General features: G+C 68.1%; 115 protein-coding genes. 98 read left to right on the top strand and 17 right to left on the bottom strand.

What is annotated here, in order from left to right; translation table 11 throughout:
- The coding region (locus tag GY24_RS03090) for a DEAD/DEAH box helicase (RefSeq protein ID WP_104474308.1) at positions 1-1,352 on the bottom strand (1,352 nt) is incomplete at its 3' end.
- A 487-nt stretch (positions 1,353-1,839) separates the two neighbouring features.
- On the opposite strand from GY24_RS03090, the gene GY24_RS03085 reads away from it, so the two are divergent.
- From GY24_RS03085 to GY24_RS03075, 3 genes are all read left to right on the top strand, one after another.
- Positions 1,840-2,406, top strand: coding sequence for an OsmC family protein (locus GY24_RS03085; protein WP_104474307.1), 567 nt, complete (start codon positions 1,840-1,842; stop codon positions 2,404-2,406).
- Positions 2,407-2,559: 153 nt separating this feature from the next.
- Complete coding sequence (locus GY24_RS03080) at positions 2,560-4,857, top strand: HelD family protein (protein WP_104474306.1); 2,298 nt, start codon at positions 2,560-2,562, stop codon at positions 4,855-4,857.
- Positions 4,858-5,070: 213 nt separating this feature from the next.
- Positions 5,071-5,523: an EVE domain-containing protein gene (locus tag GY24_RS03075; RefSeq protein ID WP_233279164.1), complete on the top strand. Its 453-nt coding sequence runs from the start codon at positions 5,071-5,073 to the stop codon at positions 5,521-5,523.
- On the opposite strand, the gene GY24_RS03070 is transcribed toward GY24_RS03075, so the two are convergent.
- Complete coding sequence (locus tag GY24_RS03070) at positions 5,495-6,001, bottom strand: hypothetical protein (RefSeq protein WP_104474304.1); 507 nt, start codon at positions 5,999-6,001, stop codon at positions 5,495-5,497. The two genes, GY24_RS03075 and GY24_RS03070, sit on opposite strands and share 29 nt — an antisense overlap.
- A 91-nt stretch (positions 6,002-6,092) precedes the next feature.
- Between GY24_RS03070 and GY24_RS03065 the strand changes: the two genes are divergently transcribed.
- On the top strand, positions 6,093-7,382 hold the full coding sequence (locus GY24_RS03065; RefSeq protein ID WP_104474303.1) for a hypothetical protein: 1,290 nt from the start codon (positions 6,093-6,095) through the stop codon (positions 7,380-7,382).
- Between the two features lie 278 nt (positions 7,383-7,660).
- Here the strand turns inward: GY24_RS03065 and GY24_RS03060 are convergent, their stop codons facing one another.
- The 4 genes from GY24_RS03060 to GY24_RS03045 form a co-directional block, all read right to left on the bottom strand.
- Entirely contained in the window at positions 7,661-8,473 is an 813-nt protein-coding gene (locus GY24_RS03060; protein ID WP_104474302.1) for an ABC transporter permease, read from the bottom strand.
- Between the two features lie 7 nt (positions 8,474-8,480).
- Entirely contained in the window at positions 8,481-9,308 is an 828-nt protein-coding gene (locus GY24_RS03055) for an ABC transporter permease (RefSeq protein WP_104474301.1), read from the bottom strand.
- Positions 9,309-9,377: 69 nt separating this feature from the next.
- The gene (locus GY24_RS03050; RefSeq protein ID WP_233279163.1) at positions 9,378-10,586 is read right to left on the bottom strand and encodes an extracellular solute-binding protein; all 1,209 of its coding nucleotides are present in this window, start codon (positions 10,584-10,586) and stop codon (positions 9,378-9,380) included.
- A 104-nt stretch (positions 10,587-10,690) separates the two neighbouring features.
- The gene (locus GY24_RS03045; RefSeq protein WP_233279162.1) at positions 10,691-11,686 is read right to left on the bottom strand and encodes an ABC transporter ATP-binding protein; all 996 of its coding nucleotides are present in this window, start codon (positions 11,684-11,686) and stop codon (positions 10,691-10,693) included.
- Positions 11,687-11,989: 303 nt separating this feature from the next.
- On the opposite strand from GY24_RS03045, the gene GY24_RS03040 reads away from it, so the two are divergent.
- The 10 genes from GY24_RS03040 (at position 11,990) to GY24_RS02995 (ending at position 20,188) form a co-directional block, all read left to right on the top strand.
- Entirely contained in the window at positions 11,990-12,715 is a 726-nt protein-coding gene (locus GY24_RS03040; RefSeq protein WP_083363016.1) for a FadR/GntR family transcriptional regulator, read from the top strand.
- Between the two features lie 77 nt (positions 12,716-12,792).
- A complete protein-coding gene (locus GY24_RS03035; RefSeq protein ID WP_104474298.1) occupies positions 12,793-13,494 on the top strand; it encodes a cache domain-containing protein in 702 nt (233 codons plus the stop codon).
- Between the two features lie 121 nt (positions 13,495-13,615).
- Positions 13,616-14,194, top strand: a complete 579-nt coding sequence (locus GY24_RS03030; protein WP_233279161.1) for a hypothetical protein — start codon at positions 13,616-13,618, stop codon at positions 14,192-14,194.
- A gap of 450 nt (positions 14,195-14,644) precedes the next feature.
- Positions 14,645-15,784: an FAD-dependent oxidoreductase gene (locus GY24_RS03025; RefSeq protein ID WP_202972902.1), complete on the top strand. Its 1,140-nt coding sequence runs from the start codon at positions 14,645-14,647 to the stop codon at positions 15,782-15,784.
- Positions 15,785-15,786: 2 nt separating this feature from the next.
- Positions 15,787-16,365: an amino acid synthesis family protein gene (locus GY24_RS03020; RefSeq protein ID WP_104474297.1), complete on the top strand. Its 579-nt coding sequence runs from the start codon at positions 15,787-15,789 to the stop codon at positions 16,363-16,365.
- Between the two features lie 34 nt (positions 16,366-16,399).
- Positions 16,400-17,179 (top strand): class II aldolase/adducin family protein, encoded by a 780-nt coding sequence (locus GY24_RS03015; RefSeq protein WP_104474296.1) that lies wholly within the window; start codon positions 16,400-16,402, stop codon positions 17,177-17,179.
- A gap of 28 nt (positions 17,180-17,207) precedes the next feature.
- Entirely contained in the window at positions 17,208-18,143 is a 936-nt protein-coding gene (locus GY24_RS03010) for a 3-hydroxyacyl-CoA dehydrogenase NAD-binding domain-containing protein (RefSeq protein WP_104474295.1), read from the top strand.
- Positions 18,143-18,997, top strand: a complete 855-nt coding sequence (locus GY24_RS03005; RefSeq protein ID WP_104474294.1) for an alpha/beta fold hydrolase — start codon at positions 18,143-18,145, stop codon at positions 18,995-18,997. Before GY24_RS03010 ends, GY24_RS03005 begins: the two co-directional genes overlap by 1 nt.
- 2 nt (positions 18,998-18,999) lie before the next feature.
- Positions 19,000-19,458: a YbhB/YbcL family Raf kinase inhibitor-like protein gene (locus tag GY24_RS03000; RefSeq protein WP_104474293.1), complete on the top strand. Its 459-nt coding sequence runs from the start codon at positions 19,000-19,002 to the stop codon at positions 19,456-19,458.
- A 10-nt stretch (positions 19,459-19,468) separates the two neighbouring features.
- A complete protein-coding gene (locus GY24_RS02995) occupies positions 19,469-20,188 on the top strand; it encodes an amidohydrolase family protein (protein ID WP_104474292.1) in 720 nt (239 codons plus the stop codon).
- Between the two features lie 52 nt (positions 20,189-20,240).
- Here GY24_RS02995 and GY24_RS02990 read toward each other — a convergent pair whose 3' ends face one another.
- The 4 genes from GY24_RS02990 to GY24_RS02975 all read right to left on the bottom strand — a co-directional run bounded on the left by GY24_RS02990 (position 20,241) and on the right by GY24_RS02975 (position 23,897).
- Complete coding sequence (locus GY24_RS02990; RefSeq protein ID WP_202972901.1) at positions 20,241-21,788, bottom strand: GMC family oxidoreductase; 1,548 nt, start codon at positions 21,786-21,788, stop codon at positions 20,241-20,243.
- Between the two features lie 3 nt (positions 21,789-21,791).
- A complete protein-coding gene (pldH, locus tag GY24_RS02985; protein WP_104474290.1) occupies positions 21,792-22,526 on the bottom strand; it encodes a pyridoxal 4-dehydrogenase, SDR-type in 735 nt (244 codons plus the stop codon).
- 78 nt (positions 22,527-22,604) lie between these two features.
- Positions 22,605-23,363, bottom strand: coding sequence for a 4-pyridoxolactonase (gene pldA, locus GY24_RS02980; protein WP_104474289.1), 759 nt, complete (start codon positions 23,361-23,363; stop codon positions 22,605-22,607).
- A gap of 135 nt (positions 23,364-23,498) precedes the next feature.
- Positions 23,499-23,897, bottom strand: coding sequence for a hypothetical protein (locus GY24_RS02975; RefSeq protein WP_104474288.1), 399 nt, complete (start codon positions 23,895-23,897; stop codon positions 23,499-23,501).
- Between the two features lie 179 nt (positions 23,898-24,076).
- Here GY24_RS02975 and GY24_RS02970 point away from each other — a divergent pair, with 179 nt between their 5' ends.
- The 6 genes from GY24_RS02970 to GY24_RS02945 all read left to right on the top strand — a co-directional run bounded on the left by GY24_RS02970 (position 24,077) and on the right by GY24_RS02945 (position 30,979).
- Entirely contained in the window at positions 24,077-25,171 is a 1,095-nt protein-coding gene (locus GY24_RS02970) for a putative B6 ABC transporter substrate-binding protein (protein WP_104474287.1), read from the top strand.
- 101 nt (positions 25,172-25,272) lie between these two features.
- Positions 25,273-26,868, top strand: a complete 1,596-nt coding sequence (locus tag GY24_RS02965; protein WP_104474286.1) for a putative B6 ABC transporter ATP-binding protein — start codon at positions 25,273-25,275, stop codon at positions 26,866-26,868.
- Entirely contained in the window at positions 26,868-27,983 is a 1,116-nt protein-coding gene (locus GY24_RS02960; RefSeq protein WP_104474285.1) for a putative B6 ABC transporter permease subunit 2, read from the top strand. Before GY24_RS02965 ends, GY24_RS02960 begins: the two co-directional genes overlap by 1 nt.
- On the top strand, positions 27,980-28,915 hold the full coding sequence (locus GY24_RS02955) for an ABC transporter permease (protein WP_104474284.1): 936 nt from the start codon (positions 27,980-27,982) through the stop codon (positions 28,913-28,915). The genes GY24_RS02960 and GY24_RS02955 overlap by 4 nt, the downstream gene beginning before the upstream one ends.
- Positions 28,916-28,945: 30 nt before the next feature.
- Complete coding sequence (locus GY24_RS02950) at positions 28,946-30,106, top strand: pyridoxal-phosphate-dependent aminotransferase family protein (RefSeq protein WP_104474283.1); 1,161 nt, start codon at positions 28,946-28,948, stop codon at positions 30,104-30,106.
- 111 nt (positions 30,107-30,217) lie between these two features.
- On the top strand, positions 30,218-30,979 hold the full coding sequence (locus GY24_RS02945; protein WP_161498670.1) for an IclR family transcriptional regulator: 762 nt from the start codon (positions 30,218-30,220) through the stop codon (positions 30,977-30,979).
- Between the two features lie 16 nt (positions 30,980-30,995).
- On the opposite strand, the gene GY24_RS02940 is transcribed toward GY24_RS02945, so the two are convergent.
- The 5 genes from GY24_RS02940 to GY24_RS02920 all read right to left on the bottom strand — a co-directional run bounded on the left by GY24_RS02940 (position 30,996) and on the right by GY24_RS02920 (position 35,173).
- Positions 30,996-31,622 (bottom strand): CGNR zinc finger domain-containing protein, encoded by a 627-nt coding sequence (locus GY24_RS02940; protein WP_233279160.1) that lies wholly within the window; start codon positions 31,620-31,622, stop codon positions 30,996-30,998.
- 17 nt (positions 31,623-31,639) lie between these two features.
- The gene (locus tag GY24_RS02935) at positions 31,640-32,155 is read right to left on the bottom strand and encodes a SprT-like domain-containing protein (RefSeq protein ID WP_104474281.1); all 516 of its coding nucleotides are present in this window, start codon (positions 32,153-32,155) and stop codon (positions 31,640-31,642) included.
- Between the two features lie 45 nt (positions 32,156-32,200).
- Complete coding sequence (locus GY24_RS02930; RefSeq protein WP_231919350.1) at positions 32,201-32,848, bottom strand: tetratricopeptide repeat protein; 648 nt, start codon at positions 32,846-32,848, stop codon at positions 32,201-32,203.
- A gap of 31 nt (positions 32,849-32,879) precedes the next feature.
- Positions 32,880-34,133: a PQQ-dependent sugar dehydrogenase gene (locus tag GY24_RS02925; protein ID WP_233279159.1), complete on the bottom strand. Its 1,254-nt coding sequence runs from the start codon at positions 34,131-34,133 to the stop codon at positions 32,880-32,882.
- A gap of 164 nt (positions 34,134-34,297) precedes the next feature.
- Complete coding sequence (locus GY24_RS02920; protein WP_104474279.1) at positions 34,298-35,173, bottom strand: spermidine synthase; 876 nt, start codon at positions 35,171-35,173, stop codon at positions 34,298-34,300.
- On the opposite strand from GY24_RS02920, the gene GY24_RS17590 reads away from it, so the two are divergent.
- From GY24_RS17590 to tuf, 31 genes are all read left to right on the top strand, one after another.
- Positions 35,172-35,309, top strand: coding sequence for a hypothetical protein (locus GY24_RS17590; RefSeq protein WP_161498669.1), 138 nt, complete (start codon positions 35,172-35,174; stop codon positions 35,307-35,309). The genes GY24_RS02920 and GY24_RS17590 overlap by 2 nt on opposite strands.
- 313 nt (positions 35,310-35,622) lie before the next feature.
- Entirely contained in the window at positions 35,623-39,111 is a 3,489-nt protein-coding gene (gene rpoB / locus GY24_RS02915) for a DNA-directed RNA polymerase subunit beta (RefSeq protein WP_083363023.1), read from the top strand.
- Positions 39,112-39,155: 44 nt separating this feature from the next.
- A complete protein-coding gene (gene rpoC / locus GY24_RS02910; protein ID WP_104474278.1) occupies positions 39,156-43,049 on the top strand; it encodes a DNA-directed RNA polymerase subunit beta' in 3,894 nt (1,297 codons plus the stop codon).
- A 246-nt stretch (positions 43,050-43,295) separates the two neighbouring features.
- Entirely contained in the window at positions 43,296-44,444 is a 1,149-nt protein-coding gene (locus GY24_RS02905) for a serine/threonine-protein kinase (protein ID WP_104474277.1), read from the top strand.
- The gene (locus GY24_RS17585) at positions 44,444-50,524 is read left to right on the top strand and encodes an Ig-like domain-containing protein (protein ID WP_104474276.1); all 6,081 of its coding nucleotides are present in this window, start codon (positions 44,444-44,446) and stop codon (positions 50,522-50,524) included. The genes GY24_RS02905 and GY24_RS17585 overlap by 1 nt, the downstream gene beginning before the upstream one ends.
- Before the next feature lie 70 nt (positions 50,525-50,594).
- A complete protein-coding gene (locus GY24_RS02895; protein ID WP_083363027.1) occupies positions 50,595-51,560 on the top strand; it encodes an AAA family ATPase in 966 nt (321 codons plus the stop codon).
- Positions 51,557-52,909: a DUF58 domain-containing protein gene (locus GY24_RS02890; RefSeq protein WP_233279158.1), complete on the top strand. Its 1,353-nt coding sequence runs from the start codon at positions 51,557-51,559 to the stop codon at positions 52,907-52,909. The genes GY24_RS02895 and GY24_RS02890 overlap by 4 nt, the downstream gene beginning before the upstream one ends.
- Positions 52,906-55,434 carry a DUF3488 and transglutaminase-like domain-containing protein gene (locus tag GY24_RS02885; RefSeq protein ID WP_104474274.1) on the top strand — a complete coding sequence of 843 codons (2,529 nt, stop codon included), beginning with the start codon at positions 52,906-52,908 and terminating at the stop codon, positions 55,432-55,434. Before GY24_RS02890 ends, GY24_RS02885 begins: the two co-directional genes overlap by 4 nt.
- A gap of 86 nt (positions 55,435-55,520) precedes the next feature.
- Positions 55,521-56,480, top strand: coding sequence for an FHA domain-containing protein (locus tag GY24_RS02880; RefSeq protein WP_104474273.1), 960 nt, complete (start codon positions 55,521-55,523; stop codon positions 56,478-56,480).
- Positions 56,481-56,483: 3 nt separating this feature from the next.
- Positions 56,484-57,359 (top strand): PP2C family protein-serine/threonine phosphatase, encoded by an 876-nt coding sequence (locus GY24_RS02875; protein ID WP_104474272.1) that lies wholly within the window; start codon positions 56,484-56,486, stop codon positions 57,357-57,359.
- Positions 57,349-58,095: a hypothetical protein gene (locus tag GY24_RS02870; protein ID WP_104474271.1), complete on the top strand. Its 747-nt coding sequence runs from the start codon at positions 57,349-57,351 to the stop codon at positions 58,093-58,095. The genes GY24_RS02875 and GY24_RS02870 overlap by 11 nt, the downstream gene beginning before the upstream one ends.
- A gap of 62 nt (positions 58,096-58,157) precedes the next feature.
- Positions 58,158-58,838: a hypothetical protein gene (locus tag GY24_RS02865; RefSeq protein WP_104474270.1), complete on the top strand. Its 681-nt coding sequence runs from the start codon at positions 58,158-58,160 to the stop codon at positions 58,836-58,838.
- A 177-nt stretch (positions 58,839-59,015) separates the two neighbouring features.
- A complete protein-coding gene (locus tag GY24_RS02860) occupies positions 59,016-60,686 on the top strand; it encodes a GspE/PulE family protein (RefSeq protein ID WP_104474269.1) in 1,671 nt (556 codons plus the stop codon).
- Between the two features lie 44 nt (positions 60,687-60,730).
- Positions 60,731-62,719 (top strand): PilT/PilU family type 4a pilus ATPase, encoded by a 1,989-nt coding sequence (locus GY24_RS18185; RefSeq protein WP_324778101.1) that lies wholly within the window; start codon positions 60,731-60,733, stop codon positions 62,717-62,719.
- 5 nt (positions 62,720-62,724) lie between these two features.
- Complete coding sequence (locus tag GY24_RS02850) at positions 62,725-63,948, top strand: type II secretion system F family protein (RefSeq protein ID WP_324778100.1); 1,224 nt, start codon at positions 62,725-62,727, stop codon at positions 63,946-63,948.
- Positions 63,949-64,095: 147 nt separating this feature from the next.
- Positions 64,096-64,518: a type IV pilin protein gene (locus tag GY24_RS18180; RefSeq protein ID WP_104474267.1), complete on the top strand. Its 423-nt coding sequence runs from the start codon at positions 64,096-64,098 to the stop codon at positions 64,516-64,518.
- A gap of 70 nt (positions 64,519-64,588) precedes the next feature.
- Positions 64,589-65,032 carry a type IV pilus modification PilV family protein gene (locus GY24_RS02840; RefSeq protein ID WP_104474266.1) on the top strand — a complete coding sequence of 148 codons (444 nt, stop codon included), beginning with the start codon at positions 64,589-64,591 and terminating at the stop codon, positions 65,030-65,032.
- 2 nt (positions 65,033-65,034) lie between these two features.
- Positions 65,035-65,637: a PilW family protein gene (locus GY24_RS02835; protein ID WP_233279165.1), complete on the top strand. Its 603-nt coding sequence runs from the start codon at positions 65,035-65,037 to the stop codon at positions 65,635-65,637.
- Positions 65,628-67,310, top strand: a complete 1,683-nt coding sequence (locus GY24_RS02830; RefSeq protein ID WP_133161090.1) for a hypothetical protein — start codon at positions 65,628-65,630, stop codon at positions 67,308-67,310. Before GY24_RS02835 ends, GY24_RS02830 begins: the two co-directional genes overlap by 10 nt.
- Positions 67,310-68,155, top strand: coding sequence for a prepilin peptidase (locus GY24_RS02825; RefSeq protein ID WP_104474263.1), 846 nt, complete (start codon positions 67,310-67,312; stop codon positions 68,153-68,155). Before GY24_RS02830 ends, GY24_RS02825 begins: the two co-directional genes overlap by 1 nt.
- A 51-nt stretch (positions 68,156-68,206) precedes the next feature.
- Complete coding sequence (pilM, locus tag GY24_RS02820; protein WP_104474262.1) at positions 68,207-69,253, top strand: type IV pilus assembly protein PilM; 1,047 nt, start codon at positions 68,207-68,209, stop codon at positions 69,251-69,253.
- Positions 69,250-69,996, top strand: a complete 747-nt coding sequence (locus tag GY24_RS02815) for a hypothetical protein (RefSeq protein WP_104474261.1) — start codon at positions 69,250-69,252, stop codon at positions 69,994-69,996. Before pilM ends, GY24_RS02815 begins: the two co-directional genes overlap by 4 nt.
- Positions 69,996-70,832: a hypothetical protein gene (locus tag GY24_RS02810; protein ID WP_104474260.1), complete on the top strand. Its 837-nt coding sequence runs from the start codon at positions 69,996-69,998 to the stop codon at positions 70,830-70,832. Before GY24_RS02815 ends, GY24_RS02810 begins: the two co-directional genes overlap by 1 nt.
- A gap of 776 nt (positions 70,833-71,608) precedes the next feature.
- Positions 71,609-72,658, top strand: a complete 1,050-nt coding sequence (locus GY24_RS02805; RefSeq protein ID WP_104474259.1) for a hypothetical protein — start codon at positions 71,609-71,611, stop codon at positions 72,656-72,658.
- Between the two features lie 29 nt (positions 72,659-72,687).
- On the top strand, positions 72,688-73,239 hold the full coding sequence (locus GY24_RS02800) for a DUF6121 family protein (protein WP_104474258.1): 552 nt from the start codon (positions 72,688-72,690) through the stop codon (positions 73,237-73,239).
- A gap of 48 nt (positions 73,240-73,287) precedes the next feature.
- Positions 73,288-74,022: a spermidine/putrescine ABC transporter substrate-binding protein gene (locus GY24_RS02795; RefSeq protein WP_104474257.1), complete on the top strand. Its 735-nt coding sequence runs from the start codon at positions 73,288-73,290 to the stop codon at positions 74,020-74,022.
- Between the two features lie 120 nt (positions 74,023-74,142).
- Entirely contained in the window at positions 74,143-74,547 is a 405-nt protein-coding gene (locus GY24_RS02790; protein WP_161498668.1) for an SseB family protein, read from the top strand.
- A 386-nt stretch (positions 74,548-74,933) separates the two neighbouring features.
- Positions 74,934-75,308, top strand: a complete 375-nt coding sequence (gene rpsL / locus GY24_RS02785) for a 30S ribosomal protein S12 (protein WP_047405383.1) — start codon at positions 74,934-74,936, stop codon at positions 75,306-75,308.
- Complete coding sequence (gene rpsG, locus GY24_RS02780; RefSeq protein ID WP_047405385.1) at positions 75,308-75,778, top strand: 30S ribosomal protein S7; 471 nt, start codon at positions 75,308-75,310, stop codon at positions 75,776-75,778. Before rpsL ends, rpsG begins: the two co-directional genes overlap by 1 nt.
- A gap of 90 nt (positions 75,779-75,868) precedes the next feature.
- A complete protein-coding gene (gene fusA / locus GY24_RS02775; protein WP_083363047.1) occupies positions 75,869-77,983 on the top strand; it encodes an elongation factor G in 2,115 nt (704 codons plus the stop codon).
- Positions 77,984-78,095: 112 nt separating this feature from the next.
- Entirely contained in the window at positions 78,096-79,289 is a 1,194-nt protein-coding gene (gene tuf / locus GY24_RS02770) for an elongation factor Tu (protein ID WP_083363048.1), read from the top strand.
- Positions 79,290-79,368: 79 nt separating this feature from the next.
- Here the strand turns inward: tuf and GY24_RS02765 are convergent, their stop codons facing one another.
- Positions 79,369-79,836 carry an OsmC family protein gene (locus tag GY24_RS02765; protein WP_104474255.1) on the bottom strand — a complete coding sequence of 156 codons (468 nt, stop codon included), beginning with the start codon at positions 79,834-79,836 and terminating at the stop codon, positions 79,369-79,371.
- Positions 79,837-79,939: 103 nt separating this feature from the next.
- On the opposite strand from GY24_RS02765, the gene GY24_RS02760 reads away from it, so the two are divergent.
- From GY24_RS02760 to glmM, 38 genes are all read left to right on the top strand, one after another.
- Positions 79,940-80,122, top strand: a complete 183-nt coding sequence (locus tag GY24_RS02760) for an antitoxin (RefSeq protein ID WP_083363050.1) — start codon at positions 79,940-79,942, stop codon at positions 80,120-80,122.
- Positions 80,123-80,266: 144 nt separating this feature from the next.
- On the top strand, positions 80,267-80,986 hold the full coding sequence (locus GY24_RS02755) for a YoaK family protein (RefSeq protein WP_104474254.1): 720 nt from the start codon (positions 80,267-80,269) through the stop codon (positions 80,984-80,986).
- Positions 80,987-81,407: 421 nt separating this feature from the next.
- Entirely contained in the window at positions 81,408-81,716 is a 309-nt protein-coding gene (gene rpsJ, locus GY24_RS02750) for a 30S ribosomal protein S10 (RefSeq protein WP_005050520.1), read from the top strand.
- 10 nt (positions 81,717-81,726) lie between these two features.
- Positions 81,727-82,386, top strand: coding sequence for a 50S ribosomal protein L3 (gene rplC, locus GY24_RS02745; RefSeq protein ID WP_083363052.1), 660 nt, complete (start codon positions 81,727-81,729; stop codon positions 82,384-82,386).
- A gap of 4 nt (positions 82,387-82,390) precedes the next feature.
- Positions 82,391-83,050 carry a 50S ribosomal protein L4 gene (gene rplD, locus GY24_RS02740; protein ID WP_083363053.1) on the top strand — a complete coding sequence of 220 codons (660 nt, stop codon included), beginning with the start codon at positions 82,391-82,393 and terminating at the stop codon, positions 83,048-83,050.
- Positions 83,047-83,349 carry a 50S ribosomal protein L23 gene (gene rplW / locus GY24_RS02735; RefSeq protein ID WP_055834670.1) on the top strand — a complete coding sequence of 101 codons (303 nt, stop codon included), beginning with the start codon at positions 83,047-83,049 and terminating at the stop codon, positions 83,347-83,349. The genes rplD and rplW overlap by 4 nt, the downstream gene beginning before the upstream one ends.
- A 16-nt stretch (positions 83,350-83,365) precedes the next feature.
- A complete protein-coding gene (gene rplB / locus GY24_RS02730; RefSeq protein ID WP_083363054.1) occupies positions 83,366-84,205 on the top strand; it encodes a 50S ribosomal protein L2 in 840 nt (279 codons plus the stop codon).
- A 12-nt stretch (positions 84,206-84,217) separates the two neighbouring features.
- Entirely contained in the window at positions 84,218-84,499 is a 282-nt protein-coding gene (gene rpsS / locus GY24_RS02725) for a 30S ribosomal protein S19 (protein ID WP_047405419.1), read from the top strand.
- A gap of 26 nt (positions 84,500-84,525) precedes the next feature.
- Positions 84,526-84,891, top strand: a complete 366-nt coding sequence (gene rplV, locus GY24_RS02720) for a 50S ribosomal protein L22 (RefSeq protein WP_067225646.1) — start codon at positions 84,526-84,528, stop codon at positions 84,889-84,891.
- Entirely contained in the window at positions 84,891-85,655 is a 765-nt protein-coding gene (rpsC, locus tag GY24_RS02715) for a 30S ribosomal protein S3 (protein ID WP_067225650.1), read from the top strand. Before rplV ends, rpsC begins: the two co-directional genes overlap by 1 nt.
- Positions 85,656-85,657: 2 nt before the next feature.
- Positions 85,658-86,077: a 50S ribosomal protein L16 gene (gene rplP / locus GY24_RS02710; protein WP_083363055.1), complete on the top strand. Its 420-nt coding sequence runs from the start codon at positions 85,658-85,660 to the stop codon at positions 86,075-86,077.
- Complete coding sequence (gene rpmC / locus GY24_RS18000; protein ID WP_083363056.1) at positions 86,077-86,397, top strand: 50S ribosomal protein L29; 321 nt, start codon at positions 86,077-86,079, stop codon at positions 86,395-86,397. Before rplP ends, rpmC begins: the two co-directional genes overlap by 1 nt.
- A 2-nt stretch (positions 86,398-86,399) precedes the next feature.
- Positions 86,400-86,705, top strand: a complete 306-nt coding sequence (rpsQ, locus tag GY24_RS02700; RefSeq protein ID WP_083363057.1) for a 30S ribosomal protein S17 — start codon at positions 86,400-86,402, stop codon at positions 86,703-86,705.
- Between the two features lie 33 nt (positions 86,706-86,738).
- Entirely contained in the window at positions 86,739-87,107 is a 369-nt protein-coding gene (gene rplN, locus GY24_RS02695) for a 50S ribosomal protein L14 (RefSeq protein ID WP_047405432.1), read from the top strand.
- 3 nt (positions 87,108-87,110) lie between these two features.
- On the top strand, positions 87,111-87,470 hold the full coding sequence (rplX, locus tag GY24_RS02690; protein WP_083363058.1) for a 50S ribosomal protein L24: 360 nt from the start codon (positions 87,111-87,113) through the stop codon (positions 87,468-87,470).
- Entirely contained in the window at positions 87,470-88,048 is a 579-nt protein-coding gene (rplE, locus tag GY24_RS02685; protein ID WP_104474253.1) for a 50S ribosomal protein L5, read from the top strand. The genes rplX and rplE overlap by 1 nt, the downstream gene beginning before the upstream one ends.
- 140 nt (positions 88,049-88,188) lie before the next feature.
- Positions 88,189-88,587 carry a 30S ribosomal protein S8 gene (rpsH, locus tag GY24_RS02680; RefSeq protein ID WP_083363059.1) on the top strand — a complete coding sequence of 133 codons (399 nt, stop codon included), beginning with the start codon at positions 88,189-88,191 and terminating at the stop codon, positions 88,585-88,587.
- A 6-nt stretch (positions 88,588-88,593) separates the two neighbouring features.
- Entirely contained in the window at positions 88,594-89,130 is a 537-nt protein-coding gene (gene rplF, locus GY24_RS02675; RefSeq protein WP_083363060.1) for a 50S ribosomal protein L6, read from the top strand.
- 2 nt (positions 89,131-89,132) lie between these two features.
- Positions 89,133-89,504: a 50S ribosomal protein L18 gene (gene rplR, locus GY24_RS02670; RefSeq protein ID WP_083363061.1), complete on the top strand. Its 372-nt coding sequence runs from the start codon at positions 89,133-89,135 to the stop codon at positions 89,502-89,504.
- Positions 89,501-90,196, top strand: coding sequence for a 30S ribosomal protein S5 (rpsE, locus tag GY24_RS02665; protein ID WP_083363062.1), 696 nt, complete (start codon positions 89,501-89,503; stop codon positions 90,194-90,196). The genes rplR and rpsE overlap by 4 nt, the downstream gene beginning before the upstream one ends.
- The gene (gene rpmD / locus GY24_RS02660; RefSeq protein WP_083363063.1) at positions 90,196-90,381 is read left to right on the top strand and encodes a 50S ribosomal protein L30; all 186 of its coding nucleotides are present in this window, start codon (positions 90,196-90,198) and stop codon (positions 90,379-90,381) included. Before rpsE ends, rpmD begins: the two co-directional genes overlap by 1 nt.
- Positions 90,381-90,947 carry a 50S ribosomal protein L15 gene (rplO, locus tag GY24_RS02655; protein ID WP_104474252.1) on the top strand — a complete coding sequence of 189 codons (567 nt, stop codon included), beginning with the start codon at positions 90,381-90,383 and terminating at the stop codon, positions 90,945-90,947. The genes rpmD and rplO overlap by 1 nt, the downstream gene beginning before the upstream one ends.
- A 125-nt stretch (positions 90,948-91,072) precedes the next feature.
- Complete coding sequence (secY, locus tag GY24_RS02650) at positions 91,073-92,395, top strand: preprotein translocase subunit SecY (RefSeq protein WP_083363065.1); 1,323 nt, start codon at positions 91,073-91,075, stop codon at positions 92,393-92,395.
- Complete coding sequence (locus GY24_RS02645; protein WP_104474251.1) at positions 92,392-93,033, top strand: adenylate kinase; 642 nt, start codon at positions 92,392-92,394, stop codon at positions 93,031-93,033. Before secY ends, GY24_RS02645 begins: the two co-directional genes overlap by 4 nt.
- A gap of 8 nt (positions 93,034-93,041) precedes the next feature.
- Positions 93,042-93,893: a type I methionyl aminopeptidase gene (gene map / locus GY24_RS02640; RefSeq protein ID WP_104474250.1), complete on the top strand. Its 852-nt coding sequence runs from the start codon at positions 93,042-93,044 to the stop codon at positions 93,891-93,893.
- Positions 93,894-93,905: 12 nt separating this feature from the next.
- Positions 93,906-94,382: a peroxiredoxin gene (locus GY24_RS02635; RefSeq protein ID WP_104474249.1), complete on the top strand. Its 477-nt coding sequence runs from the start codon at positions 93,906-93,908 to the stop codon at positions 94,380-94,382.
- A gap of 55 nt (positions 94,383-94,437) precedes the next feature.
- Positions 94,438-96,096 carry a phosphoenolpyruvate--protein phosphotransferase gene (gene ptsP, locus GY24_RS02630; protein ID WP_104474248.1) on the top strand — a complete coding sequence of 553 codons (1,659 nt, stop codon included), beginning with the start codon at positions 94,438-94,440 and terminating at the stop codon, positions 96,094-96,096.
- 186 nt (positions 96,097-96,282) lie between these two features.
- The gene (infA, locus tag GY24_RS02625; protein WP_021759551.1) at positions 96,283-96,504 is read left to right on the top strand and encodes a translation initiation factor IF-1; all 222 of its coding nucleotides are present in this window, start codon (positions 96,283-96,285) and stop codon (positions 96,502-96,504) included.
- Positions 96,505-96,573: 69 nt separating this feature from the next.
- Positions 96,574-96,690 (top strand): 50S ribosomal protein L36, encoded by a 117-nt coding sequence (rpmJ, locus tag GY24_RS02620; protein ID WP_047405455.1) that lies wholly within the window; start codon positions 96,574-96,576, stop codon positions 96,688-96,690.
- Between the two features lie 149 nt (positions 96,691-96,839).
- On the top strand, positions 96,840-97,214 hold the full coding sequence (gene rpsM, locus GY24_RS02615; RefSeq protein ID WP_047405457.1) for a 30S ribosomal protein S13: 375 nt from the start codon (positions 96,840-96,842) through the stop codon (positions 97,212-97,214).
- Between the two features lie 41 nt (positions 97,215-97,255).
- Positions 97,256-97,654, top strand: coding sequence for a 30S ribosomal protein S11 (gene rpsK, locus GY24_RS02610; RefSeq protein ID WP_047405459.1), 399 nt, complete (start codon positions 97,256-97,258; stop codon positions 97,652-97,654).
- 160 nt (positions 97,655-97,814) lie between these two features.
- Complete coding sequence (locus tag GY24_RS02605; protein WP_083363070.1) at positions 97,815-98,804, top strand: DNA-directed RNA polymerase subunit alpha; 990 nt, start codon at positions 97,815-97,817, stop codon at positions 98,802-98,804.
- Between the two features lie 65 nt (positions 98,805-98,869).
- The gene (rplQ, locus tag GY24_RS02600; RefSeq protein ID WP_104474247.1) at positions 98,870-99,403 is read left to right on the top strand and encodes a 50S ribosomal protein L17; all 534 of its coding nucleotides are present in this window, start codon (positions 98,870-98,872) and stop codon (positions 99,401-99,403) included.
- 125 nt (positions 99,404-99,528) lie between these two features.
- On the top strand, positions 99,529-100,614 hold the full coding sequence (locus GY24_RS02595) for a GNAT family N-acetyltransferase (protein WP_104474246.1): 1,086 nt from the start codon (positions 99,529-99,531) through the stop codon (positions 100,612-100,614).
- A 28-nt stretch (positions 100,615-100,642) separates the two neighbouring features.
- Positions 100,643-101,533, top strand: a complete 891-nt coding sequence (gene truA / locus GY24_RS02590) for a tRNA pseudouridine(38-40) synthase TruA (protein WP_104474245.1) — start codon at positions 100,643-100,645, stop codon at positions 101,531-101,533.
- 205 nt (positions 101,534-101,738) lie between these two features.
- Positions 101,739-102,185 (top strand): 50S ribosomal protein L13, encoded by a 447-nt coding sequence (rplM, locus tag GY24_RS02585; protein WP_104474244.1) that lies wholly within the window; start codon positions 101,739-101,741, stop codon positions 102,183-102,185.
- Positions 102,186-102,237: 52 nt separating this feature from the next.
- Positions 102,238-102,720 carry a 30S ribosomal protein S9 gene (gene rpsI, locus GY24_RS02580; RefSeq protein ID WP_083363075.1) on the top strand — a complete coding sequence of 161 codons (483 nt, stop codon included), beginning with the start codon at positions 102,238-102,240 and terminating at the stop codon, positions 102,718-102,720.
- A 27-nt stretch (positions 102,721-102,747) separates the two neighbouring features.
- On the top strand, positions 102,748-104,109 hold the full coding sequence (gene glmM / locus GY24_RS02575) for a phosphoglucosamine mutase (protein WP_104474243.1): 1,362 nt from the start codon (positions 102,748-102,750) through the stop codon (positions 104,107-104,109).
- A 547-nt stretch (positions 104,110-104,656) separates the two neighbouring features.
- On the opposite strand, the gene coaA is transcribed toward glmM, so the two are convergent.
- Entirely contained in the window at positions 104,657-105,610 is a 954-nt protein-coding gene (coaA, locus tag GY24_RS02570) for a type I pantothenate kinase (protein ID WP_104474242.1), read from the bottom strand.
- An 84-nt stretch (positions 105,611-105,694) separates the two neighbouring features.
- Here coaA and glmS point away from each other — a divergent pair, with 84 nt between their 5' ends.
- The 9 genes from glmS to GY24_RS17995 form a co-directional block, all read left to right on the top strand.
- The gene (glmS, locus tag GY24_RS02565) at positions 105,695-107,545 is read left to right on the top strand and encodes a glutamine--fructose-6-phosphate transaminase (isomerizing) (RefSeq protein ID WP_104474241.1); all 1,851 of its coding nucleotides are present in this window, start codon (positions 105,695-105,697) and stop codon (positions 107,543-107,545) included.
- A gap of 46 nt (positions 107,546-107,591) precedes the next feature.
- Positions 107,592-107,960 carry a holo-ACP synthase gene (locus tag GY24_RS02560; protein WP_104474240.1) on the top strand — a complete coding sequence of 123 codons (369 nt, stop codon included), beginning with the start codon at positions 107,592-107,594 and terminating at the stop codon, positions 107,958-107,960.
- 23 nt (positions 107,961-107,983) lie between these two features.
- Positions 107,984-109,147, top strand: coding sequence for an alanine racemase (gene alr, locus GY24_RS02555; protein ID WP_104474312.1), 1,164 nt, complete (start codon positions 107,984-107,986; stop codon positions 109,145-109,147).
- Positions 109,144-109,740, top strand: a complete 597-nt coding sequence (tsaE, locus tag GY24_RS02550) for a tRNA (adenosine(37)-N6)-threonylcarbamoyltransferase complex ATPase subunit type 1 TsaE (protein WP_324778090.1) — start codon at positions 109,144-109,146, stop codon at positions 109,738-109,740. Before alr ends, tsaE begins: the two co-directional genes overlap by 4 nt.
- 9 nt (positions 109,741-109,749) lie before the next feature.
- Positions 109,750-110,421, top strand: coding sequence for a tRNA (adenosine(37)-N6)-threonylcarbamoyltransferase complex dimerization subunit type 1 TsaB (gene tsaB / locus GY24_RS02545; RefSeq protein WP_104474239.1), 672 nt, complete (start codon positions 109,750-109,752; stop codon positions 110,419-110,421).
- A complete protein-coding gene (gene rimI / locus GY24_RS02540; protein ID WP_233279156.1) occupies positions 110,418-110,942 on the top strand; it encodes a ribosomal protein S18-alanine N-acetyltransferase in 525 nt (174 codons plus the stop codon). Before tsaB ends, rimI begins: the two co-directional genes overlap by 4 nt.
- A gap of 65 nt (positions 110,943-111,007) precedes the next feature.
- Entirely contained in the window at positions 111,008-112,078 is a 1,071-nt protein-coding gene (tsaD, locus tag GY24_RS02535; RefSeq protein WP_104474309.1) for a tRNA (adenosine(37)-N6)-threonylcarbamoyltransferase complex transferase subunit TsaD, read from the top strand.
- 173 nt (positions 112,079-112,251) lie between these two features.
- Positions 112,252-112,440 carry a hypothetical protein gene (locus tag GY24_RS02530; RefSeq protein ID WP_104474238.1) on the top strand — a complete coding sequence of 63 codons (189 nt, stop codon included), beginning with the start codon at positions 112,252-112,254 and terminating at the stop codon, positions 112,438-112,440.
- A gap of 221 nt (positions 112,441-112,661) precedes the next feature.
- The coding region (locus GY24_RS17995; RefSeq protein WP_233279155.1) for a hypothetical protein at positions 112,662-112,849 on the top strand (188 nt) is incomplete at its 3' end.

Raw genomic sequence — 112,849 nt, 5'->3', positions numbered from 1 at the left:
GGGCGGCCGGAGCGGTCGCGACGTGCGCGACCCTCGCCAGAGCCCGAACCGCCGCGCCCGGCGACGTCGCCGCCGTCGCGCAGTGCGCGCTTGCGCTGGGCGTTGGCGCCCTGCGAGCGACCGCCGCCACCCTGCTGCTGGCCGCGCGAGGCGTCAACCGGGAGCGGCTTGACGTACGCGGCGACCTCGCCGACCAGTGCGGTCACGGCCGGGGAATTCGGGGTGACGCTCTGCACGTCGACCTTGATGTCGGCCTTGCGCATGAGCTGCTGCAGGTCGCGCTTCTGGCCGGGGATGATGACGGTGACGACATCGCCCTCGCTGCCGGCACGGGCCGTGCGGCCCGAGCGGTGCAGGTACGCCTTGTGCTCCATGGGCGGGTCCACGTGCACGACGAGCTCCACGTTGTCCACGTGCACGCCGCGGGCCGCGACATCCGTGGCCACGAGCACGCGGGCGGTGCCGTCCGAGAATGCGGCCAGGTTGCGGTCGCGCTGCGGCTGGGAGAGGTTGCCGTGCAGGTCGACGGAGGGGATGCCCTGCTCGGTGAGCTTCTTGGCCAGCTTCTTGGCGTGGTGCTTGGTGCGCATGAAGAGGATGCGGCGGCCGGTGCCGGAGGCGAGCGTCTTGATGAGCTCGTTCTTGGCGTCGACGTCGGAGACCTCGAAGACGTGGTGGGTCATCGCGGCGACGGGGGAGTTGGCCTCGTCGACCGAGTGCAGAACCTCGTTGTGCAGGAACTGCTTGACCAGCTTGTCCACGCCGTTGTCGAGCGTGGCGGAGAACAGCAGGCGCTGGCCGTTGTTCGGGGTCTTGTTCAGGATGCGGGTGACGACCGGCAGGAAGCCGAGGTCGGCCATGTGGTCGGCCTCGTCGAGCACGGTGATCTCGACGGCGTCCAGCGTGACGAAGCCCTGCTTCATCAGGTCCTCGAGGCGGCCGGGGCAGGCCACGACGATGTCGACGCCGTCGCGGAGCGCCGCCACCTGGCGGGCCTGCGAGATGCCGCCGAAGATGGTGGTGGTCTTCAGGTTGTAGGCGTCGGCCAGCGGTGCCAGCGTCGCGGTGATCTGTGTGGCCAGCTCGCGGGTCGGGGCGAGGATCAGGCCGAGCGGGCGACCCGGGCGGCGCTTGCCGCCGGAGAGCACGCCGCCGAGGCGGGCGACCATGGGCAGCGCGAACGCGATGGTCTTGCCGGAGCCGGTCTTTCCGCGGCCGAGCACGTCGCGCCCGGCGAGGGTGTCCGGCAGGGTGTCGGCCTGGATCGGGAACGGCTCGGTCTTGCCGTCGGCCGCGAGAACGGCGACGAGCGGGGCCGGGAGGCCGAGTGAAGCGAAGGTAGTTTCAGACAAAGTGATGCCTTTCGGGGCAGACCCCGCTGCGAGCGGCGCGCGGGCGCACCGGTATCTCGGTCGGATTCCTGGGCTGCCCGGCTGCGCATGTGCACTGTGCAGGGCAATCCACGCGACCGACGATCGGGGATAAATGGCGAAGGTGCCGGTGGGCACATCCGTTCGCCGTATGAAGAGTCAAATGATGATGCGCGAGCACTGCTGTCACTCAGCACAGCTCGGCACATCGAAAGAAAGCGTTCTACGACGCAAGGAGGGCGTCAACGCACTCACAAGTTCCACAATTCTAGCACAAGCGGGCAGAAGGCCCGATTGGGGGCCGACCCGCGGGGCCTCCGGCGGGCCGAATGACGCCGGATGACGCCGTATGCCGCAGCGTGACGCGGCCCCCTGTCGCATCCGTCGGCCCGGCCCTAGCGTCGCAGCAGCGGCACTGCAGAGGGCAGGCCGCGTCGTATCCCGCCCCGTTGAATTCGAAGGAGACGCCATGAGCGCCGACGCAGCAGCCCTGTCCACCACCCCCGCCGTCCCGACGATCACGGCGGAGGCCCGCCAGGAGCGCCTCACCGCCGTGGCCACGAACTGGGTGGCGACGATCGCCGAGCAGCCGGCGAAGGCACAACTGCGCTTCACCGCGAGCGGGGAGGGCGTCGGCTCGGTGGGCACCACGATCCGCACCGGCAAGCACACCTTCCAGATCGACGAGCCGGCCGGGCTCGGCGGCGACAACGCGGCGGCCAACCCGGTCGAGGTGGCGCTGGCGGCGATCATCGCCTGTCAGGTGGTCAGCTACCGGGTGTGGGCGCTGAACCTCGGCGTCGTGCTCGACACGATCGAGGCCAGCGCAGAGGGCGACCTCGACGTGCGGGGCTTCTTCGGCCTGGACGACACGGTGCGCCCCGGCTTCACCGCGGTGCGCGTCACCGTGAACGTGAGCGGGCCGGAATCCGAGGCGCGCTACCGCGAGCTGCACGCCGCCGTCGATGCGCACTGCCCGGTGCTCGACCTCTTCGCCAACCCGACCCCGGTGCAGACCACGCTCGTCGTCGACTAAACCCGCCGGCTCAGGCCCGGCCCGCCACGCTCCGACGGTATCGCCGGCCGGCGGCGCGCCCGGAACGCCCCGCACCCGCCAGCGGCCACACTCCACTCAGCTTCTCGGCCCCCGAGAAGGCGTAGACTTTCGGGCCGGAGAAAGTGGGGTCGTGTGCCGTCATCGGAACTCGAACGGGAGCGCGCCGTCGTCGCGTCGTTTTACCGTCGTCTTGACCAGTTGCGTGCCGAAGTCGAGGAGCGCCTCGTCGCCGTGCAGCGCGGCAACGTCGGCAGCAATCACCAGGCGCGCAGCGAGCGCGACTCCTTCGCCCGGCTGCACGAGGACAACCTCGCCCAGCTGAACGAGGTCGACGCCCGCATCGCCTTCGGCCGCCTGCAGGTGGCCGGCGACGCCCCCGGCGCCGACGCCCTCCACTACATCGGCCGCATCGGCCTCCGTGACACCGACCAGTCCACGATGCTGTTGGACTGGCGGGCCCCGCAGGCCGGCGCCTTCTACCAGGCGACCGCGGCGCACCCGCTCGGCGTGCGCGCCCGGCGCCACCTCACCATGCGCGAGCGCGAGCTCACCCGCGTCGACGACGAGGTGCTCGACGCCGCCCTGCTCGAGGAGCTGCGCGCGGATGCCGCGGGCGGCACCCCCGGCGTCGCCGCGGCATCCGGGACCCTGCAGGGCGAGGGCGCCCTGCTGGCCGCGCTGACCGCCGAGCGCACCGGTCACATGCACGACATCGTCGCCACCATCCAGGGCGAGCAAGACCGCATCATCCGTTCCGAGATGCGCGGCGCCCTCGTCGTGCAAGGCGGGCCGGGCACCGGCAAGACTGCCGTCGCGCTGCACCGCGCCGCCTTCCTGATCTACGCCAACCGCGAGCGGCTGAAGTCGGCCGGTGTGCTCGTCGTCGGCCCGAGCGCCGCCTTCGTGCACTACATCGAGGCGGTGCTGCCCTCCCTCGGCGAGACCGGCGTCGTCATGCGCACCCTGGGCTCCCTGTTCCCTGGCGTCGAGGCCGACGCCGACGACGCCCCGGCAACGGCCGCGCTCAAGGGCCGGCTCGAGATGTCCGGCCTGCTCTCCCGGGCCGTGCGCGGGCGGCAGCGCGTCCCAGCCGGCCCGGAGCAGGTCGAGGTGAACGGCGACACGATCACCGTCGCGCCGGAGCTGATCGCGGGCGCCATCCAGCGCGCCCAGCGCACCGGCAAGCCGCACAACGTCGCCCGCGTCACCTTCGTCAAGCACGCCATCGCCGAGCTGGCCACCCAGCTCGCCGAGCAGCTGGCGAAGAACGGCGCGGCGATCGACGACTCCGACGTCGCCGCCCTCCGCGAGGACCTGCGCGAGAGCCACGCCGTGCGCGTGCTGCTGAACACCGCCTGGCTGCCGCTGACCCCGGAGAAGCTCCTCGGCGACCTGTACTCCCGCCCGGAGTGGCTGGCCGAGCTGACGCCGCGCTGGTCGCCGGAGCGCCGCGCCCTGCTGCACCGCCCCCGCTCCGCCCCGATGACGGTCAGCGACGTGGCCCTGCTCGACGAGGCGGCCGAGCTGCTCGGCGACATGCCCGCCCGCCGCAGCGCCGCCGACAGGGAACGCGAGCGCCAGCGCGAGGCCGACATCGAGAACGCCCGCGCCGCGATCGCCAACATGGGCGTCGAGGGCATGGTCAGCGCCGAGCAGCTGGCCGACGGCTTCGCCGAGCGTGGCGAGCGCATGAGCGTGGCCGAGCGCGCGGCATCCGACCGCACCTGGACCTACGGCCACGTCGTCGTCGACGAGGCGCAGGAGCTCTCGCCGATGCAGTGGCGGATGCTGGTGCGCAAGTCGCCGATGCGCAGCTTCACGATCGTCGGCGACATCGCCCAGGTCAGCTCGGCGGCCGGCGCGCGCAGCTGGGCCGACGCCCTGCACGCCGGCTTCGGCGACCGCTGGCGGCTCGAGCAGCTGAGCGTCAACTACCGCACGCCGGCCCAGATCGCCCGGGCCGCCGAGGAGTTCGCCGCCGACGCCGGGCTGCCGATCACGCCGGCCCGCGCGGTGCGCGAGGGCGACTGGCCGATCGACACCGTGGTGGCCGGCGGCGGGCTCGCCCCGGCCGTCGTCGACGCCGTGCGCCGGGTGCGGGCGGATGCCGCGGGCGGCAACCTCGCCGTGATCGTGCCGGCCGCGGCGATCGACGAGATCGCCGACACCCTGCACGCCGCGCTGGATGCCGCCGGCACCCGCCCCGTCACCGGGCGGGGAGCCGCCGGGCTCGACCGGCCGGTCGCCGTGCTCACCGCCCGCGACGCGAAGGGCCTGGAGTTCGACGCCGTCGTGATCGGCGACCCGCGGGGGATCGTCGCGGAGTCCCCGCGTGGGGCTGCGGCGCTCTATGTTGCGGCGACCAGGCCCACCCAACGGCTGGCGATGGTCTACCCGAGCGGGGAGGAGCCCCTCACAGGCTTTGCCTGAGCCGAGGAAGTTTCGACATTCGGGCAGAATCGCCCGCGAATCGTCGCAGAAGCTGCGTCAAGGTGTGCGATTATTGCGCCACACGTTCGTCGCGAGATGCACGTTGGGGGCCCGGTGCGCTATTCGGGTTAGCTGCCCGGGCCCCACCCTCTCCCGCCCGGCTTCCGCCCTCGCGTGCCGCGGGATGTCTCACGGATGCGCCACAATCAAGCCATGGCAATTCGTTTCTGGCTCGGCGTGGTGCACCGCGAGCACGTGCTGCGCGGCGTCGAGCTCGGCATTGCCCAGCTCAACCACGGCTCCAAGCAGGCGGTCTCCCGGCTGCGCGAGGCCGACGGGCTGATCTACTACTCGCCCAAGGTGAGCGGGCCTGACGGCGCGGTGCTCCGCGAGTTCACCGCGATCGGGCGGGTGGCCGACGACTCCGTCTTCCAGGCCCCGGACGGCGCCGTGATGACCAACTCCTTCGGGGAGCCGTACCGGCCCTGGCGGAGGCGCGTCGACTACGACCCGTTCGCCGTGGCGACATCCATTCGCCCGCTGATCCCCGTGCTCGACTTCACCTCGGCCTCGCCGAACTGGGGGTTCCAGCTGCGGCGGGGCCTGATCGAGCTGAGCCGACACGACTACGAGCTGATCAAGGCGCAGATGCGGGCGGTGATCTGAGCGGCGCGGCGTCGAAGCTCCACGTCGGGGCCAGCTGGCGCAGCCGCAGGCCGCGCCACTGCCAGAACAGCCAGATCGGGTACCAGCTCGCGCCGGCCAGCCGCCCCCTGAAGCGCAGCCGGTCGCGGTAGAGGGTCCCGCCCGGCGTGGGGGAGACGGCCATGCGGTGGTCCCACTCGTGCAGCCCACGGCCGAGGCCGCCGCGCAGCCCGCCGGTGTCGCGCAGCATCCGCACCTCCCGCGGCAGGCCGCCCGGCCGACTGATGTCGACCGAGACGGTGCCGACCTGGACGGTGCGCAGCGCGAGCGCCCGCATCAGGTGCTCGCCGTTCGGCCACTGTGTGGGCAGCCCCTCCGGCTCGAGCGAGGCGAAATCCAGCCACGGCGAGGCGACCTCGCGCAGGCCGGCCGGGCTCTGCAGGGCATGCCAAGCGGCATCCGGCTCGCAGTCGAGCACGAGTTTCAGCTGCACGATCATTCGGCGAGGCTACGGGATGCCGGCCCGGCTAGCCAGCAGCGCTCAGCCGACCAACAGCTAGCGTCCACCCGCGCGCCCTAGGCTGGCAACTATGTCTGACTCGCTCTGGTGGCTGCCGTCGCTGTTGGTATTCGCCATTGCCGGGGCCATCGCAGTTTTCGGCATCGGCGCGCTGCGCCGGGCGAGCCTGCGCCGTGACGCCGCCACCGACTCGAGCCTGCTCGAACTGCAGCGCCGCGCCGGCGGGCTGCTCGTGCGCACCGACAACCGGGTGCAGGAGAGCGAGGACGAGCTCGGCTTCGCCCAGGCCCAGTTCGGGGACGCCGCCGTCATCGACTACCGCAACGCCATCGACACGGCCAGGCGGCGCCTGCGCGAGGCGTTCCTGCTGCAGCAGCGGCTGGATGACGCCGAGCCGGACACCGTCGACGAGCGCCGGCGCTGGAACACCCAGATCATCGAGCTGTGCACCTCGGCGGATGCCGCGCTCGCCGGCGAGGACGCCCGGTTCCGGGAGCGCCGCAGCACAGAGCGCAACGCCCCGCAGCAGCTCCTCGCGGTGCAGACGCAGCTCGCCGCGGCCGAGCTGCGTGCCGACGAGATCCGCGCCGTCAGCCAGAGCCTCTCCGCCCGCTTCGCCCCGTCGGCGCTCGACGCGCTGGAGCGGCACATCGACGACGCCAGCGAGCTGCTCGTGTCGGCGTCCGGCCTGCTCGAGGCGGCCTCGCTGCGCATACAGGGCGGCGGCGTCGAGCCCGTCGCCGACGTGCTCCGCTCGGCCCACGACGACGTGACCCGCTCCGGCGGCGCGCTGGCCGCGGCCGAGCTGGCCGCCGCCCGCATCGCCGCCGCCGAGACCGCCTCGGCCGGGCTCGCCGTGCAGCTGCAGGGGGCCATCGCCGAGGCCCGCGAGGTGCGCGACGGCCACGTCGACCCCGCGGCGGCCATCGCGCTGAACCTCTGCGTCGACCAGGCCGGCATGGCGCTGGCCGAGCACGCGCGCCTGGCCCGCTCCGGCGGCGTCAGCGCCGACCCCGTGGCCGACCTGGACGCGCTGCGCGCCGCGATCGACCGGCTGGACGCCGCGACATCCGCCGCCCGCGGCCAGCAGGACAGGCTCGAGCACGCCCGGATCGCACTCGGCGGCGCACTCGTGGCCGCCCGCAGCCACATCGCGGCCGCCCGCGACTGCATCGGGGCCCGGCGCGGCGTCGTGGGCGCCCCCGCGCGCACCCGGCTGGCCGAGGCCGAGCGCCAGCTGATGCTCGCCGAGGCGGAGTCCGACCCGGTCAGCGCCCTCGACATCGCCCGACGCGCGGTGCGCCATGCCGACGACGCCGAGGCCCTCGCCCGCTACGACGGTGAGATCCGCGGCATGTAGCGCGTAGCGAAGCTACGCGAGAGGCGGCAGCCCACACCCAGGCAACCTCAAAAACCGCGACCGACAGCAAACGCCCCGCGCCACCTCCGCTGCGCCCGACTGCCCTGCCCCGCGTCACCTCCGCTGCGTCCGACTGCCCTGCCCCGCGCCACTTCGTGCGCCTCCGCGCCACATCATCGGGCGCGGAGGCGCACAAAGTGGCGCACGCCAAAATGGCGCAGGGCGGCTGCCGCATGATGCGGCATCCGCCCTGCGCCAGAGCAGGAGCTTTCGGCGGCTCAGTCCCGGTCGGCCGGGTCGCGCGAGAGCCGCTGCGACACCCACACCGGGATGAACGAGGCCAGGATCACGACGGTCGCGACCACGTTCACCAGCGACGCCTCGTTCGGGCGGGCCATCTGGTTCATGATCCAGAGCGGCAGCGTGTCGACGCCGGGCGGCGCCGTGAAGATCGTCACGACGACCTCGTCGAAGCTGAGCGCGAAGGCGAGGATGCCGCCGGCGACGAACGCGCTGCGGAACTGCGGGAACGTGACCAGGCGGAACGTCTGCCACGGCGTCGCACCGAGGTCGCGCGAGGCTTCCTCGACGTTCGGGCTCAGCCGGCGCAGGCGCGCCAGCACGTTGTTGAACACCATGACGATACAGAAGGTGCCGTGCGCGATGATCATGCCGAAGTAGCCGACCTGGATGCCGATCGGCTCCAGGATCTGGTTGTAGGTGTTGTTCAGGGCGACACCGGTGACGACGCCGGGCAGCGCGATCGGCAGCACAACGAGCAGGTTCACCGACTGCTTGCCGAAGAACGTGAAGCGCTGCAGCGCGAACGCGACCAGGGTGCCGAGCACGAGGGCCACGGCAGTTGCGCCGAGGCCGACGATCACCGAGTTGAGGATGGCGGCGCGGATCGGCTCGCTGGTGAAGGCCTTGCCCCACCACTGCAGCGAGAAGTCCGTGACCGGCCACGTCGCGATGCGGGCCTCGTTGAAGGAATTGAACACGACGAGGAACAGCGGCACGTACATGAACGCGAGGGCGACGGCGACGATGGCGCCGAGGCCGATCTTTGCCGCAAGGGAGAGTCTGAGCATTTCGGCCTTACATCCGCTCGAGGGCGCCGGTGCGCTGCACACTGACGAGGTAAATGACGACGAAGGCGATCGGGACGAGCGCGAACGCGGCGGCGATCGGGGGGTTCAGGTTGATGTTGGAGGCGATGATGCTGCCGATCATCTGCGTCGAGCCGCCCACGAACTTGGCCACGATGTAGTCGCCGAGGCTGAGCGAGAAGGTGAAGATCGAGCCGGCGATGATGGCGGGCCTGATCAGCGGCAGCACGACGGTGCGGATGGTGTGCCAGGCGCCGGCGCCGAGGTCGGCCGAGGCGTCGAACAGGTTCGGCGGCAGCTGGCGGATCGCGGTGTACACGGGCACGGCCATGTAGGGCAGCCAGAGGTAGGTGAGGGTCAGGACGACGGTGAAGGCACTGAACCCTGGGCCGCTGATGCCGAACGGCGAGAGGGCCCAGTTGAAGAAGCCCTCCTCGGTGAAGGTGATGCGCATGGCGAGGATCTTGACCAGGTAGCCAGCCCAGAGGGGCAGGGTGATCGCGACGGCCAGCAGTGCGCGCATCTTGGGCCCGGCCACCTTGGCCATGAAGATGCCGAGCGGGATGGAGATGAGGATGCAGAGGATCGTCACGGCGAGGGCGATGCCCAGGGTGCGCATCGAGGTGCTGAAGTACGCGGGGTTCGCGATGATCTGTTCGAAGTTGCGCAGCGTGAAGCCGGGCTTCACCTTGGAGGTGAACGGATCGGTGATCCAGAACGCCGTCACGAGCAGCATGACGAGCGAGAAGATGTAGATGCCAATGAGCCAGAACATCGGCAGCGCGAGCAGGGCGCCCAGGTGCGCGCGGCGATTCATGGAGGGTCCGTTCGATCGATTACGGGGTGGGGCGGATGGGCGGGCCGGTCGGCCCGCCCATCCCGGTGCTTAGCTCTTGACGGTGAGCCAGGCGTCCGTCCACTGCTGGAAGTTGGTGCACGTGGCATCCGTGCGGCCGTCGATGCACTGCTCGATCGGCGTGGTCCAGAACCAGACCTTCTCGAAGTACTCCTCGTCAGTGGCGTTGAAGTAGTCGCAGTGCGCGGCTGCCTCGTCGTTGAGCGAGCAGAACGCGGCGTTGGCCGGGGCCATGCCGAAGTTCATGGCGATGGCGCCGTTCACCTCGGGCGAGCTGGTGTAGTCCATCCACGCGTAGGCGCAGTTGGGGCTCTTCGACTCGGCGCCGATCATCCAGGCGTCAGACCAGCCGGTCGAGCCCTCTGCGGGCAGAACGCTCTTGAACTTCTCGTCGCCGGTCAGCTTGCGCAGGATCTCCCACGAGGTTCCGAGGTTGGTGGTGCCGCCCATGAAGGAGGTGATCTGTGCGGCCGGGTCGGCCCAGTACTCGGAGACGATCTTGTTCTGCTGCTTGAGCAGCTTGATCGCGGCGTCGAGCTGGGTCTGGTCCAGGGCGTACGGGTTGGTGATGCCGAGCTCCGGCTGGTGCGCCATCAGGTAGACGGCGGCATCCGCGATGTAGATCGGTGCGTCATAGCCGATGATCTGGCCGGCGTAGGGGCTGTCGGCCTCCCAGGCGACGTCCCAGCTGGTGGGCGCCTCGGTGACGACCTCGCTGTTGTACTGCAGGATGTTGGCGCCGCGGCCGATCGGCACGCCGTAGGACTTGCCGTTGATCGTGTCGTAGATCTGGCCCTTCATGCCGGGCACGATGTCGTCGCCAAAGTTCGGCACGAGGTCGAGGTTGATCGGGGCGACGTCGCCGCCGGCGATCAGGCGCAGGCTGGCATCGCCGGATGCCGACACGAGGTCGTAGTCGCCGGTGCGCATGAGCTGCACCATCTCGTCGCTGGTTCCGGCGACGCGGCGGTTGACCGTGCAGCCGGTGTCGGCGGTGAACTGGTCGCTCCAGGCAGGCTCGACGAAGCCGCTCCACGCGACGATGTTGAGCTCCTTCTCCATGTCGCCCATCGCGGAGTGCATGGCAACATCGGGGACGTCGATGCTGAGGCCGCCGGTCGAACCGCTGCCTGCCGTGTCGTCGCCGGCGCTGCAGCCGGTGAGGACGAGTGCGGCTGCGGCGACGAACGCTGCCCCCGCGAGCATCTTGGGTCGCCCTGTGAACATCTTTGATCGCATGGAATCGCTCCTTCTAGTGAGTGAGTGGTGCTGTGGGTGCTGCAGTGGGTGCTGCTGTGTTGCTGTGGTGCTGGCTGTGGGGATGCCGGCCGCGGCGGCGCCGCTCAGGCGACGCGCGTCGCGTGATCGGCCGTCCAGCCGACGCGCACGCGGTCGCCCCGGCCGAATGCGGTCTCGGCGCTCGGGTGGTGGTCGTTGGCACGCTCGGCGGTGAGGCGCTGGCCGTCCTCGGTGTCGACGAGGAAGCGGGTGGTCGGGCCGGTGTAGACGGCCTCGGCGACCGTGCCGAGGAACGAGGTCTCGCCGGGGGCGGCCGCCGTGTCGGCCGCGCTCAGCCGCACCCGCTCCGGGCGCACGCTGACGAGCTCTGCGCCCGGCTCGGTTCCGCGGATCAGGTTGGAGAGGCCGAGGAAGCGCGCGACGAACTCGGTCTTCGGGAACTCGTAGACCTCGCGGGCGCTGCCGATCTGCTCGATCCGGCCGTTGTTGAACACGGCGACGCGGTCGCTCAGCGTCAGCGCCTCCTCCTGGTCGTGCGTGACGAATATGAAGGTGATGCCGACCTCGCGCTGGATCTGCTTGAGCTCGATCTGCATCTCCTCGCGCAGCTGCTTGTCGAGCGCGCCGAGCGGCTCGTCCAGCAGCAGCACCTGCGGGCGCATGATGAGGGCGCGGGCCAGCGCGATGCGCTGGCGCTGGCCGCCGGAGAGCTGGTGCGGCAGGCGGTCGGCGACGGCCGAGAGGCGCACCTGCTCGAGGGAGGCGCGCACCTGGGCCTCGCGGTCGGTGCGGTTGGTGCCGCCGACGCGCAAGCCGTAGCCGACGTTCTCGGCGATGGTCAGGTGCGGGAAGAGCGCGTAGTCCTGGAACACCGTGTTCACGGGCCGGGAGTGCGGCGGGGTCTGGGTGACGTCGGTGCCGCTCAGGTGGATGCTGCCGCTGGTGACGGTCTCGAAGCCCGCGATCATGCGCAGCACCGTGGTCTTGCCGGATCCGGACGGGCCGAGCATCGACAGGAACTCGCCGGGCTGCACCTCGAGGTCGAGCTGCTCCACCGCCGAGAACTCGCCGAAACGCTTCGCGACCTGACGGAGGGTCACCGTGCCTGGAAGGGACCGGGGGGAGTCCGAGACGGACGGGGCTTGCTGAGCGGACGCGCGCACTGTGCGGACTCCTTAGATCGGCGGTGAACTCAAAGGTGAGTGTTAACCTATAGAACCAGATGTCATATTTCAAGCTCGTTTCGGGGGCGTGTCGAGAATGCGTTGTTTGCGCGTGTTCGGTGTCAGAATTGAGCGGTGGACTCGCCGGAATCACGTGGACCCCGCGCGCTAGACGCGGGGCGCGATGGCTCGGGGGTTCAGAACGGGGGAGTCGTGGCAGAGCCGCAGGCTGATCGGTCGATGGTTCCGCGCCGTTTGGAGGGCGCGCTGTTCCAGTCGATCGGCGATGCCGGCCGTGCTGAGCTCGTCGAGCGCCGGCTTGCCGATGCCATCACCGGCGGGCTGCTCCGCGCAGGGGAGCGCCTGCCATCCGAGTCCGAGCTCGCGCGCACCTTCGGTGTCGCCCCGGCCACGGTACGGGAGTCGCTGCTCGGCCTCCGGGCCCGCGGGCTGGTCGTCACCCGGCGCGGGCGCAACGGCGGCAGTTTCGTGGCGGAGGGCGCCGACCCGATCAGCCATGCGCGCGAGTCGTTGCGCACTGCCTCGCGGCTGTCGCTGCGCGACCTCGGCGCCCACTACGCGGCGATCACCGCCGCCTGCGTGCGCCTCGCCGCCCGCCGTGCGGTGCCCTCGGAGGTGCAGGCGCTGCGCACCCGCTTCGACCGCCTCGACGAGGGCGACCTCGAGCAGTGGCGGCGCACCCTGGATGACGTGCAGATCGAGCTCGTGGCGCTCAGCCAGTCGGCCCGGCTGACACGGGAGCAGATGCGTCTGCAGGCCGAGATCTCGCCGCTGCTGCGGCTGGTCGACACCGTGAGCGAGCACCGCGGCACCGAGCGCGCGCTGCTCCTGGCCGTGATCGACGCCGTCGAGCGGGGCGATGCGCCGGGCGCCGTCGACGCCACAGAGCAGATGGTGGATGCCGTCATCGACGCGCTCATCGCGATCCAAGCGCAGACGGCGTGAGTTGGCAGGGAGCTCCCTTCTCTCGATAAGCTCCGACGATCACGGCTACGAGGCGGTGACGACGGGAGCGCGACGCCATGGTGACGACGACACATTCCACGGCCACCCGTGCGACCGAGATCGTGTCCGAATACTTCCGTGCCCCGATCAGCGTGCTGGAAGAGGCCGCACAGGTCCTCGGCGGCCAGCTCGCCGCGGCCAAGGGCTCGGGGGCGCTGACGGCCGCCCAGCTCGACCTGCTCGTCGAACCGCACGCCCACGCCGCGCTGGCCCTGGTCGAGGCGCGCGTCTACGGCGCGGGCTTCATCGCCGCCGTCGACCTGCTCACCGGCGCGCGCAACCACCTCTCCTGGTGGCAGGGCGATGACCGCGGCAAGCTCGTGCTCGCCGCCCAGTCGGTGAACAAGGAGTTCATCGACTACAGCGACTTCGAGTGGTTCCGGGTGCCGATGATGACGGGCGCCCCGCACGTCGCCGGGCCGCACGTCGACTACCTCTGCAGCGACGAGTACACGGTCACCGTCGCGGCCCCCGTTCACATCGACGGCGACTTCGTCGGCGTCGCCGGCCTCGACATGCTCATCGACTCGGTCGAGCGCCAGCTCCTGCCGCGCCTCAGCGCCCTCGGCGAGCCGGTGACGCTCGTCAACGGCGTCGGCCGGGTGGTGCTCTCCACGGACGCCGCGCACACCACCGGCGACGCGGTGCGCGGCGGCCGGCTCGCCGAGCTGGAGCGCGCCCGCTGCGGCGGCGTCGAGCTCGACATCATCGTCGGCTGAGCCCGCGCTGGTTGAGCCTGTCGAAACCCGGCAAGCACCGGTAACTGTCCACAGGTTGCCTTGGACTGGGCTGCCGCCTTTCGCGACGCTGCGCGTCGCGCGCGCATGCCACCATAGAACGGTGAGCACAGCCGACATCCCGCCCGCCCCCACCGCCCAGGCCAAGTACCAGGTGCGCTTCGACTGGGGCGTCGCCGGAGCCGCCCGCATCGCTCCGGGCGCCGACGTGGTCGTCTGGGTCGACGTCCTGGGCCCCGACCTCCAGCACACCGGCGGGCACGAGCGCAGCGGCATCCTCGACCTGCTCCCGACCGGCATCCCGGTGCTCGGCGCCGGATTCGCGACCGCGGCAGCCACCGCGCGCTGGATCACCGATCTGCAGCACCGGCTCGGCCGCCGCGCCATGATCGCGATCCTCGCCGCGGGGGAGCCGGAGCACGGCGCGGTGCGCTTCGCCGTCGAGGACCAGCTGGCCGCTGGCGCCGTCATCGACGCGCTGGCCACCCTCGGCACCGATTACTGCTCGCCGGAGGCCGCCGCCAGTTGCGCCGCCTTCACCGGGCTGCGCGGAGCGGTCGCCCACCTGCTGACGGCCAGCGCCTCGGCCCAGCAGCTCGTGGCGGCAGGCGTCGCCCCGGCGCTGATCCGCGCGGCAGGCGCACTGGACACCGAGGAGCAGGCGCTGCTGCTGCGCGGCTGAGCGTCCAAGGGCGGCTTCTGCCGTCATGCGGCGTGGTCGAAGCCGCGCTCGGCTCGACCTCCGAACCCTGCGGCGCCCAGGCGCGGTGCCGGCCTGACGCCGGACATCCCCGGGCGACGCCCGTCGTGTTGCCCTCCGAGTTGCAGCGGAGCCTCCCGGCCTGCGGGGCGGCACTGCACGCCTCTCTGCGGCCCGAGGGGTCGGTCTGCCAACCTCTGCGCCCACAGAAATGCCTGACCTGGGCCGTTTGTGCCGCATTCGGTCTGCGTGGCGTGCTCCCCGCCGCAGGTGTTTCCAGCGTGTAAAAGGTTCGGGAAATCGGTCAAGAACTCTTGCGCCCAGTTCCGCCGTGATGCCACAATCTCTACTATTGCGAGAAACGATCCTCAGAATATAAGAATTTGTGAAGCAATTGGTTCGTCGCGAGCCACCAAGCGAGGGGAACAAAACATGGCCGAACACCAACGCCACGCCGAGATATCGGGCGGGGGATTCGCAGGGCTCACCGCCGCCACAGCGCTGGCTCGGATGGGCTGGAGTGTTCGAGTGCACGAGCGTGCTCCCGAGCTGCGAACCGAGGGCGCGGGAATCGTCGTCTGGAACAACAGCCTGCAGGTGATCGACAAGCTCGGCGCCACGCACGACCTCATGTCCCGCTCCATGACGCCGCCGGCGTACGAGACCCGGATGAACAACGTGATCCAGTCGCAGGAGACACTCGACGGAATCAGCTGGCGCACGATGACGCGCTCCCACCTCTTCGAGACGCTGCTCTGCGCCGCGCGGGAGGCGGGCGTGCAGGTATTGGCTGGCTCCGAGGTCGCAGGCGCAACGCCGGATGGGAAGATCAGCTTCACGAACGGCGACACGGCCGAGGCTGATCTCATCATCGGCGCCGACGGTGTGGGGTCGGCCGTGCGGGACTCGCTGGAGATTCCGCTCAAGCGCGAGCGTTCGCGCGACGGAATCACGCGTTTCCTGGTGCCCCGCCGCAAGGCAGAGCTTCAGGCGCTCGAACCGGACACCGAGTGGGACAACGTCATCGACTTCTGGAACCTTGATCCGCGGGTGTTGCGGGTGCTCTACACCCCGGCCAACGAAGACGAGCTCTACATCGCATTGATGTCGCCTGCGGCGGATGCCGATGGATCCCGGGTGCCGATCGACCTCGACCTTTGGACCGCCGTCTTCCCCCAGCTCGCCCCCGTGTTGGCAGATGCGGCCAAGACCCCGGGCAAGTACTACGGCTACCAGACCACGCGGCTGGAGTCCTGGACCGACGGAAAGGTCGCCCTGATCGGTGACGCGGCACACGCAATGTGCCCTGCGCTCGCCCAGGGCGCCGGCGCAGCGATGCAGAACGCGTGGACGCTGGCCGTCGCGGCCACCGCAGCCGGCGCCGCCGAGATGCCAGAGGCACTCAAGGAATGGGAGCGGCTGGAGCGTCCGTTTACGGACCGGGTGCAGGATCGCTCGCAACAGTACGCTGACACCCGGGCCATGTCCCAGGGCAATCAGTTCGTCGGCGACAGCATCGAAACCGCGCTTTACAACCCCACTGATCCCAATCGACACACGGTGAAGGCATAACTATGACTATCGATCACTTCTACAAGGTCCGCGCCTGGCACTCCTTCGTGCAGGAATCGACGCATGAGCTCGGCCCGGCGCCCGCCCAGCCCCTCATCAAGGCCGCCGTCGCGGTCGTTCTGCAGAACCCGTTCGCGGGTCAGTGGGTCGAGGATCTGTCCCCCCTCATCGACCCGAGCCCCAGCCTCGGAACAGAGCTCGGCGGCCGTGCCCTCGCACTCCTGGGCGGACGCGCCGCCGAGAGCTATGGCAAGGGTGGCATCGCCGGCCTGAACGGCGAGCAGGAGCACGTCGTGGCCTGCGTGACGACGGTGTTCGGCAACGCGTTCCGCGACGCCATCGGCGGTGGCGACGCCTGGATCTCGTCCGTGACGAAGTCAGGGGCCGCCGGCACCTCGATCGACATCCCGCTGGCGTACAAGCACGAGGTCTACGTGCGCTCGCACTACGACGCGATGACGATCACCCTGCCGGATGCCCCGCGGCCGGACGAGATCGTCATCATCGCCGCGGTGGCCACCGGTGGCCGCCTGAACGCCCGCGTCGGCGGGATCACCGTCGCCGACGTCCTCGCCCGCTAGCAGCACCGATTCCACGAACACCGAAGGAGCCAGAGTGACCTATTCGCACACGCAGTACTACGAGGACCAGTCCATCGCCAGCATCCTGGCCGATGTGGCGCGCGCGCACCGGATTCTGGAGTTGGAGGGCCACGGCGACATGTCGATGGGGCATCTGTCCTTCCGCGACCCCTTCGGGCGCGGCCTCTGGCTGAAGCGCGGCAACCTGGCGCTGAGCGAGGTCGAGGGTGACGATTTCATTCTCATCGACTTCGACGGAAACGTGTTGGAGGGAACAGGACTGCGCCACCTGGAGTGGCCGCTGCACGCCGAGATCCTGAAGGCGCGCCCCGACGTGAACTTCGTCGGTCACTCGCACTCGCACTTCGCCACCGTTCTCGGCGCTTCGGAGGAGACCCTGAAGCCCTACAACAACCACGGGGTCTGGTTCGCGTACGACGGCGTGCCGCGGTTCGCGGAGACCAGCCACATCATCACCACCGTGCCGCTGGGCGTTGCCGCTGCGAAGACGCTCGGCAGCGCGCAGGCCGTCCTCCTCGCCAACCATGGCGTGGCGTTCGTCGGCAGCACAGTCGCGGAGGTGACGCTCACCGGCATCTTCCTGGAGAAGGCAGCCCGCTTCCAGGTCGACCTCAAGTCTTCCGGCTTCACCCCGATCGAGCCCGATCAGGAGGAAACCAGGGAGAAGTTCGATCGCATCTATCCCGCCAAGGCCCAGCACAACTTCTGGACCTACTTCAACCGACGGCTTGAACGCGTCGAGGCCGCATTCGGCATCGGCATCTCGCCCATCGGCCTCCCGCCCGCAATCTGATTCACACAACGCGAGAAAGAGTAAACAGATGACAAGTCTTCCCACCATCGCCACCGTTATCGGATCAGGCACCATGGGCCCGGGTATCGCAGCGACCCTGGCCAGGGCCGGCGCGACCGTGCGGCTCTACGACATCTCCGATGAGGCGATCGCGCGTGCCGAATCCGCCTACGGCATCGTCACCGGTGTGCTCGAGGCCGTCGGATCTCCAACGGTTCCCGGCGGATCGGTCAGCTTCGGCACGGATCTCGATGAGGCCCTCGCGGGCACCGGGCTCATCATCGAGGCCGTGCCAGAGAAGCTCGAGCTGAAGCAGAAGGTGTTCGCCGACATCGAGGCGCGCGTCGGTGACGACGTGATCATCGCCACGAACACCTCCGGCATCCCGATCACGACGATGGCAGAGAGCATGTCTCACCCCGGACGGCTGATCGGGATGCACTGGTCGAACCCGCCGCACCTCATCCCGATGATCGAGATCATCCCCGGTCAGGCAACCGACCTCGCGCTCGTCGACAAGCTGGTCGAGATCGTGAAGGCCTTCAACTACACCCCCGTTGTCGAGAAGGAGATCCCCGGATTCGTCGAGAACCGCGTCCTCTACGCGATCCTCCGCGAGTGCATGGCACTGCTCGAGGAGGGAATCGTCACGCCGGAGGGTCTCGACGCCTGCGTGAAGTGGGGCATTGGGTACAAGCTCTCCGTGGTCGGGCCGACGCGTCTGCTCGACATGGCCGGCCTGGACATCTATCAGGCTGTCTCGAGCTACCTGAACAAGGAACTCGACGTGAGCACCGACACCCCGCAGTTCATCAAAGACAAGATCGCTGCGGGCCAGCTCGGCTTCAAGTCGGGTGGCGGCATGTACGAGTACGGCGAGGGCGACGTCGACGCGAAGCGCAAGGAGATCATCACGGGTCTCATCGCGGCGCGCAAGACGCTCTCCTCCATCCCGAACGTGTAATGACCCTCGCTGTCGGGATCGAAGAGATCGGCGACGGCCTGCTGCGCACCCGGGGGGCTGATGTTGACATCGCCTTCCGGGTTCGTGGTTCCGGGCCGGCGGTCGTGCTCCTGCACGGAACCTCGGCGAACCATGCGGTGTGGGAGCAGATCGGCGACGGACTGGAGGACCACGCGACGGTGATCGCCATCGACCAGCGCGGGCACGGGCGGAGCGACAAACCGTCGACCGGGTACACCGGCCGTGACTTCGCCGGTGACGTCGTGACCGTGCTGGATGCGCTCGGCATCGGGCAGGCGGTTGTGGCCGGGCACTCCCTGGGCGGCCGCAACGCCTGGCTCGTTGGCGCGCTCCACCCGGACCGCGTGACGGGTGTCGTCGTCGTCGACTACACGCCCTACGTGGAACCCGAGGTGCTCGACGAGCTCGAGGTGCGAGTGGCGGGCGGGTTCCGCTCGTTCCGCTCCACCGCCGAGGTCGAGGCCTACCTGCGCGCCCGCTACACCGCGATCCTGCCCGGAGCCGTCGAGCGCCGCGCGCGCTGGGGGTACGCCGCGCAGGCCGACGGCACGCTGGTGCCCCACGCGGATCCCGAGGCCATGCGCCAGCTGATCGACGGCTTCCGCACCCCGTGGGACGACGCGTTCCGCTCCGTGCGGGCGCCGATGGTGCACCTCCGCGGTGCGGAGAGCCGCATCGTCAGCGAGGCGGCCTGGGACGCCGCGATCACCGACCGTCCCGGCGACCGCTGGGTCGTCGTCGACGGAGCCGACCACTACATTCCAGAAGAATTCCCTGACCTTGTCACCGCCGAGCTCGACCGCGTGCTCGGCGCCCGTATCCGAAAGGACTAGCCATGCCCCTCTTCATCGACAAACTTGCCGTCTCCAGCCCCGACTTCGGCAGCCTCGAGCGCATCCCGCCCCAGTTCACCGCAGACGAGGAGAACCTCGTTCCCGCCATCGCCATCGAGGGCGCGCCAGAGGGCACCGTCGAGTTCGCCCTCATCCTCAACGACCCGGACGCCCCGCTCACGCATGGCTTCACCCACTGGGTGGTCTACGGCATCCCGGCCGACGCCACGACCCTCGACCTCGGGGCGCCCGGCGTGCGCATGGGCCCGAACGGCCTGGGCGAGGCGTCATACTCCGGCCCGCAGCCGCCCTTCGGCCACGGCCAGCACCACTACTACTTCACCCTGTACGCACTGGGAACGCCCGTCGAAGGAGCCCCCAACCGGGAGGAGTTCCTCGCGCAGCACGGCGAGTCGATCATCGAGCAGGCGCGCTTCGTCGCCCACTTCTCCCGCGACTAGGAGGCAGCGCATGCCCATCACCGACGCACACATGCATGTCGGGGCCTTCCCGACCTTCGGCGTGAACCTCGACGAGGACAGCCTGGCCGGGTACCTCGTCGACAACAACATCGACAACGCGATGATCTTCCACCAGGACAACGCGATGGTGCAGCGGGTGATCCAGGAGATCCCCGGCGCGTACGGCCTGTACTGGGCGAACCCGAAGCTCGGCGACCCGCTGCCCGAGTTGCGGGACTTCCTTGACGACCCGAAGTTCCGGGGCGTCAAGCTGCACCCTCTGATGGACGGCTTCCACCCCGACGATCCCATGGTGTGGCCGATCATCGAACTGTTGATCGAGCGCGACCTGCCCGCCCTGATCCACTGCGGGCACCCGATCTTCTCCCTACCCTGGAGCATTGAGGAGCTCATCTCCCGCTACGAGGACGCGAAGATCATCCTCGGGCACATGGGCCACGGCAACATCATCTACATCGACGCCTCGATCAAGGTGGCCGAGCGCCACCCCAACGTCTGGCTCGAGACCAGCGGCATGCCGATGAGCGTGAAGATCTTCGAGGCGGTGCAGAAGGTCGGCTCCGACCGGGTGATGTACGGCTCCGACGGCCCCTGGCACGAGCCGAAGGTGGAACAGCTCAAGGTGCAGCTCAGCGGTCTCGAGGGCGACGCCCTCGAGGACGTCATGCACCGCACGGCGCAGCGTCTCTTCCTGGGCGCCGACGTCTAGCAGGCAGCACAGAACGCCGGCTCGCCCGTCCACGGGTGAGCCGGCGTTCTGCCTATCTGGTGAACGAGTCCGCGAAAGACTCCGCAATCGCAAGCACAGCGGCGTGCACCGGCCCGGCCGTGATGGACGGGATGACGGAGGCATCGACGACATGCAGACCCCGCAGGCCTCGGAAGCGCAATTCCGGCGTCACGGGAGCGTCTTCGGCGGCGCCCATGCTGAGCGTGCCGACCGGGTGATGGTGCGTTATCGCCGCTCGGGCGATGAAGTCGGCGAGATCCTCATCTGTCGTCACCGACGAGTTGGGCAGGATCTCCTCGTCACGCCACATCGACAGGCCATCGGATGACCCGACGAGGCGTGCGTGCTCGAGCGCCGCTCTGAACATCTCACGGTCGTGCTCCGTGTCGAGGTAGTTCGGATCGATGACGGGCTCGTCCGACACATGGGGGCCGCTGATTCTGAGAGAGCCGCGGCTGCTGGGATTGGTGACGCCGAAGAGCAAGGTGTATCCCTCGCCGACGTCCAGCTGGTCCGCTGCAGAGCCGACGAACGACTCCGAGGCGCTCAGGCCCACGACGCAACCCACAACGATGTCTGCCGCCCCCCGGGTCTCGCCGAGGCCGGCGAGCGAGAGGTATGTCATCGATTCGGAGAGTTGCAGTTTCGTGGCGGGAACAGGGCGACGCGCACGATAGAGATTCCCTGCGCCCAACAGGTGATCATGCAGATTCCGACCGACGCCGCGCGATTCGAGCACAACATCGACGCCGGCCGCCCTGAGCACCTCGGGATCGCCGACGCCGGAGCGCATGAGCAAAAGCGGATCGCCGATCGAGCCCGCCGCCAGGATCACCTCGTCGGCCAAGAGCGTCTCCTCTGCTCCGTCTCGCTCGATCTGGGCGCCGATGACCTGGCCATCAACAATCAGCAGGCGGTGCACCGTCGCGCCGGTGAGCAGGGTGAGGTTCGGGCGCCCGAGCACGGGGTCGAGGTATACATCGGACACAGTGACCCGCTCCCCGCCTCGAATGGTGAGCGAGTTCCGGGTCGCGCCCAGCATCTCGCCACCGTTGTGGTCCGAGATGCCGGGTACGCCGAGCGCTTGCCAGGCGGCGAGATAGTCCTGCACCAACGGGCTCGACACGTCGTCGCCGGGGAGCATCACCGGAAGCGGCCCGGCGTCTCCGTGCACGGCATCTGCACCGCCGGAGAACGTCTCCGATCTGATGAAGAAGGGAAGCAGGGAGTCCCAGGACCAGCGCTCGTCGCCGGTCGCCGCGACCCAGCGGTCGAAGTCGGCGCGGCAGCCACGCATATGGGCCATGGCGTGCACGAGGCTGGAGCCGCCGGGGCCCCTGCCCCGAGCCCAGTCCAGGCTGCGGCCCGCGAGCCCGGGCTGCGGCGTGGTCCGATAGCTCCAATCGTAGGATCGGCCGTGTATCCGGGGCCACAGCTCTGGCCTGCGCATCTCTGGATCTGTGACTCGCTCGCCGGCCTCCACAACGGTGACGCGGCGAGACGAGTCGGCGCTGAGCCGATTCGCCAGGACACTTCCGGCTGAGCCGGCCCCGACGATCAAGACGTCGATGTGCTCCACGATCTAGTTGCGGGTGTGTCCGGCATCGACCACGAGCGTTTGGCCCGTGATCCACTCGGCCTTCTCAGACGCGAGGAATGCGACCGCGGGGGCGACATCGGACGGCACTCCGCGGCGATTGATCGCCTGCATCGGCACGACGTAGTCGAAGCCGTGTTGGTGGGCGCTCGAGAGCACCCCTTCACTCGCGATGATGCCGGGGGCGACCGCGTTGATGGTGATCCCGAGCGGGCCGAGCTCGCCGGCAAGTGCGCGCACCAGACCGATGGATGCGCCCTTGGTGGCGACGTAGTGCGCGCAGTTGGGTGTTCCGGCAACGAAAGTGTTCGATGCAATGTTGACGATCCTGCCGTAGCCGGCCTCGCCCATGACGGCGGTGACGGCGTGGGTGACGAGGTAGACACCGTCGACGTTCACCGACATGACGCGGCGCCACTCCTCGAAGCTGATCTCCGCCCAGGGCGTCAGCGGAACGAGCGCGGCGTTGTTCACCAGGACGTCGATGCGACCGAGCTCGTCGACGATCTCACCGACGACGGTCGACACTTGTTCGGGGCTGCTCACATCGAGCGTCTTCGCCACGCCGCCGATGCGATCTGCCACGGCCTGCGCGCCATCACCGTTGATGTCTGCGACGACGACCTTGAGGCCTTCTGCGGCGAGCTCGGCGGCAATGGCGGCGCCGATGCCCTGTGCTGCTCCGGTGACGAGCGCGACGCGCTGTTCTGACTTGGCCATGTGGGGTGGTCCTCTCTGATGGATGCTGGGGTGTGCTGCGAGCGGCAGACCACTGTGGGTGGCCGCCTCTGGTGACGCCTAGTTGCCGCCGTAATACTCCGGCGCGAGCTTCCAACCCAGGTAGGGCTCGAGCTCGTGTGACGGGTACAGGTCTGCGTTCTTGGTGCGCGCCAGGTAGTTGAGGCGGCGGATGGCCTCGACGGACTTAGTCGGGTCGAGGTGGAAGCCGGCAATCCACTCCTTCTCGAGCGTGGTGCGGGTGTATGCCGCGTCGCCGCAGAAGAGCATGCTCTTCTCCTGCTCCATCTCGACCATCAGCGAGTAGTGCCCGATGGTGTGCCCAGGCGTTTCGAAGAGCCAGACGCCCGGAACGATCTCGAAGTCGCCGGCGACCGGGGTGTAGTTCACGCCCGGGTGGTCGAAGGAGAGGTCGGAGTAGCCGAGGCGTTCGAAGGGCTCGGGAACCTTGGCGTGGCGCAGCTCCTCTTTGTGCACGAGGGTCTTCGCGTTGGTGAGGTACTTGTTGCCACCCACGTGGTCGAAGTGGAAGTGCGAGTTGACGACGATGTCGACGTCCTCAGGCGTGAAGCCGGCCTTCGCGAGCTGGGCAGGGATAGTCTGCTCCGGGGTCTGCTCTGGAAGCTCGAACGGAAGAACCTTGTTGACGTGGTCCAGGTCGAAGCCGGTGTCGAAGAGGATCAAGGCGTCGGGATGCTCGATGAGCACGCTGTAGACAGGGAACCGGACAGGGTTCCCGGCATTGATGTGCCAATGCACATCTGACTCGTCGATGACGAGCGTTCCACCGTCAAGCAGGTAGACCTTGGGATCGGGCATCGTGACCTCACTTCCGCTTCAATTCTCATAATGCGTTAATGAGTGCTTACGTTATGAGAATGGATTTGGTGGTGTCAAGAGCTTCCCGAGTAATTAATGTGCGGGAAACACTGGCCCCCTCCGGCGCCGCTTCGCTCAGCTCGCGGTCACAGCGGGGAAGTCCTCGAAGGCGGGCGCGAAGTCATAGTGGGCCCAGCGATAGCAGTGATCGAGCATGGGCTCCAGCGCGAAGTCGCCGATGCAGGTCGCGTCCTGGTAGCGCTCGCCGGTTTCGTCTGTGTAGTGCACCCTGCAGATCACGCGCCAGAGTGTGCTGCTGTCGACGGCCGCGTCCTCGATGGCGTGCGTAGAGGGCAGCCAGCACTCGGTCGAGCTGATGCGGTGCGCACTCACGTTCGACGTGGGGCCTGCCACGGCGGCCAAGGTTTCGAGGGCCGCGGAGTCCTGCGCGGAGAGCGGCGGCGGGCTGGAGCAGCCGACGAGCGCGAGCGCGGCTGCGGCGGCGAGCGGGAGGAGTGCGTGGTACCGGTTCATGGGAACCTCCTTACCCTCACATCATCTGAGGCATGTGTTTCGGGGGAGTAAAACCTTTGCGTCATCGTTGACGCGGCCATCATTCTTCTCATACTGTAGCGCCTACCCCGCACATTGTGAGAAGACAGCACCTCAAAACACAACGGACATGGGGCACCCTACTGGAGAGGACTTCATCAATGTTTACACTCAGCACTGCCGCCGGAAGCCGCACGGCTACCCGTTTCGCCATCGTGGCGACCGCCGGCGCACTCGCCCTCAGCCTCGCAGGCTGTGCAGGAGGCCGCGGCGGCGACACCCCCGCCGCCGAACCGAGCTCGACGGCGGGCACCACTGTCACCGCGTTCGCCCTCGTCGCCCCAGAGAACGAATCCGACTTCGGTTGGAACCAGGCCGGACTGGTCGGGGCGGAGGCGGCCGCCGCAGAGCTCGGCATCGACGTGACCCTGGTGCCGGATGCCGGTTGGGACAATGCCGAGACCGTCCTCGGCCAGGTGATCGACAGCGGCGCACAATTCGTGGTTGCCCACGCATCCGGCTACGGCGTTGCCGGCACAAGCGTGGCACGGGCGAAGCAGACGCCGATTCTCATCCAGGATGCGGGCGAGAACATCCCCGGACAGATCGCCGTCACCAAGACCCATGCGCAGGAGGGCGGCTACCTCGCGGGCATCGCCGCCGCGATGACGACGACGAGCAACACGATCGGCATCGTGGTGTCTGCAGACGACATCAACTGGTTCAAGATGTCGGCAGGGTTCGCCGAGGGCGTGTACAGCGTCGACCCGTCGATCCAGGTGCTCTACACCTCCGTCGGCCCGGCCGAGTACGCCGACGCCGCCGGCGGCAAGACCGCCACCGAGCAGCTCATCGCTGCAGGTGCAGACGTCATCTTCGGTATGGGAGACGGTGCGACGCACGGATACCTGCAGGCCGTCGAGGCTGCCCCTGGCGTGAAGTACATCGCCGACATCGGAGATGTCACCTCGGGGCTCAACGACCCGAGCGTGCTCCTCACCTCGGTGCTCTGGAACTACGGACCCACCTACGTGCAGGCGATCAAGGACGTCGAAGCCGGCACCTTCGGCTCAGCCGGCTACGAGCTGACCGTCGGCAACGAGGGCTTGACGCTGCAGCAGACCGACAACCTGACCGCGGAGATCCTCGCCGCCATCGACGCCGCCAAGGCGGGAATCATCGATGGCTCGATTGTGCCGACGCCGGCCGAATCGGCCGACGAGGTCAAGGCAGTCGTCGCTGCGAAGGGCGCCTGAGCCCCACAGCCGCAGCTGCGCCGCCACCAGGCGAGCTGTCGGCGGTCACGACGTGACCGCCGACAGCTCCACCTCCATCGCCTTCCTGCCAGGAGAATTCTTTGACTACACCGATTGCGCCGGACGTGATCTCCCTCAGAGGGATCACCAAGGCTTTTCCCGGGGTCGTTGCCAACGACCACATCTCTCTCGACATCGTGAGCGGGCAGGTCCATTGCCTGCTCGGAGAGAACGGCGCCGGTAAATCGACGCTCATCAGCATCCTCGCCGGCATGCAACAGCCCGACTCAGGCACGATCGCCATCAATGGAGTGCCGGCGGCGATCAACTCGCCGAAGGTCGCCGTCGACTATGGCATCGGAGTTGTGCACCAGCACTCCACCCTGGTGCCCGCCTTCACCGTGCTGGAGAACCTCATGCTCGGCGAGTCCGGGCTGATGCTCGAGAAGAAGCGTGCCGTCGAGCGTCTCGATGAGCTCGCGGAGCTTCTCGGAGCCCAGATCGACCCAAACGTGCTCGCCTCCGACCTCGGGCTCGGGCAGCAGCAGCAGGTGGAGATCGCGAAGGCCATCTGGAAGGGCAGCCGCCTGCTCATCCTGGACGAACCGACGTCGATGCTCACCCCGCAGGCAATCGAGCACCTTGCCGAAAGCGTGGACCGTGTGAAGCGCCAAGGGCTCGCCGTTGTCTTCATCACCCACAAGCTGCGCGAGGCGTATTCGATGGGCGACTGTGTCACCGTACTTCGCGGCGGGCGCAACGTCGGCCACATCTCGGTCGAGGAGCTCGCCTCCTACGATGAGCAGCAAGCACAGGATGCCATCCTCAGCGCGATGTTCGGCGAGGACATCGCCACGGTGGGCGCCGATGCCGCCGAGCTCGCGGGTGCCACCGCCGCGACGAGGGAGATCCAGGCGATCGATCTGGACCGCCGGGCGGTGCGCTTGTCACTCGCCGGGGTCTCCAGTCGTGGCAACAGCCGCGACGTCGAAGTCAGCGACGTCACCCTCGAGCTGCACGAGGGCGAGATCCTCGGAATCGCCGGAATCGATGGACACGGTCAGGGGGCGTTGGCTGAGGTTGTCGCGGGCCAGCGAACCGCGCACGCCGGACGGGTGAACTTCGATGGCGAAGACGTGACGCGGCTGGGCGTGCGCAGACGCCAACAGCTCGGCATTCGCTATGTGACGGACGACCGCCTGCACGAGGGCACCATCGGCTCGATGTCTGTCGCCCTGAACCTTGTGGTCAAGCGCATCGGGCAACGGCCCTTCTGGCGCTTCGGCCAGATCCAGCGCAAGGCGGTGGACGCCGAGGCGGCCGCCCAGATAGCAAAGTACGAGATCCGAACGCCGTCACCGGCGACCCGTGCGGGCACGCTGTCTGGCGGCAACATCCAGAAGATCTTGTTGGCGCGCGAACTCACGAACGGCGCGCAGTTGGTCGTCGTGAACAAACCGACGTATGGACTCGACCTCAAGACCGTGCATCTTGTTCGCGAGATCCTCATCGATTTCGCTGCGAAGGGCGGGTCGGTGCTCCTGCTGTCCACCGACCTGGATGAGCTCGTCGAGCTTTCACACCGAATCGAGATCGTCTCCAGCGGTCGCATCGTGGGCAGCGTCGCCAACGACGGACCCGGGACAGCAGAGAAGGTCGGCCAATACATGACCGGAGCAATCGAGGGGGTTCACTGATGGGCGCTGAACACCAGAGAGGCCGAAAGGCCCTCGACGAGGTAGTCAGGTCGGTGCTTCCGGTCGTCCTGGCACTTGTTGTGGCCGGCCTGATCATCCTGGCCATGGGCAGCAACCCCCTCGACTTCTTTGCGGGCGTCTGGACGTACGGTGTCACCGGCTCCAACTGGCAGCGGAGTCTGGTGCTGATGGCTCCTCTCCTCATCGTCGCGGTCGGCCTCATTGTGGCCTTCCGAGGGCAGCTGTGGAACCTCGGCTACAACGGCCAGTATCTGCTCGGTGCGGTGGTGGCATCCGGATTCGGGCCCTACCTCTTCGACGCCATGCCGGTCTGGCTGGCGACCATCGTGATCTTCCTCGGCTCGCTCCTGGTCGGTGCGATCTGGTCGCTCGTCCCGTCGATCCTCAAAGCGCGATACGGCACGAATGAGATCATCACCTCGCTGGTCATGTCCTTCATCGGCATCGGCGTCGCCAACCTTCTCATCAAGGGTCCGTTCAAGGACACGACGACTCCCCAGCCTCAAACAGCGGTCATCGGTGACGAGAATCTGCTCGCCTACATCCCAGGCACCAGCATCCATGTCGGCCTGATCATCGCGCTCGTGCTCGCGGTTGTCGCGCAGTTCGTCTTCAGCCGCACCTCTTTCGGGCTGCGGATGGACATCTTCGGGGCAAGCCCGAAGGCCGCGCGACACGTCGGCATCAACTCAACGTGGATGGTCATCCTGTTGTTCGCGCTCTCCAGCGGCCTCATCGCGTTCGCCGGCGCGGTCGATGTGCTGGGGCAGTACAGCTACCAGCGCGCCAACTGGAACCCGCACTACGGAGACGCGGTCATGCCGTTTGTCTTCCTGGCGCGCCTCAGCCCGATCGCGGCCATTCCTCTGGTCGGCTTCTACGCGGTGCTCGCCACGGGCGGGACCCTTGCCGCACAGCAGGCGGGGCTGAACGTCGACTTCCTGCTCGTCATTGTGGGCCTCATCCTCATCTTCATGACCATCACCGAGTACGTCGGCGAACGGCGCCGTCTCGGCCAGAGCTATCTGCCCCCTGGACTGCGGCGCACGCTGGCGCGGCCGTTCCAGACCGGCGCTGCAAGGAAGGAATCATGAGTGACCTGCTGTCGGCGGCGTTCGTCACCGTCTTCATCGCTACCGTCATCGCACAGGCGATGCCCCTCATGCTCGCCGCCGTCGGGGAGAACATCGGTGAACAGGCCGGCGTGCTGAACCTCGGTATCGAGGGCGTGATGCTCATCGGTGCATACACCGGGTTCATCGTCACACTCACGACAGGCAATTTCTGGCTCGGCATGCTCGCCGGCGCCGTGGGCGGGGTGGTCGGCAACCTCGCGATGCTGGTCCTCAATGTGTGGCTCGGGCTCAACCAGATCGTCGTCGGCCTGGCCGTGACGTTGATCGGCGAGGGCATCACGAGCGTGCTCTACCTGCAGAACAACGCCAAGTCGGTCACGAGCCTCGGGGCCCCGCCGGAGTTCAAGATCCCCTTCCTCGCCGATATCCCCGTGATCGGCCCGGCGCTCTTCCAGCAGTCGGCGTTGTTCTGGGTTGCGGTCATCTTCGTGATCGCGGCGGGGTTCTTCCTCTCCCGGACCAACTGGGGCCTCTCCATCCGGGCCGCCGGGCAGAAGCCCTCCTCGTTGGATGCCGCGGGCGGCAGTGTGGTGAAGATCCGCTCACACGCCGTGCTCCTGAGTGGTGCGTTCGTCGGATTGGGTGGCGCCTACCTCGCGTTGATCACCACATCCACGTTCACGCCGTTCATCACGAACGGCCTCGGGTTCATCGCCATCGTCATCACGATGCTCTCCCGCGGTCGAATCATCCTGGTGGCGATCACCTCCGTGGTCTACGGGCTCACCGTGGCCATCGGGCCGGCGCTGCAGGTGCTCGGGTACAACGTCTCGGCCGACGTCATCAAGATGATCCCGTTCATCGTCGTCATCCTCACACTGATCGTGTTCGCGCGGACCTCGGTCGTCCCGCCCGCCCTGGGCACGTCCTACACCCGCGGCGCACGCTGACCCCGACCTCTTCAGATAAGGAACCACATCATGGCATCACCTGATTTCACCCTCTCGGCCGGACCCGTCACGGTCACCGCGCGCACGCTGGCCGCACTCGGCAAGCCGATCCTCTACCACTACGACCCCGAGTTCCTGACGGCATTCGAGCGCACCCAGGGCAAGGTCGCCCAGGTGTTCAGAACCACGAACGATATCGTCCTCATGCAGGGCGAGGCCATCGTGGGGCTGGAGGGCGCCCTGCGCTCGCTCATCACGCCGGGAATGCACGTGCTCAACCTCGTGCAGGGCGTTTTCGGCAAGGGCACTGGCTACTGGATCACGGACTTCGGCGCGGTGCTGCACGAGATCGAGGTCGGCTACGACGACGCGGTCTCGCCCGCCCAGGTCGAGGCCTATCTTGATCTGCACCCGGAGATCCAGATGGTCTGCCTCGTGGCATCCGAGACGCCGTCCGGAACAGTCACCGATGTCGCTGCGATTGGCCCGCTCTGCCGGGACCGCGGGATCCTGAGCTACGTCGACACCGTGTCCGGGGTGCTCGGCATGCCGTGGGAAACCGATGAGTGGGGACTGGACCTGTGCGTCGCCGGAGCGCAGAAGTGCCTCGGGGGCCCTCCCGGGGTCGCCCTCATCTCTGTGAGCCAGAGGGCCTGGGACGCGATGTACGCGAACCCGGCGGCTCCGCGCGACTCCTACCTGTCGCTGATCGACTGGAAGGAGAAGTGGCTGGGCGGGCGCCGCTTCCCCTACACGCCGTCCGTGAGCGACATCAACGGACTTGAGTCGGCTCTCGACCAGGCGCTCGAAGAGGGCGTCGACGCGGTCGTCGCCAGGCACGAGGATGCCGCGGCGGTGACGCGCGCGGGCGCGACGGCGATGGGCCTGACGCTTTGGGCGAAGAGCGAGACGTTCGCGTCGGCCTGCGTCACATCCATCCGGCTCCCGGACGACATCGACAACGTGCGGGTGCGAGACCACGCCAGGGAGGTGTACGGTGTGATGCTCTCGCATGGCCAGGGCGCGGGGAACCTTGTGCGCCTGTCGCACATGGGTCCGACGGCGGGCGGGCTCTACTCGATCGTCGGGCTGGCGGCGCTGGGGCGGACCCTGGTGGATCTCGGCATGCAGCTCGACGTCGGTGCCGGTCTGGAGCAGGCGCTCGCCGTGCTCAGCACACAGCGGAATTGAATTGACTTCACGATGCCCAGGGCGCACGCATAGTGTAGACAGGAAGTGCATATGAGCCTTAATCAGCCCCCAGAGAGCCGGCGCGCCGGATCGCCAGTAGACGGAGACGCCGTGAACGCGCAGCCGCAGCGCACCAAAGGAGTCGACAGCGCCCGCCGGGCGCTCCAGATTCTCCTCCAATTCAGCGAGAACACGCCAGAGCTGACCGTCGAGAACCTCCTCGAGGACCACGACATCTCCGTGCCGAGCGCCTACCGCTATATCTCGCTGCTGCGGGAGATGGATCTCATCGAAGAGCGGGACAAAGGGCGATTCGTGCTCTCTCCACAGGTGTTGCGGCTGGCCCGCGCCGCAGAGGCGTCCTTCGATTACCGCACGAAGGTCCAGCCGATCCTCAACCGTCTGGCCGAGGAGACGGGGGAGACGTCGCTCTACCTCCGGCGGGTCAACGATTCGGCCGTGTGCCTCGCGATCGCCGACTCGGACCACCCGATCTCGATCTCATTCCAACCGGGCAACTTGATGCCCCTGCACAGCGGGGCCGCAGCCAAGATCCTGCTCAGCGAGCTCTCTCCGGCGAAGCTGGCCCAGTACTTCCAACGCGTGGGCCCGGCACTGTCGAAGCCGGCGCGTGCTGCACTCGAGAAGGACCTCGATGCGATCGGCACGACGGGGTATGCCGAGAGCGCCGGCGAGGTCGACCAGGGGGTCTGGGCGAGCGCCGCGGCCATCCACGTCAGGGACAGGCTCGTCGGGGCCGTGACGGTGGTCGCCCCCGGCTATCGCCTGTCGGAGGACAACCGTGCGTCGATCGCACTGGCGGTGCGCGCCGCCGCCCGAGACCTCGAGGACGTGCTCGGCCAACTGAGCTGAGCCCAGCGGTAGAGCCCTACTCGGCCTGAGCCGCGGCCTTCGCCCGGTGCTTGCGCACCTTGGCCCGGTTGCCGCAGCGCTGCATCGAGCACCAGCGCCGGCTGCCCGCCCGCGACGTGTCCAGGTAGATGATCGAGCAGTCATCGGCCGAGCAGGCGTGGATGCGCCCGCCGGCCTCCGGCCCGAACAGGCGCACGGCCTCGCGGGCGAGCGTCGAGAGCGCCTGCGGCACCCGCACGCTGGCGTGCCCGGCCTGGCGGCTGCCACCGGGCAGCGCTGGCGGAACGTCGGGGGTTGCCGCGAACAGGTTGACGATGTCGATGTCGGATGCCGGCAGCTCCTCGCCCGCCGCGGCGGCGACGGCCAGCCGGGCGATCGAGTCGCGCAGCCCGATGGCGTCGTCGAGGTCGCCGGGCCGGGGCGTGCCCTGCACCGAGCCGAAGCGCTCGCCGAGCCACTGCAGCAGGTCGTCCAGGGCCGGCAGCAACTCGGCACCGGCGCCGGAGTCGTCGCTGGGGTCGGCCACGATGGGGCCGGTATAGGCGAAATCGAGCGCGGCGGAGCCGGAATCGAACCACCAGCGTGTGCCGTCATCCGGGGTCAACCACTGCCCCGTGGGGATCACAACGCTCGCAACTGCCATGTAACTACGGTATCGGGTTACTCTGGGCGGCTCGTGCGCGCGCCGTCGCCCGCCGCCGCGAGGCGCCGTGCGGCGGGAGTGATCACGCGGTGCTCCCAGGCGATCAGGTTCGCCATCGAGAAGCCGCGCCCGCAGAGCCCGCAGGAGAGATCGCGCACCGGCTTGCGGTAGCGGTAGTGGGCGTGCCCGGCCGGGCAGTGGCCGAGCCAGGGCGCGAGCTCGTCGGCGATCTCTCCGTGGTGGGTGCGCTCGCCCTCGTAGCCGAGCTCCCTGGCCGCCGCCGCCCACCGCGGGCCGTGCCCGGCGCGCGGGCCGACCAGTGCGTGGGCGACCTCGTGCAACAGGATCTGGTGGATCTCGTCGTCGTCGTAGCGGGCGGCCAGATAGCGCGAGACGGTGATGTGCTTCGCGGTGAAGTTGCACAGGCCAGCGCGCTTCTTGGCATTGTCGAAGCCGAACGTCCAGACGGCCGGGTCCAGGTGCAGGGCAATCAGGGCGTTCGCCCAGTGCCTCACGCGCTCGAGATCAGCCATGGCATGAGAATACTGCGCGGCACCGACGCCGTGTACTGGCGAATGCTAGCTGTCCCGGACAATGCGCCCGGAGATTGGCAGCGTCTGCATCATCGACTCGGCGAGCATCGACTCGACGACCAGCACCGAGGTCAACGAGGCCTCCATCTGGTCGGCCGGTGCGTTGTGCTTCTCGCGCAGGAACACCGCCGCCTTGAAGTCGATGAGGGCGGATGCCAGGTCGCCGGCGTCGAAGTGCACCTTGCCGCGGTGCTGCCGGGCGAAGGCCTCGATGCGGGTCCACTCGTGCGTGGCGGCATCCTCGATCACGGCCGTCATCTCGGACTCCGCCTCGGGCAGCTTGCCCTGGAACTGCAGCACCTGGGCCCGGCGCAGCCTGGCCGTGACGTTGTCCTTGCGGTCGCCGGTGAAGCGGGTCAGGCGCAGCGCCTCGTTGGCGACCTCGAAGGCCTCGTCCAGCCGGCCGAGCAGGCGGAGCAGGGAGGTGCGCTCGGCCAGCGCGCTCAGGCTGCGCAGCTCCGCGATCTCGGAGAGCCGCTCGTCGGCGGCCTGCAGGTCGACTTTCTCGCGCAGGGTGACGGGGTCGTAGCCAAGAATGATGCTCAGGGGTTCTTCCAGACGTGCGTCGCGAGGCTCTCGCGTGGCGGGGTGTTCTCCTCCACGATAACCCGCAACGGGTCGGCACGCCGCCACTTCGCGCGCCCGGTCACCCAACCGGCGACGCTCAGCCCGCCGGTTCGAGCGCCACCTGCCAGAGGTGGTCGTCGCCGTCCCGTGGCGATCCGCGCCCGTCGGCGTTGTTGCTGAGGAACCAGAGCGTGCCATCCGGCCCGGCCGCCACGTCGCGGAGGCGCCCGAACTCGCCGACGAACCAGGGCGAGGCCGGCTGGCCGGAGTCCGGCGCCCACCGCCAGAGGCGCTCGCCGCGCAGGGCCGCGATGAACACGGTGTCGTCGACGACCGCCAGCCCGCTCGGGCTGGCCTCGTCCGTCGACCACTGCAGCACCGGGTCGAGGAAGCGGGCGTCGCCGGCCGCGCCCTCGACGACCGGCCAGCCATAGTTGCCACCCGGGGTCACCTGGTTGAGCTCGTCCCAGGTGTTCTGGCCGAACTCGGCGGCCCAGAGGCGCCCGCGGGAGTCCCAGCCGATGCCCTGCGGGTTGCGGTGCCCGAGGCTCCAGACGAGGGTGCCGAAGGGGTTGCCGGCCGGCACGGCGCCCGTCGGCGTCATCCGCAGGATCTTGCCGCCCAGGTAGTCGGGGTTCTGCGCGCCGTCGCGGTTGCCGGCATCGCCGGTGGTGGCGTAGAGCATGCCGTCCGGGCCGAACGCGATGCGGCCGCCGTCGTGGTTGGCGGCGCGCGGGATGCCGCTGGCCACGAGCTCGGCCGGGCCGAGGGCGAGTGAGCCGGCCGCCCCCTGCAACGGCATCCGCACGATGCGGTTGTCTGACTCGCTCGTGAAGTAGGCGTACACCCAGGTGCCAGGAGAACCAGCCGGGCCGTCGGCCTCCTCGGCCCTGGCGGCGAGGCCGAGCAGGCCGCCCTCGCCGCCCGGGGCCACGTCGGCGACGGTGCCGGTCACACGGAGGCTGCCGTCCACCAGCAGCTCGAGCACGTCCCCGCTGTCGCGCTCGCTGATGAGGGTCGTCTCCTCCGGCAGGGCCGTGCCGTCGGCGGTGGTGACGGGCGGCGCCTCCGCGCCGACGCTGGCCGCCGTCATCCTCAAGATCGACCAGGGCGCGTCGAGGCCCGTGGCCACGCTGCTCGGCTCGCCGATCGGCTGCACCGGAACCACAACCGGCAGCGCCGATTCGCCGGCGCTCGCCGTGGGGCGCGGCGCCGCCGGCGGCGTCGACGTGGCTGTCGGCTGCGGCAGCGGCGCGGTGCAGCCGCTCAGCAGCCCGCCGCACAGCCCGCCGCACAGCCCGCTGAGCAGCACTGCGACCAGCAGCGCTCTCGCTCGCCCGTCCCCGCGCACCTGGCCTCCCGCCTCCTGGTCACTCCCAGTCTGCGCGCGCGAACGCCCGCCGTCCATGCCGGGCCGCGCGCCCGCAGAAAAACAGGACCAGGCGGGTGCGACGCCCGCAGCAGAGCCCCGCACCGCTCTCCTCCTGTTTTTCGGCGAGGCCTGCCGGCGGTCGGCTAGCGCTTCAGCGTGAAGATGGTGCGCTCCGGCAGAGGGGAGGCGATCGCCGTGGCGTCCGTCACGATCGTGCCGGCGTTCGCGAACGCGTCGAGCTCGGCGCCGTCGATCACCTTGGCCGGGTGCGGGCCGCCCGCGAGCAGGCGCGGCAGCCAGTCCGTGTCGATGGGGTTCGGCGCGGCCACGAACACGAAGTTGCCGAAGCGGCGCCCCTTCAGCACCTGGGCCTCGGCCATCGCGATCACGTGCGGCAGCACCGAGCGGAGCGTCGCCGCCTGCGCCTTGGCGAACGCGGAGCCGGGGCCGTCGGCCACATTGACGAGCATCACGCCGCGGGGCGAGAGCAGCGGGGCGGCCAGCTCGTAGAACTCGCGGCTGGTGACGTGGGCCGGCGTGCGCGCGCCGGAGAAGATGTCGATCACGACGAGGTCGACGGTGCCGCGGAGGCCGGCGGGCAGCTTGCCGAGCACCTCGCGGGCGTCGCCGTGCCGCACCCGGATCTGGGCCCGCTTCGACCACGGCAGCGCCGTGCGCACGAGGTCGACGAGGTCGCTCTCGATCTCGACCACCTGCTGCCGCGAGCCGGGCCGGGTGGCCTCGACGTAGCGGGGGATGGTGAGCGCTCCCGCGCCCAGGTGCACGGCGGTGATCGGCTCGCCCGGGTCGCCGATCAGGTCGATCGCGTGGCCCATGCGCTGGATGTACTCGAAGAACAGCTCGCTCGGGTCCGCCATGTTCACGTGCGACTGCGGGGTGCCGTCGACGACGAGCTGGTACGCGCCGTCCACGTACTCGTCCGGCGTGACCTCCGCCAGGAGACCGCTGAGGGCGAGCTTCACGCTCGGAATATCGTCGTTGCCGCGCCGTGAGACCATGCCTCAAGGGTACGGCCCCGCCGGCCCCTCCACCCGGCAGCGTGCGGATGCCGCAGCGGATGCCGCAGCGGAGGCCGCAGCCGCCGGCATCCGCCCGCGCCACTTCGTGCCCTCTACGCCATTTCAGCGGGCGTAGAGCGCAGAAACTGGCGCGGAGCAGGCGTTTCTGCGGGCGCGGGCGGCATCACCCCGCCTGGCCGACGCCGGGCCTCGGGGGCGGCCGCAGCGCGAAGCTGCGTTATACCCGAGAATCCAAAGCAGGTCAACATTTCGCTGGACACGGCGCGCCAGAGCGCCTATAGTTGATCTTTGCGCTCCCAGACATTTCTATGCCCTCATATTGCGGTCGGCCCTGTGTCTCCTCGTTTTCGAGGCGCCACGCATTGAGCGTCTGCGGAGTTCTCCTTACTGATCGTAACGACCCGACGGGGTCCACGGAGGTTATTTCCTTGGCTGCTGCGCGCAACGCAACCACCAACTCACCCAAGAACGGTCGCGCCGCATCGCGTCTCTCGTTCGCAAAGATCACTGACACCCTGACGGTCCCCGACCTTCTGGCTCTGCAGACCGAGAGCTTTGACTGGCTCGTCGGCAACGACGCCTGGAAGGCTCGTCTTGCAGAGGCTAAGGCCGCCGGCCGGACAGACCTGCCGGAGCACACCGGCCTCGACGAGATCTTCGAGGAGATCTCGCCCATCGAGGACCTCGGCGAAACGATGCAGCTCAGCTTCACCAACCCGGAGCTCGAGCCTGAGAAGTACACCATCGACGAGTGCAAGCAGAAGGGCAAGACCTACTCTGCGCCCCTCTACGTGAACGCCGAGTTCATGAACCACCTCACCGGTGAGATCAAGACTCAGACCGTGTTCATGGGTGACTTCCCGCTGATGACGCCCAAGGGCACCTTCGTGATCAACGGCTCGGAGCGCGTCGTCGTTTCGCAGCTCGTTCGTTCGCCCGGTGTGTACTTCGAGCGCCAGCAGGAGAAGACCTCCGACAAGGACATCTTCTCCGCCCGCGTGATCCCCAGCCGTGGTGCATGGCTCGAGTTCGAGATCGACAAGCGCGACCAGGTCGGCGTTCGCATCGACCGCAAGCGCAAGCAGTCCGTCACCGTGTTCCTCAAGGCTCTCGGACTCACCTCCGAAGAGATCATGGAGGAGTTCAAGGGCTTCGCGTCGATCGAGCTCACCCTCGAGAAGGACGCCATCCTCACCAAGGAAGAGGCGCTCAAGGACATCTACCGCAAGCTCCGCCCGGGCGAGCAGGTTGCCGCCGAGGCCGCGCGTGCGCTGCTGGACAACTTCTACTTCAACCCGAAGCGCTACGACCTCGCCAAGGTGGGTCGTTACAAGATCAACAACAAGCTCGGCCTCGAGGCCCCGCTGACCGACTCGGTGCTGACCGTCCAGGACATCATCGCGACGATCAAGTACCTCGTTGCCCTGCACGACGGCCAGTCCACGATCCGTGGCACCCGTCAGGGCAAGGCTGTTGACCTGCGCATCGACACCGACGACATCGACAACTTCGGTAACCGTCGTATCCGCGCCGTCGGCGAGCTGATCCAGAACCAGGTCCGCACCGGTCTGTCCCGCATGGAGCGCGTCGTCCGCGAGCGCATGACCACGCAGGACATCGAGGCGATCACCCCGCAGACCCTGATCAACGTGCGCCCCGTCGTCGCCGCGATCAAGGAGTTCTTCGGAACGTCGCAGCTGTCGCAGTTCATGGACCAGAACAACCCGCTCGCGGGTCTGACCCACAAGCGCCGCCTGTCGGCTCTGGGCCCGGGTGGTCTCTCCCGTGACCGCGCCGGCGTCGAGGTGCGAGACGTTCACCCGTCCCACTACGGCCGCATGTGCCCGATCGAGACCCCGGAAGGCCCGAACATCGGCCTGATCGGTTCGCTCGCATCGTTCGCGCGCATCAACTCCTTCGGCTTCATCGAGACCCCGTACCGCAAGGTCGTCGACGGTGTCGTGACCGACCAGATCGACTACCTCACCGCGATGGACGAGGACGACTACATCGTCGCCCAGGCCAACGCGCTGCTGAAGTCGGACGGCCGCTTCGCCGAGGACCGCGTCCTCGCTCGCAAGAAGGGTGGAGAGGTTGACCTCTTCGCTCACGACGAGATCGGCTACATGGATGTCTCGCCGCGCCAGATGGTGTCGGTCGCGACCTCGCTGATCCCGTTCCTCGAGCACGACGACGCGAACCGCGCCCTCATGGGTGCCAACATGCAGCGTCAGGCTGTGCCGCTGCTGCGCAGCGACAGCCCGTTCGTCGGTACCGGTATGGAGGGCTTCGCAGCCATCGATGCCGGTGACGTCGTCACCGCCGAGAAGGCCGGTGTCGTTGCCGAGGTTTCGGCCGACGCCGTCACCATCCAGCTCGACGAGGGTGGAACGCAGACGTACTTCCTGCGCAAGTTCGACCGCTCCAACCAGGGCACCAGCTACAACAACCGCGTCATCGTCTCTGCCGGTGAGCGTATTGAGGTTGGTGAGGTCATCGCTGATGGCCCCGCGACCGACAACGGTGAGCTTGCCCTCGGCAAGAACCTGCTCGTCGCGTTCATGCCGTGGGAGGGTCACAACTTCGAGGACGCCATCATCCTGAGCCAGAACCTGGTGAAGGATGACGTTCTCAGCTCGATTCACATCGAGGAGTACGACGTCGACGCCCGCGACACCAAGCTCGGCAAGGAAGAGATCACGCGTGACCTTCCGAACGTGAGCCCGGAGCTGCTGGCCGACCTCGACGAGCGTGGCATCATCCGCATCGGTGCCGAGGTTCGCCCCGGCGACATCCTCGTCGGAAAGGTCACGCCCAAGGGCGAGACCGAGCTGTCCGCCGAGGAGCGCCTGCTGCGCGCGATCTTCAACGAGAAGAGCCGCGAAGTCCGTGACACGAGCCTCAAGGTTCCCCACGGCGAGCAGGGCACCATCATCGGTGTCAAGGTGTTCGACTCGGAGCAGGACGACGAGCTCGGCTCGGGCGTCAACCAGCGTGTTGTCGTCTACATCGCCCAGAAGCGCAAGATCACCGAGGGTGACAAGCTCGCCGGTCGTCACGGCAACAAGGGTGTCATCTCCAAGATCCTTCCGGTCGAGGACATGCCGTTCCTGGCCGACGGCACCCCCGTCGACGTCATCCTGAACCCGCTCGGTATCCCCGGTCGAATGAACTTCGGCCAGGTGCTGGAGACCCACCTCGGCTGGATCTCGAAGCAGGGCTGGAAGGTTGAGGGAAGCCCGGCTTGGGCCAAGAAGCTCCCCAAGCAGGCTCATGAGGCCGCTCCCGGCACCAAGGTTGCGACCCCCGTGTTCGACGGCGCGTCTGAGGAAGAGATCGAGGGTCTGCTGGACTCCACGACGCTCACCCGCGATGGCGACCGTCTGATCGACCGCACCGGCAAGGCCCAGCTGTTCGACGGCCGCTCCGGCGAGCCGTACCCGCACCCGGTCTCGGTCGGCTACATGTACATCCTGAAGCTGCACCACCTTGTCGACGACAAGATCCACGCACGCTCGACGGGCCCGTACTCGATGATCACCCAGCAGCCGCTCGGTGGTAAGGCGCAGTTCGGTGGACAGCGATTCGGTGAGATGGAGGTGTGGGCCCTCGAGGCCTATGGCGCCGCCTACGCACTGCAGGAGCTCCTCACGATCAAGTCCGACGACATCCTCGGCCGCGTCAAGGTGTACGAGGCCATCGTCAAGGGCGAGAACATCCAGGAGCCCGGCATCCCCGAGTCCTTCAAGGTTCTGATCAAGGAGATGCAGTCGCTCTGCCTGAACGTCGAGGTGCTCTCTGCCGATGGCACCGCGGTGAGCCTGCGCGACACGGATGACGAGGTGTTCCGCGCTGCGGAAGAGCTCGGCATCAACATCTCCGCCCGGTTCGAGTCCTCGTCTGTTGACGAGATCTAGACCCGGCCTCAGTGAAGACTTCAGAAACTTTCCAAGGAGAGAAATTGCTCGACGCAACCACCTTTGACGAGCTTCGTATTGGCCTGGCCACCGCTGACGACATCCGTCGTTGGTCGCACGGTGAGGTCAAGAAGCCCGAGACCATCAACTACCGCACCCTCAAGCCCGAGAAGGACGGTCTGTTCGGCGAGCAGATCTTCGGCCCGAGCCGCGACTGGGAGTGCTCCTGCGGCAAGTACAAGCGTGTCCGCTTCAAGGGCATCGTTTGTGAGCGTTGTGGCGTAGAGGTCACCAAGTCGTCCGTGCGCCGCGAGCGCATGGGCCACATTGAGCTCGCCGCCCCCGTCACCCACATCTGGTACTTCAAGGGTGTTCCCTCGCGTCTCGGCTACCTGCTGGACATGGCGCCGAAGGACCTCGAGAAGGTCATCTACTTCGCGGCCTACATGGTCATCGACGTGGACGAAGACGGACGCCACCAGGACTCGCCCGGCCTCGAGAACGAGCTTCGCCTCGAGATCAAGACCATCGGTGACAGCCGCGACGCCCGCATTGCGAAGCGTCTGGCCAAGCTGGAGGAAGACCTCGCCGCCCTCGAGGCGGAAGGCGCCAAGAGCGACCAGAAGAAGCGCACCAAGGACGCGGCCGAGAAGGAGATGACTCAGACCCGCAAGGCGGCCGACGAGCAGATCGCCCACCTCGAGCGCGTCTGGGAGGACTTCCGCAACCTCAAGGTCGGCGACCTGAAGCCAGAAGACTCCGTCTTCCACGAGCTGCAGGACCGCTTCGGCATGTACTTCGAGGCCTACATGGGCGCCGAGGCCATCAAGAAGCGCCTGGAGGCCTTCGACCTGGCCGCCGAGGCCGAGAACCTGCACCTGCAGATCACCGAGGGCAAGGGTCAGAAGAAGATCCGCGCCATCAAGCGTCTGCGCGTGGTGAGCTCCTTCCTGGCAACCGGCAACTCGCCGGCCGCGATGGTGCTCGACGTGGTTCCCGTGATCCCGCCGGAGCTGCGCCCGATGGTGCAGCTCGACGGTGGCCGCTTCGCGACCTCCGACCTCAACGACCTCTACCGTCGTGTGATCAACCGCAACAACCGTCTGCGTCGTCTGCTTGACCTCGGTGCCCCCGAGATCATCGTGAACAACGAGAAGCGCATGCTGCAGGAGGCCGTTGACGCACTGTTCGACAACGGTCGTCGTGGACGCCCCGTCACCGGTACCGGCAACCGCGCCCTCAAGTCCCTGAGCGACATGCTCAAGGGCAAGCAGGGTCGCTTCCGTCAGAACCTGCTCGGAAAGCGCGTTGACTACTCCGGCCGTTCGGTCATCATCGTCGGCCCGCAGCTGAAGCTGCACCAGTGTGGTCTGCCCAAGCAGATGGCCCTGGAGCTCTTCAAGCCGTTCGTGATCAAGCGCCTGATCGACCTGAGCCACGCTCAGAACATCAAGGCCGCCAAGCGCATGGTCGAGCGTTCACGCCCGCAGGTCTGGGACGTGCTCGAGGAGATCATCCGCGAGCGCCCCGTGCTGCTGAACCGCGCACCAACACTGCACCGCCTGGGCATCCAGGCCTTCGAGCCTCAGCTCGTCGAGGGTAAGGCCATTCAGCTGCACCCGCTCGTGTGTGCCGCGTTCAACGCCGACTTCGACGGTGACCAGATGGCTGTGCACCTGCCGCTGTCGGTCGAGGCCCAGGCCGAGGCTCGCATCCTGATGCTCGCCTCGAACAACATCCTCAAGCCGTCCGACGGCCGCCCGGTGACCCTGCCCACCCAGGACATGATCATCGGTCTGCACCACCTCACCACCGTCAAGGAAGGTGTCGTCGGCGAGGGCCGCGCGTTCTCCTCTGTCTCCGAGGCGATCCTCGCCTTCGACCAGAAGTCGCTCGACCTCAACGCCAAGGTGCGCATCCGCCTCACCGACCAGCACTTCGCCGAGGGCACGCAGCCCGAGGGCGTCGAGCTGGTCGACGGCAAGGCAGTCGGCACGGTTCTGGTCTCGACCACCCTCGGCCGCGCCCTGTTCAACGAGGCGCTCCCGGCGAATTACCCGTACTTCGAGAAGGTGGCCGACAAGGGCACCATCTCGGAGATCGTGAACGACCTGGCAGAGCGTTACGCCAAGGTCGATGTCGCCGCCGCACTGGACAACATCAAGGATGCCGGCTTCAAGTGGGCCACCCGCTCGGGCGTGACCGTTGCGCTCAGCGACATCCTGACCCCGCCGAACAAGCGCGAGATCGTTGCAGGCTACGAGAAGCAGGCTGCCAAGGTCCAGGGCCAGTTCGACAAGGGTCTGACCACAGACCTGGAGCGCCGTCAGGAGCTCATTAAGATCTGGACCAAGGCGACCGAAGACGTTGCAGAGGCCATGCGCGCGAACTTCCCCGAGGACAACACCATCAACCGCATGGTGACCTCTGGAGCTCGTGGTAACTGGCTGCAGGTGCGCAACATCGCCGGTATGCGAGGCCTGGTGAACAACCCGAAGGGTGAGATCATCCCTCGCCCGATCATCTCGAGCTACCGCGAAGGCCTGTCCGTCGCCGAGTACTTCATTGCTACTCACGGTGCTCGCAAGGGTCTGGCCGACACCGCTCTGCGTACCGCAGACTCCGGTTACCTGACGCGTCGTCTCGTCGACGTGTCGCAGGACGTCATCATCCGTGAGGACGACTGTGGCACCGGCAAGGGCCTGGAGCTGCCGATCGCAGCCGAGGTCGATGGCGTGCTGGTTCGCGACTCCAACGTCGAGAACGCCGTCTACGCCCGCAGCCTGGCCGCAGCAGCGGTCAACGCCGCTGGCGAGGTCGTCGCCGAGGCCGGTGAGGACGTCGGTGACGTGCTCATCGACCAGCTCATCGAGAAGGGCGTCGGCAGCATCAAGGTGCGCTCCGTCCTGACCTGTGAGTCGGCTGTCGGTGTGTGTGCGAAGTGCTACGGCCGCTCGCTCGCGACCGGCAAGCTCGTCGACATCGGCGAGGCCGTCGGCATCATCGCGGCCCAGTCGATCGGTGAGCCGGGAACCCAGCTCACGATGCGTACCTTCCACACCGGTGGTTCGGCCTCGGCCGATGACATCACGCAGGGTCTGCCCCGCGTGCAGGAGCTCTTCGAGGCCCGTACCCCCAAGGGTGCGTCGCCGATCGTCGAGGCCCCCGGACGCATCACCATCGAAGACACCGACCGCAACCGTCGCGTGATCCTCACCCCCGACTCGGGCGACGAGCCGATCGTCTACAACGTCCTGAAGCGCTCCACGCTTCTCGTTGAGGACGGCCAGCACGTCGAGCTCGGTCAGCAGGTCATCGTCGGCACGCTCGACCCGAAGGAAGTTCTTCGCGTCAAGGGTGTCCGCGAGGTGCAGAAGCACCTCGTCGGCGGCGTCCAGGGCGTTTACCGCTCACAGGGTGTTCCGATCCACGACAAGCACATCGAGGTCATCGTTCGCCAGATGCTGCGCAAGGTCACCGTCGTCGACCACGGCGACACCGACCTCCTGCCCGGCGAGCTCGTCGACCGCATGAAGTACAACGAGCTCAACCGTGCTGCGCTCACCGAGGGCAAGAAGACGGCTTCGGCCCGTCAGGAAGTCATGGGTATCACCAAGGCTTCGCTGGCGACCGAGTCGTGGCTGTCGGCCGCTTCCTTCCAGGAGACCACCCGCGTTCTGACGCAGGCGGCCATGGAAGGCAAGAGCGACCCGCTGGTCGGCCTCAAGGAGAACGTCATCATCGGTAAGCTCATCCCGGCCGGCACCGGTCTGCCCCGTTACCGCGACGTCACCGTCGAGGCGACGGAGGAGGCCAAGGCCGAGCGTTACCCGAACCGCATCTTCACCGACGATGCCACGTTCAACGAGGGTGACCTGAGCTTTGTCGACTTCGACAGCTTCAGCTCGGACGACTTCACCCCGGGCAACTACAGCTAGCCTGTAGCCGCTCAACACACAAGGCTCCGGATGCCGCTCCACGCGGCATCCGGGGCCTTCGTGCTTCCCGAGCTTCCCGTGCGTCTCGGCTGTAACGATTACCGGGCCGCGCGGGGAGCCGAGTGTATGAGTTGAGCATCTGTAATTTAGGCTAGGGAGGGCAGCTGCCTGGCCCGGATGCCGCCTGGCAGATGCCGACTGGGATGCTCCCAGTCACACAACGCGACGGAACGGGGGAGCACTGTGATGGCCAGCCGGCTCCCGTCCACACCGCCCGTGCTCTCCGGCTTCCACTATGTGCGCCCGCTCGGCGCCGGCGGCTTCGCCGACGTGTTCCTGTTTGAGCAGAACCTGCCGCGCCGCTCGGTCGCCGTGAAGGTGCTGCTGCAGAGCGTCGTCGACGCCGAGGTGCTGCGGATGTTCAACGCCGAGGCCGACGTCATGGCCCGGCTCAGCTCGCACCCCTCGATCCTCACCGTCTACTCGGCCAGCATCTCGGCCGACGGCCGGCCGTACCTCGTCATGGAGTACTGCCCGAGCGGCCCCGCCGGGCGCTTCCGGCGCACCCCGTTCAGTACGGCCGACGCCCTCGAGGTCGGCGTGCGCATCGCCAGCGCCCTGGAGACGGCGCACCGCGCCGGGGTGCTGCACCGCGACATCAAGCCGTCCAACATCCTGCACACCGCTTACGGCACCGCCGTGCTCAGCGACTTCGGCATCGCCAGCTCGCTCTCGCACTCCAGTGCGGCCGAGCTCTTCGCCATGAGCGTGCCGTGGAGCGCCCCCGAGGTGATCGAGGAGCGCACGACCGGCACCGTGTCCAGCGAGGTGTGGGGCTTCGGCGCCACGCTCTACTCGCTGCTGGCCGGGCGCACCCCGTTCGAGCCGGCCAACGGCGACAAGGTCACCACAGAGCAACTGCGCCAGCGCATCCGCCGGGCCAAGTACACGCCGATCGTCCGTGCCGACGTGCCGGCGAGTCTGAACTCGGCCCTCGCCCAGATGATGAGCCTCGACCCGCGCAAGCGGCCGCAGACCATGAAGGACTGCGCAGAGCTCCTCCGGGCCGTGCAGGCCGAGATCGGCCTGACCCCCACCGCTCTGGAGGTGGCCGTCGACGCGTGGGCGTTCGCCGGCGCCCCGATCGACTTCGACAACACGCTGCTGCGGCAGCCCATCGTCGCCCCCGTGCTCGCCGAGGACTCCCGGAGCAGAGCGCGCGCCCGCGCCAAGGCCCGCGCGGCCCGGCCGCGCGAGGCCGCGGCGCAGCCGAGCGACGACGGCACGACCATCGCCAGAGTCAAGCCGTCCCACCTCTGGCTCAAGCTGTCGGCCGCCGCGGCCGTCGGCGTCGCCGCGGCCGTCGCCATCATGGCCGCGCTGAGGGCGCTCTAATGCGTGCCGCCCGGGCGGAGCGCCGCCGCATCCCGCGGCCGCTGATCCAGGGGATCGCGGTCGGCATCATCGGCGCGGTGCTCGTCGGTGCCGCCGTCGTGGCGGCCGGCTTCGACGTGAAGCAGACCCCGGTCAACGACGCCTCGATCTGGGCCCTGCAGAGCGGCGACGGCAACCGCTACGCCCGCGTCAACACCGCGCTGGGCGAGCTGGACACCATCAAGACCGTGCCCAACCCGAGCGCCCTCGCCCAGAACGCGGCGCACACGCTGCTCCTGGCGCAGAACAACGAGCGGCTCGTCGACGTCGACGCGGTGCAGCCGGTCGACTTCGACGCCGGCAGCACCGACTACGGGCACACCCCGGCCGGCACCGTGCAGGTCGTCAGCGCCGCAGACACCATCGCCTACCTCACCAGCACGGGCAGCATCTTCGTGGCGCGCATCAGCGACGGGGCCGCCGCCACCCCGCTCGCCGTCGACCCCTATGCGGCCGACGAGATCACCGACGGCGCCGAGCGCCGCTTCTACCGCTCCGACGCCATCGCCCTCGGCGATGACGGCACCCTGCTCAGCTACTCGTCCGCCGAGCAGAGCGTGATGCGCTACTCGGTCCCGGATGCCGTCGTCGCCGGTTTCGACCCCGTGGCCGACGGCCCGACAGAGGGGGAGCCGCAGCTCAGCCTCGTCGCCGACACGTGGGCGCTGCTCTCCGAGGACGGCGCCCGGCTCTGGCTGGCGGGCCGGGAGGCTCCGGTGGATCCGGGCGTCTCCGCGCAGTTCGTGATGCAGGCGCCGAGCGCCACGGGCACGACGCTCTACGTCGCCGACGAGCACGGCCTGGCCGGCATCGGAATCCGCGACGGCTCCGTCGAGCGGGTGCTCGGCGAGCAGGAGGGCACGATCGGCACCCGGCTCGGCGTTCCGGCCAAGCCCCTGCTCTTCGGCGGCGAGGTCTGGGCGGCCTGGCTGCCGAGCGGCACCGCGCAGGGAACCCTGTGGAGCAGCGACGGCGAGGCGCGGCCGCTCGACTTCGGCGCGCGCACCCTCAGCGACGACGCCCACCCGGTGTTCCAGGGCAATGGCTCCCGGCTCATCCTGAACGACACCCAGAGCGGGTGGGTGTGGACGCTCCCGGACGGCGCGTTGGTGCCCAGCTCGCAGGACTGGGGCGTGCTCTCCGCCGAGCAGGAGCTGAGCAGCACGGAGGAGGAGCAGGCGGCCGAGGTGTTCGAGCCGAAGCCGCCGACGGCCGAGCCAGACGCCTTCGGGGTGCGCGCGGGCGCGCTGGCGGTGCTGCCGGTGCTGCTGAACGACCACGACCCGAACGCCGACGTGCTGACCGTGCTGCCGGCATCCCTCACCCCCCTGCCGGCCGAGTTCGGCAGCCTGAGCGTGACCGACAACTCGCAGAGCATCGCGGTGCGCGTCGCGCCCGGCGCGACGGGCAGCGCCAGCTTCAGCTACGCGGTCACCGACGGCACCCGCGCCGACGGGCTGAACTCCGAGTTGACGACCGTCACCCTCACCGTGCACGACGAGCTGGCCAATTCCGCACCCGTCTGGTGCGGCACCGACGGCTGCCTCGCCCGCTGGCCGAGCCCGGAACTCGCCCCAGGCGGCACCGTCACCGTGCCCGTGCTGCCGGGCTGGGTCGACCCGGACGGGGACCCGCTGTTCGTCTCCTCCGCGCTCAACCAGAGCGGCATCGGCAGCGTCGGCACCACTCAGGCCGGGGAGGTCGTCTACCGGCATCCGAACCCCGCCATCGAGGAGCCGCTCACGGTCGCCATCCTGGTGACGGTCTCCGACACCCGCGGCGCCACGTCGGAGCGGGTGCTCACCCTGCTGGTCACCCCGGCACCGCGGCTCACCGCCACGCCGTTCGCCCTGACGACGGCGGTGGGCGAGTCGCTCACCATCGACCCGGACGCCTTCGTCAACGGGGCCACCGGCAGCATCAAGATCGTCTCGGCGACCGCTCCGCCCACCGCGCAGGGCGTCACGGTCATGGTGAACAGCGGCGCGTCCACCCTCGACTTCACCGCGGCCAACCCCGGCGACTACATCGTGCGGTACTCGGTGGCCGACGCCGTCGCCGAGGTGACGTCCTTCGTCCGGGTCAACGTCATCGCCCAGGATGCCGCCACGCTCAGCACCACGCCGGTGACGGTGTTCGTGCGGCCGCAGGCCGATGCCAGCGTCGACGTGTTCACCGCCGTCTCCAACCCGTCCGCCCGGGTGCTGCTGGTCAGCGACCCGCTGCCGCGCCCGACCCCGGGGGCGGCGCTCGAGGTGAGCGTCGTCGGCCAGAGCCTGCTGCGCATGCGCGGGACGACCGCCGACGAGCAGCCCGGCCTGCTCGGCGTCGTCGGCTACACGGTGTCCGACGGCACCGGCGATCCCCGCTTCCAGACGCAGGGCGAGGCCAGTGTCTACCTGCTGCCCGCGCCCACGCCGCAGCCGCCGATCGCCGTGGCCGACAGCATCGTCGTGCGCGCCGGCACCCAGATCGACATCCCGGTGCTCGAGAACGACCTGGCGCCCGACGGCAATCGGATGGCGCTGAACCCCGACTCGATCGTGAACCAATCCGGCGAGGGTCTCGCCTTCGCGGCCGGCACCATCCTGCGCTACCTGGCCCCCGAGACGCCAGGCGAGTATGAGCTGCGCTACACGATCTCGACCTCCGGCGCCCCCGAGCTCAGTGACACCGCCACCGTCGCGGTCACGGTCACCCCGGTGGGCGACAACCAGAAGCCGGTTCCGCGCACGCTCTCCGGCCGGGTTCTCTCCGGCGAGAGCGTGCGGATCCCTTTCGACAGCTTCGGCATCGACCCGGACGGCGACGATGTCGTGCTGGACCGCGTGCTCACCCAGCCGGCGAGCGGCACCGCCTCGGTGTCGGCGACGGGTGACGCCATCGTCTACAACAGCGTCAAGGGCTTCCGCGGCCCGGTGCAGTTCGACTACCGGGTGCGCGACGCACAGGGCGACACGGGCAGCGCCACCGTGCGCATCGGCGTGCTCGATGCGCAGTCCGACCCGAGCCCGATCACCTTCAGCGACTACGTCCAGGTGCAGGCCGGGCAGTCCACCCAGGTCGTGCTGCACCCGGGCGCCAACGACATCGACCCGACGGGCGGCACGCTCAGCCTGAGCGCGGTGCAGCCCGACGCGCTGCCGGGAAGCCAGGAGCACGCTGCGCTGTCCGCGCACATCCTCTCGGTCAACGGCGACGACCCGAACGCCGTCGTGTTGAAGGCCGGGACCGAGCCGGGCACCATGGCCTTCACCTACACGGTCGAGAACAGCCGCGGCGACACCGGAGTCGGACTGATCGTGATGACGGTTGTGCGGGCCTCCATCCCCGACTTCCCGGTCATCGCCGACACCGTTCTCACCCTCGACGAGCGAGCCGGGTTCTCGAACGGCATCGACGTCGTCAGTGGCAAGGTGACCTGGACGGCCGGCGACGTCGGCGGGCTCACGCTGAGCATCTGGGGCGAGCCGCACGGCGTGGAGGCACACGGATGGAGCCTGAGCGGTGAGGCCCCGGATGCCGGCCTGCTGCTGCCGTTCGCGCTCACCGGCACCAGCTTCGCCGGCGAGGTCGTCACCAGCTACGGCTTCCTCCGCATCCCCGCCGAACACGAGGTGATCCTCTCGCTGAAGCCGGGCTTGTCCCCGCTCAAGGTGAAGGAGACCGAGTCGATGGCCTTCGACATGGCCGCGCTCGTCGGCGTGCCGAGCGGTGAGGCGCTGCAGATCGACAGCGACGCTGTCGCGGCATCCGGCCAGCGTGCAGGCGGCAGCTGCGCCGTCGAGAGCGGCACCCGCCTGCGCTACACGGCGGGGGAGGGGCAGCCCTGGACGGACTCCTGCATCGTGCCGGTGCGGCTCGTCGGCGGCGACGCCTACACGCACCTCGTCGTGCCGATCGAGGTCACTCCGCGCGACCCGCAGCCGGAGCTGCGCCCGGCCGCCGTCACCGCTAGCCCGGGGTCGGCCGCCGTCAGCTACGACCTCCAGCAGATGGTGCACTGGCAGGGCAAGCCGGACCCGGCCTCGCTGGTGTTCGTCATCGAGCAGACCGCCGACCAGTTCGTGCTGACCCAGAACGGCAGCCGCCTCACCGTGCAGGCGCTGGACACGGCCACCCCCGGGCGCGACAACCCGGTCACGGTGCGGCTGAGCAGCCACCCGAACACCCCACCCGCTGTGCTCATCCTGCACGTCGGCCCGGGCCCGAGCGCGCTGCCGAAGGGGGGCACGATCGCCCAAGAGTGCAGCCAGGCCGCGGGGACCAGCTGCCTGATCGACGTGATCGGCGCGCCGGGCGAGGCGAACGCCTTCGCCAACACCCCACTCTCACTCGTTTCGGTGAGCCCGAGCGGCACCTGCACCGGCGTGAGCTTCGCCGTCGAGGACAACCGGCGGGTGCGCGCCAGCTGGTCGAGCGACTCGCCCGGCGGCATCTGCCTGGCCAGCTTCGTCGTCCAGGACGCCCAGGGCACGCGCAGCGCCGCCGAGCGCAACGGCTCGGTGACGCTCGACCTGCAGGGCTTCCCCCGCGCCCCGGATGCCGTGACCCAGGTGGCCTACGGTGACGGCACCCTCACGCTGGCGGTCAGGCCGGGCACGGCAGCCTCGGCGCACCCGGCGCTGCAGGGCTTCGCGCTGCTGCGCGACGGCATCGAGGTCGCCGCCTGCACGCCGGCCGGCGTCTGCCCGCCCATCACGGGCCTGGCGAACGGTGAGAGGGCGGTCTACGAGGCCCGCGCGTTCAACGCCGCCGGCCGCTCGCTGGGCGCAGCCAGCACCACGGCGTGGGCCTACCAGGTGCCGGGGATGGGCACGGCCACGGCCACACCCGTGTTCGACGCCGCCCAGACGACGCTCGTCCAGGGCGTCGCAGAGCTCGTGATCCAGAACTCCGACCCGAGCACGCAGGGCTATGCGATCAACGGGAGGCAGTTCCCGGTGTCGACGCCGGGCAGCGGAACGACCACGATCACCCTCGCGCTGCCGGTCGGGCCGAACACGTTGACGATTCAGCCGCTCAGCCGGTTCGAGCGGCCAAGCGGCACGGGCCCTGTCGACAATCTGGGCTCGGCGCGGGTGCGTGTTGCCGGGCTGCCCGGCGTCAGCGCGAGCGGTCAGCCCACCGCCACCGAGCGCACCGTCAGCGCGCCCCAGGCGCAGGGCGAAGCCAACAACAGCGCTCGGGACGGCGCCTATCTCTACATCGCGACGCCGTCGCCGGCGAGCGCCGTCTGCCGGGTCGACGCGAGTGGCCAGAACCTGCAGGCGGTGGGCAACGGCAGCATCGCCTCGGCGAGCACGACGATCGGCGGGCTCCAACCGTTCACGACGTACAACATCGACGTCTGCTACTCCAACGGCTTCGGCTACGCCCAGCTCGGGCTCGGCTCCGCGTTCACCTGGGCCCAGCCGGCTGCGCCGAGTGGGTTCAGCTACACCGTCAGCGGCGCGGACGGCAACTACACGATCGACAAGCCGACCAGTGCGCAGCCCACGCCGACCGGGTACGAGGTCGTCTTCGCGGGGTATCCGAGCGACGTCTGGGGCGGTGACCCACAGATCTCGGTGAAGTACTGCGTTCCGGGAAGCGCTGAGCGGTGCAGCACGGCCGCGCCCGTTCCGGCCGCAGTACCGGGCCGGGCCTGGCAGACACGCTTCGACGGCGCAACACTGAACCAGTGCAGCGTCGGACAGCCGCTCAGCGTCACCGCGGCCGGCCGGGGGCTCGTCGGGATAACGTCGACCGCCGTGACGAGCTACTGGTACTACGTGCCGCCGGCCCCGGAACCCCCTGTCGATCCGCCCGTCGAACCCCCGGTCGAGCCCCCGGTCGAGCCGCCGGTCGAGCCTCAGGTCAACCCGGCGGCCGTCCCGGAGCCGGGCGGCACCTGGCTGGAGGCCGCAGGGTCCCTGCCGCTGCCGGCCAACGCCACGCACATTCGAGACGTCGCCTGGCAGCTCAGCTGGACGGCCCCGCAGACCGCCGGATTCACACCGATTGCCGGCAGCTTCCCGGCCGAGGTGGACTGCCGCTAGCGGCGGCATCCGACCCCGGCCATCGCCGCCAACGCCCGCACGTCCCCCCGACAGCCCAGAAAGACGAGACATGACAATCAGCCCCGAACAGACAGCCTGGTTCGCCGCGACGTTTCGATCGATGGTGGAGAACGTTGAGACGGTCGTGCTCGGCAAGCGCCATGTGATCGAGCTCGCCTTCACCGCCATGGTCAGTGAAGGACACCTGCTGCTCGAGGACTTCCCCGGCACCGGCAAGACCTCGCTCGCCCGGGCGATGGGGCAGACCGTGCACGGCACGAACTCGCGCATCCAGTTCACGCCCGACCTGCTGCCCGGCGACGTGACGGGCATCACCGTGTACGACCAGAAGCGCGGCGAGTTCGAGTTCCACTCCGGGCCCATCTTCGCCAACATCGTGCTCGCCGACGAGATCAACCGGGCCAGCCCGAAGACCCAGTCGGCGCTGCTCGAGGCGATGGAGGAGGGCAAGGTCACGGTCGACGGCATCACCCGCAGCACGGGCTCGCCGTTCCTGGTCATCGCCACCCAGAACCCGATCGAGCAGGCCGGCACCTACCGGCTGCCGGAGGCCCAGCTCGACCGCTTCATGATGAAGACCTCGCTCGGCTACCCCGACCTCGCCTCGACCATCCGCATCCTCGAGGGCACCAGCACCGCGCAGCCGACCGTCAGCCCCATCATCACGCCGCAGGCGCTCGTCGGCATGAGCGACCTGGCCCGCGGCGTCTTCGTCAACCCGCTCGTGCTCGACTACATCGCGCGCATCGTGGAAGCCAGCCGCAACACCGGCCAGCTGCGCATGGGCGTGAGCGTGCGCGGCGCCCGCGCACTCACCAAGGCGGCCAAGACGTGGGCCGCCGCCCACGAGCGCTCCTATGTGATCCCGGATGACGTCAAGCTGCTCGCCGAGGCCGTGCTCGCGCACCGCATCGTCGTCGACCCGGAGGCGGAGTTCGACGGGGTCACCGCCAACGCCGTCATCGGGCAGCTGCTGCTCGACATCGTTCCGCCGATGAGGAGCGAATTGGCGTGACATTCAACACCGAGTCGCGGGGCAGCCAGACCGCGACGTCGACGGGCATCACCACTCACACCCGCTACTCGACGTCGCGTCGTGGGCTGTTGGTGCGCGCGCTCGTCCGGGTGTCCTCCCTCTGGCAGGCCATCCAGGCCGGCCTCGTCACCGCGTGGACCTGGGTGCGCGAGACGGTGACGGCGGCCGGGGCCCTGGCCATCCTCGCGCTGCTCGCGCTGCCCATCGGCATCTCGCTGGGCTGGACGGAGCTCATCGTGGCCGGCGCCCTTGCCGCCGCGCTGCTGCTGCTCGCCCTGCCGTTCCTGGTCGGCGGCAAAGCCTATTCTGTGCAGTTCCAAGTTCCCGTCGAGCGCGTCGTCGCCGGCGGCGAGGTGCACGGCACGCTCGACGTGAGCAACGTCTCGAAGAGCTTCGAGCTCCCGGGCCGGGTGGACGTGCCGATCGGCAGCGGCACCACCGAGATCGCCGTGCCGCTGTTGCGGCCGGGCGCCCACCACGCCGAGGTCGTCGTCATCCCGACCCCGCGCCGCGGGATCATCGACATCGGCCCGGTCACCACCCTGCGCACCGACCCGGTTGGGCTGCTGCGCCGCGAGCACGCGCAGGCCGAGGTGCACCGGCTGTTCGTGCACCCGGTGACGGTGTCGATCCCGAGCACCAGCGCCGGCTTCGTGCGCGACCTCGAGGGCAACCCGACGAACCGCATCGTCGACGCCGACATGTCCTTCCACGCCATCCGGGAGTACGCCGCCGGCGATGCCCAGCGCAGCATTCACTGGAAGTCCACCGCGAAGACCGGCCAGCTGATGGTGCGCCAGTACGAGGAGAGCCGGCGGTCCCGCCTCGTCGTCGTGCTCAGCCTCGCCACGACCGACTTCAACAGCGACGAGGAGTTCGAGATCGCGGTCAGCGCGGCCGGCTCCCTCGGCACGCGCGCCATCCGCGACGGGCGCGACCTCGCGGTCGTGGCGAGCGAGCAGATCCAGGAGCTGGCCCGCAGCTCGGTGCACAGCATCCGCAGCCTGCCCGTGCTCTCGACGCGGGCGCTCCTCGACGAGCTGAGCGGCATCGAGAAGGCCTCGGCCACCATGCCCATCGAAGACGTCTGCGCGCTCACCGGCCAGGCGATCCCCGACGTGTCCATCGCGATCGTCGTCTGCGGCTCCGCGGTGACGGCCACCCGCCTGCGCAGCCTCACCCTGCGCTTCGGGCCGGATGTCGCGGTGCTCACCGTGCGCATCGACCCGCTCGCCGTGCCGAGCTACCGGGAGCTCGCCGGCGTCGGCGTGCTCACCATCGCAGTGCTCGAAGACCTCCGCTCCCTGCTGGCCAGGAGGGCATCGTGAGCGGCCAGCGCCCGGGCGAGAACCGCTTCGGCCTCACCGCCCGACCGCCGAGGCGCCCCCCGCTGGGCGAGCGGTTGCGCGACGTGCCGCTGGCCAGTGGCGCCGCCTATGTCCTGGCCATGGCGGTACTCGCGGGGGCGGCCGCGTGGCCGATCTACCAGACCCCGTATTTCTTCATCACCGCGGCCGGCGCCGCGGTGCTCGGCGTCGGCATCGCCGGCCTCAGCCTGGTCCAGGGCTGGCCATGGTTCACGACACTGCTCGCGACGCTCGGCGCCTCCCTCGTCTTCGGCGTGCCGCTCGCGGTTCCCTCCAGCCTGGGCCTCGGGCCGGAACTGCTGCGCGGGCTGGGCGAGCTGCTGATGCGCAGCGTCTTCGGGTGGAAGGAGCTGGTGACGATCTCGCTGCCGGTCGGCAGCTATCAGGCGCTGCTCGTTCCCTTCTTCGCCGTGATGCTCGGCACGATCGTGCTCTCGCTCTCGTTCGTCTGGCGTAGCCGCCGTCTCGATCTGCTGGCGGTGCCGCTGATGCTCGCGGCGGTCGCCTTCGGTATCCTCTTCGGCTCCAGCCTGATGAGCCCGGCCTGGAGCGTGGCCGGTCTGACGCTGCCCGCCCCGCGCGAGACCGTGATCGGCGCCGCCGCATTCCTGCTCTCGCTCGGCTTCCTGACCGGGCGGGCGCGGCGGGCCCGCCGCGCAGCGCAGACGCTCCGAGCGGCATCCGGGGCGGGCAAGCGCAGCCTCGCCGGCTCCGCGCGCCGCGCCAGCCGCAGCGCGCTGACCATCGGCGTGCTCCTCACCGCGGTCGCCGTCGCCGTTCCCGTTGCCGCCGTGCCGCTCCGGGTCGACCAGCGCGACGTTCTGCGCACCAGCATCGAGCCCGAGCTGGCGCTGCGCGAGTTCGTCAGCCCGCTGAGCACCTACCGCGGCTTCCTCAGCGACGACCGCCTCAACACCGAACTGTTGCGCGTCACGGCCAGCGGAGCGCCGGCCGAGCGGCTGCGCGTCGCGGTCTTGAGCTACTACGACGGGGAGGTGTTCCGTGTCGTCGACCCCGCGCGCGGCATCGACGAGCGCTCGACCGCCTTCGCCCGCACACCCGGCCTCGCGGTGGGCGCCACGGCTGAGAGCACCCTCGAGGTGGACATTGCCGAGTACTCCGAGGTGTGGATGCCGCTGGCCGGCCAGCTCTCCCGCGTCGACTTCCACGGCAAGCGCAAGCAGGCGCTGACCGACGGCTTCTTCTACAACGAGCAGACCGCCGCCGGCGTGCAGCTGAACCAGCTGCGACCGGGCGACAGCTTCACCCTGCGGACGAACGCCCCGGCCGCTCAGCACGGCGATCTCGCGGCGGCGCAGAAGCCCGGCGACCGCTCGGAGCGCGTCGAGCAGGCGCTGTTCCCCGAGAGTCTCGACAAATGGGTCGCAGCCCAGGGCCTCGGCAGCACGGACGGCGCCGCCCTGCAGGAACTGATCACCCGGCTGCGGGAGCGCGGATACCTGAGCCACGCACTGACCTCGGCGGGACCCTCCGGGTACGAGTGGCAGCAGGAGCGGGGCAACATCGGATTCGCGCCGAGCCTGGCCGGGCACTCCGTCGGTCGCATCGACATGCTCTTCAGCTCGCTGCTCGACAAACAGAACACGACGAGCTCGACCGACAACGCCGACCTCGTGGCCGCGGTGGGCGACGACGAGCAGTTCGCCGTCGCCGCCGCGCTGATCGCCGAGTCGCTCGGGTTCCCCGCCCGGGTCGTGCTCGGCTTCCACCTCGATGACGGCACCGCCGGCCCCTCCGCAGCCGGAATGCCCGCCTGCACCGCGGGGAGTTGCAGCGGGCGCAACCTGAGCGCGTGGATCGAGGTGCAGGTGGCCGGCGGCGGGTGGATCCCCGTCGACGTCACGCCGCAGTACGAGAACCCGATCTCGCCCCGTGACGAGCAGACGCGTGACCCGCAGAACACCACAGAGGTGATCTCGGACGGGGCGACGGAGGTGACGCCGCCGGAGGCCGATCCCGCAGGCGGCGGCGAGACACCCGACGAGCCGGCGGAGGAGGGCGCCGACCTGGCCTGGCTGTTGATGGCGCTCAGAATTGTCGGGTTGGTGCTTCTCGGCCTGCTGGTCGTGGGCGCGCCGCTGATCGCCGCCACGGCCGCGAAGGCGTTGCGCCGGCGCGCGCGCCGCACCGCCGCCGGCACGACGGAGCGCATCGCCGGGGGCTGGGACGACTACGTCGACACCGCCGTCGACCTCGGACTGCCCGCGCCGGGCAGCGACACTCGCACAGAGCTCGCCGCGCGCTACGACAGCCCGAATGGGCGCATGATCGCCGTGCTTGCCGACGAGGCCGTCTTCGGCCCCGTCGCCCCCGGCCCGGCGGAGAGCGACGCGTACTGGGCCGCCGTGGATGCCGAGCGGGCACTGCTTACCCAGGAGTTCACCCGCTGGCAGCGCATGCGGGCGCGCTTGTCGCTGCGCTCCTTCGGCCGCGGCGTCCGCGCGAAGAAGGCTCGCAATGGATAGATTCACAGGAGGACGGTTGACTCCGACCAGGCCAACGACTGTGCGAAGGGGGATGGCGCCGGCACGGCCTGCCTCGCCGAACGACCATGACTGAGAATCCGATTCTGCTCGTCGGTGCGCTCCTCGCACTTCTGCTCGCGGCCGCGCTGCTCGTCTGGGGAGCGTTCGCGCTGCGGGCGCGTGCCCGACGGCGCACCGATGCGGGGACCGCGGAAGCGGGGGCGGAGAGCGCCCCGCGCGTCGGCGCACCCGCCTTCGCGCCACTGCCGAGCGAGGAGGTGCCGGCGCGCATTCCCTTCGGCACCGCGGAGAGCTCGGCTCCGGCGGGTGGGCCGGCAGAGGAGCTCCCCCCGCCGGCCGCGGACGCACCGCTGCCGCACGGCGAGATCGTCGCCGCCGACGTGCCGCGCGCAGCCATCAGCTACACGCCCGCACTGCTGGAGCCGGCCGGGACAGAGGGCGGGGCGGGCCTGGCCCCGGCCCCCATCGAGATGCCGGAGGAGCTCTCCGTCCGCATCGGCCCGCCGGCGGGGGCCCAGCGCGCGGCGCTGCCGCTGATCGACGCCGTCCCCGACTTCACCGCGTCCGCCGCGCCCGCCCCGGCCGTGCCCAGCGCGCTGCAGGATCCGGTGCCGGCCGACGGCCCGGCATCCGAGATGCACGCGGCCCTGTCGGTCGACCCGCAGGACGCGACCATCATCACCGGCCGGCGCAACAGCGCCTGGGTGTTCGAATCCGAGTCGGGCCAGCGGGTGCCGCTCAGCGCCGCCGTGGTGTTGCTGGGGCGCAACCCGTCGCACCTCCCCGGCCACGAAGACGCCCAGCTCGTCACCGTGCGCGACGCGGGGCGTACTGTGTCCAAGACGCATGTGATGCTGCACCGGCACGAGGACTCGTGGCGGATCACCGATCTGGACTCGACCAACGGCGTCTACCTCCTCGGGGCAGACGGCGAAGAGACCGAACTCGAGCCGGGCACTCCGGCACGCATCACCGACCGTTTCATCTTGGGCGAAATGTCTGCCCGAATCTTTCAGGAGGAGTGAGCGGTGCACCAACGCTCGACCGAAACACTGGCCAAGAGTCCCATCGTGCTGCGTCATCAGGCGCACACGGATGTCGGCCACAAACGGGCGGTGAACGAGGACTCGCTGCTCGCCGAGCACCCCGTCTACATCGTGGCCGACGGCATGGGCGGGCACGAGGCGGGCGACCTCGCAAGCGCCGCCGTCGTCGAGGCGTTCCGCCCGCTGGTGGGCAGCGCCGAGGTGCTGCCCGCCGACGTCGTCGCGGCGGTCGGCCGCGCGCAGACGGCCGTCGAGGGCATCTCTGCGGGGCGGGCGCGGGGTGCGGGAAGCACCCTGAGTGGCATCGTGCTGGTCAACGAGCAGACCCAGCCGGCCTGGCTGGTGCTGAACGTCGGCGATTCGCGGGTCTACCGGCTGAGCGGCGGCGAGCTCAGCCGCATCACGCACGACCACTCGCTGGTGCAGGAGATGCTGGACTCCGGCACGCTCGCACCGGAGGACGCCGCCGACTACGTGGGGCGCAACGTGATCACCCGCGCCATCGGCGCCGCCGACGCCCGCGCCGACTACTGGATGCACCCGGTGATCACGGGGGAGCGCCTCCTGGTCTGCTCCGACGGGCTGAGCGGCGAGCTCCCCGACGAGGTGCTGCGCGTGCTGCTCGCCATGGGCGGTCCGGTGGACTCGACCGCATCCGAACTGCTGACGCAGGCGCTGCTCCACGGCGGGCGCGACAACGTCTCGCTCATCGTCATCGACGTGCTGAACGGCGGCGCGGCCGACCTCGGCGATGGAGCGGGCCCTGACTCCGGTGTGGGCGAGCACGACACCGTCGACCTGCTCCTGGAAGACACCGCGAAACTCCCCTGGCGGAAGGGGCGCGGCGGTGGGCGCTGACACCGCGGGCTCGAGAGTCCCGGCCGCCGACTCCGGCTCCGACGGGGCCGCTGACGCTGCCTTTGCGGCCGTGTTCGACGCCGCCGCAGAGATGGACGCCGCCGATCCGACCCGCCGCTCCCTCCGCGCCGCGGACAGCCCCGCGTTCGATGAGGACACCCGGATCGTCGTCCGCGCGGCCCCGAGTCCCGAGCCGGCGGCCGAGCCCGGGCCCGAGACAGCGCCCGCGGCTGAGCCCGCGACTAAGCCCGAGCCCGAGCTTGAGCCCGAACTCGACGAGTCGACCCGGCTCGTGACACGGCGCGGGCCCCTCGAGGGCGAGCTCGACGAGTCCACCCGAATCGTGGCGCGGCCGGACCCGCTTGACCAGGAGACGGTGGCCGCGCCGTTCGTCGACGAGTCCACCCGGCCCGTTCCCCGGCGCCGCCAGCCACGCGCGGACGCCGTCGCGCCGCCGCTCACGCTGGCCGACGTCCCGCCCGCCCCCGCCCAGCCTGCGTCGCTCGCCACGTCGCCGGAGCCCGGGCAGCGCGACAGCTACCCGCCCCGGGTCCTCCCCGAACAGCCGCCGGTCGAGCGCCTGAACGTTGCGGCGGAGCCCCGGGAGGACGCCGTCCCCGCGCAGCGCGGGGGGCGCGCCCTGCGCCTGGCCGTCACCGTGCTGGCCGTCATCGGCGGCGCCACCGTGCTGGCCGCCTCGATCGTCGCGATCGTGCTGCTTCTGAACACCCTCTGACGCCGCGCCGCGCCGCCGGGCCGGCTGCCTCCCAGCCCGCGGCCGCTCGCTACACTGAATCCATGACTGCGACGCCCACGCCGAAGCCGCGTTCCCGAGACCGCAAGGTGGGGCTGGCGATTGTCGCAGCGATCGTGCTCGCGGTCGGCGCCGTGAGCGCCGGCTACGCGGTCGGGGCGATGCCGCCCAGCGACGCGGCATCCGCCGGTGCCAACCCCTCGGAGACGCCGGAGCGCCCCGCCCCCGAGACCAGCACGCCGGTGGCCCCGGAGCCGAGCGCAGCACCCGTCTCGCTGGTTCCCACCACCTGCGCGGGAATCTACGGCACCGACTGGTCCGCGCAGATGAGCGGCCTCGTGCTGAACCCGGCCTGGATCAACGAGCCGGGCCAGCCCGCGGTGTTCGGAAGCGCCGACGACACGCTGATCGCGGTCCTGCAGGCGGCGGATCCGCTGAGCTGCCGCTGGGGCAGCGAGGCCGGAGGGGGCGACCGGTTCCTCGTCACCAACGTCACGTCCCTGTCGGGATCGCAGCCGGCCGACGTCCTCGCACGGCTGGCCGAGCTCGGGCTGAGCTGCTACGACGAGCTTGGTGGCACCCGCTGCATCATCGAAGCGACCGATGACAATGGTTTCTCTGGTGAGTCCCACTTCGTGAGGGGTGAGGTGTGGATCGCCACCCGCTGGATGAACATCGCGCCAGACGGCTACACCCACGACATCGTCAACACCCTCTGGAAGTAGACCCCGCGAGCCCCGTTCGGGGGTGAGGCGACCGTTCGGCCCCGAAAGTGGGGTACCGCCGTTTGGACCGAGCGCGTATCTTTGCGGCCTGAGATATAACTGCGAGCACGTTCTTGCCCTACACAACTGCGGCTGCTCGCGGATGCCGCAGCATACCTTTTTCCCGAGGAGGTTCTTGTGGCAACGCTTTCAGAAATCCTGATCCTGCATGGCCATTTACCGATCGAGCACCTTGACTCGATCGCCAACGCAGGAGGCAACGACGAGAGCGCCGTGCGCATGCTCGTCGAGAGCGGCGTCATCTCCGAGGTGCAACTCTCGCGGGCCCGCGCGGCCCAGGCCGGCCTGCCTTTCGTCGAGCTGGTCGACTTCCCGGTCGACCGCAACGCGGTGGCGCTCGTCGGCGCCGCCATCTGCCGTCGCCACGAGCTACTGCCCATCGCCCTCTCCGGCGACCGCATCGCCGTCGCCATGGTCAATCCCGGCAACGTCTTCGCGATCGACGATGTGCGCGAGGCCTCACGGATGCACGTCGACCTCATCGTCGCCGAGCGCAGCGACCTGCTCGCCGCCATCGCCCGGTACCACCGCGCCGACGACGAGCTGAGCGACCTCACCACCACGCTCGAGGAGGAGAACGCCCCGCTCGAGCAGACCGACTTCGGCATCGGCGAGAACAACGAGGACGACGCCCCCATCGTGCGCTTCGTCAACCTGCTGGTCAGCCAGGCCATCCAGGACAAGGCCTCCGACATCCACATTGAGCCGGCCGAGCGCGAGATGCGAGTGCGTTACCGCATCGACGGCGTGCTGCACGAGATGCAGCCTGCCCCGAAGAGCATCCAGAACGGCGTCATCTCGCGCCTGAAGATCATGAGCGACATCGACATCGCCGAGCGGCGCAAGCCGCAGGACGGCCGCATGTCGGTCAACCACGGCGGGCGCAAGATCGACCTCCGCGTGGCCACCCTGCCGACGGTGTGGGGCGAGAAGGTCGTCATGCGAATCCTCGACAACACCAACACGAGCCTTGACGTGCGCGACCTGGCCCTGCTCGAGCGCAACTTCGAGGCGTACAAGGCCAGCTACACCAAGCCGTACGGCATGATCCTCGTCACCGGCCCCACCGGCTCGGGCAAGTCGACGACGCTCTACACGACGCTCGGCGCGGTCGCCCGCCCCGAGATCAACGTCATCACGGTCGAAGACCCGGTCGAGTACCGGATGCCGGGCATCAACCAGGTGCAGGTGAACCCCAAGGCGGGCCTTACCTTCGCCAGCGCGCTGCGCAGCATCTTGCGCTCCGACCCTGACGTCGTGCTGCTCGGTGAGATCCGCGACCACGAGACCGCCCAGATCGCCATCGAGGCGTCGCTGACCGGCCACCTCGTGCTCTCCACGCTGCACACCAACGACGCCCCGAGCGCCGTCACCCGCCTCACCGAGATGGACATCGAGCCGTTCCTCGTCGGCTCGGCCCTCGACTGCGTCGTCGCCCAGCGACTCGCGCGTCGCCTCTGCGAACGCTGCAAGCGGCCGGAGGAGCTGGAGCCCGAGTACGTCGCCCGGCTGCGCTTCCGCTACGACTCCGCCCAGCCCCGCCCCGTCGTCTACCAGCCGGTCGGATGCCAGAGCTGCTCGAACACCGGGTACCGCGGCCGCATCGCGGTGCACGAGGTCATGACCGTGACCGAGGAGATCGAGCGGATGGCGGTCGCCCGCTCTTCCAGCGCCGAGATCGGTCGCGTCGCCCAGGAACAGGGAATGATCACCCTGCGCGAAGACGGCTGGGAGAAGGCCAAGATGGGTCTCACGTCGATCGAAGAAATCCTGCGAGTCGTGGCGTAACCGCGCCTGCCCGACGACCCGCACCACGAGAGGAACACAGCCGCATGGACAGGCCACCGTACGACATCCCCGCCGAGCCGGGCGAATCCGCTGACGGCTGGGCGCCGCAGCGCCGCCGGGCAGCAGAGGGCTTTGACGCCACGCCCGCCGCGGCCGCGTCGCCCTTCGACGCGCTGATGGCCGAGTTCACGCTGCGTGCAGAGGCTGCCGGCCTGGACCCGGCCGCCGACGTCGCGCCGCCCGCAGTCGTTCCGCCTGCCGTCTTTCCGCCCGTTGCCGCGCAGCCTGTTGTCACGCCGCCCATCGCGGCCGCTCCACCGGGGGCCTTTCCTCCCGCCTACGGTGCACCGGTCGCGGCCCCGCCAGCCGAGGTGCAGCCGCCCGTCGTGTCGAGCGCCATCTCGGAGGGGCACGACGCGATCCCGAGCTACCCGCTGCCCGGCTACGCGCAGCCGCCGGCCTATGAGGCCCCGAGCTACCGCCCCGTCGACACCTGGGAGGAGCCGGCGAGCGAGCCAACGGGCTTCGAACTGCTCGGCCTCGCGCCGACACCGGAGCCCGTGAGCCCCATCCCGGCCGAGCCCGTCGCCGTGGCCGAGGCGGCACCCATCGCGGTGCCCGTTCCCGTGTCGGTCAGCGCAGGCGGCGGCGCGTACGACGATGCCCTCACCGAGGCTCTCCCCGTCGTTCCGCCGCAGGCGCCCGCCTACCCGCCGGTCAGCACGGCCGCAGCGTTCCCTGCGCCAACCCGCCCGTCCCCGGCGCTCTCCGCACCGGCCCCCGCGCCGATGCCCCCGCCCACGGGGGAGCGCTTCTCGCACGCGGTCGCCATCGAGCCGGAGCCCTTCGACACCAGCACGCTCACCGTCGTCGAACGTGCCGCTCTCGACAACGCCGACAGCGATCTGATCGCGTCGCTGCAGCAGGTCGTGCTGCAGCGGGGATCCGACCTGCACGTCACCGTCAACGCTGCCCCGACCCTGCGCGTGGACGGCAGCCTGCGCCCAGCGCTCGAGGACGTGCCGTGGTCGCGCAACAAGGTGACCAGCGCCCTGATGAGCCTGCTCAACGAGCGCCAGGCCGAGAAGTTCGCCGAGGCCATGGAACTCGACTTCGCCTTCACGATCTCGGCCAACGCCCGCTTCCGTGTGAACTTCTACCAGCAGCGCGGCGCGATCGGCGCGGCCTTCCGTCTGATCCCCACCGAGATCAAGCAGCTCAAGGCGCTCGGCGTGCCGGATGTCGTGGCGAAGTTCGCCACGCTGCCCCGCGGGCTCGTGCTCGTGACGGGCCCGACCGGTAGCGGCAAGTCCACGACACTGGCCGCCCTCATCGACCTCGTCAACGAGACGCGGGCCGACCACATCGTCACGGTCGAAGACCCGATCGAGTTCATGCACACCCACAAGAAGTCGCTCGTCAACCAGCGCGAGGTCGGTGCGGACACGCACAGCTTCACGGCAGCACTCAAGCACGTGCTGCGCCAGGACCCGGATGTGATCCTGGTCGGCGAGCTCCGCGACCTCGAGACCATCTCCGTCGCGCTCACCGCAGCCGAGACCGGCCACCTCGTGTTCGCGACCCTGCACACGCAGTCGGCCCCGCAGACGGTCGACCGCATCATCGACGTCTTCCCGCCGCACCAGCAGGAGCAGGTGCGCGCTCAGCTCGCCCTCACCCTGCAGGGCGTCGTCTGCCAGACGCTGGTCAAGCGCGCCAGCAACTCGGGGCGCGCGGTCGCCACCGAGATCATGGTGACCACCCCGGCCGTGAGCAACCTGATCCGCGAGGGTCAGACGCACCAGATCACGGCGGCCATGCAGGCCGGCGGACAGTTCGGCATGCGCACCCTCGAGCAGCACCTGGCCGAGCTCGTCAATGCCGGAACCATCACGCACGCCGCGGCCGCAGAGAAGGCGCAAGACCAAGAGAGTCTGCGCCAGCTGGTCACCCGCACCGACAGTGGCCACGTCGCGAACGCGCTCTCCACCGGCATCAACTACAACGATGCCTTCGCGGACGGCCCCCGCTAATGTCAATGACCAAGCCATTCGCCTACACGGGGCGCAATGCCGCAGGCAAGATCAGCAAAGGCAAGATCGATGCCGTGAGCAGCGGCGCCGTCGCAGTGCGTCTACGCGAGATGGGGCTGTCCCCGGTATCGATCAGTGAGGCTCCTGCGGGCACCGGGCTCAACATGGAGATCAACCTCGGCGGGCTGGGCGGGCGCGTGAAGCTCAAGGACCTCGCGGTGGCAAGCCGACAGATGGCCACCATGATCGCCGCCGGCCTCTCATTGCTCCGCACCCTCACGATCTTGGCCGGCCAGACTGAGAACAAGAAGCTGGCCAGCACACTGGATGCCGTGCGCAGCGACATCGAGACGGGCGGCTCGCTGTCTGGCTCGATGGCCAAGCACGGCGAGATCTTCCCGCCCATCATGATCCACCTCGTGCGCGCGGGCGAGACCGGCGGTTTCCTGGAGCGCTCGCTCGAGCAGGTCGCCGACAACTTCGAGGCCGAGGTCAAGCTCGTCAACACGGTCAAGTCTGCGCTCACCTACCCGGTCGTCGTGCTGATCATGGCGCTGCTGGCGATGGTCGGCATGCTCATCTTCATCGTGCCAGTCTTCGAGAACATGTTCGCCGGGCTGGGGGGCGAGCTGCCATTCGCGACGAAGATCCTCGTCGTGCTCTCCCAGGCGATGGTGTGGATCGGGCCCATCCTGCTTGTGCTCGGCATTGTCTTCGGCATCTGGTGGGGCAAGAACAAGCACACCGAAGAGGTGCGCAAAGTCGTCGACCCGATGAAGCTCAAGCTGCCGGTCTTCGGAGACCTGTTCAAGAAGGTGGCGCTGGCCCGGTTCACCCGCAACTTCTCGACGATGCTCGGCGCCGGCGTGCCGATCCTGCAGGCACTCGCGATCGTCGGCGAGACGAGCGGCAACTACGTCATCGAAGAGGCGCTCAAGAAGGTGGCCGAGTCGGTACGTCAAGGGCGCTCCATTGCGGAGCCGTTGTCTCATGAGGAGGTGTTCCCCCCGATGATCGTGCAGATGGTGACCGTGGGCGAGGATGCCGGATCGCTCGAACAAATGCTCGCCAAGATCGCCGACTTCTACGACGAAGAGGTGGAGTCGACCACGAAGCAGCTCACCTCCCTCATCGAGCCGCTCATGATTGCGGTGATTGGCGTTGTCATCGGATCGATGATCGTCGCACTGTACATGCCCGTGTTCAGCGTCTTCGACCAGATCAAATAGGCCGACGATCTGCCCCCGCAACTGGGGACAGGATCTGGCGCTTTCACCCCCGGTAAGGGGATGTTGCTGAGAAGTCGCTGGCAATATGCTCATACTCCGGCTGGCTCGCCAGCCCTGAGTCCAACCCCCTACAGATTGGAGACCGTCATGGTCATCCGCGTACAAGACGCACTTGCAGCCCGACGCAATGCCGCCGGAGACCGCGAAAAGGGCTTCACCCTGATCGAGCTCCTCGTCGTCGTGATCATCATCGGCGTCCTCGCCGCGATCGCCATCCCGATCTACCTCGGCCAGCAGGAATCCGCGAAGGACTCCGCAGTGAAGTCCGATGTCGCGAACTCGAAGGTCGCCGTCACCGCGTACCTGGTGGACAACCCCAACGCCACCACGGTTCCTCTCACCGTCGCCGCCCTCGCCAACTACGGCTTCACCAAGAGCGACAACACTGCCTTCGTGCAGACCGCCGTTGACCCGGCGACCGCGTTCTGCATCTCCGCAAACCGCGTTGACAAGACGACCAGCGTCTTTAGCATCAAGCCCGGCGGCGGCGTGAAGGCTGAAGCCTGCTAATTTGCAGCCCTACCCGGCAATTCCTGCCGACTGATTGAATCATCCCGAACACAGAGTGGACTGACTCCCTATGGTCACCCGCATCCCCGAAGCCGCGCTCGTCACCCCTGAGAGGGGTTCAGACGAGCGCGGTTTCGGGCTGGTCGAAATCCTCGTTTCGATGCTGCTTCTCAGCATTATCGCCGTCGCGTTCCTGCCGCTGCTGATCCAGGCGATGAAGACGTCCCAGCTCAACGCCACGGTCGCGACCGCCACTCAGATGGTCAACGAGCAGCTCAATACCGCCCGCGCAGACATCAGCAGCTGCGCGACACTCACAATCTTCGCGGGGGCGGCTCTCGCCCCGACCACTGACCCGCGCGGCATCGTGCTGACACCGCACCGCGCCATCACCTCGGGCTGCCCCGTCTCCGCGGTCTACCCCGCCACCGGAACAATCAAGGTCTGGGTCACCGACGGCGCCGGTGCTGTGATCTCTCAGACCGTCTCCCTGGTCCTGCTGAAGAGCCCGTGATCATGATGCGTCCAACCCCCGATGCCGACGCCCGCCGCCAGAACCCCTCCGCGGGGTTCACCCTCGTCGAGCTGCTCGTCTATGTGTCACTTTTCGTCTTCATCCTGGTGATCGCGGGTAGTTTCATGCTCCAGGGACTCAGGGCGGAGAAACTCGTGCTCGGTGCCGCGCAAGCCACCAAGACCGGGCAGCTCATCGCCCACTCGGTGAAGCGCGGAATCTCGAACTCATCCAACTTCCAGCACACGGTCGATGCGAACGGACGCGAGCTGCTCGTCGCCCACACCCGTGGGCCGGGCGCCACGCTGACCTGGGTTTGTGAGGCGTGGTTCTACGACCCGACGCTCAACGGTGGTTCGCTCTTCCGCAAGCGGGTCTCTCCCGTTGCGCCTATCGCCGCGCCCAACGCCGCGCGCACGGGCTGGACACTTCTCGCCGACGGCGTGCTTCCCGCGCAATCGGCTGTTGGAAGCCGGGTTCTCAGGGCCAGCGGTCCGAACGTCACCCTTGATCTCACCATCGACGTCGACAAGGGCGCGCCCTTCCTCGTCTCCACAACTATTCATCGACGCATTCCTGGAGCGGAGAGTCTGGCATGTTTCTGAAGCTGAACAATCGTGCAATGCGGGGGCGTGTCGCGGATGAGCGAGGAAGCGCTTTGATGGCCGTGATTGGCGTCATGGCAATCTCATTGATCGTCGCAACGGTCATCACGGGCGCCACCCTGAACTCGCTCGGCTACACCAGCGCGACGAGGGCCGACGTGCAATCGGTGGCGGCCGCCGAGTCGGGCGTCGACGTTGTGCTCGCGCGCGTTCAGACGGAACCCTGCGTGACCGGTGTTTATACATCGACCGGCAATCCGAGTTACACGGCCCAGATGTCCTGGAGCGTCGGCGTCGACCCGGCCGCAGCGGTGTGGACCAACGGCTGCCCAACCGCCAGCGCGCAGATGGTGCGGATCGTCTCTACCGGCTTTGCCGCGGCGAAGGGCGTCAATGGCAACACCCGCGGCGACGCGCGCACCGTCGAGTCCATCCACTCGGTGACGATGCCATCGACCGGCGTCCCCGCTAATGGGGCGGCTGTGTACGCCTACCAGGCTGTCACGACAGGGGGGTCGGGTTCCGTCACCACGTCGTCCGGAAACGTGGCGAGTGTGCACGTGCGCCTCGGCAACTTCATCTGCTCCGGTGACAGCCCCAGCTACGCAAACATCGTCCTCCGCGACGGGTCGTTTAGCTCCGATGGGTCCTGCAAGGTGAAGGGATCCGTCTGGGCCTCGAAGGGCGTCAGCCTCGAAGGCGGGGCTGAGATCGATCGCGATGTCGTTGCCGGTGAGGCATTCAGTCTCACCTCGGGCAAAGTGTTTGGCTCGGTATGGGCGGGCACCACAATGAATCTGACTGGAAACGGAACCATCGGTCGGAGCGCCTACGCCAAGCAGACGGTGACCCTCGGCAGCACAGCGGTGCTCGGGGCTACTGCGGCCGACACGCTCTGGACCAACACGGGCGTGGTGGGTGCGCGCGGCGGAATCAACATCAAAGCCAGCGTCATCGCCAAAACGGTGACGGGAACATCATTCGTTTCTGGTCCGCGGACGGTGGGCACCGGTTCGCCCAATACGCCGAGCAACGTCCCTCCAATGCCCCTCGTGCCGGACTGGGTTGACTTCGGGTACAAGCTCTCGGACTGGCCCGGCTTTGTCGTTCGCACGATCACCGGCGCGGCATGCGCGGACACGAACTCGATTCCGACCATTGTCGCCGCCACGGCGGCCAACAAGGTCGTTATCGACGCACGCAGCTGCGCCAACGGCGTGGTCCTCGACGGCTCCAGGAAGGCGACGTTCGGCGCCGATACAGCCATTTTTGCCCACAAGTTCGACCTGGGCGGCGGTGCTTCTTTTGAGGCCACCAAGCCGGTCAACGTGTGGCTGATTAGCCCAGACGAGGTGGAGAACAACCTCCCGACGCCGGCAGTGGCAAGCTGCACAGGGGTGTCGGGGCCGATCAAGATCGCGGGTGGGTTCAGACTGGACACCCGCATTGCAGCCTTTGTCTACACGCCCTGCATGATCGAACTGGTGGCCGGCGTCAAGTGGCGAGGGCAGCTCTACGGCGGGCAGACGAAGATCGCCGGCGATGCGTCTCTGGCATTCTCGCCGGTCGGGCTGCCGGGCGTCGACCTCGACCTGGGCACTGATATCACCGGCCCGACCTCACCTTACGCGGTGCTCGCGAATCAGCTCTCGATCCGCGACCTGGCGAATTAATGGGCGCACTGCCAATTCTCGTCGGCCTGTTCGGGGCATTCATCGGTTCATTCTTGAACGTGGTGGTCTTCAGGGTGCCACACAAACTCTCGGTGGTGTCGCCGCCCAGCGCCTGCCCGCGCTGTGGCGCGCGCATCAAGCCGTGGCAAAACATCCCGGTGCTGTCCTGGTTGCTGCTGCGCGGCAGTTGCGCAGCGTGCCGGGCACCGATCTCGCTCAGGTACCCCCTCGTCGAAGCGGGCACCGCGCTGTTCTTCGGCGTCGTGACCTGGTGGTGGGTGGCCAGCGGCGCCGCCGCGCCGCTCGCCGAGCTCGGCGCCAGCTCCGCCGAGATCGCGTCGAGTCTGCTGTTCCTTCTCGCTTTTCTCTACCTCGCCGCCATCACGGTGTCGCTCGCCTTGATCGATCTCGACCACCAGCTGCTCCCGAACAGCATCGTGCTGCCCAGCTATCTCGTGGCAGGGCTGCTTCTGGCGGAATCCGCGGCGCTGACAGGCGGCTACCGGGCGCTCCTCGGTGCGGCTATCGGTGGAGCCGCCCTCTTCGCGTTCTACTTCGTACTCGCCCTGATCGCACCGCGCGGAATGGGCATGGGCGACGTCAAGCTCGCCGGCGTGCTCGGCCTCTATCTCGGCTATCTCGGCTGGGGTGCCCTGATCGTGGGTGGCTTCGGCGCGTTCCTCATCGGTGGTTTGTTCGGCGTCGTCTTGATCGTGCTGCGCAAGGCCGGGCGCAAGTCCGGCATCCCGTTCGGGCCGTGGATGCTGCTGGCCGCGTGGCTGGGCATCTTCTTCGGCGAGAACCTCTGGGCCGGGTACCTCAGCCTGTTCGGACTGGCGAGCTAGCGCCATGCCCGTCGTCATCGTGCGATTCGCACCAAGAGAAAGGAACCACCCGTGGCACAAACGGTAGTGGGAGTGGACTTCGCGGCGGGTGTCGTGCGCGCGGTCGAGGTGGGCGGGTCGAGTCGCAAACCGGTGATCGAGCGCTATGCCGAGGTCGCCGTGCCCGATGGGGCCATCGTGCGCGGCGAGGTGATGGAGCCGCATACTGTGGCCACCGCTCTCAAGCAACTCTGGTCAAACGGCGGATTCAGCAGCAAGAGCATCGCGATCGGCATCGGCAACCACCGGGTGCTGGCCCGTGATCTCACGGTCGCGCGAGCCTCTCGCCAACGGATTCGTGAGTCGCTGCCGCACCTGGTGCAGGACATGCTGCCGATGCCGGTTGCCGACGCCCTGCTCGACTTCTACCCGGTGGCAGAGATCGACGGCGAGCACGGCCCCCAGGTGCAGGGGCTTCTTGTCGCAGCGGCCAAGGATGCGGTGCTTGGCAACATCAAGGCAGCCAAGTTGGCCGGCCTGAAGACCGTCGAGGTCGACCTGCTGCCATTCGCCCTCTCTCGGGTGTACTTGCAGGGCCCGGATGCCGCCGGCACCGTGGCACTGGCCGAGATCGGCGGCAGCACGACGACCGTGGTGATTGCCACGGACGGCGTCCCCCAGTTCATCCGCATCATCCCGACCGGCAGCGACCAGATCACGCTGGAGCTCGCCCGCCGCCTCGAGATCGACACCGCGCAGGCCGAACAGGTGAAGCGCCAGATCGGCCTCTCGGCCACGGCCGTCCCGCCCGAGTACCAGAAGGCCCTCGAGGTGATCTACGAGGTGGCCGGCGAACTGCTCACGAGCCTGCGCAACACGATCAACTACTTCAACAACACCCGTCAAGAAAACCCCGTGCGGCAGATTCTGCTGGCCGGCGGCGGAGCAGCGCTGCCCGGCTGCGAGCGGGCGGTCAACGAGGTCACTCGCATGCCCGTCGTGGCCGTCGACCCGCTGGCCGGGATGGAGATTTCACGCAAGCTCGATGAGAACGCCATGAGGCAGGGCCGCCCGAACCTGGCGGTCGCCCTCGGGCTCACGGCAGGGAGGGCCGCATGAGTGCTCAGAAGAAGGGCGGCGTTCGCGCAGACGGTGTTGAGATCGGCGGCGTTCCGCGCGTTGACCTGCTCCCGCCCGAGGTGCGGGCGGCCGCGGCCTCGCGGGTGCTGCGACGGCGCCTCGGCGTTGGGCTGCTCGGTGTCGTCACCGTTGTCGTGCTGATGGTGACCGCGGCATCCGTGGTCACCGTGGGCAAGACCCTCCAACTGCTCGACGCGCAGGCCACGACGGCGGAGCTTTTGGTGGAGCAAGGCCAGTACATCGAGGTGCGCCGGGTTCAGCAGGATCTGAAGGCCGTGAGCGATGCCCGGATGGTCGGTTCCTACACTGAGGTGCAGTGGCGCGAGTATCTGCGGTCGGTGCAGGCCTCGCTCCCGGCCGGCGTCACGCTGAGGACCGCGACCGTCAATGCGGCCTCTCCGCTGGACGAGTTCGTGCAGGCGACATCGCCGTTGCAATCCCCTCGCATAGCAACGCTTGCGATGGAGGCCGTGTCCCCGACGCTGCCGAACGTTCCGCTCTGGCTCGACGGGCTGGCGGGGCTGACCGGATACGCCGGAGCGAGCCCCGATTCGGTCACCTTCGACGACAAGACGGGTGTGTATACGGTGGCCCTCACACTCCACGTCAACGGCGAGGCGCTGTCCGCGCGTTTTGTGCCCGAGGCGCCGGACGCCGAAAGCCCGCCGACAGGCACCGAGGCTGAGCCCTCCGGTGACGCCGCAGCGCAGGGAGGAAACTGATGAACGACAAGCGCATTTGGACCATCGGGGCCGCCCTCCTCGCGGCGGCGGTGCTGCTCGGAGGCTACTTCCTCGGGGTCGCACCGCAGCTGACCGCGGCATCCGCGGCAGACACCGAGCGGGCAGCAGTCGAGGCGCAGAATGCGGCCCTCGCGGCGGAGCTCGAGGTGCTGAAGAAGGACTTTGAGAGCATCGACACCTTCAAGTCCGAGCTGGCCGAGGTCCGCGTTTCCGTGCCAGACAGTGCCAGCTTCTCGGCGTTCGTTTCGGAGCTCGACGCCCTGGCTGTGGCCGCCGGGGTGCAGGTGAGCACGCTCACCGTCGCTGAGTCGCGGCCGTATGCCGGCCCGGTGAATGGTTCCGCGCTGATGTTGCCGGCGGGCGCGTTGGAGGAGCTGTCCGAGAAGATGAAGACGGCCGCCGCAACGGGCGATGCCGCGGACGCTGACGCGGCAGCGGCGCTCGACAAGGCGCTCAAGCGGCCGATCATGGCGCCCGCCGAGAGCGCGCTCGTCACGCCCTCGAATTTCGTCGCCATCCCGGTGACGATCGAAGCCAAGGGGGAGTACCAGCGGGTGCTGGACTTCACCTCTGCCGTGCAGAACGCGTCTCGGTTGACCCTGATCTATGGGCTGTCGCTTGCCCCGATCGAGGCGGGTGAAGGCGAGGAGGCCGAGGCGACCGTCATCACTGACATCACGCCGTACACGGGGACGATGAGCGGCTACATCTACGTGCTGCTGAAGGCATCGGATGTGCCCGTTGACCTGGCTGCGGAAGACGCGGCAGCCGCAGAGGCGGAGGCCGCCGCCGCGGCAGAGGCCGCCCCCGAGTAGCCCCAGCCGCACCTCCTTCAGCTGGCCCTGAGACCGACGTCTCGGGGCCAGCTGCATTTCTGCAGGCCTGCCTATCGTCGCGCGCTTGGCTTCGGTCGCTGGCGCTCCCTCGAGCCAACGGGGAAGGGGTGCCTCTGCGCCACCTTCTGCCCTGCGCGCCACCGCGGCCGGCGCGCCGCCCTCTCGCCCGAGCCCCGGACCCCCGCGCGCCGAGCCCCGGCACGTCGGGTGGAGGGGCCGCGCCGCGATGAAGGAGCAGCGCTGCCCCCGAAGCCCGGGAGCCAGCGTGAGCGTCTCGCCCCCACTCACCCCGCTGGTCGAGTAGCGAGGAACGAGCGTATCGAGACCTCGCACGAGAGACGGTCTCCCGCCGGAAACCGGGTCTCGATACGGCCCGGGCGGGCCTACTCGACCAGCGGAAGAGCGGCACGGTTGGCTTCGGTCGCTGGCGCTCCCTCGAGCCAACGTGCGGATGCGCGTCTGCGCGGGCACCCCGCTTCTCCCCACGTCGGCTGGAGGGGGCCGCGCCGCGACGAAGGAGCAGGGCAGCCCCCGAAGCCCCGGAGTCAACCCGACACGGCCGCGCCGCGGGCTCCGGTCGCACGCTCCATCTCCCGGCGGGAACTCGGCGCCCGCGGGCGGAGTGTCGCGCACATTCGCCCAGCTCAGGCCGCGATTTTGTCGGGCGGCGCCCGCGAGGCTCGCTGCAGAGACAAGCGCTGATTGCTACAGTTACGGCTGAACTGGGCGCCATCGTGCGCGGGAGGAGAGTCAGCATGAGCGACACCACGCCGGAGCACGAGAACCACGAGGGCACCGAACCGACGGCCGCCGAACCGACTCTGATTGAGCCGATGAGCGGCGATACCACCGAGATCCCCGAGGACGCTCTGCCCGCGTTCTTCGCGGAGCCCGCCGCTCCAGCCGACGCCGCACCCGAGGCCCCCGCGGCGCCCGAGTACATTCCGGCCCCGCCCGCTGTCTCCGCCGCGGCAGCAGCGGCCGCCGAACCCGCCGCCCCGCCTGCGGCAGCCACTCCGCAGCCCTACTTCCCCGAGGCCCCGATCACGCTCGCGCCGCCGGCCACGGAAGTCGACTACGCCGAGGCACAGCCGACCGCGGTTGACACCGTCCCAGAGGCAGACATCTCCGCCGGCGCCGCAACGGTTGCCACAGCAACGGCCGTCGAAGCCCCTGCAGCCACCGGCGTCTACTACGACCCCAACGCCGGCGCCCCGATCGGCCAGTACGCGGCCGCCGGGCAGCCGATCTTCGTCCAGGCGCCGATCCCGCCCTCGCCCAAGGGCAACCGTGGCGCCGGCATCCTGATCGGTCTCCTTGCCACCCTCGCCTTCGCAATCCTCTACGCGGGCAGCACCTTCCTGATCAGCCTGAGCCAGAACCCCAGCGTCGAGAAGGCCGGCGAGAGCTTCGCCCTGTTCGTCAGCGCCCCGGTCTTCTACATCCCCGTGCTCTTCTTCTTCGGAGCCTTCGCGCTGCTCGCGGCCATCGTCAACCGCGGCGGCTGGTGGGCCTATGTGCTCGGCGGCTTCGCCGTGGCCGTCATCGTCTACTTCTCGTTCATCGGTGGCTCGCTGCTGACCGTGCGCGCCTGGGAGCTGACCCCCGGCCAGGCCGGCCAGTTCATCGCCGGCCAGTGGCTGAACCCCGTCGCCATCGTCGCCGCCATCGCCGCCCGCGAGGTGCCGATCTGGTTCGGCGCATGGATCGCGGCGCGCGGCCGCAAGGTCACCGCACGCAACCTCGCCGTCCGCCAGGAGTACGACCGCGTTCTGGCAGAGGGCCCCACCCTCACCCGCCAGTAGTTCCAGAGCTGCCCGCTGAGGAGCCAGCCATGATCCCACTCGAGGTGCAGGAGTACCGGCGCTACGCCTTCTTCCTGGCGTTCTTCGCGCTCGGACTCTACGTGGCGCTGGTCGTGGCCAGCTTCGGCATGCTGAGCCTGTTCCTCGACATCGAGGTGATTGCAGAGACGGATGCCGGCCCGCTGGTCGGCCCGGTCATGGTCGGCGCGGCGACGATCGCCCTGCTCCTCGTGCTCTGGGCGGGCGTCGGCCGGGCCGGCGCCGCGATGCACACCGTTCCGGTCAGCCTCGTGCTGCTCGCCGCCGCGCTCTGCTACCTCGTCTACGGCTTCGCCGGCGGCCTCGTCTACGGGCTGAACAGCATGAACGCGACCACTCCCGACACGCCTGCCGCGCCGGGCGGTGCGGCCAGTGAGCCGGTGACAGGATTCGTGTTCCTCGGCGAGCAACTGACGAGTCCGTTCGCTGCAGCGGTGGCGCTCTGGGCCGGGGTTGTCGCACTGCTCTACTTCGTTCTGCTGATCTGGCGCGCCAACGGCGGACAGCGCCCGCGCTGGCCCTGGGAGAAGCACCCCCAATAGTTGCGCGCCCTACTCGCGGAGACCCCGGCAACGAGGTACCGTTCAGCTATGGAGGGCTCGATCGAAGCGCGCGTCAGCCACGAGGTTGATCTCTGGCTGCGCTGGGTGCCCAAGTGGCAGCCCGGAACCCACCGCGCGCGTCTGCGCCTCTGCCGCAGCTGCTTCGGCTCGCCCATCATCGTTGCAGCGGGCCTGGCCAACGATGTTCCGCACGCAGTGCAGCACAGCATGTCGATGCGCATGAAGCTCATCATCGACGCCGCCGTCGACGACTACACCGACCGCAACCTGCCGCTGCTGCAGCGCGAGCTCGACCTCGCCGAGCAGCGCCGCCGCGCAGAGCACTACAGGCCGGAGGCCGGGCTCGCGCCAGAGGCTGCCGGCCTCGACCTCGACCCGGAGCCCGAGGACGGCCAGCCGTTCCTCTTCACCCTCGGCGAGCTCGCGGCGAGTCCGCCCCCGGAAGCCGCGGCCGACGCCGCGCACGTTCGCGATCACAACACCCTCGACTTCCCGGTCGACGAGCCGGTTCCCACCACCTCCGCCCGGCACAGTGCGCCGGTGCCTCCGCCGCTCTCCGACGAGGAGAAGCAGGCGATTCGCGCTGAGGTGAAGCTCGCCGACGAGTTCGCCGGGCAGGTGGGGCGGCGCGTCTGCGCCGAACTCGTGCTGCACCGCCCGCGCATCGCGGAAGGCATCGCGCAGTACATCGAACCTCAGGTCGTCGCGCTCTTGGCCGACCTGGAGCGAGAACTCGACTCGCCGACCTGGCCGACTTCCTGAGCGTCCAACGGCCGACAGTCCTGTTTGATAGAGGGATGGCGGGCGTGATGTCGGGAGAGATCTCGGGGCCCGGGGGCCTCGGCGACAGGGCAAGGGCCGATGAGCAAGCGTGAGGGAACGATGACTGCAGCACGGCCGGCAACAACCGTGGAGCGCGCGATCGCTCGAGCCCAGCAGGGGAGCGTCAGCCCCGCGACCCTGCTGTGGACGCTCAGCGCCAGCGAGGTCGTCCTCCTGGGAACCACCCCACCGTCAGCGGGCGCCCTCCCCGCGGCCCCCTTCCTGCTGGAGGACGGCGCGAAGACGCTGCTCGCCCTGTTCACCCACGAGGACAGGGCGCTGCCCTTCCGTGAGGCTCACCCGGCCGCGGCGCCCGTGCTCGGCATGAGCGTGCTCACGCGGCTGCCAGAAGGACTCGGGATCATCGTGAACCCGGGCTCGCGACTCGGCTGCGAGATCCCGGCGGCCAGCATCAGCGAGTTCGTCGGAGAGCTGATGGGCACGGTCATCGACGAGTCCTCGTGACTCGCGCGGTCGGCGTGGTTTTCCCAGAATCGGGGGCCGTGCTCGCCCCGGCCCGAGCGGCGGCCCCAGACCCCCTGATTGCCAGTCATTGCACAGCCCCGCTGGTTTGACCGCAGCGACACACAAAGGTAATATTTCGTGGGTGTGCGTATCGTCGTGCGCGCGGATTGTGCCCGAAAGGCACGGGCCTCGCGTCTGATGCACACACATGGGAACCCTGATTCGGGTTACCCCCACGGCATATCCACCATCCAAAAGCAGAGCTACTCAGCGCTGCCGGTGGGTCCAGATGAACTCGAACGAAACTCTCAGGCGTAAGTCAGGGGCATCCGTTCGAATGCTAATCACCAGGCTGTCACCGTGCAGCACAAATAAGGAGCTCAGTAGTGCCAACGATTCAGCAGTTGGTCCGCAAGGGACGCACGCCGAAGGTCACCAAGACCAAGGCCCCCGCCCTGAAGGCCAACCCCCAGCAGCGTGGTGTTTGCACCCGCGTCTACACCACCACCCCGAAGAAGCCGAACTCGGCCCTTCGCAAGGTTGCCCGTGTCAAGCTCTCCAACGGCACCGAGGTCACCGCCTACATCCCCGGTGAGGGCCACAACCTCCAGGAGCACTCGATGGTGCTCGTTCGCGGTGGTCGTGTGAAGGACCTCCCCGGTGTGCGCTACAAGATTGTTCGCGGCGCGCTCGACACTCAGGCAGTTAAGAATCGTAAGCAGGCTCGCAGCCGCTACGGAGCGAAGATGGACAAGAAGTAATGCCTCGTAAAGGACCAGCACCCAAGCGCCCCGTCGTAGCCGACCCGGTATACGGCGCCCCGATCGTCAGCCAGCTCGTCAACAAGATCCTTCTTGATGGCAAGAAGGGCCTCGCTGAGCGCATCGTTTACGACGCACTCGAAGGCGTTGCAGCGAAGAACGGCCAGGACGCCGTTGTCACGCTCAAGAAGGCACTCGACAACGTTCGCCCGACCCTCGAGGTCCGGTCGCGTCGCGTCGGTGGCTCCACCTACCAGGTCCCGGTCGAGGTCAAGCCTCACCGCGCCAACACCCTGGCTCTCCGCTGGCTCACCAGCTACGCCAAGGCTCGTCGCGAGAAGACCATGACCGAGCGCCTCACCAACGAGATTCTCGATGCGAGCAACGGCCTCGGCGCCGCTGTCAAGCGTCGTGAAGACACGCACAAGATGGCCGAGTCGAACAAGGCCTTCGCACACTACCGCTGGTAGCAAGTGCCTTTCGGATGCCGCGGGCTCACGCCCGCGGCATCCGAGAGCCTCGTTCGACCCCATCAAACAACAAACTTTCGGAGGAATCCCGTGGCACAAGATGTGCTCACCGACCTGAGTAAGGTCCGCAACATCGGCATCATGGCTCACATTGATGCCGGTAAGACCACCACGACCGAGCGCATCCTGTTCTACACGGGCGTCAACCACAAGATCGGCGAGACCCACGATGGTGGCGCGACGACCGACTGGATGGAGCAGGAGAAGGAACGTGGCATCACGATTACTTCCGCTGCGGTCACCTGCTTCTGGAACAAGAACCAGGTCAACATCATTGACACCCCCGGCCACGTTGACTTCACCGTTGAGGTAGAGCGCTCGCTCCGCGTCCTCGACGGCGCCGTTGCTGTGTTCGACGGCAAGGAGGGCGTTGAGCCCCAGTCCGAGACCGTGTGGCGTCAGGCCGACAAGTACGTCGTCCCCCGCATCTGCTTCGTCAACAAGATGGACAAGCTGGGCGCAGACTTCTACTACACCGTCAGCACCATCGTCAGCCGTCTCGGCGCTCGCCCGCTGGTTCTCCAGCTGCCGATCGGTGAAGAGTCCGGCTTCGAGGGCGTTGTCGACCTCGTCGAGATGCGTGCACTCACCTGGCGCGGCGACGCAAAGGGTGACGTCCAGATGGGCGCCAAGTACGCCATCGAGGAGATCCCCGCCGACCTCGTCGAGAAGGCCGCCGAGTACCGCACCGCGCTGCTCGAGGTTGTCGCCGAGACCGACGACGCTCTGATGGAGAAGTACTTCGGTGGCGAAGAGCTCACCGTCGCCGAGATCAAGGGCGCGATCCGCAAGCTCACGGTCAACAGCGAGATCTACCCGGTTCTCTGTGGCTCTGCCTTCAAGAACCGCGGCGTTCAGCCGATGCTCGACGCTGTCATCGACTACCTCCCGTCGCCGCTCGACGTCCCGGCCATCGAGGCCCACGACGCCCGCGACGAGGAGAAGGTCGTCCTCCGTCACGCCGACGCCACCGAGCCGTTCGCCGCTCTCGCGTTCAAGGTTGCTGTGCACCCGTTCTTCGGTCGGCTCACCTACATCCGCGTGTACTCCGGCCGCCTCGACAGCGGTGCACAGGTCATCAACTCGACCAAGGGCAAGAAGGAGCGCATCGGCAAGATCTTCCAGATGCACGCCAACAAGGAAAACCCTGTTGACTCCGTCACCGCTGGAAACATCTACGCCGTCATCGGCCTCAAGGACACCACCACCGGTGACACCCTGTGTGACCCGGACAACCAGGTTGTTCTCGAGTCGATGACCTTCCCCGAGCCCGTCATTGAGGTTGCTATCGAGCCCAAGACCAAGGCTGACCAGGAGAAGCTCGGCACCGCGATCCAGAAGCTCGCCGAAGAAGACCCGACGTTCCGCACCGAGCAGAACGCTGAGACCGGTCAGACGGTCATCAAGGGCATGGGCGAGCTCCACCTCGACATCCTCGTTGACCGCATGAAGCGCGAGTTCAACGTTGAGGCCAACGTTGGTAAGCCGCAGGTTGCTTACCGCGAGACCATCAAGAAGGCCGTCGAGAAGCACGACTACACCCACAAGAAGCAGACCGGTGGTTCGGGTCAGTTCGCGAAGATCCAGTTCGGCCTCGAGCCGATGGAGGTCACCTCCGACAAGATCTACGAGTTCGACAACAAGGTCACCGGTGGCCGTATCCCTCGCGAGTACATCCCCTCGGTGGACGCGGGCTTCCGGGATGCCATGCAGTACGGCATCCTCGCTGGGTACCCGTTGGTCGGCGTCAAGGCAATCCTGCTTGACGGCGCTGCCCACGACGTCGACTCTTCGGAGATGGCGTTCAAGATTGCCGGCTCGATGGGCTTCAAGGAAGCCGCTCGGAAGGCAAACCCGGTTCTGCTCGAGCCGCTCATGGCCGTCGAGGTCCGCACCCCTGAGGAATACATGGGTGATGTCATCGGCGACCTGAACTCGCGTCGCGGTCAGATCCAGTCCATGGAGGACGCAAGCGGTGTGAAGGTTATTCGCGCCAATGTTCCGCTCTCGGAAATGTTCGGTTACATCGGTGACCTGCGGTCGAAGACCTCTGGTCGCGCCGTGTACTCGATGACCTTCGAAAGCTACGCCGAGGTTCCCAAGGCTGTCGCCGACGAGATCGTGGCAAAGAACAAGGGCGAATAGCCCCTGTTAGTGCGAGCCATCCGGTTCGCGTAACATAACAAACAATCACCGTAGAGAACCGGTCGCAATCCAGCGACCGGGGCTTCTACTCGAGTCCTGAGGAGGACCCACAGTGGCCAAGGCCAAGTTCGAGCGGACCAAGCCGCACGTAAACATCGGAACGATCGGTCACGTTGACCACGGTAAGACCACGCTGACTGCAGCGATCTCGAAGGTCCTGGCAGACAAGTTCCCGTCCGCCACCAACGTGCAGCGCGACTTCGCTACCATCGACTCCGCTCCCGAGGAGCGCCAGCGTGGTATCACGATCAACATCTCGCACGTCGAGTACGAGACCCCGAAGCGCCACTACGCGCACGTCGACGCCCCGGGTCACGCTGACTACATCAAGAACATGATCACCGGTGCTGCTCAGATGGACGGCGCAATCCTCGTGGTTGCCGCTACTGACGGCCCGATGGCTCAGACCCGTGAGCACGTTCTGCTCGCCAAGCAGGTCGGCGTGCCGTACCTGATGGTCGCGCTGAACAAGTCCGACATGGTTGACGACGAAGAGATCCTTGAGCTCGTTGAGCTCGAGGTTCGCGAGCTCCTCTCCAGCCAGGGCTTCGACGGCGACGAGGCCCCCGTGGTCCGCGTCTCCGGCCTGAAGGCTCTCGAGGGCGACGAGAAGTGGACCCAGGCTGTCCTGGACCTCATGACCGCTGCTGACGAGCACATCCCGGACCCCGTCCGTGACCGTGACAAGCCGTTCCTCATGCCCGTCGAGGACGTCTTCACCATCACCGGTCGTGGAACGGTCGTCACCGGCCGCGCCGAGCGTGGAACCCTGAAGATCAACTCCGAGGTCGAGATCGTCGGCATCCGCCCGACGCAGAAGACCACGGTCACGGGTATCGAGATGTTCCACAAGCAGCTCGACGAGGCCTGGGCCGGCGAGAACTGTGGTCTGCTGCTCCGCGGCACGAAGCGTGAAGACGTCGAGCGTGGCCAGGTTGTCGTTCAGCCCGGTTCCGTGACGCCTCACACCAACTTCGAGGGCACCGCCTACATCCTGTCCAAGGATGAGGGTGGCCGTCACAACCCGTTCTACGCGAACTACCGTCCGCAGTTCTACTTCCGTACCACGGACGTCACCGGCGTCATCACGCTGCCCGAGGGCACCGAGATGGTCATGCCCGGCGACACCACCGACATGACCGTTGAGCTGATCCAGCCCATCGCCATGGAAGACGGCCTCGGCTTCGCCATCCGTGAGGGTGGCCGCACCGTTGGCGCCGGCACGGTGACCAAGGTCCTCAAGTAGTTTCTACTGGTTGATCCCTGATGGGGTCGAGCCTTCGGGCTCGACCCCATCAGTCTTTTAACGCGGCCCAGCGCTGCCGTCAGTGCAGCGGTGCGCCGTTCACGGTCGTGCTCAGTTCGATGCTGTCGCCGACGCTGCGCGCCACGGTGCAGCTGGCCGCGATCGAGCGGCCGATGATCGCCAGCAGCTTCTGCTTCTCGGCATCACTCAGGCCGCCCAGCTCGAGCAGCATCTCCTCCTCGATCGCGAAGTAGCGCTCCTCCGCCGGGTCCGAGTCGCCGTGCGCCCACACGGTGGAGGCGAAGTCGTCGCCGAGGCGGCGGGCCGTCGCCCGATCGGAGCTCATCCCCGCGCAGCCGGCCAGCGCCAGCTTGAGCAGCTCACCCGGGGTGAAATGGCCGGGTGCATCGACGGGCCCGATCAAGACCTCGCTGCCGCGCGCGTTGCGACCGATGTATCGCCGTGTGCCCGTGCGGGTGGCGCTGACGCTGGTCGGCCCGCTCCTGGCAGAGGGGGCGGCAGAGGGTGCTTCCGAGAATTCGCTCATGCCCCATTGTGCGGCAGTGGTCCTCTGTACATATTCAGGGAGCGGAACAAGAATGGAGGTATGCGCGCCGCTCGGCACGCGTGCCGCGACGAAAGGGGCGAGTATGGGTATCGAAGATCTGACCAACCAGGCCAAGGATTTCCTGAAGAGCGAGCAGGCTGAAGGCATCAGCGACAAGCTCCTCGACGGGGCGGCCGGCCTCGCCAACAAGGTCAGCGGCGACAAGTTCGCCGACCACGTCGACACCGCGCGCAACGCGGCCGACGGGGCCGTCGGCAACGAGTAGAGGCTTCCCGGGAGCAATCCCACAAATCCTGGGCGGGGCCGAGCGCAAGCTCGGCCCCGCTTTGCTGTGCACGACCTGCGGTGCACGACCGCCACGGCGGGGCCGCATCGCGGGCTTCGCTAAAGTCGTCTGCGGAGGTCAACCATGACGGATGCCACGCGCGCCCCATTCGACAAGAAGCAGGCCGATCGCTTCTACCTGCCCGCGCTGCTCCTGCTCACGCTCGCCACCGGCGTCGTCGACGCGGTCAGCTACCTCGCGCTGGACAGGGTCTTCACCGGCAACATGACGGGCAACGTGCTGTTCATCGGCTTCGCACTGGCGGGGGAGGGCGACATCCCGCTGCTGAACAACACGCTCGCGCTGGTCGGCTTCCTGCTGGGCGCGCTCGTGGCCGCACGCGTGCTGCGGGGCCGGAGGCACGGCAGCCGGCTGCCGACCGCCAACCTCCTCGTCTTGGTCGGCGGGGCCGCGTTCACCGTCGCGCTGGCCGTGTTCTGGCTCGTCGTCGGCACCCTGGACGAGGGCACCATGCTCGGGGTCACTGCGGTGCTCGCGCTCGTCATGGGTGCACAGGCGGCGAGCGTGCGCTCGACGGGCATCAGTGACGTGAGCACGATCGTCGTCACCAGCACCCTGGCCAACCTCGCGATCGACAGCCGGCTCGCCGGCGGGCCGGGCGAGAAATGGCCGCGGCGCGTCTTCGCCGTCGTCGCGATGGGCGCAGGCGGCGCGATCGGCGCACTGCTGCTCCGCTTCACCGGGCACGGGGCAATCCCGCTGCTAGTGGCCGGCCTTGTCATGCTCGCCTGCGTGCTGTTGCTGCACCGGGCGCGAACCCGTGAACTCGCTGCATCCGCCTGATCCGAGCACGGCGACTGCCCCGGAATGACGGGGGAGTCGCGCCCGCCGAGCGCGACACGCCCGGGTTGCACTTGCCCCTGATTTGTGGCAAACTTGTCCAGTTCAACATTTCCGTCGTTCGTGCTGCGCACACCGACGGGATCACTGCCAGGTAGTGCATAGTTTCGCCCCGGTTCTCCGCTGTGAGAACCGATCGAGCTAGGCCGCGGGGAGCAGAACAAACTTCATCACAGCCATGCCCAGAGCTTCGCTCTGCGCCGTGACGGCCTCGGCCCGAACAGTGGGGTGATGAGGGTGGTGCGGGCCTCGGCCCAGAGCCGCCCGATTGACAGATAAATAGTGGTGCGACTTACGAAGTACTACGACGGCGTCCAATGCAGCCAACCGGATGTAAGACGCCTTGACAGAGAGAGAGTCAGACATGGCGGGACAGAAGATCCGCATTCGACTTAAGTCTTACGACCACGAGGTAATCGATACCTCCGCTCGCAAGATCGTTGACACGGTCACCCGTGCTGGTGCCACCGTTGTTGGCCCGGTACCGCTTCCGACCGAGAAGAACGTGGTGTGCGTCATCCGTTCACCTCACAAGTACAAGGACAGCCGGGAGCACTTTGAAATGCGCACCCACAAGCGTCTGATCGACATCATCGACCCGACGCCCAAGGCCGTCGACTCGCTTATGCGTCTCGACCTGCCGGCAGACGTCAACATCGAGATCAAGCTCTAAGGGGGCCGGGATGTCTTACGCAGATACGAAGACCTCCAAGGGACTGCTCGGCACGAAGCTCGGCATGACCCAGGTCTGGGACGAGAACAACAAGCTTGTTCCCGTTACCGTCATTGAAATCGCCCCGAACGTGGTCACCCAGGTTCGCAACGTCGAGACCGACGGCTACCTCGCCGTCCAGATCGCGTCCGGCCAGATCGACCCGCGCAAGGTGAACAAGCCTGCCGCTGGTCACTTCGAGAAGGCTGGCGTCACGCCTCGCCGTCACGTCACCGAGGTTCGCACCGCGGATGCCGCTGACTACAGCGCTGGCCAGGAGCTCACCGTCGAGGGAACCTTCGAGGCCGGCCAGCTGGTCGACGTCATGGGCACCTCGAAGGGCAAGGGTTTCGCCGGTGTCATGAAGCGTCACAACTTCAAGGGTGTTTCCGCTTCGCACGGTGCACACCGCAACCACCGCAAGCCCGGCTCCATCGGTGCTTCCTCGACCCCGAGCCGTGTCTTCAAGGGCATGCGCATGGCCGGTCGCATGGGTGGAGAGCGCGTCACCGTGCTCAACCTCAAGGTGCACTCGGTTGACGCCGAGAAGGGCCTCCTGCTGGTCAAGGGTGCCGTTCCCGGTGCTCGCGGCCGTCTCGTTTTCGTTCGCAACGCAGTGAAGGGGGCGTAACCAGATGGCTACCGCTACCAACACCATCGACGTCGTCGACGTGAAGGGCAAGAAGGCCGGCTCCATCGAGCTGCCCGCCGAGCTCTTTGACGTTCCGACGAACGTTCCGCTCATCCACCAGGTCGTTGTCGCGCAGCTCGCTGCCGCACGCCAGGGCACGCACAAGACCAAGGGTCGCGGCGAGGTTTCTGGTGCAGGCCGCAAGCCGTTCAAGCAGAAGGGAACCGGTCGCGCTCGTCAGGGCTCGATCCGCGCCCCTCAGATGACCGGTGGTGGAATTGTCCACGGCCCGACGCCTCGTAACTACGAGCAGCGCACCCCCAAGAAGATGATTGCCGCTGCTCTGCTCGGCTCGCTCTCGGACCGCGCTCGTGGAGCACGCGTGCACGCTGTCGAGTCTCTCGTTCTGAACGAGACCCCGAACACGCAGGCCGCTCTTGGGCTCCTCGCTCACGTCGCAACCTCGAAGCACGTTCTCGTCGTGCTCGAGCGCGGTGACGTTGCGAACGCCAAGGCCGTGCGCAACATCCCGTCGGTGCACGTGCTGCAGGCCGACCAGCTGAACGCCTACGACGTGCTCGTCTCTGACGACATCGTCTTCACCAAGGCTGCGCTCGAGGCGTTCATCGCTTCGAAGAGCAAGAAGGAAGAGGTCTCCGCATGAGCGCCACTCAGAACAAGGACCCGCGCGACGTCATCATCGCTCCGGTCGTTTCCGAGAAGAGCTACGGCCTGATCGACCAGGGTAAGTACACCTTCGTCGTGGACCCCCGCTCGAACAAGACTGAGATCAAGCTCGCTATCGAGAAGATCTTCAACGTCGAGGTCGCGTCCATCAACACCCTGAACCGTCAGGGCAAGACCCGCCGCACCAAGTTCGGCATGGGCAAGCGCAAGGACACCAAGCGTGCCATTGTCACGCTCAAGTCCGGTTCCATCGACATCTTCACGGCTGTCGGCTAGGGAGCAGAGGAAAAACATGGCTATTCGTAAGTACAAGCCCACGACCCCGGGTCGTCGCGGATCTTCTGTTGCGGACTTCGCAGAGATCACCCGCTCGACCCCCGAGAAGTCGCTGCTGCGCCCGCTGCCCAAGACCGGTGGACGTAACAACCAGGGACGCATCACGACCCGTCACATCGGTGGTGGCCACAAGCGCCAGTACCGTGTCATTGACTTCAAGCGCAATGACAAGGACGGCATCAACGCGAAGGTCGCTCACATCGAGTACGACCCCAACCGCACTGCACGTATTGCTCTTCTGCACTACGTCGATGGCACGAAGCGCTACATCATCGCTCCGAACAAGCTGTCGCAGGGTGACATTGTCGAGTCGGGTCCCGGCGCTGACATCAAGCCCGGCAACAACCTGCCGCTGAAGAACATCCCCACCGGTACCGTGATTCACGCGATCGAGCTCCGCCCCGGTGGCGGCGCGAAGATGGCCCGCTCGGCCGGTGCATCGGTTCGTCTCGTCGCCAAGGACGGCCCCTACGCGCAGCTTCGTCTGCCGTCGGGCGAAATCCGCAACGTCGACGCGCGCTGCCGCGCCACGATCGGCGAGGTCGGCAACGCCGAGCAGTCGAACATCAACTGGGGTAAGGCCGGCCGTATGCGCTGGAAGGGCGTTCGCCCGACCGTGCGTGGTGTCGCTATGAACCCGGTCGACCACCCGCACGGTGGTGGTGAGGGTAAGACCTCCGGTGGACGTCACCCGGTCAGCCCCTGGGGCCAGAAGGAAGGCCGCACACGCAAGCGCAACCTTCCCAGCGACCAGCTCATTGTTCGTCGACGCAATGTCGGCAAGAAGCGTAAGTAGGAGTTGTAGAAGATGCCACGCAGTCTTAAGAAGGGCCCCTTCGTTGATGACCACCTGCTCCGCAAGGTGATCACGGCGAACGAAGCCAACAACAAGAACGTGATCAAGACCTGGTCGCGCCGCTCGATGATCATCCCCGCCATGCTGGGACACACCATCGCAGTGCACGACGGTCGCAAGCACATTCCGGTGTTCGTCACCGAAACCATGGTCGGGCACAAGCTCGGCGAGTTCGCGCCCACTCGCACCTTCCGTGGTCACGTGAAGGACGACAAGAAGGGCCGTCGCCGCTAACGCGGTGACGTGAAGGAGGAGAAGAAATGGTGGAGTCGATCGCACGCGTGCGACACATCCGCGTCACCCCCCAGAAGGCTCGTCGCGTTGTCAACCTGATCCGCGGCAAGCAGGCACAGGAAGCTCTGGCAATCCTGAAGTTCGCCCCTCAGGGTGCGAGCGAGCCCGTGTACAAGCTGGTTGCCTCGGCAATCGCCAATGCGCGAGTCAAGGCAGACGCCTCGAACACCTTCCTTGATGAGCAGGATCTGTTCATCTCGCAGGCATTCGTGGACGAGGGTGCAACCCTCAAGCGTTTCCAGCCGCGCGCACAGGGCCGCGCATTCCAGATTCTGAAGCGCACCAGCCACATCACTGTTGTGCTCACCACTCCTGAGGAGGGCACGAAGTAATGGGTCAGAAAGTAAACCCCTATGGCTTCCGTCTGGGAATCACCACCGACCACGTGTCGCGTTGGTTCTCTGACAGCACGAAGCCCGGGCAGCGTTACCGCGACTTCGTCGCGGAAGACGTCAAGATCCGTCGCATGCTGAGCACCTCGCTCGACCGTGCCGGCGTTTCGCGCATCGAGATCGAGCGCACCCGTGACCGTGTCCGCGTCGACATTCACACCGCCCGTCCGGGCATCGTGATCGGTCGTCGTGGTGCAGAGGCCGAGCGCATCCGCGCCGACCTCGAGAAGCTCACGAAGAAGCAGATCCAGCTGAACATCCTCGAGGTCAAGAACCCCGAGGCCGACGCTCAGCTCGTTGCTCAGGGCATTGCCGAGCAGCTCTCCGCACGTGTGGCCTTCCGCCGCGCAATGCGTAAGGGCCTGCAGGGCGCTCAGCGGACCCCCGCAGTCAAGGGTGTTCGTATCCAGGTCTCCGGCCGCCTCGGCGGCGCCGAGATGAGCCGCTCGGAGTTCTACCGCGAAGGCCGTGTGCCCCTGCACACCCTGCGCGCGAACATCGACTACGGCTTCTACGAGGCAAAGACCACCTTCGGCCGCATCGGCGTGAAGGTCTGGATCTACAAGGGTGACATCACCAACAAGGAACTCGCTCGCGAGCAGGCGAACCAGAAGTCGTCCCGCCCCGAGCGTCGTGACGACCGCCCGCGCCGTGCACCCCGTGCAGAGGCACAGGCGCCGGTCGCAGCAGGAGTTGAGGCATAACCATGTTGATTCCACGTAAAGTCAAGCACCGCAAGCAGCACCACCCGGGTCGTAGCGGCCAGGCTACCGGTGGCACCAAGGTTTCCTTCGGTGAGTTCGGTATCCAGGCCCTGACCCCCGCTTATGTGACCAACCGTCAGATCGAGTCCGCTCGTATCGCCATGACGCGTCACATCAAGCGTGGCGGAAAGGTGTGGATCAACATCTACCCTGACCGTCCGTTGACCAAGAAGCCGGCCGAAACCCGCATGGGTTCCGGTAAGGGTTCCGTCGAGTGGTGGGTCGCTAACGTCAAGCCGGGCCGCGTGCTCTTCGAGGTTGCCGGTGTCCCCGAGACACTGGCCCGCGAGGCACTGACCCGTGCAATTCACAAGCTGCCCCTCAAGGCACGCATCATCAAGCGCGAGGAGGGCGACGCATAATGGCGATCGGATCCAAGGAGCTCGCAAGCGTCGAGCTGGACACATTTGAAGACGAGCGTCTCGTCGACGAGCTGAAGAAGGCCAAGGAGGAGCTGTTCAACCTGCGCTTCCAGTCGGCCACCGGTCAGCTCGAGAGCCACGGCCGCCTGCGTGCGGTCAAGCGCGACATCGCTCGTATCTACACGGTTCTCCGTGAGCGCGAGCTGGGCATTCGTGCCACGCCCGCACCGGTCGAGGTTCCTGCCAAGGCTGAGAAGAAGACCAAGGCCAAGAAGGACGCCGCTGAGGCTCCTTCGGCTGAAGAGACGAAGGAGGCCTAGTCATGGCTGAGACCAAGAAGGCTGCTGCAGCCGAGGTCGCCGAGACGACCGAACTCGCTCGCGGCTACCGCAAGACCCGTCGTGGCTACGTCACCAGCGACAAGATGGACAAGACCATCGTCGTTGAGGTCGAAGACCGCGTGAAGCACCCCCTGTACGGCAAGGTCATCCGCCGCACGTCCAAGGTGAAGGCTCACGACGAGCTGAACTCCGCGGGCATCGGCGACCTCGTTGTCATCAGCGAGACCCGCCCCCTCAGCGCCTCCAAGCGCTGGCGCCTGGTCGAGATTCTCGAGAAGGCCAAGTAAGCCCTCGGGCTTGCTTCGTAGAAGGAGTTAGAAGTGCTTCAGCAAGAATCACGGCTCAAGGTCGCCGACAACACCGGCGCCAAGGAGCTTCTCACCATTCGCGTTCTCGGCGGCTCCGGCCGTCGCTACGCCGGCATCGGTGACGTCATCGTTGCCACCGTCAAGGACGCAATCCCCGGCGGCAACGTCAAGAAGGGCGACGTCGTCAAGGCTGTCGTCGTGCGCGTCAAAAAGCAGACCCGTCGTCCCGACGGTTCCTACATCAAGTTCGACGAGAACGCCGCAGTGATCCTGAAGAACGACGGTGACCCCCGCGGTACCCGTATCTTCGGCCCGGTCGGCCGTGAGCTTCGTGACAAGAAGTTCATGAAGATCATCTCGTTGGCACCGGAGGTTATCTAAGTCATGGCGAACATCAAGAAGGGTGACCTCGTAGAGGTCATCACCGGCCGCCGCCAGGAAAAGGGCGGTGACCGCGGCAAGCAGGGCAAGGTCATCCAGGTCCTCGTTGAGAAGAACCGCGTGATCGTGGAGGGTGTCAACTTCGTCACCAAGCACGTTCGCGTCGGCCAGACTCAGGGTGGCACCAAGACGGGCGGCATCGAGAAGCACGAGGCATCGATCCACGTGTCCAACGTTGCGCTCGTCGACCCCGAGACCAAGAAGCCCACGCGCGTCGGTTTCCGCAATGAGGAAGTAACGAAGGACGGCGTCACCAAGACGGTCCGCGTTCGTTACGCCAAGAAGTCAGGTAAGGACCTCTAATGACTGACATCGCTACTGGCAAAATCCAGCCGCGTCTCAAGGCGAAGTTCCAGGGAGAGATCTCTGACGCTCTGAAGGCCGAGCTCGGCCTGACGAACGTCAACCAGATCCCCGGACTCGTCAAGATCGTCGTGAACATGGGTGTCGGTGAGGCAGCCCGCGATGGCAAGATCATCGATGGCGCAGTTGCCGACCTGACCAAGATCACCGGTCAGAAGCCGCAGGTCACCAAGGCTCGCAAGTCGATCGCCCAGTTCAAGCTGCGTGAGGGCCAGCCCATCGGCGCCCACGTCACGCTTCGTGGCGACCGCATGTGGGAGTTCCTGGACCGCACGCTGTCCCTCGCCCTGCCCCGCATCCGCGACTTCCGCGGCCTGTCGGACAAGCAGTTCGATGGCAATGGCAACTACACCTTCGGTCTGACCGAGCAGGTTATGTTCCACGAAATCGACCAGGACAAGATCGACCGCGTTCGCGGCATGGACATCACTGTTGTGACGACTGCCAAGAACGACGAACAGGGTCGCGCGCTGCTCAAGGCGCTCGGCTTCCCGTTCAAGACGGCCGAGAACTCCTAGTAGTATCTATAGGTTGGCTCCTTGCTTGCGCAGGGAGCCAACCTAATACCGGGCGTATGCAACCGCATGCGCCCCAGCACCACAGGTCGGCGCCCTTGTAAAGCGCGTCGAAACCTGGTGAATGAAGGAAATGCATCCATATGACGATGACAGATCCGGTCGCAGACATGCTGACCAGACTGCGCAACGCTAACTCGGCGTACCACGACACCGTGTCTATGCCGCACAGCAAGCTCAAGTCGCACATTGCTGAAATCCTCAAGCGTGAGGGTTACATCTCCGGCTTCGAGGTCACCGACGCGAAGGTCGGACAGACCCTCACGCTGGCCCTCAAGTTCGGCCCCAACCGTGAGCGCTCGATCGTTGGCATCAAGCGTGTCTCGAAGCCCGGCCTCCGCGTTTACGCAAAGTCGACCGAGATCCCCACGGTTCTCGGTGGCCTCGGTGTTGCCATTCTGTCCACCTCCAGCGGCCTCCTCACGGACCGCCAGGCCGAGAAGAAGGGCGTGGGTGGGGAAGTCCTCGCCTACGTGTGGTAACCACCTATGTCACGTATTGGTCGACTTCCCATTGACATTCCCGCAGGCGTCACTGTGACGATCTCGGGCCAGAACGTCGCCGTCAAGGGCCCGAAGGGCGAGCTCTCGCTCGTCATCGCCAGCCCGATCGAGGCCAAGGTCGAGGAGAACCAGGTCCTGGTCACTCGTCCCGACGACGAGCGCGCATCGCGCTCGCTGCACGGCCTCACGCGCACGCTCATCGCAAACAACATCATCGGCGTCACCGAGGGCTACTCCAAGGGCCTCGAGATCGTCGGCACCGGTTACCGCGTCGCGCAGAAGGGCAACTCGCTCGAGTTCGCTCTCGGCTTCTCGCACCCCGTCACGGTTGATGCCCCTGAGGGCATCACCTTCACGGTCGAGGGCAACACCAAGCTCACCGTTGCAGGCATCGACAAGCAGGCCGTCGGTGAGGTTGCCGCCAACATCCGCAAGATCAAGAAGCCGGAGCCCTACAAGGGCAAGGGCATCCGCTACGCCGGCGAGGTTGTCCGTCGTAAGGCCGGAAAGGCTGGTAAGTAACCATGGGTCTCGGAACCAGAGGAAAGAGCAAGTCGGCTGCGCGCACACGTCGCCACACCCGACTTCGCAAGAAGATCGAGGGCACCGCGGTTCGTCCGCGCCTCGTCGTCAACCGTTCGGCTCGTCACATCTTCGTGCAGGTCGTGGACGACAGCAAGGGCCACACCGTGGCCTCGGCGTCGACCATGGAAGCAGACATGCGCACCTTCGACGGCGACAAGTCGGCCAAGGCCCGCAAGATCGGCGAGCTCGTCGCCGCGCGCGCGCAGGCTGCCGGCATTGACGCAGTCGTTTTCGACCGTGGTGGTAGCAAGTACGCAGGTCGTATCGCTGCTGTTGCCGATGGAGCGCGAGAGGCAGGGCTCAAGCTGTGAGCGAGATTACTAAGGAGCAAGAGGTGGCTGTAGAGGCACCGGTGGAGACCGCTGCATCGACGGCTCCCGCCCAGAACGAGCGTGAGGCTCGTCGCGGCGGCCGTGAGCGCAACCCCAACCGCGGCGATCGCGGAGCCCGCGACGCTGAGAAGAGCCAGTTCCTGGAGCGCGTTGTCACCATCAACCGCGTGTCGAAGGTCGTCAAGGGTGGTCGTCGCTTCAGCTTCACCGCTCTCGTCGTCGTCGGCGATGGCAACGGACTCGTTGGCGTTGGCTACGGCAAGGCCCGCGAGGTCCCGACCGCCATCTCCAAGGGCGTCGAGGAAGCGAAGAAGAACTTCTTCCGCGTCCCCCGCGTCGCCAGCACCATCCCGCACCCCGTGCAGGGTGAGGCTGCAGCCGGCGTCGTCCTGCTGCGTCCGGCCGCTGCCGGTACCGGTGTTATCGCCGGTGGCCCGGTTCGCGCCGTCCTCGAGTGCGCTGGCATCCACGACGTTCTGAGCAAGTCGCTCGGTTCTTCGAACACGATCAACATCGTGCACGCAACCGTCGCAGCCCTGCAGCAGCTCGAGGAACCTCGTGCAGTTGCCGCCCGTCGTGGGCTCCCCTACGACGAGGTCGCCCCGGCTCGTCTGCTTCGTGCAGAGGCTCAGGCAGCCGAGGCCGCCGCAGCAGCGAAGGCAGGTGCGTAATGGCCGCGCAGCTCAAGGTTACGCAGATCAAGTCCAAAGTTAGTGAGAAGCAGTACCAGCGCGACACGCTTCGCAGCCTGGGTCTCAAGCGCATCGGTGACGTTGTCGTTCGTGAAGACACCCCGCAGAACCGCGGGTACGTCAAGACTGTCGCTCACCTTGTCAAGGTCGAGGAGATTGACTAATGGCTGACGCCAAGGAAACAGCAGAGAAGGACGCCGTCAAGGCTCCGGCCAAGAAGGCCGCAACCAAGGCTCCGGCCAAGGCTGCAGCTGCCAAGGCTCCGGCCAAGGCTGAGGTCGTCGAGGCCCGCGAGCAGGTTCTGAAGGTGCACCACCTTCGTCCGGCTCCCGGCGCCAAGAAGGCCAAGACCCGTGTTGGTCGTGGTGAGGGATCCAAGGGTAAGACCGCGGGTCGCGGCACCAAGGGCACCAAGGCCCGCTACCAGGTTCGCATCGGCTTCGAGGGTGGGCAGATGCCTCTGCACATGCGCACCCCCAAGCTGCGTGGCTTCAAGAACCCGTTCCGCGTTGAGTACCAGGTTGTGAACCTGGACAAGCTCGCCGAGCTGTACCCCAACGGTGGAGACGTCACCATTGGCGACCTCGTCGCCAAGGGTGCGGTGCGCAACAACGAGAAGGTCAAGGTTCTCGGCGAGGGCGACATCAGCGTTAAGCTGAATGTCACCGTCGACAAGGTCTCCGGCTCCGCCGAGGCCAAGATCGTCGCCGCTGGCGGATCAATCAACTAAAAGCACCAGTAGTTGTAACGAGCCTGCCGGGACCTCGCGTAGTATTCGTGGGGGCCCGGCAGGCTCGATTCACACAATGGGTGTGATTGCAGTGACTGATTCTTCACGGAATTACAGGAGGCCTTGTGTTTAGCGCCATCGCGCGGATCTTCCGCACGCCCGATCTTCGCAGGAAGATCGGATTCACCTTGGGCATGGTTGCCCTGTTCCGACTGGGCTCGTTTATCCCGGCGCCGTTCGTTGACTTCAACAGCGTGCAGCAGTGTCTCGCGGCTACCTCGGACACCTCAGGTCTCTACGAGCTCGTCAACCTGTTCAGCGGTGGAGCCCTCCTCCAGCTCTCCATCTTCGCGCTGGGCATCATGCCGTACATCACGGCCTCGATCATCGTGCAGCTGCTGCGCGTGGTCATCCCACACTTTGAGACCCTCTACAAGGAGGGTCAGTCGGGTCAGTCAACGCTGACGCAGTACACCCGATACCTCACCATCGCGCTGGCAGTGCTGCAGTCGACCACTCTGATCACCGTCGCCCGCAGTGGCGCGCTGTTCGGCAGCTCTGGCGGCCCGGCATGTACCCAGCTGCTGACCAACGACGCCTGGTACGCCATCATGCTGATGGTCCTCACGATGACCGCCGGTACCGGTGTCATCATGTGGATGGGTGAGCTCATCACCGAGCGCGGCGTCGGCAACGGCATGTCGCTGCTGATCTTCACCTCGATCGCCGCCATGTTCCCGAACTCGCTCGGCCGCATTGCCGCGTCCAAGGGCTGGGGAACCCTCGCCATCGTGATCGCCATCGGGCTCGTGGTCGTCGCCGCCGTCGTCTTCGTCGAGCAATCGCAACGACGCATCCCTGTGCAGTACGCCAAGCGCATGGTGGGGCGCCGCACCTACGGCGGCAACAACACCTACATCCCGATCAAGGTCAACATGGCCGGCGTGATCCCCGTGATCTTCGCCTCCTCGCTGCTCTACCTGCCCGCCCTGATCGCGCAGTTCAACCAGCCGGCACCCGGCCAGGAGCCGCAGCCGTGGGTGCTCTGGGTCACCGCGAACCTCACCGGCGGCGGCCAGCCCCTCTACATGGCGCTGTACTTCCTGCTCATCGTCGGCTTCACCTACTTCTACGTCGCCATCACCTTCAACCCTGAAGAGGTCGCTGACAACATGAAGAAGTACGGTGGCTTCATCCCCGGCATCCGTGCCGGTCGACCCACCGCCGAGTACCTCGACTATGTGCTCACCCGCATTACGCTTCCCGGCGCGCTGTACCTGGGCATCATCGCCCTGCTGCCGCTGGTCGCGTTCTCCGCGGTCGGCGCCGACCAGAACTTCCCGTTCGGCGGCGCGTCCATCTTGATCATCGTTGGTGTTGGTCTCGAGACGGTCAAGCAGATCGACTCGCAGCTGCAGCAGCGTCACTACGAAGGGTTGCTGCGATGAGCACTACCACCGCAGAGAGCAACATCGCCCGAGGCGCGCGCCTCCTGATCGTCGGCCCGCCCGGCGCCGGCAAGGGCACTCAGGCCAAGCGCATCGGCGCGACGTTCGGGATCCCCGACATCTCGACCGGCGACATCTTCCGCTTCCACATCACGAACGAGACCGAGCTCGGCCTGCGCGTCAAGGCGATCGTCGCCGCCGGCGACTACGTGCCGGACTCGCTCACCAACGAGATCGTGGCCTCGCGCCTCGACGAGGCGGACGCCGCCAACGGCTTCCTCCTCGACGGCTACCCCCGCACGCTGGAGCAGGTGCACTACCTGGACGCGCTGTTGGAGAAGAAGGGTCAGCCCCTCGAGGCCGTGATCCGCCTGGTCGCCGACCAGGAGGAGCTCATCGTCCGGCTCACCAAGCGCGCCCACGAGCAGGGCCGCGCCGACGACACCGAAGAGGCCATCCGCCACCGCCAGGAGGTTTACCTCCGCGAGACGGCCCCGCTGGTCGAGGTCTTCCGCGAGCGTGGCCTGCTGATCGACGTCGACGGCCTCGGCAGCGTCGACGAGGTCGGCGACCGCATCAGCGCAGCACTGCAGGCAGCGGGAATCGGCTCGGCCGACTCCGCCGCCGTCGCTTCCTAAGGCTCTCCGTGGGATTCCGTCGCGCCTCGATCTACAAGTCAGCCGCCGAGCTCCGGCAGATGGTGGCGCCCGGCCTGGTCACGGCCGCCGGCCTCGACGCGGTGCGCAACAGCATCCGCCCGGGCATCACCCCGCTTGAACTCGACGCCATCGCCGAGGCCGCGATCATCGCGGCCGGCGGGGTCTCGAACTTCCAGATGGTGCCCGGCTACAGCCACACGCTGTGCATCTCGGTGAACGCCGACGTCGTGCACGGCATCCCGAGCAGCCGCCCTCTCGAACCCGGCGACATCGTCTCCGTCGACGGCGGCGCCGACGTCGCCGGGTGGAGCGGCGACTCGGCCTTCACCGTCGTGGTCCCTGACCCGAGCCGACCCGAGCTGGTCGCCGCCCGGCAGCACCTCTCCGATGTCACCGAGGGCTCGCTCTGGGCCGGCATCGCCCGCCTGGCCTGCGCCCGCCACCTCAACGAGGTCGGCGACGCGGTGCAGGGCTACGTCGAGGCCAATCCGGCGCCCGGTCGCGACGAGCCGTACGGCATCCTGACCGACTACATCGGCCACGGCATCGGCCGCAGCATGCACGAGGAGCCCCCGGTGTTCAACTACCGGGTGCGCCAGAAGGGCCCGGAGGTCAAGCCCGGACTCGTCGTCGCCATCGAGCCGATGGTCGTCGCCGGAGACATCGACACGTTCACCCAGGACGACGAGTGGACCGTCACCACCGAGGACGGCAGCGACGCCTCGCACTGGGAGCACAGCGTTGCCGTGCACAGCGGCGGCATCTGGGTGCTCACCGCCGTCGACGGCGGTGCTGCGAAGCTCGCGCCGCTCGGCGTGGTTCCCGTCCCGATTCCCTAGCGAAGCACGATCATGACAAGTCCTGCAGCACTGCCCGTCCCGGGGGAGCCTGCTCCCGACTTCGTCTTGACCGATGCGCGTGGCATGCGACGGGCGCTCAGCGACTACCGCGGCGGGGCCGTCATCCTCTACTTCTACCCGGCGGCGTTCACCCCGGGCTGCACCACCGAGGCCTGCGACTTCCGCGAGAACCTGGCGAGCCTCCAGGGTGCCGGCTACACAGTGTTGGGGGTGTCACCCGACCCGGTGGCGCGCCTCAGCGAGTTCGCCGAGACGGAGCGGTTGAGCTTCCCCCTGCTCTCGGACGAGGGCGCCCGCGTCGCCAAGGCGTGGGGAGCATGGGGCCAGAAGACCCGCGACGGCCAGATCTCAGAGGGGCTGCTCCGCACAACCGCCGTCATCGACGCAGACGGTGTGCTGCAGAGCCTCGAGTACCGGGTAGACCCGAACGGGCACGTGGCCCGGCTCCGCGACGCGCTCGGCATCTGAGCGGGGATCACCGCCATCGATTCACATCATCGGGCCGAGCGGTTAGGGTAGGCGCATGAACGTCAGCGGAACCGGCATTGGAAGCGGAATCGCGATCGGCAGGGTTGTGCGCATGCCCGAGCCGTTGCCGGAGCCGGTGGACAGGCCCAGCGCACTGAGCCCCGCGGCGGAGAAGGCACGCGCGGCAGAGGCACTGGCCGCGGTCGCCGCCGAGCTCCGCCGCCGCGGCGAGCAGGCGGGCGGCGCGGCAGCAGAGGTGCTCGAAGCCCAGGCCATGTTCGCCGAGGACCCGATGCTGGAGAGCGACCTCGATGCGCGCGTCGACGCCGGCAAGACGGCCGAGCGCGCCGTGCACGAGGCCTACGCCGCCTACCGCGCCCAGCTCCTCGCCCTCGGCGGCTACATGGCCGAGCGCGCCACCGACGTCGACGACGTCTCGCAGCGCGTCATCGCCGAGCTGCTCGGCCAGCCGGCGCCCGGTGTGCCAGACCCCGGCCACCCGTTCATCCTCGTCGCCCGCGACCTCGCCCCGGCCGACACCGCCACGCTGGACCTCGAGCAGGTGCTCGCCCTCGTCACCATCGGGGGAGGGCCCACCTCGCACACCGCGATCCTCGCCCGCGACAAGGCCATCGTCGCCATTGTCGCCGCCGACGGGGCGAGCGTGCTTCGCGATGGCGACGAAGTCATCGTGGACGCCGAGAACGACCTGCTGGTGACCGACCCGACCCCGCAGGAGCTGGCGGATGCCGAGGCCAGGCGCGCCGCGAGGGCCGCCCGCCTCAGCGCACCGCTCACCCCGGGTGCACTCGCCGACGGCACCCCGGTGCCGCTGCTGGCCAACCTGGGCTCCGCGGACGCCGCGGGCGCCGCGCTGGCCGCCGGCGCAGAGGGGGTCGGGCTGTTCCGCACCGAGTTCCTCTTCCTCGACGCGGCGACCGCGCCGACCGTCGCAGAGCAGCAGCTCGAGTACGGCCGCCTGCTGCAGGCGTTCGACGGCAAGAAGGTCGTCGTGCGCGTGCTCGACGCCGGAGCGGACAAACCGCTCGCCTTCCTGGACGACGGGCATGAAGACAACCCGGCGCTCGGGCTGCGCGGCATTCGCGCGCTGCGCGCCCACGAGGAGATCCTGCGCGATCAGCTAAGCGCGCTGGCCGCCGCCGATGCGGAGACCAACGCCGATCTCTGGGTGATGGCTCCCATGGTGTCCACCGTGGAGGAGGCCGAGTACTTCAGCGCTCTCGCCCACGAGCTCGGCATCCGGGTGGCCGGTGTGATGGTCGAGGTGCCCTCCGCCGCGCTCCTGGCTGACAGGATCCTGCGGGCGAGCGACTTCGCGTCGATCGGCACCAACGACCTGACCCAGTACACGCTGGCCGCCGACCGCCTGCTCGGCACCGTCGCCGCGCTGCAAAGCCCGTGGAACCCCGCCGTGCTCCGCCTGATCGCCGAGGTGGGAGCGGCCGGCCGGGCCAGCGGCAAGCCGGTCGGGATCTGCGGCGAGGCCGCGGCCGATCCGCTGCTGGCCGTCGTGCTCGTCGGCCTCGGCGCGACCACCTTGTCGATGTCGCCCGCTGCGATCGCCGACGTGCGGGCCTCGCTGCTCCGCTTCGACTCCGCGCAGGCCGCGGCCCTGGCCGAGGCGGCGCTGTCCGCCGACGGAGCCGCAGAGGCACACGCCGCTGCCCGGGCCTACGCCGACGGCATCCGCTGAGCGCACAGACGAGCAGAGTTCGGGAATGATACCCCCTGACTTGGCAAAATCCGTGCTCATCGCATAAGATTGACCCTTGGTGTTTTGTGCACGTTTTGCGTGCCTCAGTTAGCTGTTCCCAGCTGGTCGAAAACACCGGAACAAACGCACGATCAGCATCCATTACTTAGTAGCGACGAAGAGGCTATGGCCAAAAAAGACGGCGTCATCGAAATCGAGGGCTCGGTGGTAGAAGCTCTGCCCAACGCGATGTTTCGCGTAGAGCTCACCAACGGACACAAGGTTCTTGCCCACATCTCGGGCAAGATGCGTCAGCACTACATCCGCATCCTCCCAGAGGACCGCGTGATTGTGGAGCTGAGCCCCTACGACCTGACCCGTGGTCGGATCGTTTACCGCTACAAGTAACGGGCTGCTGGAAGTAACGGCTCGCGGCATCCCGCGAGTACGAAGACAGCGAAAAAACAAGGAACCACAATGAAGGTCAACCCCAGCGTTAAGCCGATCTGCGAGCACTGCAAGGTGATTCGCCGCAACGGCCGCGTCATGGTCATCTGCAAGAGCAACCCGCGCCACAAGCAGCGTCAGGGCTAGTCTCTCCTCCTTCACGGGGCAGATACACAACTCAACACCGCAACGCATTTCCAAGAACCTGAGCGTCTGACGCCCAGGGGACACCCACGGTTGGAGGCCGTGGCACCGGGAATGCACCACACCTCCACTCATCCACAGGAGAAGCCACCATGGCACGTCTTGCAGGCGTAGACATCCCGCGCGAAAAGCGCGTGGAGATCGCACTGACCTACATTTACGGTGTTGGGCGCACGAGTGCGCTCAAGACCCTCGCTGACACCGAGATCGACGGAAACATCCGCGTCAAGGACCTCAGCGACGACCAGCTCGTTGCACTTCGCGACTACATCGAGGGCAACTTCAAGGTAGAGGGTGACCTTCGCCGCGAGGTCGCCGCCGACATCCGCCGCAAGGTTGAGATCGGATCCTACGAGGGCATCCGCCACCGTCGCGGCCTGCCCGTGCGCGGACAGCGCACCAAGACCAACGCTCGTACCCGCAAGGGCCCGAAGCGCACCGTCGCCGGCAAGAAGAAGGCTCGCTAGGCCCCGGCCAGCGACCTCCCCTCTAGGATTCAGGAGAAATCATGGCAGCACCCAAGTCGGCCGCACGTAAGCCACGCAAGAAAGAAAAGAAGAACATTGCTGTGGGCCAGGCCCACATCAAGAGCACCTTCAACAACACGATCGTTTCGATCACCGACCCCAGCGGAGCTGTTATCAGCTGGGCATCGTCGGGCGCCGTCGGCTTCAAGGGTTCGCGCAAGTCGACCCCGTTCGCCGCACAGCTCGCCGCCGAGTCGGCTGCGCGTCAGGCGCAGGAGCACGGCATGAAGAAGGTTGACGTCTTCGTCAAGGGCCCGGGTTCGGGTCGCGAGACGGCGATTCGTTCGCTTCAGGCCGCGGGCCTCGAGGTTGGCTCCATCAACGATGTGACGCCCCAGGCTCACAACGGATGCCGCCCGCCCAAGCGTCGCCGCGTATAACGCACTCTTCGTCCTAGCCTGAGCCTGCCTGGCCCTCCTCGGGGAGCCCGGCAGGCTCGGGCCGTGGACAGTTCCTTACACAATTCAACAACGCCGGGCCAGCTACCCGGTCGACAACGCAAGTGTCATATAGCGGACACTTAGCCGAAAGGAATCAATAGTGCTTATTGCACAGCGTCCAACGCTTACCGAAGAGAACATTTCCGAATTCCGCTCGCGGTTCGTTATCGAGCCCCTCGAGCCCGGCTTCGGTTACACCCTCGGCAACTCGCTTCGCCGCACCCTGCTTTCCTCGATCCCCGGCGCTGCTGTCACCAGCATCCGCATTGATGGCGTTCTCCACGAATTCACCACCGTTCCCGGTGTGAAGGAAGACGTCACCGAGATCATCTTGAACATCAAGGGTCTGGTCGTCTCGAGCGAGCACGACGAGCCCATCACCGCTTACCTGCGCAAGCAGGGCGCCGGTGAGGTCACCGCCGCCGACATCTCGGCTCCGGCCGGCGTCGAGGTGCACAACCCCGAGCTCGTCATTGCGACGCTCAACGACACCGCCAAGTTCGAGCTCGAGCTCACCATCGAGCGCGGCCGCGGCTACGTGTCCGCGACGCAGAACCGCAACGAGTACTCCGAGGCTGGCCAGATTCCGGTCGACTCGATCTACTCGCCCGTTCTCAAGGTGACCTACCGCGTCGAGGCAACTCGTGCCGGTGAGCGCACTGACTTCGACCGCCTCGTGGTCGACGTCGAGACCAAGTCGGCCATCAGCCCGCGCGATGCAATCGCATCCGCTGGTCGTACGCTGACCGAGCTGTTCGGCCTCGCCCGCGAGCTGAACACCGCTGCTGAGGGCATCGAGATCGGCCCGGCTCCCGTCGACGCCGTCCTCTCGAGCGAGCTGTCGATTCCGATCGAAGACCTCGACCTCTCGGTGCGCTCGTACAACTGCCTGAAGCGCGAGGGCATCAACAACGTGAGCGAACTGGTCGCCCTCTCGGAGACCCAGCTCATGAACATCCGCAACTTCGGACAGAAGTCGGTGGATGAGGTCAAGGACAAGCTCGTAGAGCTCGGCCTGTCGCTCAAGGACTCCGTTCCTGGATTCGACGGCGCCCACTTCTACAGCGGCTTCGAAGACGAGACCAACTAGCGTTTCGCGCTACCCGCGGCTCGTCGCAGAGCTTCCCACCACATTTGATACTGGAGACATAGAAAATGCCTAAGCCTACTAAGGGCCCCCGCCTCGGAGGCGGTCCGGCACACGAGCGCCTCATGCTCGCTAACCTGGCTGCCGCCCTGTTCACGCACAAGTCGATCAAGACCACGGAGACCAAGGCCAAGCGCCTGCAGCCCGTTGCTGAGCGCTTTGTGACCTTCGCCAAGAAGGGCGACCTGCACGCACGTCGTCGCGTCCTGGCCAGCATCGGCGACAAGACCGTCGTGCACGAGCTGTTCACCGTGATCGCCCCCCAGGTTGCAGAGCGTGAGGGTGGCTACACCCGCATCACGAAGCTCGGCTTCCGCAAGGGTGACAACGCCCCCATGGTGCAGATCGAGCTCGTTCTCGAGCCCGTCGTCGCCAAGCCGAAGTCGGCCAAGAAGGCCGCTGCTGCTGCAGCTGCTGAGGCTCCCGTCGAGGCACCGGCCGAGGCCGTCGCCCCGGCCGAGGAGACCGTCGAGGTCGTTGAGGCTGAGGCCACCGAGGCTGAGGCCACCGAGGCTCCGGCCGAGGAGAAGGCCGCCGAATAAGGCGCCTCGCTTCACCTGATTCAGCCGAAGGGCCCCGGACACTGTCCGGGGCCCTTCGTCGTGCCCGCCGCCCGGGCCGTGCGGCCCCGGGAGACCGGCCGGCGGGCTGGCCTAGGGTGGAAGGCATGAACGCCACGGCCACGTCGACGTCCCTTTCACCCCGGTCACTCTCCTCCCTGAGCGAGCGGGTGAGCGCCCCGGCCGAGCTGCGGATGCCGCGGCACCCGGAGGTGGCGCTCTGGCGGCCCGCATCGCTGGACGACCTGGACGGCATCGCCGTCCTGCAGCGCGCGGTCGACGAGGCCGACCACCCCGACTGGTTCACCACGCGCGAGTGGATCGCGGGCAACCTCCGGGCCGCGCACATCGATGCGGCCAGAGACACGCTGGTGGCGCTCGGCGCCGACGGCACCGTGTTGGCGTACGGCGTCGTCGCGGAGGCGCCCGGGGCCGGCGAGCGGGTGCAGGTGTACCTGCTGGGCAGCGTGCACCCGCTCTGGCGCGAGCACGGCATCGGCCGGGAGCTGATGGCCTGGCAACACGGCCGCGCCCTGCAGCGGCTCGCGGCATCCGATGCCCGCCTGCCCGGCTGGATCACCGCGTTCCGCGAGGAGGCCAGCCGGGGCGCTATCTCGGTGGCGCTCCGGCTCGGGCTGCGAGTGACCCGCTACTTCAGCACCATGCGCCGGGGGCTCGACGTCGCGATCCCCGCCCTGCCCGCGCCGAGCGGCGTGCGCATCGTGCCGTTCACCGCCGAGCTCTCCGCAGGTGCCTTGGAGGCGAGGAACGACGCGTTCCGCGACCACTGGGGCAACCAGCCCAAGGCCGCGGAGTCGTGGGAGCGCTGGATCACCGGCGAGGTGTTCCGGCCCGACCTCTCCTGGTTGGCGGTCGTCGACGAGGCGGGGGACGGCGGCCGTCCGCGAACGCGCGTCGTCGGCTTCTCCCTGGCCAGCGTCAACGAGGACGACGGGAACGCCCGGGGCCTCCGCAGCGTGTACATCGACCGGATCGGGACGGTGCGGAGCCACCGCGGCCGGGGCATCGCGCCGGCCTGCATCGCCGCAACGCTCCGTGCCGCCCAGGACGCCGGGCTGGAGCTGGCGATCCTCGACGTCGACGCGGACAGCCCGACCCAGGCGCACACCCTGTACGAGCGGCTCGGCTTCCGGGCGGGGGAGCGGCGGCTTGCCCTCGTCTCGGTCTTCTGAGATTCGGCCGTCTCATAGACTTGATGCCGTGAGTGAGCAGTTTCAGGCGGACGGTGTCCGCATCCGCCTCGATATCGCCTACGACGGAACGAACTTCAACGGCTGGGGAATTCAGCCCATCCTTCGCACCGTGCAGGGCGACATCGAGTCGGCGCTGGCCACGATCCTGCAGCGGAATCCGCCCATTCCTCGGCTCACCGTCGCCGGACGCACGGATGCCGGTGTGCACGCGACCGGCCAGGTCGCGCACCTCGACCTCAGCCCGGAGCAGGCCGACAGCCTGCTCCGCCCGCCGCGCGGTCGGAACGCGCGAGCGGCCGACACCGACGCCGCCGCGGCCTTGGCGCGGCGCCTGAACGGCATCCTGGGCCAGCGCGGCGAGATCGTCATCACGGCGGCGAGCATCGCCCCGGAGGGCTTCGACGCCCGCTTCGGCGCGCTCTGGCGCCGCTACGAGTACCGCATCGCCGACGCCGAATCGCTGCGCGACCCGCTGCAGCGCACCCGGACGACGTGGCTGCCCGGCCGGCACGACATCGCCCCGATGGAACAGGTGGCGCAGGCCCTCTGCGGGCTGCACGACTTCGCCGCCTACTGCAAGCCCAAACCGATGGCCACCACCATCCGCACCCTGCAGACCTTCTCCTGGCGGCGCGACGACGACGGCGTGCTCGTCGCCTCGCTGCAGGCCGATGCCTTCTGCCACAGCATGGTGCGGGCGCTCGTCGGCGGCTGCGTCGCGGTCGGCGAGGGCCGGATGAGCGTCGAGCGCCTGCTCGAGCTGCGCGACGCGGGGGAGCGCACCGCCGCGTTCAAGGTGATGCCCGCCCGCGGGCTCGTACTGACCCAGGTCGGCTACCCGGATGACGCCGCCCTCGCGCTGCGGGCCGCCGAGACGCGCGCCCACCGCGCGCTCTAGGAGCGGCATCCGCCCGCGAAGCGCTCCCGGCGATCCACCGGGCGAATTGCCTGCAGGCCTCCGACCGTCTAGTATTGATCCTTGGTGTCTCGGCTAGCTGGCCGGGCCCCCGAACGTGAGCCCTCCATCGTTTGTGTTCCATCTGGAACACGCCCGGAGCGGGATTCACGAACACCTCCGTTCGACACAGAAAGCAGCCACTACAGTGACGCGCACTTACACCCCGAAGGCTTCCGAAGTTTCGCGCAGCTGGGTCATCATTGACGCAGCTGACGTCGTTCTCGGCCGTCTCGCAAGCCACGCCGCAGTGATCCTCCGCGGCAAGAACAAGGCGACCTTCACCCCCCACATGGACATGGGTGACTTCGTCATCATCATCAACGCCGACAAGGTCGCCCTCACCGGCGCCAAGCTCGACCAGAAGAAGGCCTACCGCCACTCGGGTTACCCGGGCGGACTGACGGCTGTCACCTACTCCGAGCTGCTCGAGAAGAACCCCGAGCGCGCCGTCGAGAAGGCGATCCGCGGAATGCTGCCGAAGAACTCCCTCGGCCGCGCTCAGCTCAAGAAGCTCAAGGTCTACGCAGGCTCCGAGCACCCGCACGCCGCGCAGCAGCCGGTGCCGTACACCCTGACCCAGGTCGCTCAGTAGAGCACCTCGGCCCCAGACTTCTCGACTTCTAAGACAAAGGATTACCACCATCGTGGCTACGATCGCAGACCAGATTGACGCTCCGGAGAGCTACTCCACCGAGACGCCGGCCGAGGCAGCCCCCAAGGCTCCCCGCGCCGTGCTGAACGTTGGCGGCGCAGCCGTCGGCCGTCGCAAGCAGGCCATCGCCCGCGTGCGCCTCGTTCCCGGCTCGGGCACGCTCAGCGTGAACAAGCGCGAGTTCGCCGAGTACTTCCCCAACAAGCTGCACCAGCAGCTCATCACCGACCCCTTCAAGGTGCTCGACCTCGTCGGCGCCTACGACGTGGTCGCCAAGGTCACCGGCGGCGGCCCCTCGGGCCAGGCTGGCGCACTGCGCCTCGCCATCGCGCGTGCACTCAACGAGATCGACCGCGAGAACAACCGCGCGATCCTGAAGAAGGCCGGCTTCCTCACTCGTGACGCACGCGTCATCGAGCGCAAGAAGGCTGGTCTCAAGAAGGCCCGCAAGGCCTCGCAGTTCTCGAAGCGCTAACCGGCGTTTCACAGGGAGTATCAGGCTTTGCCTCGACTCTTTGGCACGGACGGCGTCCGGGGCCTGGCCAACCGTGAACTCACGGCTGACCTGGCCCTGGGCCTCGCCCAGGCCGCTGCCGCGGTGCTCACCAAGGGGCACCATGCAGAAGAACGCGCCGCCTCCGGGCGTCGGCCCGTCGCGGTCGTCGCTCGCGACCCGCGCATATCCGGTGAGTTCCTCACCGCCGCCGTTTCGGCCGGACTCGCCTCCTCTGGCGTCGATGTTCTCGACGCCGGGGTGTTGCCCACTCCCGCCGCGGCCTTCCTGATCGCCGATATCGGCGCAGACTTCGGTGTGATGCTCTCCGCATCGCACAACCCCGCCCCCGACAACGGCATCAAGTTCTTTGCCTTCGGCGGCACCAAGCTTCCCGATGAGGTCGAGGACCGCATCGAGGACTACCTCCACAAGGAGGTGCTGCTGCCCACCGGCGGCGACGTCGGCCGCATCCGCCGGTTCGCGGATGCCGAGGACCGCTACGTCCTGCACCTGCTCAGCACGCTGCCGAACCGCCTCGAGGGCATCCACGTCGTCCTCGACTGCGCGCACGGCGCGGCATCCGGCGTCTCGCCCGAGGTGTTCACGATGGCAGGCGCCACCGTGACGCTGATCGGCGCAGACCCCGACGGCATGAACATCAACGACGGTGTCGGCTCCACGCACCTCGACAACCTGGCCAAGGCCGTGCTCGAGCACGGCGCTGACGTCGGCATCGCCCACGACGGCGACGCGGACCGCTGCCTGGCCGTCGACCACGAGGGCAACATCATCGATGGCGACCAGATCATGGCCATCCTCGCGTTGGCGATGAAGGAGCGCGGCCACCTCACCAAGGACACCCTCGTTGCGACGGTGATGAGCAACCTCGGCCTGCGCAAGGCGATGGCGGCCAACGACATCACCATGGTCGAGACCAAGGTCGGGGACCGGTACGTGCTCGAGGAGCTGAACGCCGACAAGCTGGCGCTCGGCGGGGAGCAGTCCGGCCACGTGATCATGACCGAGTACGCGACGACCGGCGACGGCGTGCTGACCGGCCTGCACCTGGTGGCCGAGATGGCTCGCACCGGCAAGTCCATCGCCGAGCTCGCCAGCGTGATGACGGTGTTCCCGCAGATCCTCGTGAACGTGCGCGGCGTCAACCACACCGCCATGCACGGTGACGAGGGCATCGCGGAGGCCGTGCGTGCCGCCGAGGCCGAGCTGGGTGACACCGGGCGCGTGCTGCTGCGACCATCCGGCACCGAGCCGATGGTGCGTGTCATGGTGGAGGCGGCCGACCAGGCCACCGCCGACCGGCTCGCCCACAGCCTCGCCGACGTCGTGCGCGAGCGTCTCCCGCTCTAGCTACTGCCCCGCTTCCGCTGGGTGCGCAGCCTCCGCTGTGTGCGTTGTTTGCGCTGTGTGAACACCTCTTCCGATGGTTGAGCTTGTCGAAACCCCGCTCCCGTTTCCGCGGGCGGCGGGGCTTGCTCCTTAGCTCAAACGCTGACGAAGAAGGCTGGCCCCCTCCGAGCCGCAGACTGGCTGCGTTGTCGACGTGTGGGGTCCGGCCTTCCTGCCACTGTTCGACAGCCGCAACCCCTCCGCTGCCGCACGCGTTTTCGGGCCGGCCGTCGGACCTCCCCGTCGGCTGGAGGGAGCGCCAGCGACCGAAGCCCTGAGCGGCTTCGCGGGCACGGTCGTTGCCGGCGTCCGGGCCGCGCATCTGCCGGATTGCGGATGCGCCGGCCGTGAGACGGCGATTCGCCGGGTTGTGGCGGCGTGTCGCGGACCGCATCCGCAGAACGGCTGAGGGGTTTTGACAGGCTCACCCAGCAAAAGCGTGGGTCATCGAGCGGGCGCGTAGCTCAACGAGCGGACGCATGGGCTGACGGGCGGGGCGGGTCTGCCGCTAGAGCTTGCGGAGCAGGACGCTGGAGACGGCGTGGTCCGAGTCCTTGCGCAGCACCAGGGTGGCGCGGGAGCGCGTCGGCCGGATGTTCTGCAACAGGTTCGGCTCATTGATGCTCTGCCAGATGCCGCGGGCGCGGGCGCGGGCCTCGTCTTCCGAGAGCTCGGCATAGCGGTGGAAGTAGGACTTCGGGTTGCTGAACGCGCCGCGCTGCAGCTTGAGGAACCGCTCCTCGTACCAGCGCGCGATGTCGGAGGTGCGGGCGTCGACGTACACGGTGAAGTCGAACAGGTCGCTCACGGCCAGGCGGTGCCCGGGGGCGGGCGGCTGAAGCACGTTCAGGCCCTCGACGATGAGCACGTCGGGCTGGCGGACGGTGATCTGTGCGTCCGGAACGATGTCGTAGCTGAGGTGCGAGTAGAAGGGTGCCTTGACCTCTGGAGCGCCCGATTTCACCTCGCTGACGAAGCGCAGCAGCGCCCGCCGGTCGTAGGACTCGGGGAAGCCCTTGCGCGACATCAGGCCGCGGCGCTCGAGCTCGGCGTTGGGCAGCAGGAATCCGTCGGTGGTGACCAGCTCGACGCGGGGGGTGTCCTCCCAGCGGGCGAGCAGCTCGCGCAGGAGCCTGGCGATCGTCGACTTGCCGACGGCGACGGAACCGGCGACGCCGATCACGAACGGCGTCGTCGCCGCCCGCTCGCCGAGGAAGTCGCTCGTGGCCCGGTGCAGCTGGCGCGTGCCGGCGACGTAGAGGTTGAGCAGGCGGCTGAGCGGCAGGTAGACATCGGTCACCTCGGCGAGGTTCAGCGGCTCGCCCAAACCGCGCAACTGCACCAGTTCGGTCTCCTGCAGGGGGAGGCGGGTGGAGGAGGCCAGCTCGGCCCAATCCGCTCGCTCCAGCTCCACAAACGGTGAGTTGTGGCCGTTGCCATTCTGGTTGCGCTGCTCGGCCATAGCCCCCGAGTTTACGTGTACCGCGGCGCCCCCATCGAGCCATGCCCTGCTCTTTCAGGATTAACTCCACTAAAATCATGCTTCATGTGCGGAATCGTTGGATATGTCGGTGACAAGAAGAGCCTCGAGGTACTCGTTGGCGGGCTGCGACGACTGGAGTACCGCGGCTATGACTCGGCCGGTGTCGCCGTGATCGACGACCATGGCGAGCTCGGCGTTGCCAAGAAGTCCGGCAAGCTGGTCAAGCTCACCGACGAGCTCGCCGCGCACCCGATCGGCGACGGCCGCGCCGGAATCGGCCACACCCGCTGGGCCACCCACGGTGGGCCGACGGATGTCAACGCGCACCCGCACCTCGGCGACGACGGCAAGCTGGCGCTGATCCACAACGGCATCATCGAGAACTTCTCCGAGCTCAAGGCCGAGCTGCTGGCCGAGGGCTACAGCTTCACCAGCGAGACCGACACCGAGGTCGCCGCTGCGCTGCTCGGTCGCGAGTACCGCGCCACCGGCGATCTGCGCGCCGCCTTCCAGAGCACGGTCGGACGCCTCGACGGCGCCTTCACCCTGCTCGCCCTGCACAGCGACGAGCCGAACCTCGTCGTCGGTGCCCGCCGCAACTCGCCCCTCGTGATCGGCATCGGCGACGGCGAGAACTTCCTCGGCTCCGACGTGGCCGCGTTCGTGCAGTACACCCGCACCGCCATGGCCGTCGGTCAGGACCAGATCGTCGCGATCACCCCCGAGTCCGTCACCGTCACCGACTTCGCCGGGGCCCCCGTCGAGATGGAGACCTTCCAGGTGGAGTGGGATGCCGCAGCGGCTGACAAGGGCGGCTGGTCCAGCTTCATGGCCAAGGAGGTCGCCGAGCAGCCCGACGCCGTCGCCAACACGCTGCGTGGCCGCATCGTCGGCGACGCCGTCGTGGTCCCGGAGCTCACGGCCTTCGGCGACGAGGTGCTGGCCGGCATCCGCCGCATCGTGATCATTGCCTGTGGCACGGCCGCCTACGCCGGCATGACCGCGCAGTACGCGATCGAGAAGTGGGCGCGCGTGCCCGTGACCATCGAGCTGAGCCACGAGTTCCGCTACCGCGAGCCCGTCATCACCGACGACACCCTCGTCATCTCGATCAGCCAGTCCGGCGAGACCATGGACACGCTGATGGCCGTCAAGTACGCCCGCGAGGCCGGTGCCCGCGTGATCTCCATCTGCAACACCCAGGGCGCCACGATTCCGCGCGAGTCGGATGCCGTCGTGTACACGCACGCCGGCCCGGAGGTCGCCGTGGCATCCACCAAGGCCTTCGTGGCACAGATCACCGCCCTCTACCTCTTCGGCCTGCACCTGGCTCGCGTGCGCGGCACGCTGAGCGCGGCCGAGCAGGCCGTGCAGGTGGCCGAGCTCATCGCCGTCCCGGCGAAGATCGCAACGGTGCTGGAGTCCAGCGCCTCGATCGCGCAGCTCGCGCACTGGATGGCGGACACCCGCTCCGTGCTGTTCCTCGGCCGCAACGTCGGGTTCCCCATCGCCATGGAGGGCGCGCTGAAGCTCAAGGAGCTCGCATACATCCACGCCGAGGGCTTTGCCGCCGGCGAGCTCAAGCACGGCCCGATCGCGCTGATCGAGCCCGGCCAGCCCGTTTTCGTCGTCGTGCCGAGCCCGCGCGGCTCCGCGAGCCTGCACCCGAAGGTCGTCTCCAACATCCAGGAGATCCGCGCCCGCGGCGCCCGGGTGATCGCGATCGCCGAACAGGGCGACGCCGCCGTGCTTCCCTTCGCCGACGAGGTCGTGCACATCCCGCTGGCCGCACCCCTGTTCGAGCCGCTGCTGGCCGTCATCCCGCTGCAGATCTTCGCCATGGAGCTCTCCATCGCCAAGGGCCTGGACGTCGACCAGCCGCGCAACCTCGCCAAGTCCGTCACGGTTGAGTAGGCGCGGCTAGCGGCGTGCGAAAGCGGCCAGAGCAAGGCGAGGCACAGTGATCATCGGAATCGGTGTCGACGTCGTCGACCTCGCCCGGTTCGAGCGCGCCATCGCGCGGACCCCGCGGCTCCTCGAGCGCTTGTTCGCTGAGAGCGAACGGAGTCGCTCCGCCTCGTCGCTGGCCGCCCGGTTCGCCGCGAAGGAGGCGCTGATCAAGGCGCTCGGCGGCCCGGGCACCCTGCGCTGGCACGACATGGAGGTCGTCAACGACGAGCACGGCAACCCCGGATTCGCGCTGCACGGCGCGACGGCCGCCGAGGCCGCCGCGCGCGGCATCAACCGCGTGCACCTCTCGATGACCCACGACGCCGGCATCGCCACCGCGTTCGTCATCGCGGAGGCCGGCACGCCATCAACGATATGAACGACATGAACGACACACATCAGATGACCGACACCCCGCGCACCAGCGGCAGCGAGCGCGCGGAGGGCTCCTTCCGCTCGGCCCGGATCGACCTGGACGCGGTGCGGGGCAACCTGGCCGCCGTGCGCGCCTTCGTCGGCCGCGGCGTCGACACGGCTCCGCGCGTGATGGCCGTTGTCAAGGCGAACGCCTACGGGCACGGGGCCGTCGCCGTCGCAGCGGCGGCACAGGAGGCCGGGGCGGACTGGCTCGGCGTCGCCGACATCGGCGAGGCGCTCGAGCTGCGCCGGAACGGCATCACCGCGCCGCTGCTCGCCTGGCTGCATGGCCCGGACGCCGACTTCTCCGCCGCGATCGAGGCCGGGGTCGGCCTCGGCATCTCCTCGGCCGCCCAGCTGCGCCAGGTCGCGGATGCCGCGGCCGCCCTGTCGCGCACGGCATCCGTGCAGCTCAAGCTCGACAGCGGCCTCAGCCGCAACGGCCTGCCGGAGTCCGACTGGGCAGCGGTCTTCGCCGCCGCCCGCACGGCGGAGCTCGCGGGCGCGATCACCGTCGACGGGCTGTTCAGCCACCTCGCCAACGCCTCGGCCGAGGCCGACGCCGCCCAGTGCGCGCAGTTCGACACGGGCATCGCCGCCGCCCGCCGGGCGGGCCTGAACCCCGCGCTGCTGCACATCGCGGCGACCGCCGCCGCACTCACCGAGCCGGCCGCGCGGTACACGATGGTGCGCATCGGCATCGGCCTGTACGGCCTCTCGCCCTGGGGCGACGGGCTGCCGGACGGCCTGGAGCTCACCCCCGTCATGACCCTGGCCGCCCGGGTCGCCGCCGTGCGCCGGGTCACAGCAGGCACTGCGGCGAGCTATGACTACACCTGGCGGGCCGAGCGGGAGACCACCCTCGCGCTCGTTCCGCTCGGCTACGCCGACGGCATCCCGCGCCAAGCCTCCGGCCGGGCCTCCGTGTCGATCAACGGCGCGCAGCACCCGATCGTCGGGCGCGTGGCGATGGACCAGTTCATCGTCGACGTCGGCGACGCCCCCGTGCAGGTCGGCGACGAGGTCGTGCTGTTCGGCGACCCCCGCAGCGGCGTGCCGAGCGCCGAGGACTGGGCGGATGCCGCGGGCACCATCAACTACGAGATCGTCACCAGGATCGGCCAGCGCGTCCCGCGGAGCATCCGGTGATCACCCGCAGCATCCCGACCGCCGAGGGCATGCACGCGTTCGGTCTGTCGCTCGCCGCCGAGCTGCGGGCCGGCGACCTGCTGGTGCTGGACGGGCCGCTCGGAGCGGGCAAGACCACGTTCACCCGCGGCCTCGGCGAGGGCCTCGGCATCCGCGGCACCGTGACCAGCCCGACGTTCGTGCTGGCGCGCACCCACCCGAGCGTCGTCGGCGGCCCCGCCCTCGTGCACGTGGACGCCTACCGGCTGAGCGACCCGATGGAGCTCGACGACCTCGACATCGACTACGCGCACTCCGTCGTCGTGGTGGAGTGGGGCGCCGGCATGCTCGACGGGGTGAGCGAGTCGTGGCTGGAGCTGCGGCTGCAGCGGCCGATGGGGGCGGGCGACGAGCAGTCGGACGCCGAGTCGGACGCCGAGTCGGACGCCGACGAGCCGCGCACCGTGACGATCGCCGGTTTCGGCCCGCGCTGGGCGGGCACCGAGTATGCGGGCACCGAGCATGCGGGCACCGAGCATGCGGGCACCGAGCATGCGGGCGCCGAGCATGCCGGCACCGCGGACGCGGAGCCCGGCGCGGAGCCCAGCGCGTAGGCTGGAGGGATGCTTCTCGCGATCGATACCTCCGCAGGAACAAGCGTCGCCATCGTCGACCGTGACCGGGGGATCCTCGCGGAGCGCTCCGAGGTGGACACCATGCGCCACGCCGAGGTGATCGGCGGCATGATCCAGGCCGTGCTCGACGAGTCGGCGGTCGCCCGCGCCGAGCTCTCCGGCGTCGTCGCCGGGATGGGGCCCGGCCCCTTCACCGGCCTGCGGGTCGGGATCGCCGCCGCGCGCACCTTCGCGCTCGCGCTCGGCCGGCCGCTCGTGCCCATCGTCAGCCACGACGCCATCGCGTTCGCGCACTTCGCCGCCGAGGCCGCCGGCGTTGCCGGCGCGCGCACGGCCCCGCTGCTGGTCGTCACCGATGCCCGCCGCCGTGAGGTGTACTGGAGCGCCTACTCCGGCGTCGACGAGCTCGGCCTGCCGGTGCGGCTGGATGGCCCCGGCCTGGCCAAGCCGGACGCCCTGCCCGCCCTGGCCCTCGACGCGTTCGACGCATTCGACGGTGCATTCGAGCGGCTGGACGCCGCCGAGATCTCGGCCGGCGCCCTCGGCATGGTCGCCGAGCTGAGCTTCGCGGCCGGCCGCCCCTTCACCGCCGACGAGCCGCTCTACCTGCGCTCGCCCGACGTCACGCCGTCCAACGGCCCCAAGCGGGTCACCCGGTGACCTGGCAGCTGCGCCGGGCCGGCCTGGCCGACGTGCCGGCGATCATGGCGATCGAGAACGCGATGTTCCCGAGCGACGCCTGGTCGACGGATGCCATGGCCCGCGACGTCGCCGACCCGCACTGCTACTACCTGGTGGCCTTCCCGCCCGACGCGCCGGAGCAGATCGAGGCCTACGCCGGTCTGCTCGCCCCGCGCGGGGCGCCGGAGGCCGACATCCAGACCATCGCGGTCAGCACCGCCGCGCAGGGCCGCGGCCTCGGCCGGGTGCTCATGCTGCGCCTCATCGACGAGGCCAGGGCCCGGGGCGCCCGCGAGGTGTTCCTCGAGGTGCGCGCAGACAACCCCGGCGCCATCCACCTCTACACCTCGCTCGGCTTCGCCGAACTCGGCGTGCGCCGCGGCTACTACAAGCCAGACAACGTCGACGCCATCGTGATGCGGCTGAACATCCCCGCGCCCCAGGCCGCCCTGGCCGAGCCGAGCCCGAACACCACCACCCCGCTGGAGACCAACTCGTGAGCAGCCCGTCGCACACAACCCCGTCGCACACAACCCCGTCGCACACAACCCCGTCGCACACCCCACTGAACCGCACCGACCCGCTCGTGCTCGGCATCGAGACCAGCTGCGATGAGACGGGCATCGGCATCGTGCGCGGCACCACGCTCCTGGCCAACGTCATCGCCTCCTCGATGGACGAGCACGCCCGTTACGGGGGCGTCGTGCCCGAGGTCGCTGCACGGGCCCACCTGGAGGAGATGAGCCCGGCGATCCATGCGGCGCTCGCCGAGGCCGGCATCCGCCTGGACGAGATCGACGCCGTGTCCGTGACCAGCGGCCCCGGCCTGGCCGGCGCCCTGATGGTCGGCGTCGGCGCCGCGAAGGCCCTCGCGATCGCCCTGGACAAGCCGATCTACGCCGTCAACCACCTCGTCGGCCACGTCGGGGCCGACCTGCTCGCGACCGGCGCGGACGGCGCCTCCGAGCCGCTGCAGTACCCGACGATCGCGCTGCTCGTCTCCGGCGGGCACACCTCGCTGCTGCTCGTGCGCGACCTGACCGGGGACGTGGAGCTGCTCGGCGAGACCATTGACGACGCGGCAGGGGAGGCCTTCGACAAGGTCGCCAGGGTGCTCGGCCTGCCCTACCCCGGCGGCCCGCACATCGACCGGCTCGCCGCGGCGGGCAACCCGAAGGCGATCCGCTTCCCGCGCGGGCTCACCCTGCCCAAGGACATGGCCAAGCACCGCTACGACTTCAGCTTCTCCGGGTTGAAGACGGCCGTCGCGCGGTGGGTCGAGAAGGCCCAGGATGCCGGCGAGGAGGTGCCGGTGGCCGACGTCGCGGCCAGCTTCCGCGAGGCGGTCGTCGACGTGCTGCTCGGCAAGGCGATCGCCGCCTGCGCCGACTACGGCGTTCCCCGCTTGCTGCTCGGCGGCGGCGTCGTCGCCAACGCCCGGGTGCGCGAGCTCGCGGCGGAGCGGACGGCTGCCGCCGGCATCGAGCTGCGCATACCGCCGCTCAGCCTCTGCACCGACAACGGTGCGATGATCGCCGCGCTCGGGGCACAGCTGATCATGGCCGGCAATGAGCCGAGCTCGCTGGACTTCGGCGCCGACTCCACACTGCCCGTCACCGAGATCCAGGTGCGCTGAACGCCCTTCCTCTCGCTGGGAAGTCCACTCGTTCCGGAACCATCGGCGCTAGGATTGCGAGTGCATCGCCAGTTGTGCCCGGATTCCGGTGGCTCCGCTGCCCGATGCGCGCAAGTTCCGCAGTGACCGTGAGGCTGCACGAGGCCCGCACTGTTGATCAGAAGGGCTCCATCATGACAGACCAGAATCAGCCTCCCGTCCCGCCGAACGAGCCGACCCCGCCCGTGAACCCCGAGTTCACCGCCCCAGAGGCCCCGGCCGCTCCGGTGACGCCTCCCGCCCCGCCCGCGCCCGACTACGGCGCCCCGCAGGCCCCGCCCGCCCCCGCGATGTTCGAGGACTTCTTCAGCACGAACACGTAGAGAAGCGACATCAGGTAGCCGATGAAGACCTGCCCGACCGGTTTGTCGCGTCTGCTGTGAAATCTGGGGGCTCAACCCCCAGCCTGCAGTGGGTACGGGCAGACTAGAGTGCGGTAGGGGAGATTGGAATTCCTGGTGTAGCGTGGCGTCGGCGTGCTTGCGGTTCCCGGCCGCATTCGCGGGCCTCCCGATCACGTAGTAGGCCGGGGAGACTGTCGGCGGTGTCGAGCAGGGTCACGCCGGCGCGGCCGCTAAGTCCTCGGCGTGGCGCGTCGACCGCGCAGTTGGGTGTTCCGGCAACGAAAGTGCTGTCGACGCCGATCACCACCGCGGGCGGCGAATGGCATGTCGTCGCGGCGCGCAGCGGGCACGAGGAGTCGACCGCGCGCAGCAGCAGCGCCTGCTCCTC

Origin of the sequence: Microterricola pindariensis (genome assembly GCF_002936985.1) — a bacterium.
In the GTDB taxonomy this organism is placed as follows: Bacteria; Actinomycetota; Actinomycetes; order Actinomycetales; family Microbacteriaceae; genus Microterricola; species Microterricola pindariensis.
This window is presented reverse-complemented; position numbering and strand designations above follow the sequence as displayed.

Coding starts and splice junctions, on each gene's coding strand:
- GY24_RS03085 (WP_104474307.1), top strand. CDS start 1,840: ATGAGCGCCGACGCAGCAGCCCTGTCCACCACCCCCGCCGTCCCGACG.
- rpsJ (WP_005050520.1), top strand. CDS start 81,408: ATGGCGGGACAGAAGATCCGCATTCGACTTAAGTCTTACGACCACGAG.
- rplX (WP_083363058.1), top strand. CDS start 87,111: ATGGCGAACATCAAGAAGGGTGACCTCGTAGAGGTCATCACCGGCCGC.
- GY24_RS03025 (WP_202972902.1), top strand. CDS start 14,645: ATGGCCGAACACCAACGCCACGCCGAGATATCGGGCGGGGGATTCGCA.
- GY24_RS02810 (WP_104474260.1), top strand. CDS start 69,996: ATGAACGACAAGCGCATTTGGACCATCGGGGCCGCCCTCCTCGCGGCG.
- rplB (WP_083363054.1), top strand. CDS start 83,366: ATGGCTATTCGTAAGTACAAGCCCACGACCCCGGGTCGTCGCGGATCT.
- rplO (WP_104474252.1), top strand. CDS start 90,381: ATGGCTGACGCCAAGGAAACAGCAGAGAAGGACGCCGTCAAGGCTCCG.
- rpsH (WP_083363059.1), top strand. CDS start 88,189: ATGACGATGACAGATCCGGTCGCAGACATGCTGACCAGACTGCGCAAC.
- pldH (WP_104474290.1), bottom strand. CDS start 22,526: ATGGCCAAGTCAGAACAGCGCGTCGCGCTCGTCACCGGAGCAGCACAG.
- rplC (WP_083363052.1), top strand. CDS start 81,727: ATGTCTTACGCAGATACGAAGACCTCCAAGGGACTGCTCGGCACGAAG.
- GY24_RS18185 (WP_324778101.1), top strand. CDS start 60,731: ATGGACAGGCCACCGTACGACATCCCCGCCGAGCCGGGCGAATCCGCT.
- rpmD (WP_083363063.1), top strand. CDS start 90,196: ATGGCCGCGCAGCTCAAGGTTACGCAGATCAAGTCCAAAGTTAGTGAG.
- GY24_RS03050 (WP_233279163.1), bottom strand. CDS start 10,586: ATGCGATCAAAGATGTTCACAGGGCGACCCAAGATGCTCGCGGGGGCA.
- rplW (WP_055834670.1), top strand. CDS start 83,047: ATGAGCGCCACTCAGAACAAGGACCCGCGCGACGTCATCATCGCTCCG.
- GY24_RS02920 (WP_104474279.1), bottom strand. CDS start 35,173: ATGGTCTCACGGCGCGGCAACGACGATATTCCGAGCGTGAAGCTCGCC.
- GY24_RS02645 (WP_104474251.1), top strand. CDS start 92,392: ATGAGCACTACCACCGCAGAGAGCAACATCGCCCGAGGCGCGCGCCTC.
- GY24_RS18180 (WP_104474267.1), top strand. CDS start 64,096: ATGGTCATCCGCGTACAAGACGCACTTGCAGCCCGACGCAATGCCGCC.
- GY24_RS02760 (WP_083363050.1), top strand. CDS start 79,940: ATGGGTATCGAAGATCTGACCAACCAGGCCAAGGATTTCCTGAAGAGC.
- GY24_RS03075 (WP_233279164.1), top strand. CDS start 5,071: ATGGCAATTCGTTTCTGGCTCGGCGTGGTGCACCGCGAGCACGTGCTG.
- rplF (WP_083363060.1), top strand. CDS start 88,594: ATGTCACGTATTGGTCGACTTCCCATTGACATTCCCGCAGGCGTCACT.
- GY24_RS03065 (WP_104474303.1), top strand. CDS start 6,093: ATGTCTGACTCGCTCTGGTGGCTGCCGTCGCTGTTGGTATTCGCCATT.
- alr (WP_104474312.1), top strand. CDS start 107,984: ATGACCGACACCCCGCGCACCAGCGGCAGCGAGCGCGCGGAGGGCTCC.
- GY24_RS02765 (WP_104474255.1), bottom strand. CDS start 79,836: ATGAGCGAATTCTCGGAAGCACCCTCTGCCGCCCCCTCTGCCAGGAGC.
- rpmC (WP_083363056.1), top strand. CDS start 86,077: ATGGCGATCGGATCCAAGGAGCTCGCAAGCGTCGAGCTGGACACATTT.
- GY24_RS02940 (WP_233279160.1), bottom strand. CDS start 31,622: ATGGCAGTTGCGAGCGTTGTGATCCCCACGGGGCAGTGGTTGACCCCG.
- rplR (WP_083363061.1), top strand. CDS start 89,133: ATGGGTCTCGGAACCAGAGGAAAGAGCAAGTCGGCTGCGCGCACACGT.
- GY24_RS02880 (WP_104474273.1), top strand. CDS start 55,521: ATGACTGAGAATCCGATTCTGCTCGTCGGTGCGCTCCTCGCACTTCTG.
- GY24_RS02790 (WP_161498668.1), top strand. CDS start 74,143: ATGACTGCAGCACGGCCGGCAACAACCGTGGAGCGCGCGATCGCTCGA.
- rplQ (WP_104474247.1), top strand. CDS start 98,870: ATGCCTAAGCCTACTAAGGGCCCCCGCCTCGGAGGCGGTCCGGCACAC.
- GY24_RS02975 (WP_104474288.1), bottom strand. CDS start 23,897: ATGAACCGGTACCACGCACTCCTCCCGCTCGCCGCCGCAGCCGCGCTC.
- GY24_RS03040 (WP_083363016.1), top strand. CDS start 11,990: ATGGTTCCGCGCCGTTTGGAGGGCGCGCTGTTCCAGTCGATCGGCGAT.
- GY24_RS02800 (WP_104474258.1), top strand. CDS start 72,688: ATGATCCCACTCGAGGTGCAGGAGTACCGGCGCTACGCCTTCTTCCTG.
- rplD (WP_083363053.1), top strand. CDS start 82,391: ATGGCTACCGCTACCAACACCATCGACGTCGTCGACGTGAAGGGCAAG.
- GY24_RS03060 (WP_104474302.1), bottom strand. CDS start 8,473: ATGCTCAGACTCTCCCTTGCGGCAAAGATCGGCCTCGGCGCCATCGTC.
- GY24_RS02805 (WP_104474259.1), top strand. CDS start 71,609: ATGAGCGACACCACGCCGGAGCACGAGAACCACGAGGGCACCGAACCG.
- rpsG (WP_047405385.1), top strand. CDS start 75,308: ATGCCTCGTAAAGGACCAGCACCCAAGCGCCCCGTCGTAGCCGACCCG.
- GY24_RS02635 (WP_104474249.1), top strand. CDS start 93,906: ATGACAAGTCCTGCAGCACTGCCCGTCCCGGGGGAGCCTGCTCCCGAC.
- GY24_RS02970 (WP_104474287.1), top strand. CDS start 24,077: ATGTTTACACTCAGCACTGCCGCCGGAAGCCGCACGGCTACCCGTTTC.
- GY24_RS02835 (WP_233279165.1), top strand. CDS start 65,035: ATGATGCGTCCAACCCCCGATGCCGACGCCCGCCGCCAGAACCCCTCC.
- rplP (WP_083363055.1), top strand. CDS start 85,658: ATGTTGATTCCACGTAAAGTCAAGCACCGCAAGCAGCACCACCCGGGT.
- GY24_RS02895 (WP_083363027.1), top strand. CDS start 50,595: ATGACAATCAGCCCCGAACAGACAGCCTGGTTCGCCGCGACGTTTCGA.
- tsaB (WP_104474239.1), top strand. CDS start 109,750: ATGCTTCTCGCGATCGATACCTCCGCAGGAACAAGCGTCGCCATCGTC.
- GY24_RS02960 (WP_104474285.1), top strand. CDS start 26,868: ATGGGCGCTGAACACCAGAGAGGCCGAAAGGCCCTCGACGAGGTAGTC.
- GY24_RS02865 (WP_104474270.1), top strand. CDS start 58,158: ATGACTGCGACGCCCACGCCGAAGCCGCGTTCCCGAGACCGCAAGGTG.
- rpsC (WP_067225650.1), top strand. CDS start 84,891: ATGGGTCAGAAAGTAAACCCCTATGGCTTCCGTCTGGGAATCACCACC.
- infA (WP_021759551.1), top strand. CDS start 96,283: ATGGCCAAAAAAGACGGCGTCATCGAAATCGAGGGCTCGGTGGTAGAA.
- rpsQ (WP_083363057.1), top strand. CDS start 86,400: ATGGCTGAGACCAAGAAGGCTGCTGCAGCCGAGGTCGCCGAGACGACC.
- GY24_RS17590 (WP_161498669.1), top strand. CDS start 35,172: ATGCCTCAAGGGTACGGCCCCGCCGGCCCCTCCACCCGGCAGCGTGCG.
- GY24_RS03035 (WP_104474298.1), top strand. CDS start 12,793: ATGGTGACGACGACACATTCCACGGCCACCCGTGCGACCGAGATCGTG.
- GY24_RS02795 (WP_104474257.1), top strand. CDS start 73,288: ATGGAGGGCTCGATCGAAGCGCGCGTCAGCCACGAGGTTGATCTCTGG.
- GY24_RS02840 (WP_104474266.1), top strand. CDS start 64,589: ATGGTCACCCGCATCCCCGAAGCCGCGCTCGTCACCCCTGAGAGGGGT.
- rpmJ (WP_047405455.1), top strand. CDS start 96,574: ATGAAGGTCAACCCCAGCGTTAAGCCGATCTGCGAGCACTGCAAGGTG.
- rpsK (WP_047405459.1), top strand. CDS start 97,256: ATGGCAGCACCCAAGTCGGCCGCACGTAAGCCACGCAAGAAAGAAAAG.
- rplE (WP_104474253.1), top strand. CDS start 87,470: ATGACTGACATCGCTACTGGCAAAATCCAGCCGCGTCTCAAGGCGAAG.
- pldA (WP_104474289.1), bottom strand. CDS start 23,363: ATGCCCGATCCCAAGGTCTACCTGCTTGACGGTGGAACGCTCGTCATC.
- GY24_RS02755 (WP_104474254.1), top strand. CDS start 80,267: ATGACGGATGCCACGCGCGCCCCATTCGACAAGAAGCAGGCCGATCGC.
- GY24_RS02595 (WP_104474246.1), top strand. CDS start 99,529: ATGAACGCCACGGCCACGTCGACGTCCCTTTCACCCCGGTCACTCTCC.
- coaA (WP_104474242.1), bottom strand. CDS start 105,610: ATGGCCGAGCAGCGCAACCAGAATGGCAACGGCCACAACTCACCGTTT.
- GY24_RS02825 (WP_104474263.1), top strand. CDS start 67,310: ATGGGCGCACTGCCAATTCTCGTCGGCCTGTTCGGGGCATTCATCGGT.
- GY24_RS02905 (WP_104474277.1), top strand. CDS start 43,296: ATGGCCAGCCGGCTCCCGTCCACACCGCCCGTGCTCTCCGGCTTCCAC.
- GY24_RS02950 (WP_104474283.1), top strand. CDS start 28,946: ATGGCATCACCTGATTTCACCCTCTCGGCCGGACCCGTCACGGTCACC.
- GY24_RS02815 (WP_104474261.1), top strand. CDS start 69,250: ATGAGTGCTCAGAAGAAGGGCGGCGTTCGCGCAGACGGTGTTGAGATC.
- GY24_RS02830 (WP_133161090.1), top strand. CDS start 65,628: ATGTTTCTGAAGCTGAACAATCGTGCAATGCGGGGGCGTGTCGCGGAT.
- GY24_RS02530 (WP_104474238.1), top strand. CDS start 112,252: ATGACAGACCAGAATCAGCCTCCCGTCCCGCCGAACGAGCCGACCCCG.
- rpsM (WP_047405457.1), top strand. CDS start 96,840: ATGGCACGTCTTGCAGGCGTAGACATCCCGCGCGAAAAGCGCGTGGAG.
- GY24_RS17585 (WP_104474276.1), top strand. CDS start 44,444: ATGCGTGCCGCCCGGGCGGAGCGCCGCCGCATCCCGCGGCCGCTGATC.
- GY24_RS03005 (WP_104474294.1), top strand. CDS start 18,143: ATGACCCTCGCTGTCGGGATCGAAGAGATCGGCGACGGCCTGCTGCGC.
- glmS (WP_104474241.1), top strand. CDS start 105,695: ATGTGCGGAATCGTTGGATATGTCGGTGACAAGAAGAGCCTCGAGGTA.
- GY24_RS03055 (WP_104474301.1), bottom strand. CDS start 9,308: ATGAATCGCCGCGCGCACCTGGGCGCCCTGCTCGCGCTGCCGATGTTC.
- rpsS (WP_047405419.1), top strand. CDS start 84,218: ATGCCACGCAGTCTTAAGAAGGGCCCCTTCGTTGATGACCACCTGCTC.
- GY24_RS03070 (WP_104474304.1), bottom strand. CDS start 6,001: ATGATCGTGCAGCTGAAACTCGTGCTCGACTGCGAGCCGGATGCCGCT.
- GY24_RS02995 (WP_104474292.1), top strand. CDS start 19,469: ATGCCCATCACCGACGCACACATGCATGTCGGGGCCTTCCCGACCTTC.
- GY24_RS02935 (WP_104474281.1), bottom strand. CDS start 32,155: ATGGCTGATCTCGAGCGCGTGAGGCACTGGGCGAACGCCCTGATTGCC.
- GY24_RS03010 (WP_104474295.1), top strand. CDS start 17,208: ATGACAAGTCTTCCCACCATCGCCACCGTTATCGGATCAGGCACCATG.
- rplV (WP_067225646.1), top strand. CDS start 84,526: ATGGTGGAGTCGATCGCACGCGTGCGACACATCCGCGTCACCCCCCAG.
- GY24_RS03000 (WP_104474293.1), top strand. CDS start 19,000: ATGCCCCTCTTCATCGACAAACTTGCCGTCTCCAGCCCCGACTTCGGC.
- GY24_RS02955 (WP_104474284.1), top strand. CDS start 27,980: ATGAGTGACCTGCTGTCGGCGGCGTTCGTCACCGTCTTCATCGCTACC.
- ptsP (WP_104474248.1), top strand. CDS start 94,438: ATGAACGTCAGCGGAACCGGCATTGGAAGCGGAATCGCGATCGGCAGG.
- GY24_RS02850 (WP_324778100.1), top strand. CDS start 62,725: ATGACCAAGCCATTCGCCTACACGGGGCGCAATGCCGCAGGCAAGATC.
- GY24_RS03020 (WP_104474297.1), top strand. CDS start 15,787: ATGACTATCGATCACTTCTACAAGGTCCGCGCCTGGCACTCCTTCGTG.